We start from the raw sequence: 115,343 nt of genomic DNA, 5'->3' as shown, positions 1-115,343 counted from the left end.
GATGGCAGCCGTGCTTCGGGCCGGCGGCGCCTTCCTCACCCTCAACACCGAGCTGCCCGATCAGCGACTGGCGGCGATGGTCCGCACCGCCCAGGCCCGGTTCCTGGTCACCACAGCGGCCCGGGCCGGGCAGCACGACCTCGCCATCGACGGCCCGACCGTGTTCGTCGACGCGCCTGACGCGCCGGCACCCCTGCGACCGTTGTCGCCCCGATCGCTGGCCTACGTCAGTCACACCTCCGGTTCGTCCGGGCCGCCGAACGCGGTACTGCTGGAGCACCGTGGCGTCACCAACTACCTACGGTTCATCGTCGACGACTACCAACTCGGTCCGGACACCGTGGTGTTGCAACTCGCGCCGTTCGGGTACGACGCCTCGATCCGCGACACGTTCGCCCCGCTCGTCGCCGGCGGGCAGGTGGTCCTGGTGCCGCGCTCCACCCTGTTGCGCGCCGGTGAGTTCGTCGCGGCCCTCCGCAGGTGGGGGGTGAACACGATTCTGTCGGCCACCCCGACCTTCCTGACGTCGCTGCGGCGCAACGATCTGCCCGACCTGCGGTTGACCGTGTCCAGCGGTGAGTCGCTGCGACCGCTCCTCGTCGCCGGTGGCCGCGACCGGGTGCCCGGACGGATGATCAACCAGTACGGCCCGACCGAGACCACGATGACCTCGACCCGCTTCGCCGTGCCGCCGGTCCCGGACACGACGGTCGACCTGATCGGGACACCGATCGACGGTGTGAGCGTGCATCTGCTCGACGACGAGCTGCACGCCGTGCCGGACGGCGATGTCGGCGAGGTGTGGATCGGTGGATGTGGTGTCGCGCGCGGGTACAGCGGCCGGCCGGTGTTGACCGCTGACCGGTTCCTGCCGGACCCACACGGCCCGCCCGGCGCGCGCATGTACCGCACCGGTGACCTGGCGCGTCGGTTGCCCGACGGTGGCCTCGTGTATCTCGGCCGCATCGATCGGCAGATCAAGGTCCGGGGCTACCGGATCGACCCGGCCGAGATCGAGGGCGCGCTGCTGGCCCATCGCGCCGTCACCGGCGCGGTGGTCACCGCGGGTACCGATGCCGGCGGCCGGGTCTTCCTCATCGCGCACGTCGCCGCCGCGTCGACGCAGGTGACGGACGCAGCGCTGCGCGCCCACCTGGCGATGACGTTGCCCCACTACATGATCCCGCGACGGTTCGCCCGGATCGACCGCCTACCGACGACGGTCAGCGGCAAGACCGACCGCAGGGCGGTCACCGTGGACGGGCCATGAGGACGACAGGTGTCGGGCCCACCCTCGCGGACGTGCGCCTGGCCGCCGACCGGATCACCGGTCTGGTGGATCGCACTCCGGTGCTGCCGCTGGATTCGCGGGTGCTGATCAAGGCCGAGCACCGCCAGCGCGGCGGCTCGTTCAAGATCAGGGGCGCGGCGAACGCGATGCTCACCCGGTACGCCGACGAGGTGGTGGCGGGTTCCTCCGGTAACCACGGCATCGCCGTCGCCATGCTCGGCGCCGCGTTGGGCATCAGGGTGACGATCGTGATGGCTGCTGGGGCCAGCGACGGCAAGGCCCTGACGATCCGGGCACTCGGCGCCAGCGTGGTCCAGGTGACCGGCGGCGTGGTCGAACGCGACCGCCGGGCCGCGGACATCGCCGCGGCGACCGGGGCGGTCTTCGTGCCCTCCTCCGACGACGAACTGGTGGTGGCCGGGGCCGGCACTGTCGGGCTTGAGGTGCTCGAACAGGTGCCGGGCCTCACGACGATCTTCGTACCGACCGGCGGTGGTGGCCTGCTGGCCGGCGTCTGCCTGGCGGCGTCGGCGCTGTCCCGGCGGGTGCGGGTCGTCGGGGTGGAGCCGATGTCCGCACGCCGCTACGCCGTTTCCGTTGCCCGGGGTGCGCCGACCGAGCTGCCACCGTCCATGACGATCGCCGACGGCCTGCGCGGGCAACGACCCGGTGCGGTTCCCTGGCCGATCATTCGGCACCGGGTCGACGACCTGGTCGGCGTGACCGACGAGGCGATCACCCACGCGCTGGGTGTCCTTCGCCGAGCCGGTGTCAGCGCGGAACCAAGCGGTGCGGTAGCGCTGGCCGGCGCGCTACGGCACGGATCTGCCGGCCGTGCGGTGGTGATCGTTTCGGGTGGAAACGGCGCGGCCGGCCGCAGCAGTACGAAGAAAACAGAAGAACCTCCGGCAGAACTGCTGCCGGCGTCAACCGGTGAGTCTGCATGTTCTTCCCTGCGCTGTCTCGATGGTGCGGAGGAATCTCGTAGTAGGCGCATCGCGGCGGATGCAATTCGAGGAGCGGCTCTATGACCGAACAAACCCCCACCGGGTCAGGAGTGCTGGCGACCATCGGAGCGACACCGATCGTCGAGCTGGTGAAGCTCGACCCCGAGAGTACGTTCAGGACGTTCGCTAAGTTGGAGTCGCACAATCCGGGCGGCAGTATCAAGGACCGCTCGGCGCTGGAGATGCTGCGAGGACGCATACACGACGGGCGGCTCGTACCCGGAAGATCGGTGGTGATCGAGTCCAGTTCCGGCAATCTCGGAATCGGGCTCGCACAGGTCTGCGGGTACTACGGAATCCGCTTCATCTGTGTGGTGGACCCGCGCACCAACAAGGACAACATCGCCATCATGCGGGCGCTGGGCGCGCAGGTCGAGGTGGTCACCGATGTCGATCCGGCCACCGGAGAGTACCTGCCCGTCCGTATCCGTCGGGTGCGTGAACTCGTCGCTACGATCGATCACGCGTACTGCCCGGACCAGTATTCGAACCCGCTCAACCCGCAGGCACACCATACGACCGTACGAGAGATCGTGCGCGCCCTGCCGGACATCGACTACCTGTTCTGTGCCACGAGTTCCTGCGGCACCCTGCGGGGGTGCGCCGAATACATCCGGGCGCACCAACTGCCGGTGACCATCGTGGCGGTGGACGCGTTGGGCAGTGCGATATTCGGCCCAGCGGTCGGGTGGCGGATGATTCCCGGCCACGGCGCATCGGTGCGTCCGAAGCTGTACCGCAGCGATCTGGCCGACGTCGTGGTCCGAGTCGACGATCTCGACGCGATTGTGGCATGCCGCAGGCTGGCCGCCCGCGAGGCGATTCTCGTCGGTGGCTCGTCGGGCGCCGTCGTGGCGGGCCTGGAGCAGATGCGCGATCAGATCCGACCCGGGGCCACCTGCGCGATGGTCTTTCCCGACCGCGGTGAGCGGTACCTCGACACCATCTACGACGACGACTGGGTCTTGACGTACTTCGGTGACGTGTCGCACCTGTGGACCAAGCCCGACATGGAGGTGACGCCGTGTTGATTCTCGGAGCAGGTGAGGTCCGTTCCGTCCTCGACGGGGGCGAGCGCGATGTGGTGTCCGCGGTGGAGGCGGCGTACCGGTCGCACGCGTTGGGCCGTACCCGGGTACCGCAGTCGGTCTTCCTCCGCTTCCCCGACGGGGAGCGCGAGCGGATCATCGCGCTACCGGCCTATCTGGGAGGTGAGACGCGGACCTGCGGGGTGAAGTGGGTGTCATCCTTCCCCGGCAACCTCCACCGGGGGATGCACCGGGCCTCGGCCGTGATGATCCTGAACTCGGTACACACCGGCGTGCCGGAGGCGATCCTCGAAGCGTCGGCGATCTCGGCCGGACGTACGGCCGCGAGCGCCGCCCTGGCGGCGTCCACGCTCTCCTCGTCCAGCCCCGAATCCGCGGTGACGCTCGTCGGCTGCGGTCCGATCAACTTCGAGGTGCTGAGGTATCTGCGCACCGTGCTGCCGACGCTGGACACGGTGACCCTGTACGACCTCAGCGTCGAACGGGCGCAGTCCTTCGCCGCCGAGGCGCGGTCGGTCTGGCCGACGTTGAAGATCGACGTGGCCGAGAACGCGGCCGACGCCATGTCCCGCCACAAGCTGGTGTGCCTGGCTACGACGGCGAGCGCCCCGCACCTGGGTACCGAGCACTGCCGCCCGGGAACGCTGGTGCTGCATCTGTCCCTGCGTGACCTCACCACCGACTCGATCCGTTCCAGCGTGAACATCGTCGACGACGCGGATCACGTGTGCCGGGCTGCGACCTCGCTGGATCTGGCCCAACAGGAAGCCGGCAACCGCGACTTCATCGCCGCCTCGCTCGGCGAGGTCCTGGTGGCCGGTGAGCGGTACGTCAGAAGCGACGAAGCCGTGACGGTGTTCTCGCCGTTCGGACTCGGCTGCCTGGATCTGGCGGTGGCCGACCTGGTCCGGCGTGCGGCGTCGGGCCGCGGCCTGGGCACCACATTGGACGACTTCCTACCGACGAAGCAGCAGGTGCGCGCATGACCGACATCCTCGAAACCGACAACCAGCTCCGACTGTCGTTCGAGCAGGAGCAGCTGTGGTTTCTCGACCAGGTCCGGTCCGGCACCCAGGAGTACCTGTTGCACTGGGGATTCCGGCTGCGCGGGCCGCTGGACCGGGTGGCGCTGACCGCCGCCCTCACTGACATCGCTGGCCGGCACGAGATTCTGCGCACCCGCTATTCGACTGTTGACGGACAGCCGGTGCAGATCATCGACGAGCCGGTGGCGGCTGACCTCACGGTGGTGGACCTCACCGGGCACCCGGCAGCTAAACAGGACCGACGGGTACGGGAGATCGGCGAGGCGGCGGTGACCACGCCGATCGACCTGCGTGGATCAGCTCCCTGGCGGCTGACCCTCGTGCAGCTTTCCCCCGCTGACGCGATCTTGATGCTGGTGGTGCATCACATCGCCTTCGACGGCCCGTCGCTGGGAATCCTCGCCCGGGAACTGGGCCTGCTCTACGCGGCCCATGCCGCCAGCGAGCAGTCGCCGCTGGCGCCGCTGGAACTCCAGTACGCCGACTTCGCCGACTGGCAGCGGAGCCGATGGGACGCGAACGACGCGGCGTTCGTCCGGCACCTGGACTACTGGCGTGAGCGACTGGCCGGACTGCCGTCACTGGAGCTGCCCACGGACCGGCAGCGCCCCGCCGCCTGGGAGCCGGCCGGCGACGTGGTGGCGTTCGCGGTGCCGGCCCCGTTGGCGGCCCGGATCAGCGCCGTGGGACGCGCCGCCCGAGCGACCCCGTTCATGGTGTTCCTGGCCGTCTACCAGCTTCTGATCAGCCGTTACGCGGACCAGCTCGACTTCGGCGTCGGGGTGTCGACAAGCGGGCGGAACCGGGTCGAGCTGGAACCGGTGATCGGCTCGCTCGCGCAGACTGTGGTGCTGCGGACCGACCTGTCCGGCGATCCCACCTTCGTCGAGTTGCTCGGCCGGGTCCGCGAGACGGCCCTGGACGCCTTCGAACACAAGGACGTACCGCTGCAACGCCTGGCCGCCGAACTGTCGCCGGACCGCGGCCTGTCCCGCAACCCGCTCTTCCAGGTCGGGTTCGCGGTCCTGAACGGCCAGGGGGAGCCGCTGAGTCTGCCCGGCATCGAGGTCGACTGGGTGCCGACCCCCGTACGCAGTGCCATCTTCGACATGTCGCTTCAGATGACCGAGGAGCCGGACGGATCCTGGGTCGCCCGGATCACCTATCCGACCGCGCTCTTCGACCGGGCCCGGATCCAGCGGATGGCCGACAGCTACGTGGCGCTGCTGGAGAACCTGGCGGCGGCGCCGGAGACGCCGCTGCGCGACGTGCCGACGGTGACCGGCGCGGAACAGCAGCAGTTGCTCGGCTGGCACCCAGCACCGCGCGGAGCGACCGACGCGCTGCTGCCGGATTTGTTCCGCGCGCAGGCCGAGGCCACGCCGGACGCGGTGGCCGTGGTCTGTGGTGACACCGAGCTGACCTACGCCGAGCTGAGGTCCAGGACTGACAACCTGGCCAGCTTCCTGCGCCTTCGCGGAGTCGGCGCGGAGACCGCCGTCGGCGTTGCCCTGCACCGCGGTACCGATCTCGTGGTCGCGCTGCTCGGCTCGCTCACCGCCGGCGCGGTCTACGTCCCGCTCACACCCGACCTGCCCGACGAGCGACTCGAGTTCATGATCGAAAATGCGGGCGTCGAACTGGTGCTCACCGACACGGCGCTGCGACAGCGGATCCCGCAGCAGACCCCGGTGGTGGTGCTCGACGAGCAGTGGGACGACATCGCACGCGCCACGCCACCGCCGCCGGTGGCGTGCGACGCCGCGAACGCCGCCTACGTCATGTACACGTCCGGCTCCACCGGTCGCCCCAAGGGCGTCGTGATCAGTCACGGCGGGATCCGGAACCGGGTGCTGTGGGCGGTGGACCGGTTCGGGCTCACCAGTACCGACCGTGTACTCCAGAAGACGACAATCGGGTTCGACGCGTCGATGTGGGAGTTCCTGGCGCCGCTGGTGTCCGGCGGTTCTGTGGTGATGGCGCCGCGGGACGCGCACCGCGACACGGCGGTGATGGTCGGTGCCCTCGCCGCGTACCGGATCACCGTGGTGCAACTCGTCCCGTCCGTGCTGCGCACCGTGGTCGAGGAGCCGGAGCTGGCCGCCTGCGACGCGCTGAGGCTGGTCTGCTCGGCCGGCGAGCCGCTGCCGACCGAACTGTGCGAGCGACTGCTCGGCGTGCGGGAGGTGGAGCTGTACAACACCTACGGCCCGACCGAGTCCTCGATCGACGTGACCGCGTGGCGCTACGCGCGTGGCGAGAGCGACGGTACGGTTCCGATCGGTGCCGCGCTGCCCGGCGTCGACCTGTACGTGGTGGACTCCGCCGGCCGGCTCGCGCCCATCGGCGTACCGGGTGAGTTGTGTATCGGCGGTGTCGGCCTCGCCCGCGGTTACGCCGGGCGCGGCGACCTCACCGCCGAACGCTTCACCCCGAACCCCTTCGCCACCCGGCCCGGCCAGCGGTGGTACCGCACCGGAGACCTCGCCAGGTGGCGTGACGACGGGGTCCTGGAGTTCGTCGGCCGCCTCGACGCGCAGGTCAAGGTGCGGGGGGTGCGTGTCGAACCCGGTGAGGTGGAAGCCGCGCTGCGGGCGCATCCGTCGGTCGCGGCGGCCGTGGTCACCTCGTACCGGTCCGTCACCGGTGACCTGGAACTCGCGGGCTACGTGGTGCCGACCGCCGGGGCTACGGTGGAGACCGACGAGTTGTCTGGATTCCTCGGCACGCGGCTGCCCGCCGCGATGGTTCCCGCCAGCATCGTCCCGCTGGCCGCGCTGCCGTCGCTGCCCAACGGAAAGGTCGACAGGTCGGCGCTGCCGCCCCCCGGCAGCCGCCCACCCGGCGACGACCCGGATCACGTCGAGCCCGATGACGTAGCCGCCGGTCACGTCGCCCCACGGACGGCGACCGAGCGGGCCGTCGCCACCCTCATGGGTGAGCTGACCGGGGTCGAGCGGGTCGGCGTCGCCGACGACTTCTTCGCGCTGGGTGGGCATTCGCTGCTGGCGATCCGGCTCGCGCACCGGTTGCGCCGCAGGTTCGGGCTGGAGCTGACGGTGGCCACCCTGTTCGAAGGACGGACCGTGGAGCGGGTCGCCGCGGCGATCGACGCGGGCACGACACCCGACAGTGAGCCGCAGATCGTGCCCGTACCCCGCGACGGCACCCTGCCGACCTCGTTCGGCCAGCAACGACTGTGGTTCCTGGACCAGCTCGAACCGGGCAGCGCGGAATACCTGATCCCGATGGTGTACCACCTCACCGGAACGCTTGACACCGCGACGCTGCGCCGCGCGGTGGAGCAGGTCAGCGCCCGGCACGAGGTGCTGCGCACCCGCTACGTCGGGGACAGCGGTGTTCCGCTGCAACTCGTGGATCCGCCCGGCCCGGTGCCCTTCGACGTGGTGGACCTGACCGGCACCGCGGACGCCGCGAAGCGCGCCAGGACGATCATCGAAGCGGTGAGCGCCAGGCCGTTCGACCTCACCCACGAGCGTCCGCTGCGGGTCACGGTCGTGCACACGGCGGCCGACGAACACCTGGTCGCGATCACCCTGCACCACATCGCCTTCGACAACTGGTCGCTGGGCATCTTCCTGCGCGAGCTGAACGATGCGTACGTGGCCGGGCTCACCGGTACCCCCTGGTCGACGCAGCCGCTTGCGGTGCAGTACGCCGACTTCGCCGCCTGGCAACGCGACCGGCAGGCCGACGGCACCATCGGCAACCAGATCGAGCACTGGCGAAACCGGCTCGCCGGGCTCGTTCCGGTCGAGCTGACCCCCGACCGGCCCCGCCAGCCCGGGCGTGACCTGCGCGGCGAACTGTTCATCGTCGACATACCGCAGGACACCGGAGCAGCAGTACGCGAGCTGGGCAACCAGACCGGCGCAACTCTGTTCATGGTGCTGCTGGCCGCGTTCGACGTGCTGCTGAGCCGCCACACCGGCCGCACCGACATCGCGATCGGCACCCCGGTCGCCGGTCGGACGCGGCCGGAGACCGAGGACCTGGTCGGCTTCTTCGTCAACAACCTCGTGGTCCGGGCCGACCTGGGCGGGAACCCGACCTTCCTCGACCTGGTCGACCGGGTCCGCCGGAGCGCCCTGGAGGCGTTCGCCAACCAGGAGGTGCCGTTCGAACACCTCGTCGACGCCCTGCAACCGGACCGCGACCTGTCCCGCAACCCGCTGTTCCAGATCATGTTCGAGGTGCAGCACACCGGTGCCGGTAACGCGACGTCCACCCTCGCCGGGTGCGCCGCGACCGGCCTGGACAGCGGCCTGTCGGTGGCCAAGTTCGACCTCACCCTGTCCGTGATGGAGCAGCCGGACGGCCGGCTGGAGTGCTGGTTCGAGTACGCCACGGCGCTGTTCGACAGCTCGACGATCGAACGCCTCGCAGGCCAGTACCTGCGCCTGCTGGGCGGCGTGACCGCCGCCCCGCAGACCCGGATCAGCGAGCTGGATCTGCTGTCGGCCGACGAACGCCACACGATCGTGCACCAGTGGGCGGACCCCGACGCGGACCGGCTGGACCTGCTCGACCCGCCCGGCGAACGGCACCTCTCGGTACCGCAACTGTTCGAACAGTGGGCGGCCCGGACTCCGGAGGCGACCGCCGTGGTGTTCGGTGCCGAGCGGCTCGGCTACGCCGAGCTGAACGCCCGGGTCAACGAGCTGGCGCACCAGTTCCGTGCGATGGGGGTCGGTCCGGAGGTCATCGTCGGCTCGTGCCTTCAGCGCGGGATCGCACCGGTCGTGGTGCTGCTGGCGGTGCTCAAGGCCGGCGGGGTGTACGTGCCGTTCGACCCGGAACACCCGCCGGAGCGGCTGCGCTACATGCTCGCCGACGCCGGAGCGCACCTGGTGGTGACCACCGGCGCGTTCGCCGACCGGTTCGCCGGGCACGACCGGCCGGTGCTGGTCGTCGACGACGGGGACCGGGCGAGCGGCCGGCCAACGGCCGACCCGGCATCGGTCACCGTTCCGGACAACCTCGCGTACATCATCTACACGTCCGGGTCGACCGGCCGCCCCAAGGGCGTGACGATCTCGCACCGGGCGTACGCGCACCACTGCCGGGTGGTCGCCGACCAGTACGGCATCCGCCCGGGCGAACGGGTCGTGCTGCTCTCGGCACTCACCTTCGACGTCGCGATGGATCAGGTCGGCGCCACCCTGGCCGCCGGTGCCACGATCGTGGTGAGCGACCCGGTCTTCTGGGCGCCGAGCGAGCTGCCGGCCAAGCTGGCGCAGTACGGCGTGACGATCATGGAGATCACCCCGGCGTACTACCGGGAGATGATGGAGTCCGGCGTGGACCGGCTCACCGGGCTGAAGCTCGTCAACGTCAGCTCGGACGTGGTGACCGTCGCCGACGCCCAACGCTGGGCGGCGACCGGCCTACCCGGCCGGTTTCTCTGCACCTACGGGCCGACCGAGGCGACCGTCACCTGCATGTTCAACCCCGTGTCGGGCGATCTCGCCGACGAGCGCAGCACGGCCACCCTGCACATCGGCCGTGCGGCCGCCGGTACCCGGGTGTACGTGCTCGACGCGGAGCTGCGTCCGCTCCCGGTGGGGGTACCCGGCGAGCTGTACCTCGGCGGCGTGCGCCTGGCCCGTGGCTACCACTACCGGCCGGAGCTGACCGCTGAGCGTTTCGTGCCCGATCCGTTCGCCACCGAACCGGGAACGCGCCTCTACCGCACCGGCGACCTGGTGCGGCTCCGGCCGGACGGCGCTGTCGACTTCCTCGGCCGCCTCGACACCCAGGTGAAGATTCGGGGTTTCCGGATCGAACTCGCCGAGATCGAAGCCGTGTTGGCCAGGCACCCCGCGGTGTCCGCGGCCGCCGTCGTCGCGAAGGACGTCGGGCCCGGCGACAAGCGGCTCGTCGCCTACCTGGAGTGGCCCCAGGACACCGGACCCGACCTCGACGAGCTGCGGGCGTACCTACGCGAGTCGCTGCCCTCGTACATGATCCCGTCGGCCTGGGTCACCGTCGCGGCCCTGCCGCTGTCACCGAGCAAGAAGGTCGACCGGGCGGCGCTGCCAGATCCAAAACCTTCCGAACTCGACCGCGGCCGCGGGTACGTGGCACCGCGGGACCCGGCGGAGGAGACCATCACCGGGATCTGGTCGGACATTCTCGGCGTCGACCGGGTCGGCGTCGATGACGACTTCTTCGGGCTCGGTGGCCACTCGTTGCTGGCCACCCGGGTCCTGGCCCGGCTGCGGGCGGCCTTCGCCGTGGAGGTCCCGCTGCGCTGCCTGTTCGAGGCGACCACCGTGGCCGAGCTGGCGGTGGTGGTGACCGACCTGATCACGGCGGAACTCGACGAGTTGACCGACGCCCAGATGAGCGAACTGCTTTCCCAGGATGGTGCCCCGTGACTGAGACAATCGATCGAGCCGGTCTGCGCGCGGAGTTGCTTCGGCGCAGGCTCGTAGGTGCCGCGAACGCCGCGCCGGACGAGGGGATCACCCGGGTCTCGCGTGAGACGCCGCCCGCGCTGTCGTTCGCGCAGCGCCGGCTGTGGATTCTCGACCAGGTCCGGCCGGGCGGTACGGAGTATCTGGCCAGCGCCGGCCTGCGCCTGTTCGGGTCGTTGGAACCCGGCGCACTGCGCGCGGCGCTGGACGCAATCGTGGCCAGGCACGAGGTGCTGCGCACCCGCTACGTGGTGGTCGACGGTGAACCGGGCCAGGTGATCGACCCTCCGCAGCCGGCCACGCTGCACGAGGTGGACCTGCGTGGCCTCGACCCCGCCGCCCAGGACGAACGGATCGCCGGCTGGATGACCCACGACCGGGCACCCGTCGACCTGGCGACCGGCCCGGTGCTGACCGGAACCCTCGCGCGGCTGGCCGACGAGGAGCACGCGCTGGTGGTGACCCTGCACCACATCGCCTTCGACGGCTGGTCCGAGCAGGTGCTGTGGCGTGAGCTCGACCGGTTGTACACCGCCGCGCTGGCCGGCGGGCCGTCCCCGCTGGCGCCCCTACCGGTGCAGTACGCGGACTTCGCCGCGTGGCAGCGCGATGCGATGTCCGGTGCCAAGCTGGACCGTCAGCTCGACTACTGGCGGCAGGCGCTGGCCGGCGCCACCGCGGTGGAACTGCCGCTCGACCGGCCCCGCCCACAGGTCCGGGACAGCGCCTGCGGCCTGGTCCCGATCGCGGTGTCCGCGCCGGACGCCCGAGCCCTGCACGAACTCGCCCGCCAGTCCGGCGCGACGCCGTTCATGGCGCTGATGGCCGTGTACGCGATCACGCTGGGCCGGTTCGGCCGGAGCAACTCCATCACGATCGGCACCCCGGTGGCCTGTCGCGACCGGGCCGAGGTGCAGGACCTGATCGGCTTGTTCCTCAACACGCTGGTGCTGCGCACCGACCTGTCCGGCGACCCGTCCTTCCGCGAGGTGCTCCGGCGGGTCAAGGAGATGGCGCTCGGCGCCTACGCCCATCAGGAACTCCCGTTCGAACGGCTGGTGGACGAGCTGGCCCCGGTGCGCGACGCGTCCCGGACCCCGCTGTTCTCGACCATGTTCCTGTGGGCCAACGGGGACTCCACGGCCCGCCGCGTCGGCGAACTACGCGCCGAGGAACTGCCGGTCGGCGAGAGCGACGCCAAGTTCGACCTGACGCTGGTGGTCGTCGACCAGCCCGACGGCACCCTCACCGGCTTCCTGAACTACGCCACAGCGCTGTTCGACCGGGACACCGTCGAGCGGTTCGCGAGCCACTTCACCACTCTCGTCGGCAGCATCGCGGCCACGCCGGACGCACCGATCAGCCAGCTGGTCGAGTCCCCACCGGCGGAGCGGGAGCTGGTGGTGCGGACGTGGAACGAGACCGAGGTGGCGTACCCGACCGGCACCCTGCCGGAGCTGTTCGCGCGACAGGTGGCCCGGACCCCGGCCGCCGTCGCCCTCCGCTTCGAGGGCGAGGACGTCTCCTACGCCGAGCTGGACCGGCGGACCGACCGACTGGCGCGGTACCTGGTCGACGCAGGCGTCGGGCCGGAGTCGATCGTCGGCGTGTGCCGCCGACGCGGTATCGAGCTGGTGGTGGCCCTGCTGGCGATCCAGAAGGCCGGCGGCGCCTACCTGCCGCTGGACCCGGACCACCCGGCCGAGCGCCGGGACTACATGTGTGCCGACGCCGGTGTCACCATCGTGCTCACCGACGGCGAACCGGCCATCACCGGCAGCGGATCGGCATCGGCGAGCACGACCCCGGCGGGGCCGGACCACCCGGCGTACGTGATCTACACGTCCGGCTCGACCGGCCGGCCCAAGGGCGTCGTGGTCACCCACCGCGCGATCGTCAACCGGCTGCGCTGGATGCAGGACGCCTACCGGCTGGACGACTCCGACCGGGTGCTACAGAAGACCCCGTACAGCTTCGACGTCTCGGTGTGGGAGTTCTTCTGGCCCCTGATCACCGGGGCCACGCTGGTGATCGCCCGGCCCGACGGCCACCGCGACCCGCACTACCTGGCCGACCTGATCGCCACCGAGCAGGTCACCACCCTGCATTTCGTACCGTCGATGCTGCGGGTGTTCCTGGCCGAGTCGTTCGGGCCGCTGCCGTCGGTGCGCCGAATGATCTGTAGCGGCGAGGCGCTCCCCGCCGACCTGGTTGCCGCCGTCCAAGAGCGGATCGGCTGCGAGCTGCACAACCTCTACGGGCCAACCGAGGCGGCCGTCGACGTCACGGCGGTGCGGTGCGTGCCCGGGACGCCGGTCACCATCGGACGGCCGATCGCCAACACGCGCGCCTACATCGTCGACGAGAACCTGCGACCGGTCCCGATCGGAGTGCCGGGTGAGCTGCTGCTGGGCGGCGTGCAGTTGGCCCGCGGATACCTCAGCCGCCCGGGGCTCACGGCACAGCGGTTCGTTCCCGACCCGTTCGAGGAGTCCGGCGGTGGAGGGCGGTTGTACCGCACCGGTGACCTCGCGAGGTACCTGCCGGACGGCCGGATCGACTACCTCGGCCGGCTCGACGACCAGGTGAAGATCCGTGGGCACCGCGTCGAACTCGGCGAGATCGAGGCGGTGGCGGCGGAGCACCCGGGAGTGTCCGCGGTCGCCGTCGCGGTGCACGACGGCCAGCTCGTCGGCTACCTCGTCGCCCGGGACACGGACGCCGGCGTCGAGGTGAGCGACGTGGCGTCGTTCCTGCGCTGTCGACTGCCCGAGGCGATGATCCCGAGCCACTGGCAGCTGCTGCCCGCGCTGCCCCTGACCACCAGCGGAAAGACCGACCGGCGCGCGCTGCCGGCCCCGACACCTGGCCGTGCCTGGGCGACCGGAGCGTACGTCGCCCCCCGCACCGGGGCCGAAGGCGTCGTCGCCGAGGCGCTCGCGGCGGCGCTGGGCATCGAACGGATCGGTGTGCACGACCGGTTCTTCGACGTCGGGGGTGACTCGATCCGTGCCATCCGCGCGATCGGAACCCTGCGCCGGGGCGGGCTGAACCTGTCGGTGCAGGACATCTTCACGCACCAGACCGCGGCGCAGCTGGCGACGCTCGCCGACCGTCCGGCGACCGGTGCGGACGAGCCGCCGGTCGGCCCGTTCGAGCAACTCGACCCGGCCGACCGTGACCGGCTCCCCGACGGCCTGGTGGACGCCTACCCGATGGGTCAGGTGCAGGCCGGCATGGTGTACGAGATGCTGGTCAACAGCTCGCACCCGGCATACCAGAACGTCACCAGCTTCGACATCGTCGACGACGGCCCGTTCTCGCTGGCCGCGTTGCAGCAGGCCGCGCAATGGCTGGTCGACCGGCACGAGATCCTGCGCACCACGTTCGACGTGTCCGGCTACACCGAGCCGATGCAACTCGTCCACGCCGAGGCGCGGGTCGAGGTGGGCTTCGACGATCTGCGCGAACTCCCGGAAGCTGAGCAGCAGGACATCCTGGAGCGGTACCGGGAGACGATGAAGCTGGCGATGCTGCCCATCGATCACGCGCCGCAACTGCGCTGGCACGTGCACCGCACCGGGGAGCGGACGTGGGTACTGACCCACACCGAGTGCCACGCCATCCTGGACGGCTGGAGCCACCACTCCCTCATCGCCGAGCTGCGGGACACCTACCGGGCGATCCGGGACGCGGACCCCGATGCGCTGAAGCCCCCGCCCCCGGGGCGGTACGCCGACTTCGTCAGGTTGGAACGGCGATCGCTGTCGGCCGGACCGGACGAACGGTTCTGGCGGAGCCGGGTCGGCGAGTACGACCAGATCGCGTTGCCAGCGGACACCGCCCCGGCCGGCCACGGCGCGGTGCCGGAGCTGCGGATGTCCTGGCGGCATCTCGAACCGGGGCTGCGTGAGCTGGCCGCGCGGACGCAGACCTCGCTCAAGGCCGTGCTGCACACCGCGCACCTCGCGATGATCGGCGTCATCACCGGCCAACGGCGGTTCTTCAGTGGTCTGGTCGTCAACGGCCGGCCCGAACTGCTGCGCGGCGACGAGGTGATGGGGATGTACCTCAACACGGTGCCGTTCGCGGTGGACCTGCGTACGCCCCGGTGGCGCGACCTCGTGCGCGCCGTGTTCGCCGAGGAGCTTGCCGTCTGGCCGCACCGGCGCTACCCGATCCCCGCGATGCAGCGCGCCTGGGGCACCGGTACGCCGCTGATCAGCAGCATCTTCTCCTACCTCGACTTCCACGTGCTCGACGCGCAGGAGGACGTTTTCGGCACGGTCGTCGACGACAGCCCCAACGAGTTCACACTGGTCACGTTGACCTTCCCGGGCGAGCTGCGACTGGAGTGCCGGGCCGGCTGGGCGACCCAGGAGCGGCTGACCGCCCTGGGCGAGACCTTCCTCGAACTGCTCACCGCGATGATCGCCGACGACGGCGCGAACCCGGTCGACCTCAGCTCGACCCCGGCGCACCGGTTCACCGAGCCGCAGCAGGACTGGCCCGCCCTGCCCGAGGCGTGCGTCACCGACCTGTTCACGACCCGGGCGCAGGCCCGGCCGGCCGCCGTCGCAGTCGAGTGCGGCGATTCGCGCCTGACCTACGGCGAGCTCGACGCCCGGGCCAACCAGTTGGCGTGGGCGCTTCGTGAGCACGGCGTCGGCCTGGAAACGCCCGTCGCGGTCTGCATGGACCGCGGGATCGACGCGGTGGTCGCGCTGCTCGGCATCCTCAAGGCCGGCGGCTGCTACCTGCCGCTCGACCCCAAGTATCCGGACGGCCACATCGAGTACCTCCTCGACGATTCCGGCGCCCAGGTCCTGGTGAGCGGGCCGACCCACGCCCACCGTCTCGCGGCGCGTGCCGGGCTGACCACGCTGAACCTGGGCTCCGGCTGGTGGTCGGACGGCAGCCGGCCGACCACCGCGCCACAGGTGACGCTGTCACCGGAGAACCTCGCCTACATCACGTACACGTCGGGGTCCACCGGACGTCCGAAGGGCGTGCTGGTCCCGCACCGCGGCGTCGTCCGGCTGGTGCACGGGCAGGACTACGCGCAGCTGGACGCCGACCAGGTCATGCTGCAAGCCGGCACGCTCGCCTTCGACGCGTCGACGTTCGAGGTCTGGGGCGCGCTGTGCAACGGGGCGCGGCTGGTCGTCTCCCCGGAAACGCCGACCGCCGACGAGCTCGACGAGCTCCTGCGCCGGCACGGGGTGACAGTGCTGTGCCTGCCCACCGGCCTCTTCACCACCATGATGGACGTTAGGCCGCAGGCGTTGGCCGGGATACGGGAAGTGGTGGTCGGTGGCGAGGTGCTGCCGCCGTTGCAGGTGCGCAAGGCGATGGAACACGGCGTGCTGGTCAGCAACGGGTACGGCCCGACCGAAAGCACCACGTTCGCCACCGTCAATCCACGGATCCCACTGCCGGCGCTCACCGACGTCATTCCGATCGGGAAGCCGATCCATCACACCTACGTGCACGTCGTCGACGAGAACCTCGACCCTGTCCCGTTCGGCGTGCCGGGGGAGCTGCTGCTGGGGGGCCCGGGCGTCGCGCGCGGATACCAGAGCCGTCCGGACCTGACCGCCGAACGCTTCGTACCTGACCCGTCCGGACACGCGCCGGGAAACCGGCTCTACCGCACCGGGGACATGGTCCGCCAGGATCCGGACGGCACGATCCACTTCGTCGGGCGGCGCGACCACCAGGTGAAGATTCGTGGACACCGCGTCGAGTTGGGCGAGGTGGAGGCCGCGATCGCCGAGCTGCCCACGGTGCGGGCTGCCGCGGCGGCGGCGTACCTGGGCGTGGACGGCACCAAGCAGCTCGTCGGGTACGTCGTGCTCGACGAGGGCGGCCCGGCCGACCCCGCCCGGCTCGGTGACGTGATGCGCAGCAGGGTGCCCGGCTTCCTGGTCCCGACGGCCTGGGTCCGCCTGGACCGGCTCCCGTTGAACAACAACGGCAAGCTCGACCGGGCCGCGCTGCCCCGGCCGGCGGCGGGAACGTCGGTACGGGAATACAGCGCGCCGCGTACGCCCACGGAAGTGGCCATCGCCGAGGTCTGGACCGAGGTCTTCCACCTGCCCCGGGTCGGCCGTGACGACGACTTCTTCGACCTGGGCGGGCACTCGCTGCTGACGTTGCGGGCGATCGCGATGCTGCGGGACCGGCACGGCATCGAGACGACAGTGCGAACCTTCGTCGAGCACCGCACGCTCGCGGCGCTCGCCGCGTCGATCGACGGCGAGCGGCAGCCGGTCACGGCGTTGCTCTGGCTGCGCCGGACCGGCGACCAGCCGCCACTGGTGTGTGTGCACCCCGGCGGCGGCAGCGCGCACTGGTACCGGCGGCTGGCCGAGCACCTCGATCCAAATCTGCCGGTGGTCGCCTTCGAATGGCCGGGCCGCGACCCGTCGACCGGCTCGGTGCCGTCCACCGAGGACATGGCGACCCGCTACCTCGCGGAGTTGCGGGAGGCGGTCCCGCAGGGGCCGTACCGGATCTTCAGCTGGTGTGGTGGCAGCGGGGTGAGCACCGAGATGGCCAGCCGACTGCTGGCCGAAGGCGAGGAGGTCACCTTCATCCTGCTCGACCCGGGGCAGGACGCCTGGCAGAAGGAGCACCTCTGGTCGGAGTACGGGCTGATCAAGCAGTGTGTGACGAACCTGGAGCGGCTCGACGCGGCGCCGCCGGACGAGGACACCTCGGTGCTCCGGCAGGAGACGCTGGCGCTGCTCGAACACATCGTGGACGACATCGTCGGCAACGACGGGATCACGCTCCCCGAGCGGGGCGCGGGAACGATGTGGCTGCCCGGCGCGCGGATGTGGGAGGAGGTGATGGAAATGGTGCTGTCCTACCGGGACCGCCCGTACGCGGGTCACCTGGATCTGATCGTCAGCGACGAGCTGGCGCTGGGCGAGCACGAGGTCGTCAGCTCCGGCCAGAGCTACCACGACTACCTCCAACGGTGGCGCGAGCGGACCGCCGGGCTGGGGGTACACCGGGCGAAGGGTGAGCACTTCTCGGTCATGAAGGAATACGTGGCGGACCTCGCCGGCATTCTGACGGGGCTGATCGACAAGCCGGCCGGCCGACGGTGAACGGCATGTCGACCGCGCCGTCTCCCGCACCGGGCACCACCAGACGGGTCCTTGCGGCGGTGTATGCCGCCGGCGCCGGGTCCGCCGTCGGGACCCAGATGACGACGCTCGCGCTGCCGTGGCTGGTGCTGGAGAGCACCGGCTCGGCACCGCGGGCGGGTCTGGTCTTCGCCGTGTCGGTGCTCCCCATGGCGGTGCTCGGATTCGCGGGCGGCGAGGTCATCCAACGGTACGGCGCACGCCGAACCATGGTGGTCATCGACTTCGCGCAGTTCGTGGCCATTGGTTCGATACCTGCGCTGGCCGCGGTGGGCCTGCTCAGCTTTCCCCTGCTCCTGACGATCGTCGCGGTGATCGGCGTACTCGGAGTGCCCTACTTCGCCGCGCAACGTGACCTGGCCACCGAACTCGCCGGTCCGGACCCGAAGGCGCTGATGCGGGCGAACAGCGTGCTGGAAGGGTGCTTCAACATCGCCGCGTTGGCCGGCCCGGCCATAGCGGGCGTGCTGATCGCGACACTCGGCGCGGAGAAGGTGCTGTTGTTCGACGCCGTGACCTCGGCGGTGTCGGGTCTGCTGTTGTGGTGGTTTGTCCCGCGTTCGCGGCGGACGGAGCCGGCGACGTCGGCACCGCAGGAGCGGCAGACCCCGGACCACTCGGGAATCCTGGCCGGGGTACGCGCATTGCTCCGGGACGACTTCCTGCGACGGGTGATGGTCACGACCGTCAGCTTCGGCTTCCTCATGCGGGTCCTGATGCTCGCGCTGCCGCTGCTGGCGTTCGCCCGCTTCGCCGGCGATGCCAGGGTTGGTGGGGTGCTGCTCTCCGGCTTCGGTGCCGGCGCGGTCGCCGGGGCGGCCGTCAGCTATCTGATCGGCAGCCGGTTGTCCCCGACGATGGTCTTCGGGCTGGCCGCCTTCCAGCTCGTCCTGCCCTGGTGGGTGCTGCTGTTCGACGTGCCGGTGCCGGTCCTGGTCGTCGCGCTCGCGGTGTCCGGTGCGGCGCTTCCGTTGTCCAACGCTCCGTTCTTCAGCATCCTGGCCACCCGGTTCGCGGCGGACATCCGGGCCAAGGTGATCCAGGCGGTCATGACCATCAGCAACATCGCCGGCCCGCTGGGCTTTCTGGCCGGCGGGATGGCGATCGGCCGCTTCGGCGTGACGACGACCCTGCTCGTCCTCGCGGCCCTGTCCACCCTCGCTGCGGTCAACCTGGTGGTGGCACTGCGGCACTTCAATCCGGTGGCGCTGACCAGCCCACGGCCCGAGCCTGCGGCGGCAGCTGCTCGGTAGCCCGCTCGGGCCCAGTGCCCGCGAACCAATGTTGTTTCCTTGCGGAACGGTTCACCCGACATACGTGAAGGATGTGATGTCCGGGCCGATGTCGGCCCGGACATCACCGGGTGATGACGCGGAGGAAGCGCCCTGGTGCCTGGTCCTCCGACGACGATCGCGCGGGCGTAGCTCAAGGGCAGAGCTTCAGTCCGGCCGGTGCGGTGTGACGCCCACCCGGTGCGGGCGGTTGCGAGGACGCGGTGCGCAAGTGCGGCCCACCCGGTGACCGAAGGTCAGCTATGCGCTGATGGGCGCGGTTGCAGGTTCGCAACCGCGCCCATCAGGTGGCCGGTGGGGTGCCGGCCGGGCTCGCAGTCTGTCGGGTCGAGGCACTCCTCAGGCCAGCGTCGACGGGGTTTCCGTCTCGATCGCCGCGACGGCCAGCAGCCGACCGCTGGCGGAGTCCCGCAGTTCCAGGTCGGCGATCTCGGAGAGCGGGTCGGTGACGTTCTGCCACCTCCGGGCGGTGACGGTGAAGAGCGAGCCCAGGTCGGCGTTGCCGAAGAAGCCCACCTTCTGATCGATCACCCGCCGCTGGAGGAACTGCCGCTCGGTGCGGCCGAGCCCACGCCACAGACGCAACAGCGCCGTGTCGAAGATCGAGAAGTACGAGGCGAAGTAGACCAGACCGGCGCCGTTGATGTCCCGCACGGCGTCCAGTGCGTACTCGAAGGACAGCTCGCCCCCGGCGACCGCGAATCCCGGCGGCGCCGGGGTGAGGAAGCTGCCCGCACCGCGGGCGCGGCCGACGAGCGTACGCGGTGAGAACTGATTGGGCAGTCGCGGCAGGTCGGCGTTGTCGAAACCAGCGGGGATGGTTTCGGAGAGAACCCGGTTGCTGCCCGGATTGCCGCGCGCGATCCACCGGTTGAGCGTCTCCGCGTACATGCACTCCGGGTCCGGCGTCTCGTAGACCTCCGCCGGATCGAGGAACGCGGTGCCGAGGCCGGAGCCGGCAGGCGCGAGCCGGTGCAACGTCAGAACCGAGCCGCCGCCGAACTGGAAGACCCTCGACGTCACCTCAAGCTCGTCACCGAAGGCCAGGCCGTGCGGATGAACGACCTTCCCGCCCCGGACCCGGTAGTAGTAGAACGAGAGATAGGTCGGTTGGCCTTCGGCGGTACGGGCGGCGTGCACGTTGGTGCGGCAGGTCTCGGCCACCGATTCCCACGTCCAGTCGCCGATCCGCCCGAAGATCAGAGAGCCGCCGCTGCACATTCCCGGCGCGACGATCACCTTCCGGTGAAGGGCTGTGTTCTCGGGCATCATCTCAGCGCTCCAGTCGTGAGTAGTTCCGGTGCGTTGCGGACGCGCCACTGGTGTACCGCCGCGAGGAACGCGTCGTTGTCCGAGGGCGAACCGAGCGACACCCGGACGCCCTCCCCGTCGAAGACCCGCAGCTCGATCCCGACCCGGGCACACCACCTGCCGAACGGGCCCGCGTTCTCGCCGAGCCGGAGCCACAGGAAGTTGGCCTGGCTGGCCGGGACCGAGAAGCCGTCGGCCAGCAGGGCAGCCCGCACCCGGGTCCGCTCGGCGATCGTCTGCCGGACCCGCGTCAGGAGCACGTCCTCAAGGGCGAGGGCGGCGACCGCCGCATGCTGGGCCGGCGCGCTCACCGCAAAGGGCAGCGTCATCTCGCGCAGCGACGCCACGATGCGCGCGGCGCCGATGAGATAGCCGACCCGGAGCCCGGCCAGGCCGTACGCCTTCGAGAACGTGCGCAGGACCACCAGGTTGGGATACCTGTCGCACAACGCGAGACCGCCGGTTCCCATCGGCTCGTCGACGTACTCGAAGTACGCCTCGTCGAGGGCGACAAGGCAGGTCGGCGGGACGCGATCGAGGAACGCGCGCAGCCGGTCCAGGCCGAGCAGCGTACCCGTGGGGTTGTTGGGGTTGCAGATGACGACCAGCCGGGTCGTGGCGGTGATGCGATCGGCCATGGCGGCGAGGTCGTGCACGTCGTCGGCGAGTGGCACCCGCTCCGAGTGGACCCCCAGCTGGCCGGCGAGGATCGGGTAGTACTCGAAGGAACGCCAGGCGTAGACGGCCGTCGTACCCGGCCCGGCGAGCTGGAACACCGCCTGGAGCAACGCACAGGATCCGGCGCCGACGGCCACCCGATCCGGTTCGACACCGTGCCGCCGGGCGAGCGCCACTGTCAGGTCGGTACACGCCGGGTCGGGATAGCGGTTGACGTCCCGGCTGCTCGCCGCGACCGCGGCGACGATGTCCGGCAACGGGCCGTGCGGTGACTCGTTGCGCGACAGGGCCCGGGTGACGGCATGGGACGTTTCGGCGGTCGGCCCCGCGGCCTCACGCACGACAGCGCTCCGCGACCAGCTCGGCGATATCGCCAACCGTCGCGAGTGCCAGCAGTTCGTAGTCGGAGACGTGGATGTCCAGCCGCTTGCTGAGCAGGTCCGACAGCTCGACCACGGCGAGGGAGTCGAGGCCAACCTCGACGCGATCGGCCGTGGCCACGACGTCCTCGGTGCGCATTTGCAGATCCTCGACCAGGATGGCCTTGAGTTGGTCAAACATGGCTCGCCGTCCGTTCACGCTGACCCGTGGACCCGGCACGCAACGCGAGCGCCACGTCCTCGATGAGGTCCTCCTGCCCGGCCACTGCCTGGAGGCGGCCCAGTTCGAAGAAGACGTCGCGCGGGTCGACGCCCTCGCGGGCGGCGACGTCCAGCACCCGGTTCTTGAAGCCGGAGAACACTCCGGCGAGACCACTCACCACGCCGATCGAGTCGATGGTGGGCGGTGCGGGCATCAGCTCCCGCTCGGCGATGTCCGCCGCGTCCAACAGCCGATAGAGATCGATGCCGGTGTCATAGCCCAGCCGTTCGAGCACTGGCACGAGAACTTCCAGCTGCGTGTTGCCGGCCCCCGCGCCGAACCCCCGGGCGCAGGCATCCAGGATGGTGGCGCCCGCCTCGGCGGCGGCGATGGAGTTCGCCACCGCCATACCGAGATTGTTGTGCCCGTGGAACATCACCGGCACGCTGACGGCGGACCGGATGGCCGCGATCCGCGTGCTCACGTCCTGCGGCAGATAGTGGCCGGAGGAATCGAGGATGCCGACGCCTGTCGCACCGAACTCGACGAGCCGCGCGCACTCCTCGGCCAGGCGCTCCGGACTGGCCATATGGCTCATCAGCAGCACGCCGTGTGCGTCGACGCCCGCGTCGCGCAGCAGCCCGAGGTGCCGTTCGGCCAGGTCGCTCTCGGTGCAGTGGGTGCCGATACGGACGAGGTCGACGTCGTACGAGACGGCCAGCCGGATGCTCTCGGTCGTGCCCCAGCCCGGCAGCATGAAGACGCCGAGCTTGGTGGTGGTCAACGCATCCCGGACCACCGACAGCATCGCCTCGTCGCTGAGCAGGGCTCGGCCGGCTTGCAGGGACGAGGCGCCCAGGCCGTTGCCGTGTCCCACCTCGACGACGGGTACCCGGGCGGCGTCGGCGGCGGCGGCGTACGCCCGAAGTTGCTCCCGCCCGAGCTGGTGGCGGACGGCGTGGTGCCCGTCGCGCAGCGTCGGGTCGTGGATCAGGATGGGTTGTCTCGGCGAACTTTCGGCAGCTTGCTGGCTCATGACACGACCTCCATGGCCTCGATCGGTCGGCGTTGCGCCGCCCAACGCTCGGCGACCCGGATCGCAGCCGAGTTGATGATGTCGAGGTTGCCCGCGTAGGCGGGTATCTGGTCGCCTACGGAGGTCACCTCCACGGCGATGAACGCCTTGTTGTCGTTCACGATGCAACTCGTCACCCGGTAGCCGGTGGCGAACGCACGGACGTCGGCGGCGGCGGACACCACGAGTGGGTGCACCGACTCGTGGGTCAGGCCCTCGCCGACCAGCGACATGGCCACCCTGAAGGTCGCCGGAGGACGAGCCGGGCTGACGTTGAGGATGGCCTTCACGTCCCCGACGCCGGTGAACTCGCGCAGCGCGTCCTGAGTGGTCTCCACGTACTCGTCGAGGTTCAGCCTGGTCCCGCGGCCGACGCTGAGCGTCGCGGCGGTCGCGACCACCTCCACGTAGTCGATGCGGTGCGCTCGGGTGATCGCTCGTACGATCGGCACCGATGCCTGCCCACCGCAACTCACCATGTTCAGGTCGCGGTGAGCGGCGGCCTCCGCCCCGTTGACTGTGGGGACGACCATGCGCCCGATCCGGCTGGGTGTGAGGTCGATCAGCAGCGTGCCGAGCGGCGCCAGCGCCTCGGCGTGCTCGGCGTGCGAGCCGGCGTTGGTGGCGTCGAAGACCACGTCGAGCGGTTCGTCGAGGTCGGCAAGTGACGACAGACCCCGGCTGGCGGCCGGCAGCCCCAGCCGAGCGGCCCGCTTGAGGCCCGGGCTGTCGGCCGTCCGGCCAGCGACGAGGCGAAGGTCCAGTGCGGCGGACCGCTCGACCTTCACCGCCAGGTCGACGCCGATGAGCCCGGCGCCGAGCACTCCGGCTGACAGCCGTCGTTCTGAATTCATCGAGGAGATCGCCTTCCTATCCGCGTCGGGACTATTGGTTGGTGACGTGCAGAGTGACCGAGCCCAGATGATCGAATTCGGCGGTGTAGGTGTCACCGGGGCTCATCGGGACCGCGGCGTGCAGGGCGCCGGTCATGATCAACTGGCCGGCCTCCAATGTGACGCCACTCTCGCCCAGCAGGTTCGCCAGCAGCGCCACCACCGCCACCGGGTTGCCCAGGGCGTCGGCGCCCTGACCGGACGCGACCAACTCCCCGTTGCGACGGAAGGCCATTCGCACGAGCCGGTAGTCCAGCTCCGCGCTGGCCGGGATCGAGCGTCCCAGCACGGCCGCGCCGTTCGAGGCGAGGTCGGCGATCGTGTCGCCCAGCCGGATGCGCCAATCCGTGATCCGGGAGTCGACGATCTCGAGACCGGCGATGACCTCTCCGATCGCCGCGTGGGCCTGCTCCACTGTGACGCCAGGACCGGTCAAGCTCCTCGCAAGCCGAAAGACGATCTCGGCTTCCACCTTCGGCGAGATGAACTCGCCGCGAGCGAAGCACGCACCGTCCGCGCGGACGGTCGAGGCGAACACCGGGCCGTAGTCCGGGGCGTGGACCCCGAACATCTCCTGCATCGAGGCGGAGGTGAGCCCGGCCTTGTAGCCGATCACCCGTTCGCCGTCGGCGATCAGCAGTTCGGTCAGCCGGCGCTGGACGGCGTATCCGCCGGCCGCGTCGAGCGTGGGGCAGGCGTCGGTGAACGGAGCGATCGGCACGCGGTTGCTCCGCGCCTCGTACAGGGCCATGGCCATACGCTCGGCGTCGTGCTCCGCCATCGTCGCTGCTCCGCCGTTCCGGCTCATCGCGTGGCCACGAAGAGGCGGCTGCCGGGCATTCCCAGGGCGGTGCTGGCCACCTCGGAGAAACCGGCCTGCCGGAAGAGTTCGCACCACCGGTCCTCGGTCGGCAGCCGTACGCCCATCGAACTCTCGTGCAGGTAACTGAAGAGGGCGCTGAAGGCGCGTTCGCCCGGCGTGTCCACGTACGGCACCGCGTCGGTGACCACCAGGCGGCCGCCGTCGGCGAGGTGCTCGCGGCAGGCCCGCAGGACGCCTGCGAAGACCTCGGGATGCTGAGCGACATCGTGCATGACGAAGCCGGCATGGATGATGTCCGCGCCGTCGAGTGGAGCGGGGTCGTCGACGAGCGTCTCGACGGACCGGTTGACCACCGTGAGCCGATCGTCCACCTGGGCGTGGCGGCCGGCGCGTTCGGCCTCCTCGCACGCTCCCGGGCTGAGGTCCAGGGCCACGCCGGTGCTGGTGGGCAGCTCGGTCAGCAGCCGGATCAGCAGCGCGCCCGCGCCGGAGCCGAGATCGACGATGTGTCGGGGCTTGCGGCTGATGATCTCGGACAGCACTCCGGGATAGAAACCGCGCGAGCCGATCCAGCGGGACGACACCGCCACCCGTCTGCCGTCGCGCTGGTGCTGGCGGCCAGCCGCGTCCGGCTCACGCAGAAACCGCTCCGCGTGATCGATGTACGGCCGGTTCGCGCTGAGCGACCAGGAGAGGTAGCCCGCCTCGTGCCGCCGGTCCGCGAGCTTCGCGCAGGGCGTGAACGGCCCGGTCTCGGCGTCGCGCTCCAGCAGCCCGGCGGCGGACATGGCGCGCAGGAAGAGGAGGGCGCGAGCTTCGGGAACGCCTGTCGCGGTCGTTGCCTCGGCCAGCGTGAACGGCGTCCCGCGATCGAGTAGCGGCGAAAGTCCCAGATTCTCGGCGATCTCCAGAAGAGTGGCGTTCGCCGCAAGGTCTGCGGCGATGTCACTGACGTCAGAACTAATCACTGGTTCACCCACGTCCTGCTGATTCGGCGATTTTTCGGTACCGACCCTTGCTTTTCCGATTCGTGTCCGTCCAGGTAGGAGGGCCGGTTATGAGGTGACGGCCTCCATCCACCGCTCCTTCCGTAACGGCGGCAATCGACGTTCTCGGCACGGATCCACAACGGTTGTCAATGTGCCACGGAAACACGGATCGCCTGCAGAGAAGAGTCGGCAGACATACGGGAAGGGTGCCGCCACCGGTCGGCTGCCGGAGCAGCCGGCCGTCGCCCGACGGGCAGGACGACCGGCGCTGACGCGACGATGACAAGTCGATGCTCCGCTATCAGGCTGCGCCGACGGCCGACAGCGAGTCGACAGCGAGTCGACAGCGACCTGTTAGTTCGTCACGCAACCATCCGGCCAGGACATTCCGACGCCACGCCACGCCTCGGCGTGACGACGAAGGAGGCGTGATGGGCGAACCGATGTGGGTCAACGTCATGGCGACCGACCCCGTGCTGGAGGCGGGCGTGACGAGCGCGATGCTCGGGTGCCCGGACATCGTGGTGGTGACAACGCGGGAGAAGGCGGCGGTCACGGTCCTGGTGGTCGACCATCTGGGCCAGGACGCGCTGGATTCGGTGCGGGCCGTCCGCACCGGCGCGCACCGGCCCGAGGTGGTGCTCGTCGTGCCCGAGGTGGAGCCGGCCGACGCGCTGCGAGCCATCGCGGCGGGTGCGCGCGGCCTGCTTCGGCGCCGGGAGGCGACCGCCGAGCGGCTCACCCGCACCGTGCTGGCCGCCGGTGAGGGGGACTGCACGGTCTCGCCGGACATGCTCGACCGGTTGCTCGCCGCGCCGGCGGTTCCGGCCGGCACCCTGGCGTCGAACATCAGCGACCGCGAGCGCGCGGTGCTGCGGCTGATCGCCGAGGGCCGGGAGACCGGTGAGATCGCCAAGGAGCTGTGCTACTCGACGCGAACGGTGACCAGTGTCGTGCATGACATCACGCGACGATTCCGGCTGCGCAACCGGGCCCACGCGGTGGCCTTCGCCCTGCGGGCCGGGATGTTGTGAACGGCGAACAGGAGAAGATCATGATGGCATTGACCGCACACGTGGTGGCCCCGAACGCGACCATCCGGGCCGAGGTGCTGGCTGCGCTGCGGCGTGCCGGCGTCACACCCGTCCCCGACCCGTACGAATCACCGGACACCGTCATCCTCACGGCGGTCGACACCGTGCATGAGGCGCTGACGGCCCGCCCGGCGCGGCCGCGGTCCACGGCGCAGCGCACGCTGCTGGTCGCCGACCGCTTCTCACCGACGGACGTGGTACGCGTACTGCGTTCGGGGACTCTGGTGATGCTCCGCTTCGCCGACGTCACACCGAGCCGACTGGCCGCTGCGGTGCAGGCCGCCCGGGACGGGGAGGTCCGGCTGCCGCACGAGGTGCTGGTCGGGGTGCTCGGTGGCACCGGTACGCCGAACCAGGCCGAAACGCCCTGGACGGCCGGCCGGTCGCCGCTGACGCCCCGTCAGACGAGGGTGCTCGCGTTGATGGCCGAGGGCCAGGACAACGCGATGATCGCCCGGTCGTTGCTGTGTTCCAACCACACGGTGAAGAACGTCATCTACGACATGATGGCGCGGTTGCAGGTTCGCAACCGCGCCCACGCCGTGGCCTGTGGGGTAGCGGCCGGGTTGATCTGAGCCCGTCGTGCGTGGCTGCACACCGGCGTGCAGCCACGCACGACGTGTCACTCGGGTGCGGTTGGTCGTTTCGACGGTCGGCAGCGGATCAGCGGAGGCTGCGCGGGCGAGGCGACCGTGCCGTCGTCACCACTCGGCTGGCCGACGGCGGTCAGCGGCCGGCATCCGGTCACCGATGACCCGCAACAGATCGGCCGGCTCGGTCGCATAGCTCAATCCGGATCCGGGCAGCTGCACCAGATCGGTGTCGCCGTACGCCGACCAGCCGGCCACCACCTCCGCCTCGATGCCCTGGTCCAGCCACCGAATCGCGGTCAGCGGACAGCGCAGCGGCGCCGGGTGGGGCATTTGATAGGCCCGCAACGCGGCCAGTTCGGCCCGGAGCGCCCGTGCGCCGGCCGCGACGATCGACGGCAGCGGGATGGTGCCCATGGCCACTGCGGTCGCCAGCACCCGCTCGGTCAGTTCGTCGTCGGTCGGTTCGGTGTGCGCCTCGCCGGCATAGCGGCTGAGGAACTGGGGTGCGGGACAGCCCGAGATGAACAGGCGCAGCGGTGCCGGCGCGCCCTGCCGGTCCAACTCGACCGCGACCTGGTAGCCGAGCAGCGCGGCACCCTCGTGGCCGAACAACGCGAACTTCTCGATCCCTCGGCGCTTGAGGTCCGCCACGAGCTCCGCGGCCCGCTCCGGCAACCCTGAAGGGGGCTGGGCCGCAGACCGCGTTCCCGGTGCTCCGCCGCCCAGGTCGCCCACGACCGGCGGGCGGACAACGCACCATGGGCCGACGGTGTCGGGCCATCGGTCGAACTGGAAGTCACCGTTACCGGCGCTGGGTATGCAGATCAGCGTTGCGGTGCCGACATGCGGAGCGGTCCGCTGGTCCAACCATGAGGCCATGAGGGTCGCCTTCGTTGACGGAGAGTAGGCAATTCTTGCTCAACCGTCGTCCCGGGCACCTCCACACCGCTATCACCGATCGGGTAGGCAGCCGCCGGCGAGGAAAGCGTCGTGATGGGGAGCCGAAAACGGCCGGCCATAGCTTCGTTTCTGTCGGCGGCAGCCGGCACAAGAACCGAAGCAGACAAGGGGTACTGAGTTGCTGGTTTCAATGGTTTCCGGTCCGCGCCTGATCGTCTCGTCGGCCACGTCGGTGGTCGCTGTTGCCGGCGACACGCCGTGGGGCTGATCAGTCTCTCCCGGGCGGGCCGACGGAGGGCCGCCGCAGCGGTGTCCCTCCGTCGGTCAGGTGCCACCTTCCTCACGAAGTCGAAAATGGTTCGGCCATCGCCACGGCTATCTTGCGTGGCCCGGTGAACGGCTCACGGGCGTGAGCCGCAAGCATGTTGTCGACGATCAGTACGTCGTCGCGCTCCCAGTCGAAGCGGCGCTGGGCGGCTCGGTAACAGTCGCGCAGGTGCGCCACGACCTCGTCGGGGATTCGCCCGCCGTCGCCGTAGTACGTGTTGGTGGGCAGGTCCGCCTCGTCGAACATCTCCCGCAGCCCCTCGCAGTCCTCCTCGGGCAGCGTGGTCACGTGGAAGAACGTGAGGTGGTTGAACCAGACGGTCTCGCCGGTCACCGGGTGCTGGTGCACCGCCCGGCGGCGGGCCGTCGTACGCAGGCCGTTGCGCCCGACCCACTGGACCTCCGCACCGCTACTCGCGCAGTAGCGCTCGACCTCCGCCCGGTCGGTGGTGTTGAACGCCTGCTGCCACGGCACCCCGAAGCCCTCGGTGAAGTTGCGTACCACCGTCCAGCCGCGCCGGGTGAATTCCTCCAGCACGCTCGGATCGATCGACTGTAGGACCCGGCGGGTGTCGGCCAGCGGCGTGGCACCCCGCGTGTCGGGCGGGGTGATGCAGTAGAAGAACAGCGTCAGCGGCCAGGTCGCCTGGTACGAGTTCTCGTTGTGCAGGAAGATCTCCTCGGTCGGTGGGTAGTCCGTCGAGGTGTAGACCTGGCCCTCGATGGTGCTACGCGGTGACGACCGCTCGGCGTAGGACAGCGGCGCACCGGACACCGCCCGGACGACCCGTTCGAACCCGCTGACGCTGCCGATGTCGAAGCCGCGCAGCAGGACCGCGCCGCGGGTGTGCAGCTGCCGACGGACCGATTCCCGGATCCCGTCGATCTGACTCTCGGCCGGTACGCCACCGCGGGGCGCGGTCAGCACAGCGGGCAGTATCGACTCATCGCTTGATACCTCGGGTATGAGGCGTACGGGCGTGACGTTGCTCGTGGTCACCGTCGGCTCCCTTCATCGCATCTGGTGGTCGGGTCGGATCAACAGGGCTCCGGGTCGCCGGCTCCGACGTGTCGGCCGGATCCCTGGCAGCACACGTCGAGCCACGCGGCCGGGTCGTCGGGGTTGTCCGGGACGCGTTCGCAGATGACGTAGCGCCGTGGTGTCATCGCCGTCGGATACGCCTTCACCGCTGCCAGGCAAGCGGCGTGGGCCTGTTCGGGGGTGCGGATGGCCTCGGTCCGCGCCAGCTGAGCGACCAACGGCAGGCCGTCCACCTCCGCGAAGATCCTGGCACCGGTCGACGGCAGGCTGTCGTCGAGCAACCGTTGCACCTCGGCCACCTCGATCCAGCAGCCGTCGACGAGCAGCCAGCCGGGGCCCCGCTGTACCGGGCTGAGCGGGATCGAGTCGCGGATCCCTCGGGCGTCGAGGTCAGCGGACCCGGCCGCGATCAACAGGTTCTCGACCGCCAGGAGCAGCGATTCGACCTCGTCGTCGGGGATACGGCCGGTGTCGCTGCTCCAACAGCCGAGACGCAACTGTCCGTCGGTGCCGTAGAGATCGAAGCGGATCAGCGTGGTCCCGGCGGGCATCGGCTGCCGCCGCAGCTGCGTCGCGCGTCGCGCGGCGACCAGTTCATCCGGCGTGGGTACCGGTGCCGTGAACCGTCCTGCCGCCCGACCGGACTCGATGACAAGGTTGTTGAACAGCGGTTCGCAATCGAATACGATGCCGCGCTCGTGCTCGATGCGGCGTGCGATGGCACTCTGCCGGTCCACGTCGTAACGGCCGTGCCGGCTCGCGTCGACCACAGCAGCCCACGCCTGCCGGACCAGCCGGTCGAAGGTGGTGTCACTGATCGTGAGCGTGATCGACGCGAGCTGCGCGAGGCTGCCGACGTGCTGCCGAAGGTGCGGCTCGAAACGATTGGCCGACAGGGTGGGGAGCACGAGTTCCCGTACGCCGGTCCGGTGCGAGAGCACCGCGCCGATCGCCGCCAGCACGACGCTGGCGCGACTCGTCCTGGTGCGCGCCGTCACCGCTCGCAACGCCATCCCGGCTGCGGTGGAGGTCATCTCGACGGAGACCGACCCGGTGCCGGCGGCGACCCGCGGGACCGGGTACAGGCACTGCGGGATGCGGGCGAACCGGTCTTCCCAGTAGCTCAGCACCGATTCCTCGTGCCGCAGGGCCTTGGGCGAACGTTCCAGGGCGACCAGGTCCAACGGCTGGATCGGTGGTCCGCCGGCCGGTCGTGCATCGCGGTCACGGATCAGGTCCGCGAACTCCCGCTTGATGATCTCCATGGCCTGATAGTCGACCGCGAGATGCGAGCAGCCGATCACCGCGACCTGCACCACCCCGGCGGAGCTGGTGGACGCGTCACCTGACGACACCGCGAGGGCGACCCGGACCGGCAGTTCGCCGATGCGGTACGCCCCCGCGGCGCGCAACCGCCGGGTAAGGTCTCTGGCCAGGCTGGCCCGGTCGACGAGTTGTGGGTCAGCGGCCTCGATCGCGTAAACCTCGACGACAAGCTCGCCGGTGGCGTGCACGAACTGCTGCGGATCGGAGCCGTCCACGTAGGTCGTACGTAGTCCTTCGTGCCGCTCGATCAGGACCGCGAGTACTCGGGCGACGTCATCGACAACTGTCGCGGCCGGAATGTCGAGTTCCCCCGCGACGGCCGCGAAGAACTGCTCCGACTCACGACGCAGCCACTGCAGAATGTTGTTCTGGCCGATGTTGAGGGGCCCCTCGGCCGATCGCGTTCCGTGGAACCGCACTGTCACCGGTGGCCGTGGGACCAGGCTCACCGATCGCCCCCGACGCCGGGGCGCGCGGGTTCCGGCTGCCTGGTGGGTCCGCGTCGTCCGGGTGCTCGGCGCGGCACTGTCGATGTGCCCTGGTGAGACCATGTGCGCCAGGCTATTGAGCGCTCCACGCCGCGTAGTAGAGAAGGACCGGCAGCGACTCGGGGCGGGGTCCTGTGCGTTGTTCTGCCGGTTGTTCTCTGCGTGTGCCGGCCCTGACGGACCATCATCGACCTGCGTCCATCATGTGTGCGCCGGCCAGGTCTGCCGGGTGGGTCTGCGTTTCGTCCACTCGGCCGGCCCATCCGGCAGGTCGCCGACCGCTGGGTGGATGACGACGCACTCGATTGTGGGAGGCTCGAATGAGCGTATCGATCCGTCAGCGGATCACCGCTATCGCGGAGATGTCAGCCGATCGGCCTGCGGTCGTCGGCTTCGACGAGAACTTCGTCGAGCAGGTGCTGACGTGGCGGGAGTTGGCCGAGCGGAGCGGCCGGCGGGCGGACGCACTGGTGGACGCCGCCGCCCGGGAGACCGGTCCGGGCGTGGTCGCGATCGAGGCGAACAACACGATCCAGTCGGTGGTCGACATCGTGGCCGTCCTCTCCGCGGAACTGCCACTGCTGCCGCTGAACCCGGCCTCACCCGCCCCCGAGCGGGAAAAGCTCCTCAACTTCATCGGTCAGACGTACGGACGGGCCCAACTCATCGACGCCGAGGCCGACGCCGAGGCCGACGCGGGACGACCGGCACGGTCGCCGGCGGCGATGGCCAGCCGGATCGCCTACCTGCTGCCCACCGGCGGCAGTTCCGGCCGGCCGAAGATCGCGATTCGGCCCGGACCACTCGGCTACGATCCGCACCAGGTGCCGTTGCCCCTGCGCCGTCGCGCCGGCTGGCGGGCCGGTCAGCGGCAACTGATTCTCGGCCCGCTGCACCACGCGGCCCCGTTCACCACGCTGCTGGACGGGCTCCTCGACGGCAACACCACAATTCTGCCGCCGCACTTCCTGCCGGGGTGGACGGTGGAGCTGGTCGAGCGTTACGCCGTGGAATGGATCCAGCTGACCCCGGCACACATGCGCACGATCCTGATGCTCCTCCAGCCCGACCCGGCGTCCTTCGCCAGCGTGCGTACGGTGATGCACACGGCCGCGTCGTGCGACTCGTTCACCAAGAAGCGGTGGATCGAGATGGTCGGGCCGCAACACCTGTACGAGGTGTACAGCTCGACCGAGAACATCGGCGGCACCCTGGTGCGGGGCGACGAATGGCAACAGCGGCCGGGCACTGTGGGCCGGGGATTCTTCACGAAGATCAGCATCAGGGACGACGCCGGGAACCGGCTCGGCCCGGGACAGACCGGCAAGGTGTTCATGCGCGCCGGTCGGGTCTCCAGAGGAGACGCCTACCTCGGCAGCCAGGTGCTCGAAACGACGGCCGACGGTTTCGCCAGCGTCGGCGACTTCGGATGGCTCGACGCGGATGGCTATCTGTTCCTCGCCCCCCGTCGGCACGACGTGATCAACGTGGGCGGTGAGAAGGTCTACCCCAACGAGGTCGAGGCGCAGTTGCTGGAACACCCCGCGGTGCTGGACGCCGTGGTGGTGGCGGCCGAGGACCAGGTGCTGGGCTCTACGGTCGGCGCCTATGTCGTGTGCAGGCCGGGAGCCTCGGTCAGCACCGGTGAGCTGATGGCGCACTGCCGGGCTGGTCTGGTCAACTACAAGGTGCCGACGCGGATCACGTTCGTCGATCAGGTGCCGCGCTCGGCCGCCGGGAAGCTCGAACGGTGGCGGCTGGCCGGCCAGCGGGGCTGATCGCGGTCAGGTCCTCACCTCGCCGGCCGGCTCGTTCTTGTTGCTCTGTGTCGTCAGCCGGCCGGCGGCCCGGCGCAGCGCGCCCAACTCGTCGATGGAACGTGAGTGCCAAGGGTTGTTCTCCTGCATCGCGAACGCGTTCGCGGCCTGCACGAAGAAGTGTTCCGCGGTATCGAACTCACCCCGGCCCAGGTACACCCGGCCGAGGCCGAACAGGGCGTGTGCATGAACATTCCGCTCCTGCGTCATCCGGCAGATCTCGACCGCCTCGCTGAAGTGAATCTCGGCATCGGTGAACCCGTTCTGCTCCAACACGGCCCCGCCGAGGCCGATCAGGGCGTAGGACTGGCCGATACGGTCGTCCTGCGCCCGAGCCAGATCCAGCGCCGACTGGAAGACAGCCTTCGCAGCCAGCGACTGCTTTGAGTCGGCGAACACCTCACCGAGCCGGTACAACGCCTGGGCCTGAAGGCGCCGGTTACCCAGCTGCTCACCCAGTGCGAGCGACTCTTTTGCCAGGATCTCGGCCCGCTCGGGGGCTCCGAGATCAAGGTGGCTACGCGCGAGTCCACTCAGTACGTGGGCCTGTGCGCCCAGGTCGTCGACTGCCCGGAACTTCTCCAGCGCCTGCCCGTAACGCAGCACCGCCATGTCGGGTCGACCCTGGATCCGGTCCAGGTGCGCAAGGTTGCGCAGCGTCAACGCCACCCCGGCCTGATCACCGACCGCATCGAACAAGCTCATCGCGTGCAGCAGGTTCTCGCCATCGTCCTCGGCGTGTTGGGCTACGCCCAGCGAGCCGAGTGACGCCAACACGGCGGCCTCGCCCCGGAGATTGCCGGCCCTGCTGGTGGCCTCCAGCGCGATGTTGTGAGCCGTACGCCATTCGGCGAACAGGCCGCGCCTTTCATACATGGCAACCGATACGGTGGCCAACTCCCAGCACAGTTCGTCCAGCCCCAGCTCTGCCGCCTGGCGGATCGCCACCTCCAGCGTGATGCGCTCCTCGTCGAACCAGGCGGTGGGATCGCCGAGGAAACGGTCGAATTCGGCACGTGCGCCGGCCCATCGGGGCGCCGTGCCGTGCAGAACCGCGAACCGCCCCCCGTAGATTCGATGATGAGCCTCCTCGGCGAAGGCGAGCAGGGCACCGAGCGATCGGGTGACCGCCACTATGCAGGTCTCCCGGTCGTCCTGCGTCAGCCGGTGCTCGCTCGCAAACACCCGCACCAGCTCGTGGAATCGGTATCGGGGTTGCTTGGTGAGCGCGGAAAGGTGGGCCTCCAGCAGCCGGACGTCCACGAGCTCGTCGAGGAGCGCCGTGGCCCGCCTCGAATCGCAGTCCAGCAGAGCCGCCGCGGTCCAGGCGCTGAACTCGTGTAGCTCCAATGCACTGAGCAGCCAGAACAACGTCTGCGCCGGCACGGTGAGGGACTCGTACACGTCAGCGAGCAGCGAGCGGACCGCGACGTCACCGTGGGACAGTTCGTCCAGCCGAGACCGTTCGTCGCGCAGTCGGTCCAGCAGGGTGCCAACGGCCCAGTGCGGGTGCGCAGCCAGTCGGACCCCGGCGATCCGCACGGCCAGGGGCAGGCCACCGCACATCTCGGTCAGCGCCGCTGCGGCCTCGGGCGCCGCGGCGACCCGCTGCTCTCCGCAGATCTGGCCGAGCAGGGTAAGGCTCTCGTCGGCCGACATCATGTCGACGTCGACGGCTCGGGCGCCCGGGATACCGGCGAGCCGGCGGCGACTGGTAATCAGCACCGCCGGGCCTGGCACGCCGGGGAGCAGGTCGGCGATCTGGTCCTCGTTGCCCACATCGTCCAGCACGATCAACAGCCGCCGCGTCGCGAGCTGGCTCCGTAGCAGGTTGATCCGCTGGCCGGGTGCGACCGGGATCGCCGCCGGGGCGACGCCGAGTCCGTGCAGGAGGTCGCTGAGTACGGCTTCGGTCGAGCGTGGCTGCGTGGTGCTCCCGTAGAGGCAGGTGTACAGGCTGCCGTTGACGAACTTGGCGCGCAACAGGTGCGCGACGTGCAGGGCCAGCGAGGTCTTTCCACAGCCCGGCGCGCCGGTGATGACCGCGATCGGCACATGTTTGGTGTCCTCGCTGGTCAGCGTGGCGGTCAGGGTCTCGATCAGCGCCGGATGGCCGACGAAGTCCGGCAGATCTGCGGGCAACTCCTGCGGACGGTGCACGCTCGTGGCGGTCTCGGTTCGCCTGTCGTCCACTTCGCCGCTGATGCTGCTGTCCTGGCTGAGGATCGCGCGTTCCAGCTTGCGCAGGTACTGGCTCGGCTCGATGCCGAGCTCGCCCACCAGGTTGGTGCGGGCCGTACGGTACGTCGCCAGCGCTTCTGCCTGCCGTCCTGACCGATACAGCGCGAGCATCCGGAACCCCCACAGGCGTTCCCGCAGGGGGTGGTCCGTGGTCAACGCGACCAGTTCCTCGACCAGTTCCCGATGACCGCCCAGGCCCAGACGGATCTCGGCGCGGTCCTCCAGCGCCATGATCCGCCGCTCCTCCAGACGGTGGGAGACGACTTCGGCGGCCCGGCCGGGCACTCCGCCCAACGCCGGTCCGGACCAGATGTCGATCGCGCGGTCCAGGTGCGTCAGCGCCTCGTCCAGCCGACCTTTGGCTGCGGCGGAGCGGCCCTGGGCGAGAGCGTCGTCGAACATGAGGTAGTCGAGCTGCTGACGGTCGACCCGGATGGAGTACCCGAGTGGGCTGGTGTCGATGATCTCCGGACTGCCGAGAGCCCGGCGCAACGCGGAGATGCAGATCTGGATCTGACCACGCGCGCTGGTCGGCGGGGAATCGTCCCAAACTGCGCCGATCAGCTTTTCCACGGTCACGACATGGTTGGCGGCCATCAGCAAATTGGCCAGCACTATACGTTGCCGCGGGGAGGTTATCGGCACGGGGGAACCATCGACCACGGCTTCCAATGTTCCCAGAACCCGGAACTCGACTCGCACCATGTCGGCCAGCATACGGTATCACGTAACGACGATCATCAATCACGTTTGTTCCGGAAGTTCGGGCGGCAACCAGGCGCACCCCGAGCGGGGCCGCAGAGCAGGGATGCCGCGAGTAACCTCAATTCGTCGGGGGACGGTTTGACCGGTTACAGGTCGTCATACTGATGACCCGTAACGGACGAAACCCCGGTAAATTCTGAACGGTAGTTCGGTCGCTCGATGTCGTGAGGATCCGGCATGTCGTGTGGTTCCGGCTTGATCGGTTTGTCCGACCCGCGGGATGAGGCAGCGCTGCTTCGGTCCCGGAGCCCACCGGACCTGTCGCTCACCGACGCCTGATGGGCGCAGTCTGTTCGGTGACGGGGTAGCCGGGCAGGGCCGAGGCCAGAGTCGCGACGGTCGGCCAGTCGAACAAGGCCCGCTCCGGCAGCTGTCGGTCCAGGGCGACGCACAACCTGGCCACGGCCTGCGTCGCGAGCACCGAGTGGCCGCCGAGGTCGAAGAAGTTGTCGTGTCGCCCGACCTCGTCGAGATTCAGTACCTCGGCCCACACCTCGGCGATGACCCGCTCCGTAGTAGTGCTTGGCCTGTTCTCTTCGACGAGCGACGACTGTGCATAGTTGATCTCGTTCATCGTCCATTACCCCCTGGCCGGTGACAATATGGCGTCGAATAGCGAACAGTCGCAGGTTCGCCACCCTCGGGAGAATTGTGGTTCGCTCGGCCGGCGCGGGCAAGGATGGGCGGTAAGAAGCAACGGCAGTCAACCACTTCCGGAACTTCTGCCGATTCTTCTCTGGGGCCACTCAAGCTTCCGTGGCACATTGGCGACTGTTGTCAATCCGCGCCGACGGCTCGGATTGCCGCCGTTACCAAAGGAGCGGTTGATGGTTGGCTTGGCAGAGCTCGCATCCACCCTGCTGGGGCATTCGGCCGTGCGTGATGCCCGGGCGACGACGATCCGCCACGACGATCGGGACGTCACGATCGGCGTGGTCGAGTTTTCCCAGTACGTAAGCGGGCCGGAGCTTCGTGGCTACGTGTGGGACCGGCTCGGTGCGGGCTGTGGATTGGACGGTGTGCTGCTCGTCGACGCCATGCCGCTCGCCGGCAACACACTCGACACCGAATACGTCCGGTCCGCCGTCATCGCCGGCACGTGCACCCTGTTCGAAGGTCCGGTCGACGGCGTCGAAGAGCGGCTCCTGTCGATCTGGGCCAGCACCATGAACCTCAAGTGGATCGGCGTGCACGACGACTTTCTGGACCTCGGCGGCGACTCGATTGTTGCGGTCGAGGTCCTTGCGAAGATCGAGGACGAGTTCGGCACGGCGCTGGACGTCTACGACTTCATGAGCACCTACCACATCCGCGGCGTCGCCGGCCTTCTGAGCGAACCTCGGGTACTTCAGCAGCAGTAGTTGAGTAGGCGAGCCGCAGCAAGTCCCCGCCTGTGCGGGTATGGGTTGGCCTGCGGGTTGGCGGGAGGCGCTATTCGGTGAAAGCGGTATGTCACTGAGATATATTCATGTCTCAGTGACATGCCGAGTGGTGATGATCCGCGCCGGTCGATGAGGTGATCTCAGCAAGGTTCGGCGGCTGAGTGGGGATGATACGGGCGTAACATCCATACCGGACGGTGTTGCATTTGGGCGTGGAGCCATCGATGGACAGGCTTTTGCGACAGAATCCAGTCTTCGAGAGGGCTCCGCGTGATCGCCTACTCTGCCAGGCACGACGTCCCGAGGGCACTCGTGCGGCATGTGGCGCGGCTACTGGGTGCCGAGCGTCGGGTGGTGGGCACCCGGCCGGGAACACGGGCACCGGCCAGGCCGAGCCTTTGACAGCCGCTGGCTGGTTGGATCTGTGCCGCGGCACCGGTAGGGCACTGATCCAAGCTGAAGAGGAACTGCGGCTGGCAGGCGACCCGCTGGGCGGCGCCTCACCGCCCGACTCCGCGCCGCCGCGTTCTTCTACGACTCCCGTCGCCGCCGGATCAGCTGCACCGGCCGCCGTGACACCCGCCTCCCGTACAACTGCCTCGGCGCCGACGATCGCGCTGGTGCCAACTACATCGGACAACCCTCCGCGCATTCCTACTACGCCGAAGACCACTGACCGCACCGACAGCGTCCGCACAATCCGCAGAGCGCTTGGCGGCGCACACCCGAAGGCCGGCCGCGCTGCCTGACAAGGCAGGCAGCATGGCCGGGCAGCTGCAAGGTCGATGCCGGGCGCCAGGGGCGGCGGTGCCGCACGCATCACGCTTGGCTCGGCCTTGGCTACGCTCGAAAAGGCCATACCGGACGTATTTCGTGTGATCCGCGGCGAGTGCAACGCTGGGTCGATGGGTTGGTGGGAACGATCTCGAAGTGGATCACCTCACCCGCTGCGTCGGCCAGGCCCGGGCGTACGACCGGCCATCTGGCCGTCCGACCTGCGGGAGCTGATCGGGGACCTTTCGTCGGCCCAGCCGGAGACTCGGGCCGAGTTGATGGCTCTGCTGCGGCGATTGGAGTCGGCGAGGTACACGCGCATACCCGAGCGGGTGTACGAGATCGGCGAGATGATCCGCCGGCACGCGTCGGCGCCGGACGACGACGCGACCGCGGCCTGGGCGGTCTGGCACGCCGTGCCGGAGCGGACCTGATGGCGAGCGCCCGGGATCGCTGCCAGCACGCCAAGAGCCTGCTCGGCACGCTGCGCGCCAGTACGTGTGGAGCTTTACGCGAGATCAACTTCCCTCGTGTGGAGCATCGAGTCCGCTTATCTCATGTGTGCACAGCGAGCCTTCGGGAGTCGCTGCCACCTGCACTGACACTGCCGCATCGCGCTGGTGGGGGCGTAGGTGAGCCCCGGCGGGCCGCGCCCTCGCCGGCCCGACGAGCAGCTCATTGAAGCGCTCGTTCCCACCCCACCGCCGGTCGCACCGCCGGAGCCGGCACCGCTGCCGACATTGCCCGCGCCCGCCGCCCGCACGAGTGATGGCGTGCTGTTCGACGTGGGCCGCCCCGACGCCGCCGGCCGCGTGACCGCTCGCGCATTGCTGCGAGCCTTGGGCTGGACGCCAGGCCTCACCCTGCACGTCGACGCCGTGACCGGCGCAATCCTGATCACCCCGGCCGCCGATGGCGCGCACGCCGTGGGCACCCGCGAGGAGCTGCCCCTACCGGCCGCCGCCCGACACCTGTGCGGCATCGCCCCCGGCGAACCCGCGCTCCTGGCTAGGCCGGTCCGGTTCTGTACGGGCGTGTCAGCCGCTCGTTCTTCTCCGTCCAACGACGGACCAAGGATCACAGACTCAGTGGCTGGATGGACGACCGCTGGGTCTATGGCTTGTGGCCATACTTGGGCTTGGTTGGCCGGATTTCGAGTGGCGGGCGTTCGGCGCGGAGCCCGACAGTGCGAACTGCGTTTACCTATGGTGGTCAGGTGAGTGCTGGCTGTAACGTACGGGCGTGTTAACCGACAGCGAGCCGGACCCTGATCCACGAACGGCCGCCGGGGTTGAGGATTTCGTCACCGCGTTGAAGGCACTCCGGCACGGCTCCGGCCACTCCATCCGGGACCTGGCGCAGATGGTGACCGCACACGACATCGCACACACGGTCTCCGCCTCCACCCTCGGCGGCTGGTTCACCGGTGCCCACCTGCCCACCCGGAAGCTGACCAGCGCGTTCGTGAGCCTGCTGGTCGTGCTCGGGGTCAGGGACGAGAACCGGATCGCCGTCTGGCTGGCGGCGCTCGACCGAGTACGGGCGCAGCCGGGGCCGCGGTCAGCCGAGGCGCCGTCACCGTTCCGTGGTCTGACCACCTACGAGGTAGAGCACGCCCGGTTCTTCCAGGGACGCGACGACCTGGTCGCCGAACTGCTGGCCACGGTACGTCGCCGGCAGCAGCACGGTGGGCCGGTGATGGTCGTCGGCCCGTCCGGGTCGGGTAAGTCGTCGCTGCTCCGCGCCGGCCTGATCCCGGCCTGGTCGACGGCACACCTGCTGTTCACCCCGGGCGAGCGGCCGCTACGGGCGCTGGCCGGGCACCTTGCCGCGCGAGCCGGCCAGAACCCCGGCGACCTGTACGACCGCCTGCGGATGAACCCCGCGACGGCCCGGACTGTCCTCGGTGAGTCAGACGGCGCCAGCCTGATCATCGTGGTCGACCAGGCCGAGGAGATGTTCACCCTGTGCGCCGACCGGGTGGAACGGATCGCCTTCGTCGATGCGCTGCACACGGTCACCGCGGCGGTGGTATATGGACTGCGCGCGGACTTCTTCACCCAGGCCATGCGGCTGCCCACGCTGACCGAGGTGCTGCGGCACGGACAGGTCGTTGTCGGCCCGATGACCGAGGCCGAACTGCGGCACGCGATCGTCCAGCCGGCTCGGCTGGCCCAGCTCACGGTGCAGCCGGAACTGGTCGAGGTGCTGCTGCGCGACCTGGCGCCGAGGCAGACGCTCGACGGCCGTGCTGGTCACGATCCCGGCGCGCTGCCGCTGCTGTCCCATGCCCTGCTGATGACCTGGCGGCAGGCCTCCGGGCGGACTCTCACGGTCGAGCACTACCGGGCCACCGGCGGCATCCGTGGCGCGATCACGCAGACCGCGGAGGACGCTTACGCGGCGCTACCCGGCGAGGTCGAGCGGGATGCCGCACGGCGGTTGTTCCTCCGGCTGGTCCACACCGACGACGAGACCGTCGACACCCGGCGCCGGGTGGCTCGCGCCGACCTGCTGTCCACCAGCGACCGCGACGAGGTCGAGCAGGTCGTCCAGCGGTTCGCCGCGGCCCGCCTGCTCACCGTGGACGGCGACACCGTGGAGATTGCCCACGAGGCGCTGTTGTGGTCGTGGCCACGCATGCGGGAGTGGCTCGACGCCAACCGGACCTGGCTCCGCTTCCACCGGCCGTTGGCCGCCGCCGCACAACACTGGGAGGAGACTGGTCGGAGCCTCGACGGGCTCTACCGTGGCGGGATCTTGCAACTGGCCCAGGAGCAGGTCGAGGGCCATCGCGACCAACTCAGCGGGGCCGAACGCGCGTTCCTGGAGACGAGCCTGCGTCACTCCGAGTCGCAGCGAGCCGCCGAACGGCGCCGCGCTCGCCGCCGCCTCCAGCTCGTCGCCGCGGTCGTCGTCTTCGGGCTGCTCGCCGCCAGTGTGCTCGGCTATGCCGTCGAGGTCCGTCTTGCCCGGTCGGCGGAGCAGGCCCGGTCCGCGTTCGCCGCCGCGCAGTCCACCTCCCGGCAGATCGCCGTGAAGGCCGACCGCATGCGCGAGCAGGACATGCCGCTCGCGCAGCTGCTGGCGCTCGCGGCGTACCGGGCGTCGCCAACCCCCGAAGCCCGATCAAGCCTGCTCAACGCGACGTCGGTACCGGCCGTGACCCGGCTGCGCAGCCCGGTCGGACCGGCCAAGAGCGTCGTGTCCAGCTCCGACGGGTACACCATGGCCGCCGGTACGGAATCCGGTCCGGTGCAGGTGTGGCGGGCCGACGGCGCCACCGGATTCACCGCCGCGCGCCTGCTGACCGGGCCGTCGGACAGCATCGTCTCGCTTGCCTTGGCCCGGTCCGGCCTGCTGGCCGGCGGCGGCAAGGACCCTACGGTCTACCTGTGGTCGCCCACCGGCGACACGGCACCGGTCGGACGGGCCACCGGGCTCACCGGTGAGGTGCTGAGCGTCGCGTTGTCGCCGGACGCCGGAACCCTGGCCGCAGCCGGCACCAATGGCCACGTCTACCTCTGGGACGTCACCGACCCGGCCCACCCGGCGGCTCTCGCCGACCTCGTTGCCGCCGAGCCCGGATTCGCCGCGAGGGGTCTCGCGTTCACCCCGGACGGACGCGTTCTGGCGTCCGGCAGTTACGACTCCTCGGTACGGCTGTGGGATGTCAGCGACCCGGCCCGCCCGGTGCCGGCCGCCACCCTCGACGACCCCACTAGCCGCATCTTCGCGATCGCGATCAGCCCGGACGGCCGGCAGTTGGCGGCCGGCACCGCGGCCGAGCACAACGTGTACCGGTGGGACATCACCGACCCGCGCCGTCCGGTCCCGGCCGGTGCGCCGCTGACCGGACCGGCGAGCTGGATCAACACGCTCGACTACAGCCCGGACGGCCGCCGGCTGGCCGCCGGCAGCTCGGACAACACTGTCTGGCTGTTCACCGACGGCTCGGACCGCAACCCGGCCCGGCTGCCGCACCCCGACCCGGTCACCACCGCGAGTTATCGGCCGGATGGCACCCTGGTGACCGTGGCGACCGACGGCACTCTGAGGTCCTGGCACCTGCCCGGGCCCGTCATCGACGCCGCAGACTCGGTCTTCGGCATCGCTTTCGGTGCCGGTGGACGCCGGCTCGCGGTCGGTGCGGGTGCCGCGGACAACAGCCTGGCCGTCTGGGACGTCAGCCAGCCGCAGCGGCCCCGGCCGGACCGCCCACCCCGGCACAACGAACCCGGCGCCAGCAAGTACGTGGGCACTGCGGCGCTAACCCCGGACGGCCGGATCTACGCCGTCGGACGCCAGGACGGCTCTCTCGAACTGTGGGACGTGAGCCGTCCCGGCACATGGCGACGGCTCGGGTCCCCGGTCATGGCCGCCGGAGATCTCGCCGAGCACGTCGGCATCAGCCACGACGGCCGGCTGCTGGCGCTCAGCGCCGACGACAACAGCGTCCACCTGTTCGACATCGGGGATCCGGCCCGGCCCGCGCCGCTGGCCGTGCTGGCGGGCACCAAGCCGGGGATCATCTATCAGACCGCGTTCAGCCCCAACGCCAAGCTCCTCGCCATGGCCAGCAACAATCACGACACGTACCTCTGGGACATCGCCGACCCGCGCCGGCCGCGGCTCACCGCGACCGTGCGAGGCTCGGCCGAGCCGATCTTCACCACCGCGTTCAGCCGTGCCGGAGATGTCCTGGCCACGGCCGGGGTGGACAAGACCACCCGGCTCTGGGACGTCACCGATCCGGCCCGGCCGAAACCCCTGGCCACCCTCACCGGGCCGGTCGGCGAGGTGTACTCCGTCGCGTTCAGCCCGGGCCGGGACGTACTCGCTGCTGGCAGCACCGACGACACGGTCTGGCTCTGGGATGTGCGGGACCCACGCCACCCGGGTCACCTGGCCACGCTGACCGGGCCTGCCGACGCGGTGCTCGGCATCGCGTTCGCGGCGGACGGCACCACGCTCGCCGCGGGCGGCCACGACCGCACGGTACGGCTGTGGACCACCGACCCCGATCTCGCAGCGGCGCAGATCTGCGCCACCGCCGGATACCCGCTCACCGCCGCGGAGTGGCAGCAGTACGTGCCGGCCGGCGCGTACCGGCCGCTCTGCCCATAAGCAAGCGGCCAGCCCGCGCCGGCCTGACGACCACCTATCGCCCGGTCGACCGGCTCACGGAGCCCTCCAGCAGCCGGCGAAAAACCAGCCGAGGTAGGTCTGGTGGCCAAGCCCGTCGACCGAGGACGCGTGGAAGCCGGCGCAGACCTCAGTGCCGGGGTTCGCGTTCACGGTGTAGGTCCAGTTGGTGCCGGGTACGCCGTACTGGCTCGCCCCATTCGGGTTCCAGGCCGACTGAGTGACGATGAGTCCAGCTGTCCCGGCGATCCGGCTGAGCCGGCCCCAGCCGACCCGGCCACAGCCGGTGGCGTAGCGGATCTCCTCGCGCATGGTCACGCCACCGATGGTGAAGTCGGTGTATTTCGGGGTGCTGCCGGTGCCGCACCCGCTGGGATCGACGCCGGGTGTGCCGGCCCAGGCCGGAGCACTGCCGCCGACCAGGGCCACGGTAACCGCGGCCGCCAGCAGGCCGGCCTTGATGGTGGTACGCATCGGATACTGTCCCTTCGCTGATCAGCCGCACCGGTGGCGGCTGTGCCACCAAGGTCGCCGCCGCGGAACCGGTCCGTCCAGGTCCGACGAACAGTCCGGACGACCTCGGTGTACGGGGTTGTCCGGACATCCACGGAGCCGGTGACCGGAACCCGGCCCGCGTTTCACCATCGGGTGCATGTCAGATCCGAAAGTGCTCCAAGCACAGCAATGGGTGAACGCTACCTACGAGTCCGTCACCGGCTACGAGGAGTGCCCGGAGGACGGCCGCACGGGTTGGTCGACCATGAACGCCCTCATCGAGGGCCTACAGCACGAGCTGGGCATCAGCCCGGTGGTCGCGAGTTTCGGCCCTACCACGGCGGCGCGCCTCAAGGCGTTGGGCGAGATCGGCCCGAGCCTGACCGGCGGCGTGAAGCCGAACATCATCGCGATCCTTCAGCACGCCCTGTTCTGCAAGGGCTACTGGGGGGCCGACGTTTACGGCACGTACAACGGTACGACTCTCAGCGCAGTGCAGAGCCTGCGGTCGAACATGGGCATCCCGCCCGGCAACGGCACCGTCGACGTACGAGTCGCCCGCTGCATCCTCAACATGGACGCGTACGTGGTCGTCGCTGGCGGCACCGACAAGATCCGCGATGTGCAGCGCTGGCTCAACGGCCGGTACTGGCAGCGGGACGCCTACACGATCGGGCCGTGCGACGGCATCTACTCCCGTGACGTGCAGAAATCCCTGATGATCGCCATTCAGTACGAGTTGGGGCTCAGCCCCAACGGCAACTTCGGGCCCGGTACGCAGGCCGGTCTGCGGACGCACCCGCTCTCGGCCGGCTCCAGCGGCATCTTCGTCGAGCTGTTCTCGGCCGCCTGCGTCCTCAACGAACCGATCGGCGTCTACCGCACCAACCGGCGCAGTACGTATGACGCCACCCTCACCGACTTCGTGCGTGCCTTCCAGCAGTTCTCCCTGCTTAACCCGTCCGGCGCCGCCGACTACCAGACCTGGGCGCAGCTGCTGGTCTCGATGGGTGACCCGGACCGCCCTGCGTCCGGCTGCGACACCCGCTTTGAGATCACCGCAGCCAGGGCGAGCTGGTTGTACACCAACGGCTACCGGATGGTGGGCCGGTATCTGTACGACCCACCCGGCTCCACCCTGGACAAGGAAATCAAGCCCGGCGAATTGCAGGTGATCTTCAACGCCGGCCTGCGGGTGCTGCCGATCTACCAGGACAACGCCCGCGAACCGGCCGACTTCACTTACCTGGCCGGCTATCAGCACGCCGTCAACGCTCACAACCTCGCCGCTGGGCACGGATTCGACCGGGGCACGGTGATCTACTTCGCGGTCGACTACGACGCAACCCAGGACGAGATCGACGAGGCGGTCATCCCCTACTTCCAGGGTGTCTCGGCTGGGCTGACCAGCTGCGGCAAGCGGTATGTGCACGGCGTGTACGGCTCCCGCAACGTGTGCGCCGACGTCACCGACCGCACCTTCGCGCGCTGCTCCTTCGTCTCGGGCATGTCCTGGGGCTTCTCCGGCAACCTCGGCTTCCCGCTGCCGGCGAACTGGTCGTTCAACCAGATCAAGGAGTTCCAGGTCACCAACGGCGCCGACACGTTCGACCTGGACCGCGACATCTGGCGCGCCAGCGCCGACCCCGGCTCGTCTTCGGTCAACAACCCGGCCGGCCCGGCCGACGCCTTCGTCGCCTATGTGCAGCGGCTCTACGACCTCGCCGTCGCTTACGGCGGCAGCAGATCGTCGTCCCAGCTGGTCATGGAGTTCATCAGGCACCGCGAGTACGGCAGCAAGGACCCGATCAACCAGCTCGGTTGGTCCTTCCTGATCGGCGACTTCGACCAGGGATTCATCGACTTCGCCGAGGCACGTGGCGCCACCATCCAGAGCGGTTTCAAGGACCCGTACACCGGGTTCGACCTGGGCGCCGAACACCTGATGGCGACGGCCAACGGCCACTACGTCACAGCGCGGCCGGCCGACCCGGCCGAAGCGAACGGCGGCGACGTGGCCGGTTGGGCCGGGGACCTGATGACCTTCTACGCCGACTGGCTCACCTCCGAGGAGGAGTACGCCTCCGGCGAGGCGTTCTGCGCCGCCAAACTGGCCAAGCCGAACGTGGTGTCATCGTTCAGCTTCACCGACTTCTGCGAGGACGCCGACGGCTATCTCATTGCCGCCGCGGTCCGTTCGGGCCGGACCATCGTCCAGGCCGTCCGCGACCACTACGTCAACGGCGGGGGCGTACACCGATTCACCGATTACTTCACCAGTCGATGGGGCACCGCCGTGCGTAGCTATGACGCCGCGTACGCCGCCCTGACCAAGCCGGACCTGACCCTGGGGCTGGCCCGCAAGCAGTTGATCACCCTCCACGGCGTGGCCCTGCTGCCGTCGATGATGGCCGACCTGCCCGGTGGCGCTGCAAAGCTCGCCGGCTTCGTACAGGGCTTCACCACCGCCCTGCAGGACCGCGTCACATGGAAAGGACCTTCCTGATGGCCGCAGAGATCTCCCGTCGATCCCTCCTCACCGCCGCCGCCCTCGCCGGGTCGGTCGCCGCGGTCGCGCCGGCAGCGTCAGCCGCCGCCGCACCCCGGCGATGGACCAAGGCCCGCTCGGCGAACGGCTGGCCGATCACCGAGCGGACGGCCTGGTACTCGATCGAGGGCAGCGGCCTGCGGGTGCGGCTCGCCGCCGGTGCCCCGGCGGCGATTCTTGTCTACGTCGCCCGTCGTCTGCACTACGAGCTCGACCAGCTCAGCCCCGGCGACGTCGTCGGCGTGCCCGCTTCCAAAACCGTGACCGAGGACTACGAGTCGAACGGCCTGTCCGGCACCGCCGTCACCTTCCGCGCCCGCGCCTACCCGCTTGGCGTGACCGGCGGCTTCTACGAAGCCGAACTGGTCGTGATCCGGGACATCCTCGCCGAACTCGACGGCGTCGTCGCCTGGGGCGGCGACTTCCGCCGGCCGAAGGAGGCGCACTTCCAGATCGCGCACGGCCCCGGTCATCCGGCACTGCTGCTGACGGCGAGCCGGGTGCTCGACAATAGCGGAGCACGCCCGGCCGGACCACGAACCGACGGCACGCTGTCCGCCGGCTCCATCGATGCGTTCGACCCCGCCCGGCGAAGCCGCTGAGACAGGCCGGCGTGCATGGATACATGCCGACGTCGAGGGGTCGAAGCGGCAAGGTGCGCGCTCTCGGAGCGCCGGTAGGAAGACAGACGTGCTTCTCGCCGGAGCCCGCAGTGTCTGCGGCGCTCCGGCGGCCGTACTCGCCCAGCGTTGTTGCGCGGGGTGCGGAGGACTATTCGTACGGGTCCTTGGGGGCGGTCACCTGTCGCCAGGATTCGATGTCGATGTAGGGGATCTCCTCGTCGTTGATGGGGTCGTGGGTGATGCGGTCGGTGTAGCGGCCGGTGACCTGGATCCAGGTGTCGTTGGCCAGACCGGTGGGCGCGCTGCCGGCCATGCCGAGTTTGACCGGTCGGCCGTCGGCGGCGCAGCAGGACAGGATCATGCGGGCGAGGATCGGTTGTCCGTCGGGTCCCGGGGTGATGAAGCCGGTGAGCTGGACCCGGCGGTTGCCGATCGACTCGCCCTTGTCGAACAGGGCGCGGGAGGCGTAGTCGAACACTGTGGTCGTCGCCGGATCGCCGGGCGGCAGGGGCGGGTAGTCATCGTCCTGGTCAGCGCTGAGCGCGGTGCCCGCTTGGCCGGCGGCGAACGAGCCGAGGGCGGGTGGACTCACGAGCAGCAGGCCGAGGGCTGGGAGAAGCAGCAGCCAGGCGACTCGTGGTTCGTGGTGGGCGTGTTCGTTGGGGAGATCTTGCCTCGCTGATCCGCTCGTGCTCTGTTCAGCGGGCTGCGGCGGATTCCCGCCGGCGGGATCGTTCCGGTCCTCGGGCCGGTCGATGTAGGGGCGTAGTTCGTACCAGAGGGTCATCACCGCGACGGCGATCAGCAGCAGGCTGGCGGCGATGAGGAACGGTCGCAGCCCTTCCTTGACGTAGCGCAGGTAGAGGTCCGTGACGCTGGCCCGCAGGACCGCGGCTCCGAGGAAGGTCAGGACGCAGGCCTGTGCCATCCGGTTCACAGCAGCACCATCCCGGTGATGACGGCGACCGCGACGGCGACCGTGAAGGTGGCCGGCGCGAATCGGGCGGCGAAGCGACGGCCGAAGATGCCGGCCTGCATGGAGATGAGTTTCAGGTCGACCATCGGGCCGACCACCAGGAAGGCCAGCCGGGCGGTGAGGGAGAACTGCGACAGGGAGGCGGCGACGAACGCGTCCGCCTCGGAGCAGATCGACAGCAGCACCGCGAGCCCGGCCAGGGCGAGCACGGACAGCACCGGCTGGTCGGCGAGGGTCTGCAACCACCGCTCGGGAACGACGACGTTGATGGTGGCAGCGGCCATCGCGCCGATGACGAGGAAACCGCCGGCGTGGGCCACGTCGTGGCGTACGGCGGACCAGAAAGCTTCCCCGCGTCGGAGCCCGTCCAGGTCGGGTCGACGCGGGAGTCGGATCCAGTCGGCGCGGCCCAGTCGCAGCCAGAGCCAGCCCATGGCCATGGCGACGATGAGGCTGGCGACCGCGCGGGCGAGGACCATCTCCGGGTTGTTGGGAAAGGCCACGGCGGTGGCGACGAGGACGATCGGGTTGATCGCCGGCGCGGCGAGCAGGAATGCCAGTGCCGCCGCTGGTGTGACGCCGCGGCGGATCAGGGAGCCGGCGATCGGCACGGCTCCGCACTCGCAGCCGGGCAGGATCACCCCGGCGGCGCTGGCGACCGGGACGGCGAGGGCGGGATGCTTGGGCAGGGCCCGGGCCCAGAACGAGCGGGGTACGAAGACCGCGATCACGGCGGAGAGCAGCACCCCGAAGACGAGGAATGGCACGGCCTGCACCATCACCGAGACGAACACCGTCGTCCAGGTCGCCAGCGACGGCGCGGACAGCAGTCCCGCCAGGGGGTCGCGCAGGAAGATGAGCAGCACCAGCACGGCGGCGAGGATCTGGACCGAACCGATCCGGCCGGCGAAGGGAAACCGGGGTCGGTGACCGTGGTCGTGCTGAGCAGTGTCGAGGCCGGGCGGCGTGCCACGTGCGTCGACGGGCGCGTCGGGGACGGTGTTGGTGGTGGGCTTGGCTGCGGCCACGCCGCCCCCCTCTCCGCTCTGGGGATGTGGATACGTCTCAGCGCCGGGTCGCGGTGCGTGGGAGCCCAGCCCAGGAAATCGGGGATGGGCTCCCACGCGATGCGGATGGATCAGCTGACGGTGCCGATGGAGACGGCGCCGCGTCCGACGACTGCGCCGTCGTTGGTGACGACGGCCAGTTCGCCGTACAGCTCACGCCCGGCGCTTGGGGCGGACTGGGCGGTCACCGTCCCGGTGAGGGTGGCGGTGGCGCCGTTGGGCAGGGCGAGCGGGGTCGGCGGGGTGTCCAGCGTGCCCAGCGACGACGCCGAGAACGAGTCTCGGTAGTCGTAGGCGGTGTTGGTGTTCGGTCCGTCGACGGCGTACCCGTCGACGACGACCCGGTAGGTGCCCGCCGGCGGGTTGGCGATGGTCACCGCTTCCTCGGAGTCACCGTCAGCGGACAGACCGACCTGCGTGTCGCCGCGGAACACCGTCAGGTCCAGGTCGGCGCCCAGGTTGGCGGTGTTGCCGATCCGGGCCGTGAACCTGTTGGCACCGGCCGGAACGTCGACCAGGTACTCCTGCTGGGCGCCCTCGGCGATGGTCGGACGCTCGGCGTGCACGCTGGACAGCGGACCGCCCTGACCGGTCACCGCGACCGGCCCGAAGGTGTTGGTCAGCGTCCACGTCGCCGGGGCCGGCTGGCCGGCGGTGAGCGCCGGCAGTTCGATCACGGCTGGTTCGACCTGCACGCCCTGCACCCGGGCCTGCAACTGGAACGGGTTCTGCAACGCCGGTGAGGTCCGCCGTGCCTCCACCTCGATCTCCCAGACCCCGGCGATCGGGTTCTGGTAGTCGCGCTCCTGCGGCTTGCAGGCGGCGGCGTCGGAGTAGTTGGTGTAGCAGGCGGTGCTGGTCGTGCTGTCCACCGGCACGCCGTAGGGGTTGATGGCGATGAACCGGGTCTGCGACCCGGTGGCGATGCCGGACAGGTTCACCTGTAGCGCCCCGGCACCGGCCGGCACGGTGATGAAGTACGAGGTGAAGCTGTTGCGCGCCACCGAGCCCTCGGCGGAGAACGAGTAGCCGGGCTTGGTGACGGTGGTGGCGGCCACCACGACGGCGGAAACCTCGAAGTCGAGTACCGAGGTCTTCGGGTCGTCCACGGTCAGGATCGTGCCGTGCGCGCCGGTGGTCGACGGCTTGGCGGTGACCGGGATCGTGACGGTCTTGTTCAGCGGGAGCGCGACCGTCTTGGGTGCGGTGAAGGTGCCGTCGTTGCCGCGCAGGGCCAGCTTGTGGCTGATGGTTCCGGCCGGGCCGCTGGTACGGGTGACCTTGACCGGGTAGGTGCGGCTCTGGCCGACCTTGTGCCCGCCCTCGGCCGGGGTGCAGCGGTTGTAGACGCCGGCGCCGCGGTGGGGGTTGGGGACGAACCGGCTCAGGTCGCGGTCGTAGCGGGTGAGGTTCTCCGACAGCTCCGTGCAGACCGGGGCGTCGGAGACGTACGAGCGGGTCTCGACGGTCTTGGCGAGCAGCTTCCACGCACCGGGGACGTTGAACATGCCGTAGCCCTGCGCGTACGTCGCCACGTCCGTGATGGGCTTGGCGGAGGTGTAGATGGCCCGGCGCAGCGCGGCCGGGGTGACACCCTTGTCGGTGGCCTTGGCGGCGGAGAGCAGCAGAGCGGCGGCACCGGCGGCCTGCGGGGAGGCCATCGACGTGCCGTTGAGCATCTGGTAGCCCGGCGGCAGCGTGTAGCCGGCCTCGGCAACGGGGATGCCCGGCTGCCACGTCGGCGCGGTGGAGATCGCCGATCCGGGGGCGGTGATGTTCGGCTTGAAGCCACCATCCTCGCGCGGACCGCGAGAGGAGAAGTTGAACAGCGCGTTCTTCTTCGTGACCACCGAGCCGTAGTTGGCCAGCCAGGTGTCCTTGCTGATGTTCGCGGCGACGCTGACGACGTTCTCGGCGACCGAGGGGTCGCCGACGGTGTTCAGGCCCGGTCCGGAGTTGCCGGCGGAGATGAACATCTGCACGCCGTAGGTGGTGATCAGGTCGTTGTAGAGCTGCGCGCGGGCGTTCGCGCCGTCGTTGAGCGTCGGCAGGCCACCGATGGACATGTTGACCACGTCGACGTGCCGGTTGATCACCAGGTCGGCCATGCCGGTGGTCAGCGCCGCGGTGGTGCAGCCGCCACCCCAGGAGCAGGCCCGGGCGGAGACGAGCTTGGCGCCGGGGGCGGCGCCGTCGAAGGAGGTGTTGCCGAGCATGTCGTTGGCGGCGGTGATGCCGGCGACGTGGGTGCCGTGGGTGGCCTCGATGATGCCGATGTTGACGTAGTCGGCGTACGGGCCGGGCTGTCCGTCTCCCGGGTTGATGTCGACGTCCTCGCGGTACTCGACAACGAAGGGCATCTGGTCCCGCACGGCGGTGGCGGGGTTGTCGGTGCCGAAGTGCCCGACGTCGAAGCGTTCCCGGTACGGGCGCATCAGCGTCTCGTCGGTGAAGCTGTTGTCCTGGTCGACGTCGACCCAGATGTCGTGGGTCTGCGGGTTGTAGAGCACGCCCCACGCGTCGGTGGTGTCCCCGTCGCGGTTCACGTCACCCGCCGGGTCGCTGGCGGCGGTGATCGACTCGCGGAACAGGTTGAACGTGTGGGTGCCCGCCGGCGCGGTCCACGTCGCGCCGCCCGCGCTGAACGAGGGTCCGGTCACCTCGGTGACCATGCGCCGCCAGGTGCCGTCGTTCTCGGTCACGGGATCGGTGGCGGTGACCCAGTCGACGATCTTCCGCTCACCGGTCGTGGTCTTCTGCAGCGCCGGCTGATCCAGGTCGATGCCGGAGTCCATGATGCCGATTGTCACCCCGCGGCCGTCCCACTGCGGGTGAGCGGCTTTGAAGGACTCCGCGCCGGTCTCGTTGGTCGGCATGTACGGGTTCACCGCGCCGGTGCCCGCGCCGGGACCGCTGAGCGTCGCGCCCTGCGCGGCGGCCTTCGCACCGGAGGCCGCGGCACCGGCGGTCGGGTCCGGTAGGTGGATGACCTCGTCCAGGTCGATGGCGGCGACGCCCGGCAGCCTGGCGGCCTTGAGGACCTTGCTGGTGGGCACTGTGGCCAGGACGTAGCCGATCTGGTCAAAGCGCCTGTTGACCGCGCCGCCGAGGGCCTCGACGCCATCGACGACAGCGTTGCTCCGGCCCTTTTCGGCTGCGACGATCAGGGTGACCGTCGGCGCGTGCTTCGCCTCGGCCTGCGCGAGCAGCTTGGCGTCGTGCGAACCCAACGTCTCGGCGGGGGTGGCCGCAGGAGTGTCGGGGGTGGAGGGAGCGGCACTCGCGGTGGCACCACCCGTCACGGTCATGGCACCGGCCGCCAGGACCGATGCGAAGAGCGCGGCGGAGGTACGTCTGCGCAGATTGCGGGGTCTACTCACGTTCTCTTTCCTCCAGAGAACAGGGCCCTGAGATGACAGGGCACGCGTGAGCGAATCCTTCTTGGTGTTGGTAGTCGATGTCGATAGGTGGTTCGACGTTGTGATCTCTCCGTGACATCGTCAGCGTGCCCCTTCACGACGAGGATGAGATCGACCGCCATGACCTCGAAGGATGTTCTCTGACCAAAGTCGGCCGTCGCCGCGCCGGTCGACGGCAGAGGCCACGGCCCGTCGGTGATGTCGCGCTGTCACGCCCGCCGCCCCACCGATACTCGTTTCGGTTTCCGTTACCGTGCGCCCGGCGCTCGACCTGCGGCGGGCCGATCCGCGCTGCCCGCACTGGCACAGAAAGCGGGGTCGGAAGATGGCGCGGCGGCGCACATGCGCAACAACGCATAATGGTCCGACGGGCAGCGGGGCGACGTGTCGGAAGCGACAGGCCGGCGGCGCCCGACATCACGGGAGGATGGCGGCCACGGTGAACCAGGCGATGCCGAATGTGACCCGGAACACCCGACAGCGGGCAGAGGTGCTGGCGCTGCTGCGCGAGGTGGAGGGCTTCCACTCGGCGCAGCAACTGCACCAGATGCTGCTGGCGCGTAAGGCGGGAGTCGGCCTGACCACCGTCTATCGAACGTTGCAGTTGCTGGTGGATGCCGGCGAGATCGACTCGACTCGGCTGCCGGGCGGCGAACAACTCTTCCGCCGGTGCAGCCAGAGCAAACACCACCACCACCTGGTCTGCCGAGACTGTGGGCGCACCGTCGAGGTGGCCGGTCCGGCCGTGGAGCGGTGGGCCGACCAGGTTGCCACCCAGCACGGGTTCGTGGACGTCGGCCACACTTTGGAGATCTTCGGCACCTGCGCCGAGTGCGTCCAATGAGCGATAGACGGATCGTCTAGTTCGAAACCAGGGCGTGGGTCGGTCGGGTAGTAGCTGGCTCAGGTGGAGATGGGGTGGTGGCGGCGGTTGGAGTCGACGGCGTACATGCGGGCTTGGGCGATGTCGAAGTACATGCCGGTCAGGGTGAGACGGCCGGCGGCGACGGCGGCGTTGACGGTGGGGTGGGTGCGCAGGTTCGCTAGTTGCTGGGTGATGTTGGCAGTGCAGCAGGCTTGTTCGTCGGTCGGGTCGTCGAAGTGCGCACCGGACTGGGCGAGCCAGCGGCCCAGTGCCGAGTCGGTGTCAGTCGTGCCGCTCATCAGGGCTCGTACCGCGCTGCAGCCGGAGTGTCCGCAGACGGTGATGGTGGTGACGCCGAGGACGGTGACGGCGAAGTCGATCGCGGCGGCGACCGAGGTATCGGGGGCGTCGTTAGCGGGCACGATGTTGCCGACGTTACGCACGCAGAACAGGTCGCCCGGGCCGCTGGCGGTGATGAGGTTGGGGACCAAGCGTGAGTCGGCGCAGGTGATGAACAACTGGTCGGGTGCGTGGCCGTTGTGGGTGAGTTCGGCGAGTTCGGGTCGGACAAGCGGCGCGACGCTGCGTTCGAATTCGCGGATGCCGGCGGCCATGGCGTCTTGGCGGTCGCGGTCGGCACCCTGCCACCGCGACCAGGAGCCGAGGAAGCGCGGGGTGCTCTTGCCGGCGCCGAGTCGGTCGGAGGCGGCACGGTGGAACCAGGAGTCGTGCATCTCGCTGATGTGGACGTCGCCGCCGGTTCGAATGTAGGACTGCTGCCAGTTGTGGAGGGTTTCGTAGGCGCCGTGGTCGAGATAGTCCAGATGCAGTTCGACTTCCACGTGCTGGGCGGCGGGTAGCGCGGCGAGTCGGCGGGTGAGCCGCCCGGAGGCGATGAACGCCAGGCTTCCGGAGATCGACACGAGCCACGTGTCGGGTGCCGGTTGCGTGGTCCGGATCTCGCAGCGGGCGAGGCGCCACAGCATGAACAGCACCGCTGCTGCCATGCCGAGGCCGACGCCGGTGAGCAGGTCGGTGGCGGTGACACCGGCCGCGGTGATCAGGTACACGGGCAGTTCCCGGTGCCGGGCATACGTGCGGATCTGCGCGAGGCTCACCAGCCGCAGGCCGACGACCACGAGGACCGCGGCGAGCGCGGCCATCGGGATCATCTCCAGCACCACAGCGCAGAGCAGCACGAACACAGCGATCCAGACGCCGTGCAGGATGGCCGAGGCTCGGGTGCGGGCGCCGGCCGCGACATTGGTCGAACTGCGTACGATGACGCCGGTGACCGGCAGGCCGCCCAGCGTGCCCGAGACGGCGTTCGCGGCGCCCTGGGCGATAAGTTCCCGGTTGAGGTCGGCGCGTGGCCCGTCGTGCATCCGGTCGACGGCTACCGCAGAGAGCAGCGACTCCACGCTTGCGACCAGGGCGATGGTGATAACGGCCACGGTGATCTCGCGCAGCGGTGCCTCCGGCCAGCGGGCGGTGGTCAGTTCACTGAGTGGCTCGGCGGGCAGATTTACCCGCTGCACGTCGAGGCCCAGGGCCGTCGCGAGAACGGTCGCGGCAACCACCGCGATCAGTGCCGCCGGGAGTAGGGTCGTCTTGACCAGACGTGGCCAGATCAGCAACAGCGCGATGGTCAACGCGCCCAGCAGGACGGACACCCCGTGGTGACCGGCGATCTGACCGGGTAGATCACGCAGGTTCGCCCACGCGGAGCTCTGGGGCGCGCCGCCGAGCACCACGTGAATTTGGCTCAGTGCGATGACCAGCCCGATGCCGGCGAGCATGCCGTGCACAACTGCCGGTGACAGTGCGAGCGCTGCCCGGCCGAGGCGGGTGACGCCCAGCAGAATCTGCACCCCTCCGGCGACGGCCACGATCGCGGCGGTGCCGGCGAAGCCGAACTCGACGATGGTGCCCGCGACGATCACGGTGAGGCCAGCCGCCGGCCCGCTCACCTGCAGCGGAGCTCCGCTGAGTGCGCCCGCGACGATACCGCCCACGACGGCGGCGATCAGCCCGGCCAGCAATGGCGCCCCTGACGCCGCAGCGATACCCAGGGACAACGGGATCGCGATCAGGAAGACCACGATCGATGCGGAAAGATCATGTCGGAATGCCTTGAGGGCGGACATTCCGGGAATCTACCTGCGCAGAGTTAACGAGGCATTACACCAGTGACGTCCTGTGAGCGCGACGCCGGCAGCAATCGCCTGGACGAGTAGACGGCGGACCCACCAACTGCCGCGCCGGTCGGTCCAGCCGACCGGCGCTCCGACGGTCACCTGCCCTGGGGCCTGCGGCGGGCATACTTTTGGCGGAACTTCTCGACGCGGCCCGCGGTGTCGAGGAGGCGTTGCTTGCCGGTCCAGAAGGGATGGCTGGCGGAGGAGATCTGGACGTCGATGACCGGGTAGGTGTTGCCGTCGGCCCATTCGATGGTCTGGTCGCTGGTGGCGGTGGAGCGGGTGAGGAAGGCGAAGTCGGCGCTCCTGTCGCGGTAGACGACGGGTCGGTACTCGGGGTGGATTCCGGGCTTCACGCGGGTGGCGCTCCTGCGGTGTCGGTGTCGGCCAGCTCCTCGGTGTGGCGGGGGAAGCAGCCGGCGAACGGGTCGCGGTAGGTGCGCCAGGTTTCCTCGCCGTCGGCGAGTTCGGCGTCGGTGAGCAGGCAGCGGGCGAGGGTGCGGTGCAGTTCGACGGGGTCGACGTCGAGGCCGATGAAGACCAGGTGCTGGTGGCGGTCGCCGTAGTAGGGGTCCCATTCCAGTGCGGCGGCGAGGCGGCGTTGGTCGTCGACGTGTTCCCAGCGGTCCTCGGGCAGGCTCACCAGCCAGTGTCCGAGCGAGCCCATCGACAGGCCGCCGCCGGCGAACTCCCACGCCACCACGGCGTCGGGTTGGCTGGCCAGCCAGAGATGGCCTCGGGAGCGGATCATCTCGGCGTTGACCTGCTCCAGGACGTCGTGCAGGCGTTGCGGGTGGAACGGGCGGCGGGCGCGGAAGACGGCGGAGACCACGCCGCAGTCGGATTCCGGCTCGTGTGTGCCCAGGGTGTAGCCCTGCAGCCCGCGGGCGAGCAGCCCGGGGGTCTCTGGTCGGTGCCGATGGGTGTGGCGCAGTTGGCGGGTCAGTGTGCTGGCGTCGACGAGGTCACCGCCGATGCGGATGTGCACCGCCCACGGCGCCATGCGTTGCAGCAGGACCGACAACCGACTGGAGTCGAATTCGCCCTCCCGGGACTGCCCCCAGAGCACCAGCGTGTCGGCGTACTCGATCTGGCGGACCACGACGTCGGCGAGCGCCCGGTCGTCGTTCTCCGCGGCCTGGATGCCGAGTGCGGTGAGGGCGTCGGTGCTGGCGAGGCCGTCGAGCAGGTGTTCGGCGTGGAGGACGGTGACGTAGGAGTCGACGCGGATCAGCTCGGTGATCGGTGCGCCGTCGACGAGGCAGTGGGCGCAGGCGGCGGCGACCGCCTCCGGCTCCGCCACTTCGGGCAGCATCAGCACCAGGTCGCGGCCGGGATGGCTGTGGGCGAGCCGGACGAGGGTGGGCAGCACGTCGTCGCGCAGGGTGCAGGAGACACAGCCGTGCCTCAGGGTGACCTGCTCGTCCTCGATGATGCCTGCGCTGGAGCGCACCACCCGGCGTACGACGCCGTCGCGGATTCCGGCGAGGTCGTGCCGTACCAGCAGCAGTGACTCGTCGGCGGCGAGCAGCGCGCGAGCGACGGCGTAGGTCGCCGCCGGCCAGAATCCGGACAGCACCGTCAACGACGGCCGGGTGTCCGCGTCTGTTGTCACGACGTGGGTCGGGGCCTGTGGTGACGATGACATCGCTCTCCTCTCGAAGCTTAATGGAAACGATTGTCATTCTAGGCATACCGAAGCCGGCGTGGCCAACGGTGACCCGGGGTGGGTCTGACCGAACGGGTGATGTAGAACTGAAAACCGTTGTCGTTATCGTTTGTCTTGAGCAAGGGAGCGTTCACTGTGTCCCGTCGTTGTGACGTCACCGGCGCGAAGCCGAGCTTCGGCAACGCCGTGTCCCACTCCCACCGGCGCACCCGCCGCCGGTGGAACCCGAACCTGCAGAACCACAGCTACTGGCTGCCGTCGCAACGGCGATGGGTCAGCCTCACCCTGACGACGAAGGCGCTGAGGACCGTGGACCGCAAGGGCATCGAGAGGGTCGTCGCCGAGCTGCGCGCCCGAGGGGTGAAGCTCTGATGGCCCGCCAGACCGATGTGCGACCGATCGTGCGGCTGCGCAGCACCGCCGGCACCGGCTACACGTACGTCACCCGCAAGAACCGCCGCAACGACCCGGACCGGCTGGTGCTGCGCAAGTACGACCCGGTCGTCCGCCGGCACGTCGAGTTCCGCGAGGCCCGCTGATGGCCAAGAGAAGCCTGGTCAATCGGCAGGCACGCCGCGAGGAACTGGTAGCCCGGCACGCCGAGGGGCGGGCGGAGCTGAAGCGGCTGGTCGCCCATCCGGACACCGACCCGGAGGTACGCGCCGACGCGGTGCGCCGGCTCAGCCATCTGCCGCGGGATTCCAGCCCGGTGCGGCTGCGCTCACGCGACCAGATCGACGGCCGTTCGCGCGGGGTGCTCACCCGGTTCGGGTTGTCCCGGGTGCGGTTCCGCGAGCTGGCTCTGCGTGGCGAGCTGCCCGGGGTGCGCAAGGCGTCCTGGTGATGGCAGCGCATGTACCACCGCGCGCAGGTACGCGCGGTGCTGAAAGGGGAGGTATGAATGCGACTCTGAGGGCTCGCGGTTTCGCGGCCCTGGTTGCCGGGGCGGTGGTGGTCGCCGGCACGGTGCTGGCGCCGACCACCGCGTCGGCGGCCGAGAAGGTGCTGCTGTCCAAGGGGCACACCGATGCGGTCGACGTGCACTACGAGGATGGTGCGCTGTCGTTGAAGGTGCACGACGACACGGTCAGCCCTTCGGTGACGCGGGACCCGGCGGACGTGACGTTCCAGGTCCTGCCGGAGGCGGCGATGGCCGTTCCGGACGATCCGCGGTTCGCCTTCCTCGGGCCGGCGGGCAGCCAGGTCTGGTTGCTCCCGCTGACCCAGGACCCGGATCTGCTCTGGCCGGGTTGGAACACCACGACGCTCGGTTCGGGGGTGTTCGAGGGGAACAAGGTACGGCTGAGCCTTGTCGATGTTCAGGGGCCGGGCGCGGTCACGCTGTTCACGCAGGACTCGTTCGGCGGTCCGATCATCAAGTTCCGCTCCGACGACGGTCTGCCGGACGCGATCGACGTGCCGGTGCACACGCACGCGCACTCGAACTGGGCGTTCGGCGCGCTGGGTAGCTACACCCTGACGTTCCAGGCCGACGCGACGTTGACCAGCGGCACGACGGTCAGCACCGGGCCGGTCGACTACTCGTTCGTCGTCGGCGAGCTGTCCGGCGGTGGGCCGGAGGTCGGCCTGTCGGTCAGCGGTATGGCCGACGAGTACCAGCCCAACGACACGGTGACGCTCAACGCGGTGCAGACGCCGCAGACCGAGCTGGACCACTACCACTGGTTCAGCAGATGCCCCGGCACGGACGACTGGGCCATCATCGCGGGTGAGGCGGGAGCGAGCTACTCGTTCACGGCCACCCGGGAGCTGAACGCCTGCGAGTACGTGGTGAAGCTGTATGGGGACGCCCACGAGGTGGTAGCGACCAGCGAACCCGTGGCCCTCTGGGTGGCGTTCCCGCCGGAGGAGCCGGGCACCTCGCAGACGATCACCGCGTCGATCGACGAGACGCAGGGTTCGCTGGTAATCAGCGTCAACCCGGACGACCGGGCCGTGGTGCTGCCACCGGCGCAGCTCACCGCCGGTGGTGACCGGTGGGAGAGCAACGGTGAGCTCCGTCCGGTCACGGTGACCGACACCCGCGCCGGCCGACCGGGGTGGAGCGCGTCCGGGCAGATCCCGGCCGACTTCGCCGGGCCGGACGGTGCGACGTTCAGCTCCGGCTACCTCGGCTGGAACCCTCGGGTTGTCGCTCAGGGTTCCGGGCAGGGTGTCGTCGCCGGTCCGGCGGTTACTCCGTACGTCGTCGGGTCTGGCGGCGGTCTCGGAAACAGCGCGGTGCTGGGCACGGCGCCGGGCGGTGCCGGGCGGGGCACCGCGCAACTGGGCGCGGGTCTGCGGCTGAGCCTGCCCACCGAGACGGTCGCGGGGACGTACTCCGCGACCCTCACCCTCACCGCGATCTGATCGCCCGAACCCGTCCGGTGGCCCGGCGCTGAACCCGGGTCACCGGACGGTCGCGGGGTGGGCGGGCTGTTGCCGCGACCCGCCCACCCCGCTTCACCTGTCGTATCCAGGAACGGAACGAATCCCCGCCATGCGTCTGCTCGCCGCCATCGCCACCGGCATCGCCCTGCTCGGCGCGGCCCCGGTCCCGGCTCCGCCCACGCCCCCCGCACCGTCGGCGTCTGCCGTGACGTGGGGAGTGACGCCGTCGAGTGCGAAGGGCCCGAACGGTCGGCCGGCGTTCACCTACAAGCTCGATCCCGGTGCCACCCTGACCGACTACGTCGCGGTCACCAACCACTCGGCGCGCCCGCTCACCCTGAACCTCTACGCCAGCGACGCGTTCACCACCGCGCAGGGAGGGTTCGACCTGCTGGCCGGTGCTCAGAAGCCCACCGACGTCGGCGCCTGGGTTCGCTTCGCCGGCGGCACAGTGACCATCCCGTCCGCGTCCCGCCTGGACATCCCGTTCACGCTCACCGTGCCGGGCAACGCCACGCCCGGGGACCACGCTGGCGGGATCGTCACCTCGCTCGCCGCCACCGCGGCAGACGTGCAGGGCAACCAGGTCGCCGTCGACCACCGGGTCGGCGCGCGGATCTACCTGCGGGTGAGCGGCAAACTGCAACCGGCGTTGACCGTCGAGGACCTTCGGGTACGGCACACCGGCTCGCTCAACCCCCTCGCCGGTGGCACTCTCACCGCGACCTTCACCGTCCGCAACACCGGCAACGTCCGGCTCACCGGGCAGCCCACGCTCGCCGCGACCGGCCCGTTCGGCCTCGGCCGGCGCCTGACCGACGCGGCGGCGCTGCCGGAGATCCTGCCGGGCGGCGAACTGACCACCACCGTAGGCATGACGGGCGTGCCGCCACTGTTCCGGCTGACCGCGAGCGCCGCCGTCACACCCGCCGCCGTGGGTGACCAGGTTCTCGATCCGGAGCCACGAAGCGACACGGCGCGGGCCACCGTCTGGGCAATGCCCTGGCCGCAGCTGGGTCTGCTGGTCCTGCTCGCCCTCGTCGGCTGGGCGCTGATCGCCGCCCGCCGACGGCGGGCCCGACAGATCGCCCGGGTGGTAGCCGCTGCCCGGGAGGAGGGCCGTGCAGAGGCCAGCCGTGCCGCGCCGGCCCTCTCGACCGCGTCGGGTGACGGCAGCGCCGCCAGTCACGTCGTCACGGTGCGGCACCACGTCGATGAACCACTACGAAGCCGTCTGGGGAGCAAGCAATGAGGATGAGAACCATGCGCGCCGGTGCCGCCGGTCTTGCGCTGGCCGTACTGGCGTTGGCTCTTGGGGGTGTGCCGGCGGCCGCGGAACCGGCGGCGGTCACCGCGGCCGGCGCGGACCTGGTGTCCGTCGCGCTCGACGGCGACTCGATGTCGCTGCGGCTGCGTGACGCCGCGCAGGTGTCCCGCGACGCGGCTGGACACGACCCGGCCGACGTGGTGCTCGGGCCGGCTGGCGGGCTGGCCGGCCGAGTGCCGGCAGGCAAGGCCTTCGCCTTCCTCGGTTCGCCGGGGCACGCTGTGTGGTCACTGTCCGCCGGCGACAGCGGGTTCCCCACGCTGGACACCACCGGGGTACGCCCCGGCGTCGTCACCGACGACACGGTGGCTCTCACCGTGCGTTCGGTCGAGGGCCCGGGAACGTTCACGGCGTACACCCTGTCCGGTCTTGGCACGGCGACCCCGCTCTTCGGCAGCGGCGCGGGTGTGGCGCGGACGGCGCGGCTGCCGGTGGCGACGCGTACCGGCGGCGTGGTCTGGGCCTTCGACGCGGCCGGTGACTACCGGCTGGCCCTGACCGGTTCGATCACCCTGCGCTCCGGCCGGAAGGTCAGCGCAGAGGCGACGTACCGGGTGCGCGTGCCGGCGATCAGCCCGGTCGAGCAGGCGCCGCTTGCGCCTCCGGCCAAGCGGGTGCCGGGGGCCGACGAGCAGTCGGCAGCACGCGCGTTCGCCGCACCCGCGGCTGCGCCGAAGGCCGCCACTGCGCCGGAGCCCGCGGCTGCCCCGAAACCCGCCGCAGCCCCACCGGCGGCGGCCGCGAAGGCGGCGGCCACCGCCGCCACCGGCGCCCGCCAGGTGATTGCCGACGGGCACGTCGACATGGGCCCCCAACTGTCCGCGGACAAGTGGACGATCCGGATCAAGGACGACCGGACCAGCCCACCGGCCTGGCGGGAGACCTCCGACGTGGTCCTGCACGTCAAGGACAACGCGAAGATCACGGTGCCGGCGGGCGCCGACTTCCTCGGCAAGCAGGGCGACGCCGTGTGGCTGCTGCCGCAGTCCCAGCAGGCGGGCATCGTCTGGCCCGGCTGGAACACCCAGCACGAGTCCGTCGTGTCGGGGGTCAGGGGCAACGTCACCTGGACGCTGAAGGGCGTCAACGGGCCCGGACGATTCGCCCTCTTCCTGACCGGCTCGTTCGGCAAGGCCGACGTGCTGTTCGACTCGGCCAATCCGTTTCCCCAGCAACTGAGCGTTCCGTTGAACACCCACGCGCACGGCAACTGGGCGTTCAGCAAGCCCGGCCTGTACCGCCTCGCCGTGCAGATGAACGGCACCACCAACGCCGGCAAGGCGGTTACCGACACGAAGACGCTCACCCTCGCCGTCGGCGACAGCACCGACCCGAACAGCGGCCTCGGTTCCGGCAGTGGCAGTGGTGCTGACGGTGACAGGAACGGCGGTGCGGCTCAGGGTGGTGGCGGGCCCCTGCCGCGTACCGGTGTCGGCTGGGTGCTGACGGCCGGAGCGGTCGGCATCGTCTTCGTGGCGGTCGGGGTTCTGCTGGTGGTGTTGGGCCGTCGCCGCCGTGCCGGCCTTTCGACGGCAGACGCATGAACCCGCAGGTCGTGCCACGGCTGCGGCAGGCGATCCTGTCGCTGCTGATCCTGGGGCTGGTCGCCGGCTGCCGGTCGGAGGTGGCGTTGAGCGCCGACGACGACCGGGTCCAGGTCATCACGACCACCGGCATCCTGCGGGATCTGGTGAGCAACGTCGGTGGTGAGCGGGTGGCCGTCACCTCCCTGGTGCCCGACAACGCCGACCCGCACAGCTACGAGCCGTCGCTGCGCGACGTCCGGGATGTCGTCTACGCCGACGTCGCGTTCAGCAATTACCTGCTCCTGGAGGAGCAGGCCGTCATCAAGGCGCTGGACGCGAACCTGCGCGACGGCGTACCGAACATCTCGCTGGCCGAGGGCGCGGTGAAGTACGCCGCGGAGATCATCCCCCTGGTTGAGGACGTGTCGCTGGACACCATCTGGTTGGGCATGCGCGTACGCGGCACCGGTGCGGCGCAGGGCGCGAACCGCGCCTCCGACGTGTTGCTCAGCGCGACCGCCGCGGACGGGCCGGGTCGGGTGCTCGGGTACCTGACCGAGTCGTTCGGCAACCCGTCGTTCTCCGTCGACTCCGGCGACGGTTTCGACGCCGCCAACGGGTACCGGGGCGACACCGCCACGTTGCCACCCGACGCCCACACCCACATGAGCTGGGCGTTCACGAAGCCAGGTGTCTACCGGCTGACCATGCGGGCGCACTTGGCGGTGACCCCCGAGACCGCCCCCGTGCCCCTGGGGGAGCAGGTGTTCACCTTCGCCGTCGGAGTGGACCCGCACTCGGTACCAGGCATGGCGGGCGCGCAGGTGCTGAACTCCGGCCACGCCGACGTCACTGTCGACCTCGACGAGCGGCGGCTCTACCTGTTCGCCGATCCGGAGGGCAGCGGCGAGGCCAACCAGCGGGTGTACGACCCGGCCGGCACCGTGATCGAGGTGCCGAACAAGGCGCTGCTGGAGGTGCCCGGTGACCGCAGGTTCCGGTTCCTCGGCCGGCCTGGCACCCAGGTCTACCAACTTCCGCAGGCGGTGCTCGGCAAGCACGTGCACGGCGAGATCGACCCGCACCTGTGGCAGAACGTCCGCAACGCCATCTCCTACGTGGAGCTGATCCGGGACACCCTGGTCGGTGCCGACCCGCAGGGCGCGACGGACTACCGCAGGAACGCCTCGGCCTACATCCGGGAACTGGAGATGCTCGACACCCAGGTCCGGGACACCATCGCCCGCATCCCGCCGTCGCGCCGGCACCTGGTCAGCACCCACGACGCGTTCGGCTACCTGGGCCAGGCGTACGGGGTCCAGATTTCCGGCTTCGTCACCCCGAACCCCGCCACCGAGCCGAGTCTCGCCGACCGCCGCCGGCTCACCGAGACGATCCGCAACCTGGGGATTCCCGCCGTCTTCCTGGAGCCCAACCTGGCAGCCCGGTCCACCACCCTCACCGAGGTCGCCCGCGAAGAGGGGCTGCGGGTCTGCCCGATCTACGGCGACACCTTCGACCGGGACGTCACCACCTACGCGGACATGATGCGGTTCAACGCCGAATCGCTGCACGACTGCCTGACCACGGACAAGTGATGGAGGAACCAGTGACGGCAGGACGGGCGCGACGCCGCCCCCGCACGACAAGCGCCATCCTGCGATGCGCGGTGGCCATGGTGATCGTGCTGGCCACGACGCAGACACCGGCCCGGGCCGAGGAGCCGACACCGGTCCTCAGGCAGTCGATCGCCGCCGACCAGCCCCTGGCCACCGGCCGGGCGGAACTCGCCACCGGGCACGTCGACCTCGGCCCCCGTTACGTCGACGACCGGTGGACACTGCTGATCCACGATGGCACGCAGGCGCGACAGGTGTGGCGCAACCCCGACGAGGCCCTGCTCCGGGTCTCCGACGCCGCGCTGCAGACTGTTCCCGACGACCCCGCGTACGCCTTCCTCGGCGTCGATGCCGGCAAGCGGGTGTACGTGGTGCCGCAGACCCAGAACCAGAACGTCGTCTGGCTCGGCTGGAACACCCAGGACCCGCGGGTGATGCAGACCATCGACCGGGGCGTCACCCTGACCCTGCTCCGCGTACGGGGACCGGGAAACCTCACGACCTACCTACAGTCGGGCAACTTCGCCGCACCTCAGCCGCTCTGGCGCTCCGCCGATTCCACCGCGCAGCCGTTCTGGGCCGAGGTCAACACCCACACCCACGCCAACTGGGTGTTCACCGCACCCGGCGTCTACCTGGTCGCGGTGCAGGCGTCGGCCGATCTGATCAACGGCGAGACGGTGTCGGCGACCCGCACGCTGCGCTTCGCCGTGGGCGACACCACAAGCGCCGACGAGGCATTCGCCGCCGCTGCGGACGTCCCCACCGCAGCAGGGCAGGCACCGACCGGCGAGGCGCGGGCCTCGGACGACGAGCCAGCCGGCCCGTCCACGACTCTGCTGCTCATCGCGCTGGGAGGCGCGGCCGCCCTGCTCGCCGTCGGACTGGTCCTCCTGCTGCTGAGGGGACGCGGCGCGAAGCGCCGGGCCGAACAGGAACGCGCCGCCGCACCGTCGGAGGGCCAGCGGTGAGAGCGCTCGACATCGAAGGATTGGACGTGGACCTCGGCGGCCGGCCCGTCCTGCGGGACATCCGGCTGCACCTGGACCGGGGCGAACTGGTCGGGCTGCTCGGGCCCAACGGCGCCGGGAAGACCACCCTGCTGCGCGCCATCCTGGCACTGACCCGCACCCGCGGCGGCACCGTGACGGTGGAGGGCAAGCCGCCGCGTCCCGGCCGTTCCGAGATCGGTTACGTGCCCCAGCGCCACGAGTTCACCTGGGACTTCCCCGTGTCGGTCGAACAGGCAGTGCTGAGCGGCCGGACCGGCCGCATCGGCTTGCTGCGCCGACCTGACGTCGCCGACTGGCGGACGGTCGGCGACGCGCTGGAGCGCGTACAGCTGACCGGGTTGCGGCGCCGGCCGGTCGGTGAGCTGTCCGGCGGGCAACGTCAACGCGTCCTGGTCGCGCGAGCCCTTGCCCTCGCGCCGCGCATCCTGTTGCTGGACGAGCCCTTCACCGGACTCGACATGCCCACGCAGGAACTGCTGGGCGACCTGTTCACCAGCCTGGCGGCAGAGGACCGCGCGGTGCTGATGACCACCCACGATCTCGTCGCGGCGGTGGACTCCTGCACCCGTCTGGTCCTGCTCAACGGCCGGATCATCGCCGACGGGCAGCCGGCGGACCTGCGGGACGCCGAGCCGTGGACGAAGACCTTCGGGGTGAGTGAGACCTCCCCCCTGCTGAAGCTCGTGAGGGCAACCTGATGTCGATCACCGATTTCCTCACCGACCTGCTCAACGCCGATCTCGCGTTCCTGCCCAAGGCGTTGGCGATAGCGGTCATGTCCAGCATCGTCTGCGGTGTCGTCGGCTGCTACGTCGTCCTGCGTGGCATGGCGTTCATCGGCGACGCCGTGGCGCACGCGGTCTTCCCGGGCATCGCGGTCGCCTTCGTCCTACAGGGCAGCCTGGTGCTGGGTGGCGCCGTCGCCGGTGTCACCACCGCCCTGCTGATCGCGATCTTCTCGCAGAACCGGCGCGTCAAGGAGGACTCGATCATCGGCGTCTTCCTGGTCGGCGCGTTCGCCCTCGGCATCGTGATCATCTCGCAGGCTCCCGGATACGCCGGATCGCTGCAACAGTTCCTCTTCGGCTCGATCACCGGTATCCCGGACCGGGACCTGTACGTCGTCGGGGGCACCGGCCTGGTCATCCTCGGCCTGGTGCTCGCCCTGCACAAGGAATTCGTCGCGGTCTGCCTGGACCGGGAGATGTCGCGCGCCATGGGGCTGTCGGTCTTCTGGCTCGACATAGTGCTCTACGTCCTTGTCACACTGGCCGTGGTGATCTCCCTGCAGACCATCGGCAACATCCTCGTCCTGGCCCTGCTGATCACCCCCGCGGCGGCAGCCCGCCTCCTCACCGACCGGCTCGGCGTCATGATGCTGCTCGCCCCGCTGATCGGTGGCGTCTCGGCGATCGTCGGGCTGTACCTCTCCTGGAGCTACGACACGCCGGTCGGCGGCACCATCGTCCTGGTCGCCACAGCGGTCTTCCTGGCCGCCTGGCTGTTCGCCCCGCGACACGGCCTCCTGACTCGACGGTGGCGACGCCCTGGCGGGCAGGAACTCGGCGATGACGCGTATCCGAGTCCTCGTCCAGCCCTATCGCAGGCTAACTAAAACGACTATCGTTTTCATTAAGCGTCGGTCCGCTCGGGACCTTCGCAGGAGAGGAGTCTTCGTGCGTAGCACCATGCGTCATCTGCTGGCGTCAGGTGTCCTGGGCGTGGCGTTGGTCGCCACGGCCCTGCCCGCCCAGGCCGCCCCCACGGCCGCCGTGGTGTTCAACACCGGCCATCTCGACCTCGTGGACGTGGCCTACGAGGACGGCGCGCTGGAGGTCGGCGTCCATGACGAGGACAACGACGTCGAGTACGGCGCCGGCGAGGTCAAGCTGATCGTCAAGCGCCAAGCCAAGGTCACGGTCCCTGCCGACCCCGCGTTCGCCTTCCTGGGCACCCCGGGCGTGTCCACGGTGTGGGTCCTGCCGCAGATCCAGAACTCCAACCTGATCTGGCCGGGCATCGCGGCCGAGGAGATCGGAGTCGGCGTCTTCGCGGGCGACGCACTGACGCTGTCAGTGAGGTCGGTTGACGGCCCCGGTCAGCTCGCGATCTACACCGAGAACGCCGTCGGCCAGCCAACCGTTCTGGCGGACAGCGGCGACGGCCTCCCGGACGCCATCACGGTGACAGCCGGTGACCACTCGCACGCCAACTGGGCGTTCGACAAGGCCGGCGCCTACCGCGTGACCGTGCGCGCCACCGGCACCCTGGCCGCCACCGGCCAGCGGGTGACCTCCGAGCCCGCCACGCTCCGCTTCACGGTCAAATCATGAACACCATGCGCACCCGCAACCGGGTCTTCGCCGGTCTGATCCTGGCCGCCGCACTGCTCGCCGGGACCGCCACGCCCGTCGCCGCGGCGCCGATAGTGCTCTCCAGCGGCCACGTCGACGTGATCGACGTCGACTACGCCGCCGGCGCGCTCACCGTCAACGTCCTGGACGGCACTGGCGGCACCGCCGTCGAACGCAACCCCGCCGACGTGCTCTTCCGAGTGGCGAACACCGCCAAGATCACCGTGCCCAGCGGCTCGGCCTGGTCCTTCCTCGGCACGGTTGGCCAGGCGTGGGTCCTGCCGCAGTCCAGCACCGCCGGCCTGCTCTGGGCTGGGTGGAACACGACCGAGGTGCCCGGCGGTGTCTTCCAGAACAATCGGGTCACCTTCAAGCTCACCAGCGTCTCCGGCCCCGGGGGCTTCAGCATCTACACCGTCTCCGGCGGCACCCCCACCGTGCTCTTCGACAGCGGGAACGGCCTACCGGACAGCCTCAACGTCAACTACAACACCCATGCCCACGCCAACTGGGGCTTCGACGCCGCCGGCACCTACGCCGTCACCTTCGAAGTCACCGGCAAACTCGCCTCCAGTGGCGCCACGGTCAGCTCTGGCGCCAAGACCTTCACCTTCGAGGTCCTACCCTGACCCGTTCCACGCCGGCGGGGCGGCGAACTCAGCTCTAACTTGAACTGGTTATCATTTCGTCGGTCCGTCGAGGAGTGTGGTACCTCCGGTGGGCGGACCAGGGGAGGCGTGGCGGTCTCGGTGACGAGGCTGCCACGCCGCCACAGGACGTGGCACGGGCCCGAGGGGCGTGGCCATGAGTGGCATATCGCCCGGTGCCAGCCGCGCCACCCGGTAGCGCGCCGAGGCGCGGGCGCTGCTGGAGGAGTCCGACCAGTTCCGCAGTGCGCAGCGGCTGTATGCGGACCTGCGGGCCCGCGACGTGGCGGTCGGTCTGACCACCGTCTACCACGCCATGGAGATATTCGGAATCTGCGCGGCCGGTGCGGAAGGCTGAACTGCGGACGCGGGTATCTCCCGCATCGAGCGTGCTCAGGGCCCGGCAGAGGACAGTGGTTCCGCACCGTTGTCTTCGGGGTTGCTGGATATTCCACGGATGCATTGACGGCGGCTGCCATATATGCGCACTCGTGTATATCAGGTAAAGCGTCCAGCCGCTCGGTTGCCACCTCTTGGCGGGCGTCGGAACATCGGTTACGTTGAAGCAGGCCGTCGTCACGATGGGTTTTCCGGCGAGAGGGGTGGCGGCGTCCGTGGCGCCACGACTCACCTGAGGAGTCGCATTGCCCCTTTACCTGTCTCCGCGAATCGATCCGACACTGCAGTCGGCACTCGACGAAACCGCGTTAATGGCCCAGTTAACCGACGCGTTGGGATCCCCGCTTGGCGTGATTCTCCCACAGCAGTTGGCAAAGAATGTCGCAGCATTCCGTTCGGTCTTTTCCGATCATCGCCTCTCCGGTCAGGTCTATTACGCGCACAAGGCCAACCGGTCCAGCGCCCTGGTGCGCGAACTCGCCGCCACCGAGGCGGGCATTGACGTGGCGTCGCTCGCCGAGCTGCAGCACGCGCTCGGCGCCGGCTTCGTGCCGCAGCGGATCATGGCGACCGGGCCCAAGAACGAGGAGTTCCTCTGGCTGTGCGCCCGCACCGGGGTCACCGTCAGCGCTGATTCGGTCGGTGAGTTGACGGCGCTCGCCACTCTGGTCACGGATTGGTCGTTGCCACGCGTACGGGTGATGGTCCGCCTGTCGGGCTTCGCCTCGACCGGCGTGCAGCTCGGCAGTCGCCGCAGCCGCTTCGGGGTACCGGCCGCCGCGGTGAGCGAGGTCCTCGACGTGATCGAGAAACACACCGACGCCCTGGACCTGGTCGGAGTGGCGTTTCACCTCGACACGATCGGGCTGCCGGAAAAGGCGGTGGCGTTGGAGGGCTGTCTCGGCGCGCTCGACGAGTGTCGCCGACGCGGTCTGCGGCCCTGGTCGGTGGACATCGGCGGTGGGTTCGGCGTCGACTACCTCGCCGACGGCGCGCAGTGGGAGCGGTACACCTCCGCGTTGACCGAGGCGGTGCTCGGCCGGCGGGCGCCACTGACCTGGAACGGGCACGGTTACGGGTTGCGTGCCGAGGGTGGCCACGTCCGGGGTTCGCTGAACCTGTACCCCGCCCACCGGCCTGTCTCCGGCCCCGCGTACCTCGATCGGCTGCTGCGAACGACCGCGCCCGAGCAGCGCCGCCCTCTGGGCACACTGTTGTTGGACCACATGTACGACCTGCACGTCGAGCCGGGTCGGGCCCTGCTCGACCAGTGCGGCCTGGCCCTGGCCAGCGTTCTGGAGGTCCGTGACGAGTCCAACGGCGACACGATCGTGCGACTGGACTGCAACGCACGCGATGTCAGCCTTGAGGAACACGGAGTCCTGATGGACCCGGTCGTCGTGCACCGGACGACCCCGGCCGCTCCGGGACCGGTAGGGGCGTACCTGTTCGGCAACCTCTGTCTCGAAGCGGATCTCATCACCCGACGCAAGGTCTTCCTGCCGTCCCGGCCCCGCACCGGCGACCTGCTGGCCTTCGTCAACACCGCTGGCTATCTCATGGACTTCAGCGCCACGCAGGCGCTGCGTCAGCCGGTCGGCCGCAAGGTCGCGCTGTACCGCGACGACGGCGCGTGGCGCTGGTGTCTCGACGAGCAGTACTGGCCGGTTCACCATCGTGCGGAGGCGCCATGAGGTTCGAGAGCATGACCGAGGCCATCGGCAACACCCCGCTGGTGCGCATCGACCCCGCCGTGCACGGTCTGCGCCACATCGACCTGTACGCCAAGATGGAACTGCTCAACCCGTTTGGCTCGCTGAAGGACCGCGCCGCGTGGAACATGGCCCGACCCCTGCTCGCCCAGGCCGTTGAGCGCGGCGACACCGTCGTCGAGTTGTCCAGCGGCAACACGGCCAAGGCCCTCGCGGTCATCGCCGGGATGCACGGGCTGACTTTCAAGAGCGTCACCAATCGCATGAAGGTCGCCGAGATCAAGGATCTGCTGCTGTTGCTCGGCGCGGAGATCGACGAGCTGCCCGGCCAGGCCGAATGCCTCGACCCCACCGACACCGACGACCCGCTGACCAGGATGTACCACCGGCTCGCCGGATCGGGCGGCGGCTACCTGCACACCGACCAGTACTTCAACGAGCTCAACGTCGACGCGCACCTCAACGGCACCGGCCCGGAGATCGTGAAGGATCTCGACGGTCGAGCCCCGGACTACTTCGTCGCCTGCGTCGGGACGGCCGGCTCCTCCACCGGCGTGGCGGCCGCGTTGCGCCAGCACAACCCCGACGTGCGCGTCGTCGGGCTCGTGGCGCACAAGTCCGACTTCATCCCGGGGATCCGCACCATCGACGAGGTGCACGAGGTCGGCCTGTTCGACCCCGACGTCTACGACACCCTGGAGACGATCACCGCTGACGAGGCCATCGATGGGCTGCTAACTCTCGTACGCCGATGTGGCACGCTCGCCGGGCCGACCGGTGGCGGCGCCTACCAGGGCGCCGTACGCCACCTTCGCGCCGTCGACGCGCAGCTCACCGAACGCCGTACGGCGGTCTTCATCGTCTGTGACCGTGTCGAGAGCTACATGAGCTATCTGCGGGAACGGCGCCCCGAGCTGTTCGGTCGACCACCGCGGCGAAACTCCGTCCGGACGGTGACCGACGCGGACCTGCGGCAGGCGGCGACCGTCGACGTCGCGGCAGCCGAGCGGTGGGTCGCCGAGCGCCGAGGGCTGGTGGTGGACCTGCGGAGTCCGTTCGCGTACCAGGCGTTGCACATCGACGGCTCGCTCAACATCGTCGACGAACTCTTCGCCGAGTTGCTGCACGGCGGGCTGCCGTTCGGGCGTCGTCAGCCGGTGCTGCTGGTCTGCCCGGTGGGGGAGAAGTCCGCCCGCTACGCCGCCCTGCTGACCCGGATGGGCCATCCCGACGTCCGCTCACTCGACGGCGGGATCATCGCCTGGCGTGACGCCGGCGCCGAACTCGTGCGCGACTGACATGGAGGCCCTCGACCAGCTGCGCCCGTGGCAGGAGAAGCTGCGCGATCAGTTCCCGCTCATCACCGCCAACCCCGACGTGGCGTACCTGGACAGCGCCGCCACCTCGCAGAAACCGCGGGCGGTCCTCGACGCCGTCCTGACCTACCTGACGACGGGCAACGCCAACGCCGCCCGGGGCACCTACCCGTGGGCGAACCGGACCACCACCCGCATCGAGCAGGCCCGCGACCGGCTGCGCCGCTTCCTCGACGATCCGGCGCCGCAGCGCTCGGGTGTGCACTTCGTCAGCGGCGCCACCGAGGGCCTGCGCGCCATCGCCCGCGACTGGCTCGCCCCGCAGCTGCGCGACGGCGACGAGATCATCGTGCCGTTCGCCGACCATGCCGCCAACAACGAACCCTGGGTGGAAACCGCCGAGCTGCTGCGTCGCCAGGGCCTGGCCATCGGCGTACGGGCGATGCCCTACGACGCCGCCCACGACTACGACACCGACCGGCTCACGGGGATGATCAATGACCGGACGCGCCTGGTCGCCGCGACCCACGTGCACCACGTCTACGGCAACGACATGAACGTGCACCGGCTGCGCGCGGCGGCCGGACCCGACATCCCCATCTGCCTCGACGCCGCGCAGGGCGTGGGGCACCTGCCGCTGTCCACCACGACGACCGACGTCGACTTCGTGGTGTTCTCCGGGCACAAGACGATGGCGCTGCCGGGCACCGGCGCGATCTGGGCGCGCAACCAGCGCGGTCCGGCCTACGCGCCGGGCGGCTGGACCGGCTCACCCAACACCAGCGGCATCATCAGCCTGGTCGCCGCACTGGACTGGCTCGACGCCGCCGGCCTGGATCGCGTCGCCCGGTGGAACACCGCGCTCGGCACCCGGCTCACCGACGGGTTGCGCACGATGTCCAACGTCGAGGTGCTGGGCTGCCAGAGCAGCCTGGCCGCCGGCACCCCGGTGCAGCGGCGCCAGGGCATCGTGGCTTTTCGTCACCGCCTGATCGGCTCGAACGACCTCGGGTTCATCCTGGCCGCGCACGGACTCCTGGTCCGCGCGGACGGTCACTGTCAGGGCGACCAGGGCGAGAAGACGGCATCCGTACGGGTGAGCCTGCACGTATACAACACCGCCGAGGAGGTGGACCGGCTCCTGTCGGTCCTGGCGGAGCTTGACCGCTATTGACCGACACGCACCGGGATATGCCGGTTCTGTCGTCGCGGATCGCCTATTCTGTCGGAAATGGCTTCCGTTATCGTGTGGCCTTCCCGTCCGCACGTCCTCCCGGAGTGCACCATGGCAGCGACCGCCCGCGCCCCTGGCGCCGTGCTCGACCGCACGCAAGCCGTCCGGTTGCGCACGGCATGGTCTGAGGTCATGGCAGGTTTCGTGCCGCACCTCGCCAGCCTTGAGGAGACGCTGTGTCGCGTCGCCGGGGCTGTTCGCGGTCGTGCGCCCGGCCGGGTGCTCGACCTGGGTGGCGGACCGGGGCTGCTCGCCGAGCGGATGGCTCGGCAGTGGACCGGTGCCGCGATAACCCTCATGGACATCGATCCCGTCCTGCTCGCGCTGGCACGCGGTGCCCTGGCCGATCAGGTGCGGTCGCTGGAGGGTGACCTGTCGACGCGGGGCTGGGTGGCCCGTACAGGTGGCGGCTATGACCTGGTCACCGTGGTGATGACCCTGCACTATCTGCCACCGGCTCAGGTGCGTGCGTTCTACGACGACGCCCGTCGTTGCCTGGCGCCCGGCGGGCTGCTCGTCGTCGCGGACCTCATGCCCGACGAGGGACTTCCGTCTCTGATGAGTGCCTTGGACCCGGCGCCGGGCGAAGCCGCCGCGGAGTTGGCCTGGGCACAGTGGTGGAACGACATCGGGGAGGTGGAGGAGCTGCGTCCGTTGCTGGCGCAGCGGGCGGCGATCTTCGAGAACCGCCCACCGGCCGAGTTCACCGCCCCGGGCTCCTGGCACGCGAACGTGGCCCGTGCGGCCGGCTTCGGCGAGGCCGGGATCCTCTGGCGGTGTGGCCGGCATGCGGCGCTGACGGCCGTGGCCTGAGAGTCGGCCGCTCGCTCCCCGACCGCTGCGGGGCGACACATGCACGTGTGGTCATCTCGCTATTAGACGATACTTAGCGAAAACGATTACCGTTCCGCATCTCAGGAATGGAGTGTTTTCGTGAAGCATGGACAACGCACGATCATCGCCGCGGCGACCGCCGCCGCGCTTGTTCTTCTGGGCGGCTGTGGCTCGGGTGACGACGCCGCCGAGGGCGGTAGCAACGCCTCGGCCGGCACCGGGCTCGCGGTGGTCGCCACGACCCCCGAGGTGGCCGACTTCGTCCGCGCCATCGGTGGCGGCGATGTCACCGTCACACAGATCATCAAGCCGAACGTGGACCCGCACGACTACGAGCCCACGCCGGCCGACATCCAGGCCATCGGCAAGGCTGCCGTCGTCGTCAAGAACGGTGTCGGTCTCGAGGAGTGGCTCGACCAGACCATCGAATCGGCCGGCTTCAAGGGCACAGTTGTCGACTCCAGCCAGGGCGTCACCCTGCGCGAGGGTGGCCACGAGGAGGACGAGGAAGGTCACGAGGAGGGCGAGGGCGCGCACGAGGGCGAGGAGCACGACCCACACATCTGGCACAACCCTTTGAACGCCAAGACGATGGTCGCCAACATCGAGAAGGGCCTCGCCGCAGCCGACCCCGCACACGCCGCGGCCTTCGCGGGCAATCTGAAGACCTACACGGCCGAACTCGACAAGCTCGACACCGACAACGAGGCCGCCTTCGCCCGGATCCCTGCCGACCAGCGCAAGCTCGTGACCAACCACGACGCCTTCGGCTACTACGTCGACCGGTACAAACTGGAGTTCGTCGGCTCGGTCATCCCCAGCCTCGACACCTCCGCCGAGCTGAGCGCGAAGCAGCTCAACGAACTCGTCGCGAAGATCAAGGCGACCGGTACGAAGGCCATCTTCGCGGAGACGTCACTGCCACCCAAGAGCGCCGAGGCGATCGCGAACCAGGCCGGCGTCAAGGTCGTCGGCGGCGCGGACGCCCTCTACGGCGACAGCATCGGCGCCGAGGGCACGCCCCAGGGCACCTACCTCGGTGCGGAGCGGCACAACACCCAGGTCATCGTCACGGCTCTGGGCGGCTGACATGGGCGATGTCGCGGTGGCCGACGCCGCCCTTCGCTACGCCGAGGTGAGCGTCGGCTACCACGGCACGCCCGTGCTCACCGACGTCAACCTCGACCTGGTCCCCGGGCAGCGCCTGGCCCTGATCGGACCGAACGGCGCCGGCAAGTCCACGCTGATCAAGTCGATCCTCGGCCTGGTGCCGCTCCTCGCCGGCACGACCACCGTGCTCGGGCGCCCACCGGCCCAAGCCCGGACCCGCACCGGATACGTTCCCCAGACCGACTCCCTCGACGCCGACTTCCCGGTGACTGCGGCCCAGGTCGTCATGATGGGCCGCTACCGACGCATCGGCTGGTGGCGCCCCACCCGCACCGCCGACCGTCGAGCGGTGCACGAGGCGCTCGACCGCCTCGGCCTCGCCGATCACGCCAGGACCCACTTCGGAGTGCTCTCCGGAGGCCAACGCCAGCGGGTCCTGCTCGCCCGCGCCATCGCCGCCGAACCACAGCTACTGCTCCTCGACGAGCCGTTCAACGGCGTCGACGCGGTGAGTCAGGCAGCCATCCTGTCCGTTCTGCGCGAACTCAGCGCGGTCGGGACCACCCTGGTGCTGAGCACCCACGACCTGACTGTCGCACATGAACTCGCCGACATGGTCTGCGTGCTCAACGGCCGACAGTGGGCGGTCGGCCCGCCCGACGAGACGTTGACCGCCGACACGCTGCGCCGCGCGTACGGCGGACACGCCATCGAGGTGGCCGACGGCCGGACAGTGCTGGTGGAGCCGTGATCGAGCCGTTCACCGTACCGTTCATGGGGCGAGCCCTGGCCGAACTCGCGCTGCTCGCCCTCGTCTGCGGACCGGTCAGTGTCTTCGTCTTCGCCCGCCGCCTGTCGTTCGTCTCCGACGCGCTGACGCACACCGTGTTTCCCGGCGTCGTCATCGGGTTTCTGGCCGGTGGTATCGAGGGAATCGTCGTCGGGGCGCTGGTCGCCGGCGTCGTGACCGCGGTGGCGCTGACCCTGCTCAGCCGGGGCGGGGCGCTTTCCGACGATGCCTCCACCGCCGTGGTACTCACCGCCATGTTCTCGATCGGTGTGGTGCTCGTGTCGCGGCGCTCCTCATACACCTCGGATCTGACGTCGTTTCTTTTCGGGCGCGTCCTGACGGTGACGCCGCGCCAGATCGCGGAGACCGCCGTGCTGGCGGTCGTCATCCTCGGGCTGCTGGTGATCAGCGCCCGGGCCCTGATCTTCCGGACCTTCGACCCGGTCGGAGCGGCAGCCGTCGGTTTCCGGATCGCCTGGCTCGATCTGCTGCTCAACATCATCGTCGCGCTCGTCGTCGTCGCCGCGGTACGCGCCGTCGGCACCATCCTCGTGGTCGCGTTGCTCATCGTGCCGGCCGCGACGGCCCGCCTGCTCACCACCCGCCTGTCACTGATGGCGGTGATCGGCACCGCCCTCATCCTCATCGCGGCATACGGCGGTCTGCTGGCCAGCTGGACCGCGTCGGTCGACTACGGCATCTCCCTGACCTCGGCCTCCGCCGTCGTCCTGCTGCTCGTGCTCGCCTACCTGCTGCTGCTTCCACTGGGCGTGCTGCGCTCCAGGCGCAACCACGGGCGGATCGCCTCCGACGCAAGGAGATCGCCGCATGAACTGGTGGGATGACGCGCTGCACCGGGCCACGGCCGAGGTGCTGCTCGCCGGCGCGCTCGCCGGACTCGTCGGCGTTCACGTCGTGCTCCGCCGACTGTCCTTCTTCACCATGGCACTGACCCACGCCACGTTCCCCGGGGTGGTGGCAGCCTCCATCATCGGTGTCAACATCCTCGTCGGCGGCGTGGTCGCGGGTGCGATCGTCGCCTTGGGCGTCGCCGCGCTCAGCCGCCGACGAAGCCAGAACACGGCCGCCGCGACCGGCGTCCTGCTCTCCGGTGGCTTCGCCCTCGGCGCCGGGCTCGTCGCCACCCAGAACGGCTTCAGCCGGGACCTGACCTCGTTCCTCGTCGGATCGATCCTCACCGTCAGCCCGCAGGACCTCGTGACCGCCGCGGTCGTGCTCGTCGTCGTCGCGGTCGTCCTGCTGGCCTGCGCCCGACCACTGCGCTACACCGGCTTCGACCGGGACGGCGCGCAGGCGGCCGGCTTCGCCACCGGCGTCTGGGACGTCGTGCTGCTGCTCGCCATCCAGGTGGCGGTAGTGACGATCGTCCCGGCCATCGGCACGATCCTCGCCCTCGCCCTCATCGTCGCGCCGGCGGCGGCGGCGCGCCAGTGGTCGCACCGGCTGAGCGTCATCACCGCCCTGGCCGTCGCGTTCGGCGCTGTCAGCGGGCTCGGCGGCCTGTACGCGTCGAGCCGCTGGGACGTCGCCGCCGGCGCGAGCATCACCCTGACCGCCACCGCGATCCTGGCACTGTCGACAGTCCTATCCCGGCTGGCCAGATCCCGGTCCACGGCGGCCGCCCGACTGCGGGCGTTCCCGGCATGAGCGCCGTACCCCTCGACGAGACAAGGCGCGCACTGGACCGCGCGGTGGTCGTGCTGCGCGCCATGGCGTACGAACACCGGATACACATTCTCGTGCTGCTGCAGGACGGCGAACAGACGCCAGCTTCCCTGGCGGCGGCGATGTCGGCGGACTCGACGATCATCGCCCGGCACCTGCGGTACCTCAAGGATGCCCGGTTGATCCGGCGCAAGCGTCGCGGGCGGGAGGTCACCTACACGCTCCAGGGGGAGGCCACCCGGCGACTCATCGCGGAAGTGCTGCACCACGCGGAGCACTCGGCGTGAAGGCACTGCGGCGGCTGTGGCTGGCACCGTCTGGCCGTTGTCGCGGGCCACCCCGACCGCCTGCCGGAACTGCGGTTCCATGAGCGGGTCCAGGCCACTGGTTGGCTCGTCCAGCACCAGCAGAGGCGCCCGGGTGGCGAAAGCCGCGATCAGGGCGACCTTCTGCCGGTTGCCCGTCGATTAGGTGCCTGCCGGTTTGGACACGTCCAGCGCGAATCGTTGGATGAGCTCGTCGCGGTAGGCGGTGTCCGTGCCGGGGCCGATGCGGGCGATCAGGTCCAACACCTCGGCGCCGGTCATCCGTGGCCACAGCGCCACATCCGCCGGCACGTAGGCGAGCCTGCGGTGAGCGGCGGCGACATCGACGGCGTCGGTATCGAAGATCCACGCCCGTCCGGAGGTGGGTCGGGCAAGCCCGAGCAGCAGCCGGATCGTCGTTGACTTTCCGGCGCCGTTGGGGCCGAGAAACCCGAACACCTCGCCCGCCGCGACGTCGAGGGTGAGGTCATCGAGGGCGAGTAGCCGCCCGTACCGCCTGGACAGATTTTCGGTGCGCAGGGCAGCAACGCCCATCGGAGCCTCCAGGAGCCGCAGCGCGACATGACCTGCCGACCAGACTTCCCGGCGCACCCGACGCGAGGATACTCCCGGCTGCCACGGCACGCTGGCCGCCTGTGCGGCTGGTGATGCACATGCCCAGCCCGCGCAGGTCATTCGGGCCGTCGGCGTTGCCCCCGGGTCGGAGTTGCCGGTGGACGTCGGTCAACAGTGACGACGCGGGCTTGCTGAAGGCCGGCCCTCTGGTGCCGGGGCCGCGTCGTTTCCGGTTCATGGGGAGGCCGATGGGTCGAGCCGGGAGGTGGCGACGACGCTGCTGGCCCACGGCGCTGCGGCACGTGGCGGCATCGCCAACCGATCGGCGATGCGTGTTAGCGCTAACAGCTATGGTGCTGCGACCGAATCGTCGGACTCGATGCACACCGACCGTGGCGGCTCGCGTTGCCACCGACCCCCTGGGCAGCTATGCGGTCAAGCCGGGTGGTACCGCGCTAGTCAATGATGCGACCTTTGCATTTGGTTGGCATCGATCTTTGCGAATACTTGACATCCATTGATGTTAGCGTAAACAATTTGGGTGTAACACGGATGTAATGCCGCTGTCGTTGTTCGGCCATGTCTGCGCCGCAGCCAGGCCGTCACTCTGCGGGCCTGGTCATGGCGGGCGGGCGCACGGTCACGACATCGTGCGACGTCGATCACCGACATCACGGGCCCGGTGTCCGAGGCGGCCCAGAACATCGAAGGAGTTCTCCAATGGTGAGTGTGGATCAGGTGCCCTTTGTGGGCGTCCGCCGTGGGCGGCGGGCGGGGTTGGCCGCGGGTGCGGCGGTGTTGGTGGCGGGTGCGGGGGTGATGATCGGGGTTCCGTCGGCGTCGGCGGCGACGGTGGACACGTCTGCCTCGTACGTGTTCGTGAACCGGAACAGCGGCAAGGCGATGGATGTGTATGACTGGTCGACGGCGGAGAACGCGCCGGTCAACCAGTGGACGCGTAACGATCTCGCGGTGCAGCAGTGGCAGTTTGTTGATGCTGGTGGTGGCTTCTACAAGGTGCGGTCGCGGCACAGCGGAAAGGTGCTGGAGTTGCCGAGCGCCGCTGATGGGACCCAGTTGGTGCAGACCAGTGACCGGGGGTCGGCCACACAGCAGTTCCGGTTGCAGGACTCGGCGGGCGGGTTCGTGCGGTTCGTGAACCGGCAGTCGAGCAAGGTCATTGACGTGTGGGAGTGGTCGACCGTCGATGGTGGTCGGCTGGCTTCCTACTCGGATGCGGATGGAGCCAACCAGCAGTGGCAGTTGGTGCGTCTGGGCGGCGGCACACCCACCTCCTCGCCTCCGTCGACGGGCAATCCGCCGGCGTCCTACCCGCAACCGATGAGAGTTTCCGGAGACATCGGTGTCCACGATCCGACAGTGGTCAAACGACCCGACGGCACCTATCTCCTCGCGCACACCGGCAACGACATCGCGCTGAAGACCTCGACCGACCGGGTCACCTACCGCAACGCAGGCGCTGTCTTCCCCGGCGGCGCGCCGTGGACCACCACGTACACCGGCGGCGCGCGCAACCTGTGGGCGCCTGACCTGTCGTACCGCAACGGCCGCTACTACCTGTACTACTCGGCATCCAGCTTCGGCTCCAACCGCTCGGCGATCTTCCTGGCCACCAGCACCTCCGGCGGGTCCGGAAGCTGGACCAACGAGGGCCTCGTCATCGAGTCGCGGACGTCGGACAACTTCAACGCGATCGACCCGAACCTCACTGTCGACGACCAGGGCCGTTGGTGGCTGAGCTTCGGCTCGTTCTGGTCCGGGATCAAGGCGATCCAAATCGACCCGGCTACCGGACGTCGACTCGGCACCTCGATGCAGAGCCTCGCCGCCTATGGGCCCGGCATCGAGGCGCCAGTCGTGGTCAAGCGCGGCGCCTGGTACTACCTGTACGTCTCGTTCGACCGCTGCTGCCAGGGCGCCAGCAGCACGTACCGCGTCATGGTGGGTCGGTCGGCGAGCCCGACCGGGCCGTTCGTCGACCGCAACGGTCGGGATCTGCTCTCCGGCGGAGGCACCCAGGTCCTCGCCTCGCACGGCAGCATCCACGGCCCGGGCCACCAGGCGTTCCTCGCGGACGCCGACGGCGACTACCTGTTCTACCACTACTACGCCGACAACGGCGCATCGCTGCTCGGCGTCAACCGCATCGGCTACGACGCCGCTGCCTGGCCCTACGTGTACTGACTCGGCCGTTTCCGGTGGGCGGGCGAGCGTCCGCCCACCGGGGCGCCCCGCAACCTCCCCACCCGATTCTCGTCCACCTCAGTCGTTGAACGCCCGCTACCGGCGGGCGGTCAAGGCCCGCGGCCACAACATGGTTGATGCGTGCACGGCTAGGAGCTTTGTCGCTCCGATCCGGCAGGGAGGTCGCCGCGGGGACCCCGATCACCCACGGCGATGATCATGGCAACCACGATCATCGCCGTGGGCGCGTGCGCCGCACCGGTCAGGCCGGGGGGAGCGGCCACCGTGAACGAGGCTTCGCTGTGGTCAGCCTCGGCGCCACAGCTGGGCTCCGGTGCCGTTGCACGGATAGAGCGATAGCCGAGCGCCGTTGGCCGAGTTCCACTCGTAGTTGTCCAGGCACATGTTGCCGGCGATGTTGCGCAGCGAGAACCAGCCGTTGCCGCGGTCCTGGAAGGTCCACCGCTGGGCGGTCGAGCCGTTGCAGGTGTAGAGGCCGACGTCGGCGTTGGCGGCGGTGGCGGCGTTGAGATCGTCTAGGCAGGTCCCGGTGTTGCGGTTGCGGATCTCGTAGTAGCTGCCCGCCGAGCGGTAGTTGAACTCCCACTGCTGGGCGGTGCCGCCATTGCAGTCGTAGAGCCGAACGAGGGCACCGAGGGTGGTGTCGCGGTTGTAGTTGTCGACGCATCGGTTGCTGAACTGACCTCGGATGCCGGGGTTCGTCACGCTGCTCGGGATCGGCTGACCGAAGAACGGGTCGCCGTTCTCCTGCCAGTGCAGCTGCTGCATGCGGGTGTGTCGGTTCGGGTCGGTCAACGCGTCCGGGGTGGGGTTGGCGTAGTCGCGGGCGTGGTAGACGAGCATGTCGGTGACGTTGTCCTCGGCCACCGTGAAGCTGCCGTGGCCGGGGCCGTAGACACCGTTGGCGGTCTGGAAGACCGGGTTCGGCCGCTTGGACCAGGACGCCGGGTTGAGCAGGTCAGAGGTGTCCGGTGCGGACAGCAGGCCGAGCTTGTAGCGGGAGTCGGTGGCGGATGCCGAGTAGGCGATGTAGACCCGCCCGTTCCGCACCAGCGGCGATGGACCCTCCACGACGCCGGCGACGCCTTCCCTCTCCCAGTTGTAGGTGGGCCGCGCGATCTCGACCGCCGCGCCCGTGATGCCGGTCGCGCCATTCATCCGGGCGATGTACATGTGGCTGTTGTAGTTCGTGGACGGGCTGTCCTGTGCCCACACGAAGTAGCGGACCCCACGGTTGACGAAGGACGCGGCGTCCAGCTGGAACGACTCCCAGCCGGTGTTGAAGCGCTGGGGTGCGCTCCAGGCGCACGTCATCGGGTTGGCGCAGGTGTTGCGGATCCAGTACAGCCGCTGGTCAAATCGGGCGGTGTTCGGTGAAGCGGAGAAGTACATGTACCAGGCACCGTCGTAGTACTGGATGTCAGGTGCCCAGATCCATCCGCTGAGCGCTCCGCTGGACGGTGCCACGAACGCGTTTGTCGTGGCGGCCGTCCCGAGGCCCTGCAGGGTGGTGGAACGGCGCAGCTCCACCCGCTTGTAGTCCGGCACGGACGCCGTCATGTAGTAGTAGCCGTCGCTGTGTTTGTAGACGGCAGTGTCAGCGCGCTGGGAGACGACCGGGTTCCTGACGCTGATGATGTCGGCGGATGCCGACGGCGCGGCGGCGGTCAGCAGTGCGACCACCAGAGTCAGCGCGAGCGCCGATCTGCGGCAGACTCGAGCGGCAATTCTCATGAAGCACTCCCTGGACGGATTGGAGGGACGGATCGATGCGTCTCCGTCGCTTTGTTAGCGCTCACCCTGAACGTCACACGCTTGCTGGCAGCCATCGAGCATGGGAGGGGAGTGAGCTATCACATTGTAGTTCTTCGATCTACGCGAAAACACGGTGCCTCAGGGCCGGAGGGCGGCGGACTGCGTTCCACCGCACCCCGCGCGGGCCGGGCGGTCAGACGCGCCGACGGGTGAAGCGCTGGTTGGCGTCGCCGGTGTAGGTCCACTGCGAGATGCGGGCCCCGTCGGGGTGGACCGCTCCCACACGTCCATGGCCAGGCCCGACTGGCGGTTGACGAGGCTGATCACGTCGCCACCGTGCTCGACGACGCGCCACTGCTGGTTGGCCGACCCCGTGTCGGGCTGTTGGGTGAGCAACCCGATGGGCGCCGCCCCTGCGGCTGGCCTATGCGCTGCGGCGGAGCGGCTGCCAAACAGAAGGACGTCGATTGACAGCCAGGTGCCCGGTCGGGACACTGGGGGGCGAGTCTCGATCCAGTGGGAGCGCTCACGGAGCGGCACGAGAAGAAGACCCAGGTAAATGCCAGCCTAACCGCGATCCGGAAGGCTGCACGAGGGACGATCCCGTGATCGCTCACACCCGGCGTCTGCCTGATCTGCCGGCCGGCTGTCGACGTGCTGCGGCATCCCCGCGCCGGCCGATGTCCTCGTGTCGGAGTTGTCACCAGGGCCTGCGTGACAGAGATCCCGCTGGCCCCTACCCGCAGTAGGACAGAGCCGCCGACGGCCTTGTCCGTTGCGACCCACGGCCACCGTCGGCTGTCCCGGCGACCGGATGGGTCTGGCGCGCCCGGGTTGCGACAAACTAATGAGAGGAGCGATACGGATGACCCATCGACGGGATACCCGGCGGCGCAGGTGCTTCACGGCAATGGTGTTGACCGGAGTCGTCGTGATCGCCTCGGCAGGCTTCTCAGTCGCCTCGCCCGTGGCCAACGCGGCGACCATCGACCCTACGGCGTACTACCAGCTCGTCGCGCGACACAGTGGCAAGGCGTTGACCGTTGCCGGCGGGTCGACGGCCGACGGGGCCAGCCTCGTGCAGCAGATCACCACGTCGTCGACCAGCCAGCACTTCCAGTTCGTGGATGCCGGCGGCGGGTTCTACCGCCTCCGGGCCCGGGTCAGCGGCAAGGTCGTCGACGTCGAAGGCAGGTCGACGGCGGACGGGGCCAACGTGGTCCAGTGGCCCGACACCGGCGGGACGAACCAACAGTGGTCGGTGACCGACAACGGTAGCGGCTACATCAAGCTGATCAACCGCAACAGTGGCAAAGCGCTCGACGTGTGGGAGCGCGCCACCGCCGACGGGGCGCGAGTCTCCCAGTACACCGACAACGGCGGCACCAATCAGCAATGGCAGATCGTCGCCGTCCGCGACGACAATCCCGGGCCGGCGTACGCCGGCTACCTGTTCAGCTACATGCTGGGCGAGGGTACGAGCAACGGTGAACAGGTCTACTTCGCCCTCAGCCAGGGCAACGACCCCACCCGCTGGCGACAGCTCAACGGCGGCCGGCCGGTGCTGTCCTCCACCGTCGGCACCCGTGGGGCGCGTGACCCGTTCATCATCCGCTCGCCGCAGGGCGACCGTTTCTACCAGATCGCCACCGACCTGCGGATCTACGGCAATGGCAACTGGGACGCCGCCCAGCGCACCGGCAGCAAGTCGATCGTGGTGTGGGAGTCCACCGATCTGACCACCTGGAGCGCTCCACGACTGGTGCGGGTCTCGCCCGACACCGCCGGCAACACCTGGGCGCCGGAGGCGTACTACGACGAGACCATCGGGCAGTACGTCGTCTACTGGGCCGCCAAGCTCTACCCGGCCGGCGATCCCAACCACACAACCAGCACCTACAACCGCATGATGTACGCGACCACCAGCGACTTTCGTACCTTCAGCGCCCCGCAGACATGGGTGGACAAGGGTTACTCGACCATCGACTCCACGATGATCAAGGACGATGGCACGTTCTACCGGTTCACCAAGGACGAGCGCAGCGCCTCGCAGTCGGCGTGCGGAAAGTTCATCCTCGCGGAGACGTCGGCCACCATCCTCAACCGCAACTACTCCTTCCTGCGCGACTGCATCGGCCAGGGCTCGCTCGCGCAGGGCGAGGGGCCGCTGGTGTTCAAGTCGAACACGGAACGCCGGTGGTACATGTACATCGACGAGTACGGGGGCCGCGGCTACCTCCCGTTCACCACCACCGACCTGCGCAGCGGACAGTGGAGCGCGGTGGCGAGCTACAGCCTGCCCGGTCGTCCGCGGCACGGCACGGTACTCCCGGTCACCCAGGCCGAGTACGACCGCATCCTGCAACGGTGGCCCTGAACCGACGTCGCGACTGCTTCGAGAAGCGTGACGTCCCCAGCAGATCAGGCGGGCCCGGCGACATCCGTCGGGCCCGCCGGATCGGCGCGGCCTGCCGGCGGGCGCCCCCGCACGGGAACCTGGGCGTCGCAGGCGCGGCGCTCGTCACCCCGCAGCGGTAGGCGTGCGGGACGTGCGGGATCGTGGGCCCGCACGTCAGGCGAGGGCCGGGTGGTACGGGCGACGACCCTCTGCTGATCCTGCTTCTCGTCGTGCTCTTCCCGACCGTGCGGCGCCCTGGCGGGCGACCTGCTGTCCGGGGCGGTCATCGCCCCGCTCGCCGCCCCACAATCGATGACGTGGCAGGCGGTCGGGCGGGCCATGCGCAAGGCTCTGTGAATCAGCTTCGGCGCCGGATATCGTGCGAACGTCCAGACCTGTGACCGGTTACAGATCTCACGCCGAGGACGGTCTCGTGCCCGCACATCCGCCGTCGTGGCCAGAGCCGCTCCCCATCCGCCACCGGCCCTGGGCCATGCCACTGCGCCGACCCCGAATGAGCAACGACGAGGACATCCGGCCCGGGTTGTCGCTCACCAACCGGTACCTGTCCCGCCACGGCGTGCCGGTCATCCCGGTCTCCGGCGAGCTGCACTTCAGCCGCCTACCCCGGGAACGCTGGGCGGAGCGGCTCCGGCAGATGCGGGCCGGCGGGATCACCGTGGCGGCCACCTACCTCTTCTGGATCCACCACGTCGAGCGCCGCGGACAGGCCCGCTTCGACGGCAACCTCGACGTCGCCGCCTTCGTCGACCACTGCGTCGAGAGCGGCCTGGACGTGGTGTTGCGAATCGGCCCCTGGTGCCACGGCGAGGTGCGCAACGGCGGCTTTCCCGACTGGGTCCAGCAGGCTCCGGTGCGGCACCGCACCGACGACCCCGCGTACCTGGAGCTGGTCCGCGGATGGTTCGGGCAGATCGCCGGAGCGCTCGACGGGCGCTGCTCGCCGGACGGCACCGTGCTCGGCATCCAGCTCGAGAACGAGCTGTACGACCAGCCGGAGCACCTCGTCACGCTCAAGCGCCTGGCCCGGCAGGCCGGCCTGGCCGCACCGCTCTGGACGGCCACCGCGTGGGGCGGCGCACACCTCCCCGAGGGGGAGGTGCTGCCGCTCTACGGGGGATACGGCGACGGCTTCTGGGTGGACGCCGACGCCCCGTGGGATCCCACATTCCGCGACCACTACTTCTTCTCCCATGTCTGGGACGACCCGGGCATCGGCGCCGACCTGCGCCGCGCCCAGTCCGACCCGGCCGATGGCCCGCGTACCCCGTCCGAGCTGTTTCCGCCGGCGACCTGCGAGCTGGGCGGCGGCATGGCGACGGCGTACCACCGGCGGCCGCGTCCCACGGCGCTGGACGTCGCCACCGTGGCCCACTGCAAGATCGGCAACGGCTCGGCCTGGCAGGGCTACTACATGTACGCCGGCGGCACCAACCCGTCCGCTGAGCAGGGCATGCAGGAGTCCCACGCCACCGGCTACCCCAACGACATGCCGCGCCTGAGCTACGACTTCCATGCTCCGATCGGAGAGGCCGGTACGCTCGCCCCCAGCCACGCGGAGCTGCGCCGCCAGCACGCCTTCCTCGCCGCCTTCGGGGGCCGGCTCGCCGAGATGCCCTCCAGCCTGCCCGACGTGCGTCCGGCCGGCGTGGGGGACGACCGGACGCTGCGCTGGGCGCTGCGCAGCGACGGCCGCAGCGGCTTCCTCTTCCTCGCCTGGCACCAGCCGCACTTCCCGCTGCCGACGTACGGCCGCGCCCGCTTCCGGATCACCCTGGACGACGTCGAGCTGGTGCTTCCCTCCAGGCCGGTCGACGTTCCGGCCGGTACCCTCGCCCGCTGGCCGGTCACCCTGACCCTTGGCGGTGTCACGCTCGCCTGGGCCACCGCCTCGGTGCTCACCCTGCTTCCCGGCGCGGTACCCACCCTGGTGTTGATCGCCGAGGCGGGCATCGCGCCGGAACTCGCGGTCGACGCCGCCGACGTCACGGTCCGGGCCGTCACCCCTGCCCTGAAGCCGGTCCGGCTCGCCACTGCCGGCGGGGCCCTCGACGTGCTCGTCCTGCCGGACGACGCGGCCGGATCGGTCTGGGTCTGCGAGGACGGCGGTCGCCGGCTGCTGCTCAGTGAGGACGAGCTGCGGTGGGACGCTTCCGGCCGGGTCACTGTCAAGGCCGTCGGCACCCCCCGCGTGCGCGGCTACGACCCGGCGGCCCGCTGCTTCGCCGACCTGCCGCTGGTCGTCGTCGCCGGCCCGGCCGCCGGGGATGTGATCGTCGAGGAGCGGCGTCCTGCCTCCGCCACGGTGCCGCTCGGTTACGGCAAGCACGACGGCCGTGCCTCGGCGCCCGGCCCGGAGGTATTCGACCAGCACGCCGCCGTCTACCGGCTCGGCCTACCGGACTGGGCGGCAGACCCGGCGCACGACGCGCTGCTCGAGATCGACTGGGCCGGCGACGTCGGCGAGCTGCGGGTCGACGGGCGCCCGGTCACCGACCGGTTCTGGGACGGTTCCCGATGGCTGGTCAACCTGGTCGACGCCGGCTATCGGGCCGACAGCGAGGTCACCCTGCATCTGCTGCCGCTGCCCGCGACCGCGCCGATATCGTTGCCCCGCGATGCCCATGACCGGCTGATCACCGCGGACGGCCAGCTCGTCGCGATCGACGGGGTCCGGGTGCTCGGTCGTGGCACGGCCGTCGAGATCCAGGCCATGTGACCAACTGCCGCACTGCTGCCGCGCCGCAGCGCCGGCTGCGGCGCGACCCCAGACCAACGAAAGTGATGGGATTCCATGGTTGACGGCAGGTACCGGGCCGCCATCGTCGGCACCGGGGCGGTCGCCGCCGCGCATGCCGGCGCACTGCGCGACAACGGCGATCGCATCCGGCTCGCAGCGGTTGTCGACGTCGACGCCTCGAAGGCCAGCGCCTTCGCCGAGACGTGGGACGCCGGCACTGTCGCACCGACGGTGGCGGCGCTCCTGGCACGGCGCGACATCGACCTGGTCCACCTGTGCACGCCGCCCGTCTCGCACGCACCGCTCGCGCTGGAGTGCCTGCGGGCCGGTGTGCACGTCCTGGTGGAGAAGCCACCTACGTTGTCGCTCGCCGAACTGGACACGCTGATCGAGGCGGCGGCCGGGTCCGGCGCGCAGCTGGCCACCGTGTTCCAGCACCGGTTCGGCGCCGGTGTGGTGCGGCTGCGGGCCATGGCCGCGGCGGGCGAGCTCGGCCAGCCCATGCTCGCGACCTGCGACACGCTGTGGTATCGCGACGACGACTACTACCGGATGCCGTGGCGTGGCCGTTGGGAGACAGAGGGCGGCGGACCGACGATGGGCCACGGGATCCACCAGTTCGACATGCTGCTCTCCGTGTTAGGTCCGTGGGAGAAGGTCACCGCCGTCGCGGCGCGGCGAGCGAGACCGGTCGAGACCGAGGACGTGTCGATGGCCCTGGTCACCTTCGCCAACGGGGCCGTCGCGACGGTGGTGAACTCGGTGCTGTCACCCCGGGAGGTGTCCGCGCTGCGGTTCGACTACGAGCACGCGACGGTGGAGCTGGCACACCTGTACGGCTACACCGACGACGACTGGACTGTCCATCCCGCGCCGGGGCACGAGACATCGAGACCCGGTGGTCGTCGGCGCCCTCGGCTGAGCAGAGCGGTCACGCCGGACAGCTCGCCGCCGTGCTGGACGCGCTCGACGCAGGCCGGCCCCTACCCGTCACACCGGCCGACACCCGGCAGACCATGGAGTTCGTCGCGGCCGTCTACGCGTCGGCGTTCACCGGCACCACCATCCACAGCGGGCAGATCGGCCCGGACAGCCCGTTCGCCACCAGCATGCGCGGGGCAGGCGCTCCGTGGACGGCGGCGCCGACGGCATGAGCCTGCACGTCGACCACGCCCTCGGCCGCACCTTCCGGCGAGTATGAGGGTGATGGCACCGCACATCTGGTCGGGTGGTGGGCTTCGACGGGGCACTCGACGGTGCGCACCACCTCCCGCCGCTGACCACGGTGCGCCAGGATTTCGCCGAGCTGGGTCGGCTCAGCCTGGGGCTTCTGCGCGATGTCTCGATGTAGCGGCCGGCCGGCCGGCCGTGCGTCGCGGTGTGCATTCCCGGCCGTTACAGTCGCAGCGATGTCACCCCGACCATCGCTGGAGCATGCCGTGGTACGCCCGTTCGACGTTGAGGAGATCTTTCCGGACGGGACGGTCGAATCGGTGCGGCTGCCGCGTCGGCAGGCCGGCAGCTCACCCCAGGGTTTGGCGGTGACCCTGATCGCCGACTACACCCTGCGTACCCGGGCATGGATGCCGACCACCGCGGTCGTCGCCCTGCTCAACGATTTCGGCGTGACCACCGGCGCCGCCCGTACGGTCATCAGCCGGCTGGCCCGGCGCGGTGTGCTGGACGGCCGGCGGCGGGGTCGGCACAGCTCCTACCGGCTGTCCCGGCCCGCCGCCGTCGACCTGGCGATCGGTGGCATCTCGATCGCGATGTTCGCCGCCGATCCCGAGGCTTGGGACGGGTCGTGGACACTCGTCGTCTTCACCATGCCGAAAGAGGAGCGGAGCCAGCGCAGCGCCCTCCGGGCTCATCTGCGCTGGCACGGCTACGCGCCGCTGTACGACGGGGTCTGGGTGTCGCCGAATCCGCTGACGACCAAGGCGCAGGCCGAGCTGGCAGCCGTGACGCCTGGCTCGATGACCGCCTTTCGCGCACAGCACCTGGAACTGGAGGCCAGAGCGATCCGTAACCCGATCGAGGCGTGGGACGTCGGGGCCATCGCCGACCAGTACGAATCCTTCATCCGGCGCTGGACCGAGCTGCTGCCCCGGATTCGCGCCGGCCAGGTCGCCGGCGCCGTGGCGGTGCGGGCCCGTACCGAGGTGATGGACACCTATCGACGCTTTCCCGCGCTCGACCCCCAACTCCCGACCACACTCATGCCGCCCGACTGGCCGCGCGCCCGCGCGCGGGAGCTGTTCCTCGCGGTGTACGACGGGTTGGCCCTTCCCGCGCAGGCCCATGTGCGCGCCGTGGTGGCGCAGGCCGTCGACGGGCAGCACCTCGACGTCCAGGCCCACACGGTCGCCGAGATGCGCACCGGCGTCGGTGTCCTCGACCACGGCGTCCATCCCGAGGGATGACCGGCCCGGGGCCCAGTCGCGGCCCGGCGGGCGGGTCGCAGCGTGGACGCCCCGCAGTCGTCGAAGGTCTCAAGTCCCGGCGGTCGCCGCCGCCGTCGCCACGCCCGCGAGGCTGCTGCCCTCACGCGGGCACCAACTGCCACCGCTGGTTCGTGCCGCCGTTGTCGGTCCACTGCGCCAGTGCGACGCCCTCGGCGGTGGATCCGCCCGGTACGTCGAGCACCTTGCCGCTGTATCGGTTGACCAGCTTGACGTAGCCGTCGACGGTCACGAACTGCCAGTGTTGGTTGGTGCCACCGTTGTCCCGGTACTGGATGACGGCCGCCCCGTCGCTGATGGACCGGCCGGACACGTCGAGCACCTTGCCGCTGGCGACGTTCACGAGCTTGTTGAACCCACCACCTGCGTCCACGACCTGCCAACGCTGGCCGGCCGCACCGGTGTCGGTGACCTGGACCGCCGGCGCGTTGTCGGCGGTGGAGTTTCCGCTGATCGCCAGGACCTTGCCGGTGGCGCGGTTCACCACCCGGTACCCGGTGGTCGTGCCCAGGCGGGCGGCGACGATCGGAGTGAGCCGGTCGGCGATCATCTGGTGGCCCAGGTCGTTGGGGTGCACGGCGTCGGTCAGGCCGTCGGGGGTCAACCAGCCCGTGGTGTCGACGAAGTAGACGTTGGCGTCACCGGAGTTGTTGACGGTCTGCACAGCGGCCCGGGTCTCGGTCACGTACCTGTCGCGGAAGGTCTTCAGCGCGATGATTGCCGCGTTGGGGTACTTCGCGCGGATGTTGCGAATGAACGCCGTGTACGAGGTCTGGAAGGTGGCACCGGAGACGCTGTGCCCGACGTCGTTCGTACCGAGGTTGATGACGACCGCGTCGGCGCGGTATCGGGAGAAGTCCCAGGGGATCGAGCTGCCGGCGTCGAGGTTGAAGTACCGGCGCTCCATTCCCCAGCAGCCGTCCGGCGCGGCGACCAGGCACGCTCCGCCGATGGCGATCTGGGTGTGCTCGGTGCCGAGCCGTTCTCCGACCAGCCAGCCGTAGTCGGTGAGCGCCAGCTTGGAGCTGCCGGTGCCGGCCGTGATCGAGTCTCCGATGAACTCCACCAGCTTCGGCGCCACCGGCAGCGCGAAGGTGTGGGCGTTGGCGTCGAGGACCAGCCCGATGAACACGGCGTCGCCGTTGTACGAGCCGGCCCGTTGCCGGTAGGAGACCACGAGCGTGTGGTTGCCGGCCCGCAGCGGAGTCGGGGTGAGGTTCACTGTCCCGCTCACGTTGCGGTAGTTGACGAACGGCCCACCGTCGATGCTGGCCCAGAACTCCACCGAGTTGCGTTGCTTGAGCCGCACGGTCGTGCCTGTGAAGCCGGTACGCAGGTAGGCGCCGGCCCAGTTCGACCCGAACACCCCCGTCGAGCTGCGATCCCAGCGGCCGACGAAGGAGATGTTGGCATCCGACGTCGACCCGTCGCCGATCGCGGCATGCGCGGCCGGGGTCATCGTGACGATGGCCGTCACGGCTGCCACCGCGGTCACGGCCAGGGTGGTGATGGTGTGCAGCAGGCGTTTCGGTAGCCGCATGGGATCGTCCTCCAGGGGACTCGGGATGGACGCGGGGAAGCGCCTCAGGAAGCGTATAAATAGACAATCATAAATGTCTATCGGTCGGCGGGCTGGCGGCCGTCACGGTCGCTGGGTGGGGCGTGGTCACGCGGGGGTGTCCCGCAGGGCGGTACCGGCGCGTCGGGCGTACCGGCTCTCGACCGCCACGGCTGCCATCAGCACACAGCCGAGCATCGGCACCGCGAGCGGCAGCAGTTGCCAGGTGACCAGGACCAGCATGCCGAGCGCCAGGACCAGGAGCAGCGAGCCCGACGGATCGCTCGTGACGGCCCGGCGGGCGGCCCGGCGTACCAGATGTGCCCAGGGCGTGCCCGGCGCCCAGGCGGCTGCCGCGCGGAGGACGACCACCGACAACGCCACGGCCACGACGCCGCAGATGGCGCCGACGGGGGCGCTGCCGGGCACGCCGGTGCGCAGGATCCAGACGTCGCCGGCAAGGAGGAGGTAACCGGCGGCGACGCCGAGCGACGGCCGCACACTGCCGGGGTACGCCGCGCGCGCCCGCGCGAAGAACGCACGTACCGCGGTGCTGTCGCCGTCGACGTGCGCCCGGATGTGCGCGCAGCCGGCCGCCAGGGCGGGCAGCAGCGTGATGACCGGGAGGATCGCCAGCCCGGCCAGCAGGCCCGCCGTCAGACACTCCCCGAAGAGCGCGAACCGCCTCATCCCTTGAGGCCCGACGTGGAGACGCCCTCCACGAGGAAGCGCTGGAAGAACAGGAAGAACAGGATCACCGGCACCAGCGCGAGCATCGACATCGCCATGAGCGCGCCGAAGTCCGAACCGACGGTCTCGTCGATGAAGAGTTGCAGCGCCAACGGCAGCGGGTACTTCTCCGGTGTGCTGAGGTAGATGAGCGGGCCGAAGAAGTCGTTCCACGTCCAGATGAAGGTGAAGATGGCCGTGGTGATGATCGCGGGGCGTGCCAGCGGCAGCACGATGTTCCAGAAGATGCCCCAGTGGCCGGCGCCGTCGATCTTCGCGGACTCGTCCAGCTCGCGCGGGATCCCCCGCATGAACTGCACCATCAGGAACACGAAGAACGCCTCGCTGGCGAGGAACTTGCCCAGCAGCAGCGGAGCGTACGTGTCGACGAGGCCGAGCTTCTGGAAGACGATGTACTGCGGGATGATGAGCACGTGGAACGGCAGCAGCAGCGTGGAGATCATGATGACGAACATGAGTCCACGCCCACGAAACCGCAGCCGGGCGAACGCGTACGCCGTCAGGGCTGAGGACGCCACGGTGCCCACCACGGACAGCACCGCCAGGACTGTGGAGTTCCAGAAGAAGCGGAGCACGCTGATGCCGGCGATGCCCGCGATCGCATGGTCGTAGTTGACGGTCGTCACGCGGGTGGGCAACAGCCCGATGCTGCCGATGATGTCCTCGCTGGGCTTGAGGGTGGCCGCCGCCACCCATGCGATCGGATACAGCACCACCGCCAGCAGCGCGATGGCCCCGGCGTGCCAGGCCAGAGTGGAGATCTTCGGTCTCGTCATTTGTCCCCCGAGTAGTACACCCAGCCCCGGGCGGTACGGAAGAGGAAGAGCGTCACCAGCCCGACGCCGGCCAACAGCACCCACGCCATGGCCGAGGCGTACCCCATGCGGTAGTCGCCGAAGCCGCGGTCGAACAGGTAGATGGTGTAGAAGAGGGTGGTGCCGGCCGGCTGGCCGTTCGGCCCGCCGACGATGTACGCGGAGGTGAAGACCTGAAACGCGTTGATGGTCTCCAGCAGCAGATTGAAGAAGAGTACTGGCGAGATCATCGGTAGCGTGATGGACCGGAACCGCCGCCACCCACCGGCACCGTCCACCTGGGCCGCCTCGTACAGCTCCCGCGGTACCTGCTTGAGCCCCGCGAGGAAGATCACCATCGGCGCGCCGAGTTGCCAGACGGCCAGCAACACGAGCATGAGCAGGGAGAAGTCGGGGTTACCGGCCCAACCACCGGCATGCACGCCGACCGTGCCCAGCATCCGGTCGACGACGGCGTCGTCGCTGAACATCGCCTTCCAGACGATCGCCAGGCTGACGCTCGCGCCGATAAGTGAGGGACCGTAGAACGCGGCCCGGTAGAAGGCTCGCCCCCGCCGTTCGTTGTTGAGCAGCATGGCGACGGCCAGCGCGCAGGCCAGCTTGATCGGCACGGCGAGCGCCACGTACAGCGCGGTGACGCGTACCGACTTGAGCCACCGCGCGTCCTCGAACATCCGCTGGTAGTTGTCCAGACCGATCCAGCGTGGCGTGTCGAAGAGGTCGTAGTCGGTGAACGACAGGTAGAGCGAGGCGAGCATCGGACCGAGGGTCAGCAGCAGGACGCCGACGATCCACGGCGAGAGGAAGAGGTAGCCCGCCACCCGTTCATCGGACCGGCGGGCCCCCGGACGGGAGCCCGCCGACTGTGGGTCGACCTCGGCGCGCCGGGTCGACGTGGTCGCCGTCATCGTCAGGACTCGAGAGTCTCTTCGGCCTCGGTGAAGAACTGGTCGACCGCCTCGTTGACGGAGATCCGGCCGTACTGGAGTTCCTCGGTGATCCGGGTGAACGCCTGCTCCAGGGCGCCGGCGCCCTTCGGTGGCGCGGGGGGAGCCTTGGTGAGCTGGTCCTTGAGCCCCTCTTCGTACCCGGCGACGGCGGCGAGCGGGCCCTCGAGTTGGACCACGGCGCGCTGCGCGTTGGTGGCCGGCAGACCGCGGTTGGCGCCGAGGATCCGACCGGCCTCCGGGTCGTTGATCATGAACGAGACCAGCTTGGCGGCGGCCTCCGCGTGCTTGCTCTTCTTCGAGACGCTGAGCAGCATGGCGGGTTTGAGGTACTGGCCCGAGCGGCCCGAGGCGTCCGACGGCACCGGCCCCAGCTTGAGCTGCGCCTTGGTGCTCGCCGCGTAGCGCGCCATGAAGTTGTCCCAGCCCAGGTCGCCGGCGATCAGGTCGCGCTCCAGCGCGTGCTGCGGCTTGATCTGGACGCCCTTCTCGACCGGCAACACCGCCTTGGCGTCCACGAGCGCCTTGCCCTCGGTGAAGAACCTCGCCAACCGGGGCTTGTCGAAGCCGAGCTTGCCGTCCTCGGTGTACAGCAGCCCGCCTTCCTGGCGCAGCTGCAACTCGAGGTTGTAGTAGGTCCCGATGTAGTTGGCGCCGCCATACACCTTGCCCTTGGTGGCCTGCGTGATCCTGGCGAGCGCGGTGCGGTAGTCGTTCCAGGTCCAGCCGGGCTTCGGCTCCGCCATCCCGGCCTGGGTGAACACCGCGGGGTTGTAGATGTATCCCCAGGTGTTGCCGCCCACCGGCACGCCGTACAGGCCGTCGTCGACCTCGCCGACGCCCTTGAGCCCGGCGAGCAGGTCGTCCAGCTTCAGCGCCTTCCCCTCCTGCTCCCTCAGGTCGTACAGGGCGTGGCGGTCGGCGTATTCGCGTAGATAGGAGAAGTCCATCTGGAACACGTCGGGCGCGTTCTTTCCGGCCGTCTCGGTCGCCATCTTCTGCCAGTACGCCTCGTACTCCTGGAAGCTGGGCGTGATCTTGATGTCCGGGTTCTTGCTCTGGAACAGGTCGATCGCCTGCTGCATCAACGCCGCGCGGTCGGCGTTTCCCCACCAGGAGTACCGCAACGTCAACGGACCCGACGGCGTCGCCTCGCCCCCGTCGGCACCGCAGCCGGACGCGGTGAGGGCGAGTGACAGGGTCGCCGCGACGGCTATGAATCGTTTCAAAAACTGCACGTGGTCCTCCGTCTACTCCAAGCGGTGACCGGCGTCCGAGTACTCCGTGGCGGGTGAGCTACTGGCCGTCGAGCTTGTGTGGGGCGGGGTTGCAGCCGACGGCGCCTACCGCGCCATCGCCGTTGCCGGCGCGTGAAGAGAAAATTACGTGCTGGCAATCAGAAAGTGCCATGCCCGCCGGGCTGCGTCAAGACCTCCATGACGCCCGCGAGGTCGGTCCCACCCCGCCGTGTCGCACGCCCCCTGTCGACACACAGGTGGACAACCATCGATTGACAGTTGGGCATGCTCGGATCAGGATGCGTGCTACACGTCAACGTGAGCGGACAACGAAGGTTGTTGGAGCGACGTGTCAGTCAGCTTGCCGGCCGCAGGGCACCCCCGGTGCCGTCCGATCCCTTCGGACGGCAGATCGGGCGCGGTGGCAACGGGTCCACGGGCGGGTGGTGGCGGTCAGCCGGGCGGATCAGCCGGGCCGCTCGTCCGGTTCGACATCGATTCCATCCAGGCTCTGGAGTTCACCATGCATTCACGTAGACAGCGCATCGCGCTGCTCGCCGCCGGAGCGGCAGTGACAGTAGCCGGCGCAGGCATCGCCACGGCGACGACGGCCGCCGCCGCGGCCACCCGCTACGAGGCCGAGAGCGCACCGGCGACGTGCGAGGGGGCCATCGAGTCCAACCACGCCGGCTACTCCGGCAGCGGATTCTGCAACGGCGACAACGCGGTCGGAGCGGCCGCGCAGTTCACGGTGAGCGCCGCCACGGCGGGCACGGCCACCCTCAGCATCAGGTACGCCAACGGTGCGACCACCAACCGTCCGGCGGACGTGGTGGTCAACGGCGCGGTCGCCCAGTCGGGCAGCGCGTTCGATCCCACCGGAGCCTGGACGACGTGGGCGACCAGGACGTTCACCGTACCGATGAACGCGGGCAACAACACCGTCCGGCTCGCGCCGACCACCGCGGACGGCCTGGCCAACATCGACTACGTGGACCTCGATGTCGGCGGCACGACGCCCACGACGCCACCGCCGAGCGAATCGGGCCGGCAGCTGGAGGACCTGAACCGCGGTCTCGTCAGCGTCCGCTCCGGCTCCGGCAACCTGGTGTCGTGGCGGCTGTTCGGCACCGAGTCCACCTCGACCGGTTTCAACGTGTACCGGGGTGCGACGAAGGTGAACTCCGCACCCGTCACCAACTCGACCAATTTCCTGGATCCTGGTGCGCCGTCGGACGCCTCGTACACCGTCCGCGCCGTGGTGAACGGTGCGGAGCAGGCTCCGTCCGAGACATCGCTGCGATTCACCGGCGGGAACTACCTGGACGTGCCGATCTCCCGGCCGGGCAGCAACTACACGGCCGGCGACGCGAGCGTCGGTGACGTCGACGGCGACGGCCAGTACGAGATCTTCCTCAAGTGGGATCCGAGCGACCAGAAGGACAACTCGCAGTCCGGCGTCACCAGCGACGTCTACATCGACGCGTACCGGCTCAACGGGCAGCGGTTGTGGCGGATCAACCTGGGCCGCAACATCCGCGCCGGCGCGCACTACACCCAGTTCCAGGTGTACGACTACGACGGCGACGGGCGGGCCGAGATGGCGGTCAAGACCGCCGACGGCACCGTCTCCGGCACCGGGCAGGTGATCGGCAACGGCAACGCCAACTACCGGAACGCCGACGGGTACATCCTCACCGGGCCGGAGTACCTCACCATGTTCAACGGGCTCACCGGCGCCGTCCTGTCCACAGTGAACTTCCAGCCGGCCCGCGGCAACATCAACGACTGGGGCGACAACTACGGCAACCGGGGCGACCGGTTCCTGGCCGGCACCGCCTACCTGGACGGCCAGCGTCCGAGTCTGATCATGGGTCGCGGCTACTACGCCAAGAGCACGATCGCGGCCTACGACTTCCGCAACGGCCAGTTCACCCTCCGCTGGAAGTTCGACTCAAGCAGCGCGGGCAGCCAGTGGACCGGCCGGGGTACGCACTCGCTGTCCATCGCCGACGTCGACGGCAACGGGACCGACGAGATCATCTACGGCGGCATGACGATCAACTCCAACGGCACCGGCCGTTACACCACCAACTTCTACGCGCACGGTGACGCCTTGCACGTCAGCGACTTCGTGCCCGGCCGGCCGGGCAGGGAGATCTGGCAGATCCACGAGCAGAGCTCCGGCGCCGCCGCCACGCTGCGCGACGCCAACACCGGCGCCGTCATCATGCAGAAGAACAACACCTGCGGCTGCGAGGGCCCGGCGCGCGGCGTGGCCGCGGACATCTACGCGGGCAACCCCGGCGCCGAGTTCTGGGGCGCGGGCACCGGCCTGACCAACCTGTTCAACGCCTCCGGAGCGAGTGTCGGTCGCAACCCCGGTAGCTACAACTTCCTCGCCTGGTGGGACGGCGACCTGGTGCGGGAGCTGCTCGACGGCAACCACGTCGACAAGTACGGCACCGGCGGCGACGCCCGCCTGCTCACCGGCTCCGGCGCGCACTCGATCAACGGCACCAAGTCCACGCCGTCGCTCTCCGGCGACCTGTTCGGCGACTGGCGGGAAGAGGTGATCCTGCCCCGGGACGACAACGCGGCCCTGCGCATCTACACCACGCCGACCGAGACCAACCGGCGCATCTACACCCTCATGCACGACCCGCAGTACCGGCTGGCGATCGCCTGGCAGAACACCGCCTACAACCAGCCGCCGCACCCCGGCTTCTTCCTCGGCGACGGCATGAGCACTCCGCCGCAGCCGAACATCTACCTGCGCTGACCGCACCGAGGGTCGGGCGCCCCGGGCCACCCGGCGCGCGCCCGACCCTCGGACACACCCGCTCGCACCTGACGGAAGGGCACCCGACATGCGGACATCCCGCCGAACCCTCGCCGCCATCGCGGCCACTCTGCTCGCGGTCGTGTGCGCCGCCGTGCCCGCGACCACGTCGCCAGCCTCGGCCGGTCCCGGCCGCGCCGGTCCTGCCCGGGTCCAACTGGAGCGCCTCGACCGCGGTCTGGTGGCCGCGACCGTCACCGACGGAGTGTTCCTCAGCTGGCGCCTGCGGGGGGACGAGGTCACCGGATCCGCCGCCACCGGTTTGACCGGCGTCAACTTCCACGTGTACCGCGACGGCAGGCGGATAGCGACGGTGACCGACAGCACCAGCTACCTGGACCGCGACGGCGTGTCCACGGCCCGCTACCGGGTGGCCGCCGTGCGCCGCGGGCACGAGGTCGACCACGGTTCGACGGTGTCCGCGTGGTCCGGCGCCTCCCGGGACCTGCCGTTGCGCAAGCCGGCGGACGGCAGCACCCCGGCGGGGGAGAGCTACACCTATTCGGCGGGCGACGTCAGCGTCGGCGACGTGGACGGCGACGGCCAGTACGAGTACATCGTCAAGTGGGATCCGTCGAACGCCAAGGACGTCTCGCAGGTCGGCTACACCGGCAACGTCCTCATCGACGCCTACGAGCTGGACGGCAGGCTGCTGTACCGCATCGACCTCGGGGTGAACATCCGGGCCGGCGCCCACTACACCCAGTTCCTCGTCTACGACTTCGACGGCGACGGCCGGGCGGAGATGATGTTCAAGACCGCACCGGGGACGAGGATCACCAGATACGGCAGGCAGGGCGAGGTCGTCTCCGAGCGGTACATCCGGCTGCCGAAGGAGGACGTCGAGGCGGGCGTTTCGCACACCGACGACCACCGCCTCAGCCGCGCCGACTACTACGCGCACGTCGTGCGGATGTTCCAACAGTGGCACCGCCATCCCGAGGTGCTGGCCGGGCACTGGCCCGCCACCCTGGAGCAGGCCTTCGGCATCGAGCCGCGGTACGAGTACCCGCTGTCGCAGGAGCACGCGCAGGCCCTCGCCGACTATTTCCTGGACACCTACGCCCCCGGCCGCAGCAGCCGCAACAACCTGCGGGCGTTCGAGGGCTTCATCCTGGACGGACCGGAGTACCTCACCGTCTTCGACGGCGCCACCGGGCGGGACCTGCAGACCGTCCACTACCGGCCGGGCCGTGCGGACGACGGCCTCAGGTGGGGGGACTACGCGATGGCGCGCATCGAGCCCGGCAACCGGGTCGACCGGTTCCTCGCCGGTGTGGCGTACCTGGACGGCCGGCGTCCCTCGGCGGTCTTCGCCCGTGGCTACTACACGCGCTCGACGCTCGTCGCCTACCGCTGGGACGGCGTCCGCCTGACCCAGGACTGGTACGTCGACAGCGGTTGGGTGCCCATGTCCAACCCGTTCAACGACAGTCCGCACGGCCGCGACGGCACGGACCCGCGCTACGCCACCATCACCACCCAGGGCCAGCACTCGCTGAGCGCCGCCGACGTGGACGGCGACGGCCGGCAGGAGATCGTCTACGGCGGGGCCACCATCGACGATGACGGTGGCCTGCTCTACAGCTCGTTCGGGACGATGCCACCGGAGAGCGCCGACCCGGGTGGACGGGCCCGGATCGGTCACGGCGACGCCATGCACGTCACTGACATCGACCCGCACCGTCCGGGCCTGGAGATCTACCAGGTGCACGAAGGTGCGGCGTGGGCGCCCTACGGCTACACCCTGCGCGACGCCGCCACCGGTGAGCTGATCTACGGGGGCTACACCGGCCTCGACACGGGTCGCGGCATGGTCGGCGACGTCGTCAGTGAGCATCCGGGCCTGGAAACGTGGTGCGCGCTTCCGGCCGGAGCGATCAGCGGCTTCGGGCTGCGCGGCGCGGACGGTGCGCCGCTCGGTGACCGCGTGCCGGGGACGAACCAGAGCATCCGGTGGGCCGCAGACCTGACGACCCAACTCGTCAGCGGGGCCATCGACGTGACGCCGACCATCGAGGACTGGCGGCGTGGCACCCTGCTCACCGCCGAGGGAACCCGTACCAACAACTACACGAAGGGCAACCCCGCCCTGGTCGCCGACGTGTTCGGCGACTGGCGGGAGGAGATGCTCGTGCGGACTCTGGACAGCTCGGCGATCAGGATCTACCTGAGCACCGAGGTGACCCACCACAAGCTGTACACCCTCATGCACGACCCGCAGTATCGCGTCGAGGTCGCCCGTCAGCAGACCGCGTACAACCAGCCGTCGTACCCGGGCTTCTATCTCGGCTCGGACGTCAACTGGTCTCGGCTTCCGGTGCCCAGGATGCGGGTGCCGGGCGGCGTCGCGTCCGGCCACTAGCGCGATCCGTGGGCAGCGGTCCGGCCCCGGTGGCGCCACCACCGGGGCCGGGGACGCCGTCGTTCGGCGGCGAGTTACCGCCAGGGTCGTTCGCTGGAGCGACGAACGACCAGCTCCGGCTGGAAGACCACCTGCCGGTGCTGGTGCGTCGCGCCACCGTCGGCCTCCTCCAGCAGTAACTGGGCCGCCGTACGCCCGAGCTGCTCGCGCGGCTGACGGACCGACGAGAGCGGAACCGCGGCCGCCCCGGCGAACTCGATGTCGTCGTACCCGACGATCGCGATGTCGTCCGGCACTCGCAGCCCACGCTCGGTGAGTTCCTGGAGCACGCCGAGAGCGAGCAGGTCGTTGGCGCAGAAGACGGCGGTGGGGCGAGCCGCGGCGGGCAGGGCGACCAGGTCCGCGGCGGCGTGCCGACCGGCAGCCACGGTCAGGCCCTTCGTCTGGGTCACCCGCAGCTCGCCGCGGTCGGCCAGCGCCGCCGCGGCACCCGCGTGCCGATCGGCCACCTGGGGGATGGCGAAGGGCCCGCCGATGTACGCGAGCCGTCGGTGACCGCGTTCCAGTAGGTGCTCCACCGCCAGCCGGCCGCCCAGCACGTCGTCGACGGCCACCGAGCAGCGGTTGGCCTGGCCGCAGCCCCGGTCGACCAGGACGACGGGGATCCCCCGGGCGTGAAGACGCTCCAGGTCCGGTTGGACGCCGTGGCCGACCGGGGTGATGAGCACGCCCCGCACCCGCTGCTCCTCCAGCAGTTCGAGGTGCCGGTGTTCCCGGGCGCGGTCCTCGCCACTGCTACAGACGACGAGCATGGCGGCGGCCTCCTCGACGACCTGTTCGGCTCCCCGGACGACGTCGGTGAAGAACGGGTTGGCCACGTCGAGGACGACGATGGCCACCGTGCGACTCCGCCCGGCGCGCAGCTGCCGCGCGGAGTCGTTGCGGACGTAGCCCAGCTCGGCGATGGCGTCGAGGACCCGCTGCCGGGTGGTGGGGGTGACGGTGCTCGGCCGGTTGAGCACGTTGCTCACGGTGCCGAGGGACACCCCGGCGTGCCGCGCCACCTCCTTGATGCCTGCCGTTGCCATCGCTCCCTCGCCGGTCTGCGCCCAGGGTCGCGGGGGCCTTCCGCGCCGTCGACCCGACCGGAGAGTCTACAACATCTATGAAACGTTTCAGGTCATGCTCTCGACGGAGGTGCGGCGGGGCGGCCACGCCAACCGGGAGAATTGTTCGGGAAGCTCTTGACGCTCCCGAACGCCGCCCCTACCGTCCTCATCGGGCATTGTGAAACGATTCATTGGGCGGCTCGATCCGCCGCCGCCCTCCGATGCCCCCGACCTTCTGCGACAACGGCCAGCTCGACCAGTTCGCTGTAGCGCCGGCCGAGCCCACGGGAGAACCATGCCGCGAATCTGCTTCACCCTGCAGGTCGATCCGGCCCGCCTGGCCGAATACCGGGCCCGGCACGAGCGGGTCTGGCCGGAGATGCTGACCGCCCTCGCCGAGTGCGGATGGCACGACTACTCCCTCTTTCTGCGCTCCGACGGCCTGCTCGTGGGGTTCCTGGTGACCGAGGACTTCGCGGCGGCGCAGGCCGCCATGCGGGCCCGCGACGTCAACGCCCGCTGGCAGGCCGAGATGGCCCCCTTCTTCCTGCACCTCGACGAGGGCACGGCAGACCTGGCGATGCGACCCCTGCCGGAGGTCTTCAACCTTGAGGCGCAGCTCAACGCCCGGACGGGAGAACAAACATGAGTCACTCCGACCCGTCGGCGCCCGACCGGATCAAGCGGGCCCTGCGCGCGCACCGCATCGAGACCCCGTCCTGGGCGTACGCGAACTCCGGCACCCGGTTCAAGGTCTTCCGGCAGGAGGGCGTGCCACGCGACCCGTACGAGAAGATCGCCGACGCGGCGGTGGTGCACCGGCTGACCGGAGTGGCGCCGACGGTGGCCCTGCACATCCCGTGGGACCGGGTCGACGACTACGCCGACCTGGCCCGGTACGCCCGGGACGAGGGCATCGCGGTGGGTGCGATCAACGCCAACGTGTTTCAGGACGACGACTACAAGCTGGGCAGCGTCACCAACCCCGACCCCGGGGTCCGCCGCAAGGCGATCGACCATCTGCTCGAATGCGTGGACATCATGGACCGCACCGGATCCCACGACCTCAAGCTGTGGTTCTCCGACGGCACCAACTATCCCGGTCAGGACGACATCCGCACCCGCCAGGACCGCCTGGCGACGGCGCTGCGGGAGGTCCACGACCGGCTCGGCGAGCACCAGCGGCTGTTGCTGGAGTACAAGCTGTTCGAGCCGGCCTTCTACACCACCGACGTGCCCGACTGGGGCACCGCCTACGCCCACTGCCTGGAACTCGGGCCGAGGGCCCAGGTCGTCATCGACACCGGTCACCACGCCCCGGGCACCAACATCGAGTTCATCGTGGCGTTCCTGCTCCGGGCCGGGAAGCTGGGTGGCTTCGACTTCAACTCCCGCTTCTACGCCGACGACGACCTCATGGTGGGCGCCGCGGACCCGTTCCAGTTGTTCCGCATCATGTACGAGATCGTCCGAGGGGACGCCCTGCGCCCGGAGGCCGGGATCGCGTTCATGCTCGACCAGTGCCACAACATCGAGCCGAAGCTGCCGGCGATCATCCGGTCGGTGCTCAACGTGCAGGAGGCCACCGCCAAGGCGCTGCTCGTCGACACCGAGGCCCTCACGGCCGCGCAGCGGGCCGGTGACGTGCTCGGCGCCAACGCGGTGCTGATGGACGCGTACAGCAGCGACGTGCGCCCCCTGCTCGCCGAGCTGCGCGCCGAGTCCGGCCTGGATCCGGACCCCATGGCCGCCTACGCCCGGTCCGGCTACGCGGAGAAGATCCGCGCCGATCGCGTCGGTGGGCAGCAGGCCGGCTGGGACGCCTGAAACGCCGACGACGAATCCGGACAGGGGACAGGACGAGGATGCACTCCACGGTTCAGGCGTTGGTCGCCCGCAGTAACCGGCTCGGCGCCGACCCGACCACCACCAACTACGCCGGTGGCAACACGTCCGCCAGGGGCGAGGCCGTCGACCCGGTGACCGGCCACCCCGTGCCGCTGCTGTGGGTCAAGGGCTCCGGCGGTGACCTGGGGACCCTGACCGAGGACGGCCTGGCGGTGCTCCGGCTCGACCGGTTGCGTGCCCTGGTCGACGTCTATCCGGGGGTCGAGCGGGAGGACGAGATGGTCGCCGCGTTGGACTTCTGCCTGCACGGCCGGGGTGGCGCGGCACCCTCGATCGACACGGCCATGCACGGCCTGCTCGATGCCCCGCACGTCGACCACCTGCACCCCGACGCCGGTATCGCCCTCGCGACCGCCGCCGACGGGCCCGCGCTGACCGAGGAGATCTTCGGGGACCGGGTCATCTGGGTGCCCTGGCGGCGACCGGGTTTCCAGCTCGGCCTCGACGTCGCCGCGGTGGCTCGCGCCAACCCGGGGGCCATTGGCGTCATTCTCGGCGGGCACGGCATCACCGCGTGGGGAGCCACCAGCGAGGAGTGTGAACGCCACTCGCTGGAGATCGTCCGCACCGCGCAGGCCTACCTCGACGAGCGGGGCCGGCCCGAACCGTTCGGTCCGGTGCTCCCCGGCTACCAGCCGCTGCCGCGCGACGAGCGGCGGGCCCGGGCGGCGGCGTTGGCGCCGGTCGTGCGGGGCCTGGCATCGACCGACCGACCTCAGGTCGGGCACTTCACCGACAGCGATGTGGTGCTCGACTTCACCGTTCGCCAGAAGCACCCCGTCCTCGCCGCGCTCGGCACCTCCTGCCCGGACCATTTCCTGCGGACCAAGGTCCGCCCGATGGTGCTCGACCTGCCGCCGACGGCGCCGCTGGGGGAGACCGTCGCGCGGCTGAGGGACCTGCACGCCGCCTACCGTGACGAATACCGCGCCTACTACGAGCGGCACGCCGGCCCGGGCAGCCCACCGATGCGCGGCGCCGATCCGGCCGTCGTCCTCATTCCGGGCGTCGGCATGTTCAGCTTCGGACCCGACCGGCAGACCGCCCGGGTCGCCGGAGAGTTCTACGTCAACGCCATCAACGTCATGCGTGGCGCCGAATCCGTCTCCCGGTACGCGCCGATCGACGAGGCGGAGAAGTTCCGCATCGAATACTGGTCCCTCGAAGAGGCCAAGCTCGCGCGCAGGCCCAAGCCGAAGCCCCTCGTCTCCCGGATCGCCCTGGTCACCGGCGCCGGCTCCGGCATCGGCCGGGCCGTCGCCCACCGCCTCGCCGCCGAGGGTGCCTGTGTCGTCGTCAGCGACCGGGACGGCGGCGCCGCCACCCGTGTCGCCGCGGAACTGGGCGGCGGGGACGTCGCGGTGGCCGTAGCCCTGGACGTGACCGACGCCCGCGCGGTGGCCGCAGCGGTCCGCGCGGCCGTGCTCGCCTTCGGCGGCCTGGATCTGGTGGTCAACAACGCCGGCCTGTCGTTGTCCAAGCCGCTGCTGGACACCACTGAGGCGGACTGGGACGTGCAGCACGACGTGCTGGCCAAGGGCTCCTTTCTGGTTTCGCGCGAGGCCGCCCGGGTCCTCGTCGAACAGGGGATGGGCGGGGACGTCGTCTACATCTCCAGCAAGAACTCCGTGTTCGCCGGCCCGAACAACGTCGCCTACGCTGCCGCGAAGGCCGACCAGGCACACCAGGTCCGCCTGCTGGCCGCGGAACTCGGCGCGCACGGGGTCCGCGTCAACGGCGTCAACCCCGACGCGGTGGTACGCGGCTCGGGCATCTTCGCCGGTGGCTGGGGTGCGCAGCGCGCCGCCGTCTACGGCGTGCCCGAGGAGAAGCTGGGCGAGTACTACGCCCAGCGCACCCTGCTCAAGCGGGAGGTGCTGCCGGAGCACATCGCCGACGCGGTCTTCGTGCTCACCGCGGGCTACCTGTCCCGCACCACCGGGATGCACGTGCCGGTGGACGGTGGCGTCACCGCGGCGTTCCTCCGCTGAACGCGCGCCGGTGGGCAGGGGAGCGACGTGATGGCGGGTGACCGGGAGGCGCGGTTCGCCGCCGTGGACCTGGGCGCGTCCAACGGGCGGGTCATGCTCGGGCGGGTCGGGCCGGGCAGCCTGCACCTGACCCAGGCGCACCGGTTCGGCAACGAGCCGGTGCGCGTCGGCGGCACCCTCCACTGGGACATCCTGCACCTCTACCGGAACATCCTGGATGGACTGCGGGCGGCCGGGGACGTGACCAGCATCGGCGTCGACTCCTGGGCGGTGGACTACGGGCTCCTCGACGCCACCGGTGCGCTGCTCGGCAATCCGGTGCACTACCGGGACCGGCGCACCGACGGCGTGGCCGACCGGATAGCCGGACGGCTCGGGGAGGAGCGGCTCTACGCCACCACCGGATTGCAGCATCTGCCCTTCAACACGCTCTACCAGCTCGTCGCGTCGGCCGGCACGCCACAGTACGACGCCGCCGATCGGCTGCTGCTGATCCCCGACCTCGTGGCGTACTGGCTCACCGGCCAGCCGGGCGCCGAGATCACCAATGCCTCCACCACCCAGCTGTACGACCTGCGCCGCCGAGCCTGGGCCGTGGACCTGATGGCGGCGGCGGGCATCCGCGGCGACCTGTTCCCACCGCTGCGCGAGCCGGGCACCCGGATCGGCCCGGTCCGGCCGGACGTGGGCCTGCCCGGGCGGCCCGAGGTGGTGGCGGTCGCCTCCCACGACACCGCCTCCGCCGTGGTGGGCGTGCCGTCGCAGGGGACACGCTTCGCCTATGTCTCCTGCGGCACCTGGTCCCTCGTCGGTGTCGAACTCGACGCCCCGGTGCTCACCGAGGCCAGCCGGCTTGCGAACTTCAGCAACGAGTCCGGTGTCGACGGCACCATCCGCTACCTGCGGAACGTGATGGGTCTGTGGCTACTCCAGGAGTCGGTGCGATGGTGGGGCCCGGTCGACCTGCCCGACCTGCTGCGCCAGGCGGCGGCGGAGCCGGCGTTGCGGTCCGTGGTCGACCCGGACGACCCGGTGTTCCTGCCGCCCGGCGACATGCCCGCGCGGCTCGCCGACGCCTGCCGGCGCACCGGCGCGGCGGTGCCGGAGAGCCCCGCCGCCACGGTGCGTTGCATCGTCGACAGCCTGGCGCTGGCGCACCGGCGGGCGGTTCACCAGGCTCAGCGGCTCTCCGGCCGGGACGTCGACGTCGTGCACATGGTCGGTGGTGGGGCCCGCAACGACCTGCTCTGCCAGTTGACGGCCGACGCCTGTGGGCTGCCGGTGATCGCCGGGCCGGTCGAGGCGACCGCCCTAGGGAACGTCCTGGTGCAGGCGCGGGCCGCGGGCACGATCGGCGGCGACCTGTCGGCACTGCGGGCCCTGCTGCGCGAGACCCAGCACCTCGTTCGGTACGAGCCCCGCGGCCACCAGGCGGCCTGGCGAGCTGCCGAAGCCCGGCTGGGTGGCTGAGGCTGCGTCACCGGGGCCGTCGGAGCGGCGCCGCTCCCGACAATTCATCGACCTTGCTCAATTGACAGTTACTCTTATCCAGGTCAAACTATATGACATATCCGGGAGCCAGCCGATCGAGCGGATGCCACAGAGCCCGAGGTCGGCAACGGGAAGGGGCGCGACGACCAGGGCAGCCCTCGTGGGCCGATGGCGGGACGGTGGCGTGTGCCACCAGGCGTCAGTGCGGCTGAGGTCGGTCGTCTCCGCCATGGCGTCGCACGTCGCGCCGTGGCGGCAACGGCGTGGACGCCGACGACGACACGGCCGTCGCCGGCTGGCGCTGCCACGGCCCATGCCACCCGTTCGGGGCCGGGGAGCCGCGACGGGTTCCAGGCGGGCGTCGCGCGGTGCGGCCGCCACCGGGCACGAGGCGCCCGACCGGGCTGACCCGCACCATCTCCGCATCGCTGACGTTCCCCTGACCGAGGAGTTCGATCGTGCTCACTCCCAGACACCGCGGCGGACTGATGGCCGCCGCCGCGGCGGTCACCATGGCCGTTCCCGTCGTGGTCATGACCGCGGACGCAGCCGCGGCCGCAAACCGCTACGAGGCGGAGACCGCGCCGGCCACCTGCGCCGGGCTCATCGAGGCCAACCATGCCGGCTACACCGGCAGCGGGTTCTGCAACGGCGACAACGCGGTCGGGGCGGCGGTGCAGTTCACCGTCACCGCGCCGGCGGCCGGCACCGCCACCATCGGCATCCGGTACGCCAACGGCGCCACCACCGACCGCCCGGCGGACGTGCTGGTCAACGGTGTCACCGTCCAACCGGGCACCGCGTTCGGTCCGACCGGCACGTGGGAGACCTGGGCCACGAGGACGTTGACCGTGACGGTGAACAGCGGCAGCAACACGATCAGGTTGAACCCGACGACCGCCAACGGCCTGCCCAACATCGATTTCCTGGACCTGGACAGCGGCGGCGCGTCCCCGAGCGCGACCGCCTCCCCGCCGCCCGGCCGGCCGCCGGAGTGCACCGGCGGCGCACCAGTCACCTGCCACTTCGGGCTCGCCCCCGGCAACTACACAGTCACCGCCTGGATCGGTGACCGCGCGTCGGCGGGCAACACGTCGATGTCGGTGGAAGCGCGTCGACGGATCCTGCCGCCGGTCAGCACCGCGGCCGGCACCGTAACTCCGTACGTCTTCACGGTCAACGTGCGGCAGCCGGAGGGTCAGCCGACCGGACAGGGCGGCACCGGCAACCCGGGTCTGGACCTGATCTTCGCCGGGTCGGCGCCGAGGCTGTCCGGGTTGACGGTCCAGCCCGCGAGCAACCCGCTGGTGGTCTACCTGGCCGGTGACTCGACGGTGTGCGACCAGTCCACCGCCCCGTACACCGGGTGGGGGCAGATCCTTCCCGCGTGGGTGGCCGCCGGCGCCGTCGTCGCCAACTACGCGGACTCGGGGGAGAGTTCCGGCAGCTTCCTGAGCAACTCGGCGCTGTTCCCCACGATGAAGCCGCTGATCAGGACCAACAACCTGGTATTGATCCAGTTCGGGCACAACGACAAGTCGACGACCGCGTCGGGTTTCCGCGGCAACCTCACCTCCATGATCGACCAGGTGCGGGATCGGGGCGGTGTTCCGGTCCTTGTCACCCCGCCGGTACGGCGACTGTTCAGTGGCAGCCAACTCACCGGCACGGCGCTGCACATCAACGGGGTCGGCGTCAACCTGCCCGCCGAGATGCGCAACCTCGGCTCCTCGCTCAACGTGCCGGTGATCGACCTGACCGCCAAGAGTGAAGCGCTCGTGGAGTCGCTCGGCCCTACCGACTCCGCCCAGCTCTATTTGCGGCAGTCGGTGGACGGGGTGACCGACAACACGCACTTCTCCGAGTACGGCGCCGAGAAGATGGCGGACCTGGTCGTGCAGGGCATTCGCGAGCGCAACCTCCCCCTGGCCGCCTACCTGCGGTGAGCCGTCGACCCTCGCCGTTCACACCCCGTCCGAGGAACGAGGAGAGAACAGATGAAAGCCAAACTTTGGTGCCTCGCCGCCGGCCTTCTGCTCGTCGTCGCGCTCCTGGTGCCGCCGGGCAGCGCCACGGCGGCGTCGACCCGGTACGAAGCCGAAGCGGCACCGGCGGTCTGCACCGGCACCATCGACGCCAACCACACCGGATACACCGGAACCGGATTCTGTAACGGTGACAATGCCGTCGGCGCCGCCGTTCAGTTCACCGTGGACGCCGCGGTGGCCGGAACGGCCACGCTGGACATCCGTTACGCGAACGGCACGACAACGGCGCGGCCGGCCGACGTTTTCGTCAACGGTGTCCGAGCCCAGTCGGTTCCCCTGGACGGCACCGGTGCCTGGACGACCTGGCTCACCAGTACGGTGACGGTGCCGGTCACCACCGGCGCCAACCTCGTGCGACTCAGCCCGACCACCGCGAACGGTCTGCCCAACGTGGACCGTCTCGACGTGACGGCGCCGGGCCCGAGTCCGAGTCCGTGCGCGCCTCCGTCGGCCAGCCCGACGTCCGCGCCGCCCCGGGTCACCGTCTGGCTGGCCGGAGACTCGACGGTGGCCGAGCCGTCGAGCGGTACGACCTGCCCGGTGGGCTGGGGTAACCAGTTCGCGCAGTACTTCAACGGGAACGTCACGGTGCGCAACAGCGCGGTGGGCGGGCGAAGCATCCAGACGTGGCTCTACGACCCCAATGTCACAGGCACCAAGAATTCGGCAGGCGAGTGTGTCGTCAGCCCGCAGACCTACTCGGCGCGTTGGCAGGCCATGCTCGACCCGACCAACGGCATGAAGGCCGGTGACTACCTCTTCATCCAGTTCGGGATCAACGACTCAACCAGCGCCTGTCCTCGCCACGTCGGATCCGCCCGCTACCAGCAACTGCTGGGCGTGATGGCCAGCGCGGCCAAGGCGCGCGGCGCCCGTCCCGTCTTCCTCACGCCGGCGGCCGCGATCACCTGTTCCGGCGGCACAGCGGTCGGCAACCGCGGCTTCATCGCCGAGACGAACGCCGCCGCCAGCGCGAACGGTGTACCCGTCATCGACCTGCACCGGCTGAGCTACACGCTCTACAACAGCCTCGGCTTCTGTCCCTTCAACGGCGACTACGGGGCCGGGCCGGTGGGTGCCTTCTTCTGCAACGACCACACCCACTTCGAAACGGCCGGCGCGCGGCAGATCGCCGGCGTGGTGGCCAGGGCGTTGCGTGACCAACAGATCCCCCTCGCGTCGTACCTGAGATAGGAACCGCTGGGTCGCCGCCGACGACCCGGACCTCGTGGTCACCCCCCGGAGCGCGGGGCGGGCGGGCTCGGTCGTGTGCCGAACCTGCCCGCCCCGCCGTTGTCATCGTCAGCGTTGCAGGGTCAGCAGACCCGGCCGGCACGGCAGCAGGCCGTAGTCACCGCCGGAACTGGGAGAACGCCCCCTGGCAGAGCAGTTGCAGATTGCAGGCGTCAACGGTCATGGTCTGGCCGGCGTTGCTGCGGATCAGTTCGCCGTGACTGATGTCGTTGGTCCAGGTGGCGCCGCTGTTGGCCTTCCCGGCGAACGGGTTGCTCTCGGACGTGGCCTGCGGCGTCCACGTGCCACCGAGGCTGGTGGCCGTGAACGAGCGGAAGTAGCGCCCGTTCGCGCCGATCGTCTCGACGAGCATGAGGTGCCGGTTCTGGCCCTGAAGCTTGTAGACCTGAACAGCTTCGAACAGGCTGTTGGTCGAGTCGGTCGTGATCGTCGTGTAGTTCGACCCGAAGCTGCCCGGGAAGTTCCCGATGTACGGCACGTGGGTGAGGTCCTTCAGCGACACCCAGCCCGACCTCGGCTGCGCCAGCGCGCCCGTCGACGACCACCGGTACGACGACGGTAGTTCACACGAGCCGCCGGTCGGCGTGGGTGTCGGCGTCGTCAGCGATGGCGTCGGCGTCTGGGTGCCGCCGCCGAGGGACGTGAGGCGGAACTGCTGGTTGGCCCGTCCGTGGCAGTCGTAGAGCTGAACCCGCGTGCCGTTGGTGGTCGGCCATCCTGGTGCTGCCGGGTGGCGCTCATCCGCGACACGAGAACCTTCACCCGACCTACCGCCCGCCAGTGCGTCCCCACCTGACCCGGAACCCCCACCGCCGATGCGTCGACCTCGCCGATCGCTGCATCCGGCCTCGCCATGACCAACGGGATTCGTATCGACACCCGCGTAAGGAAACGCGGGCCTTGACTGCCGCGGCAGGCGACAGCCAGAGGTTTCGAGGAGCAGGCCGTCTGCGTACGTCCCGGCCAGGGTCCGATCGCGGCCTGGCGGGGACTATCGGTCAGTCGGTTCGACCAACGCGTTGCCGGCGGCGGGGTGAACAGCACGAGGCCGCCGCCGAGGCCGTGATGTTGCCGGCCGGGCAGGGCGGGGTAGGGAAGGATCTCAACGAGGGTTCGCTGGTGATTGGCGGCCGATGACCAGCAGGGCGATGTCGTCGTTGGGCTGGTCCTCGGCGGTGCTGGCCATGATGTGGTCGCACAATGCCTCGGCCGGCTCGGATCGCACGGCGGCGGCGAGGCGCTCGATGCCGGTGTCTATCAGTTCGTTGCGGCGTTCGATGAGTCCGTCGGTGAAAAAGACGAGCGTTGCGCCCGGCGGCAGGTCGACAACGGTGGTGCGGCGATTGGTCATCGGGCGGCCCACACCGAGCGGCCGGTCCACCGCCAGGTTGACGAGCTGGGTGGGTTGGCCGGGGACGGCCAGCAGCGGTGGCAGATGACCTGCGCAGGAGAGGTGGACTGTCGCGCGGTCGGGTGCGATGAGGGCGTAGACGGCGGTGGTGAGGGTGCCGGCCTCGAAGTGGTAGATCTTGCGGTCGAGGGAGGTTAGCGCCTGGGCGGGATCGTCGGCATCGAGTGCGTAGGCGCGCAGCGCGCTGCGGATGCGTCCCATGACGACGGCGGATGGCAGTCCGTGGCCGGAGACGTCGCCGATGACGGCACCCAGCCAGCCGGATGGCAACATGAACACGTCGTACCAGTCGCCGCCGATGCCGAGGTCGTGGCCGGGTACGTACCGGGCGGCCAGGTCTAGGCCGGGAATGTCGGGTAGTCGGGCGGGTAGCAGGCTGCGTTGCAGGGCGAGCGCTGCCTGCCGGTCGAGGGATTGCGCTCGGGCCTGGCCGGCGGAGCTGGCGCGATCGGCGACGAGTTGAAGCAGCCGCACATCGTCGGGACCGAACTGTCGCAGGGTCAAGGAGCCGACGTGCAATACGCCGACGAGGTTGCCGTTGGCAAGCATGGGCACGCCGAGCAGGGCACGTACACCCGTGGTGAGCAGGACAGGATTGACCACGTCGTCAGGCGTGACGTCATAGATCGTGACTGGCGCCCGTGTGGCCGCCACCCGGCCGGCGAAGCCGCGTCCGACCCGGACGCGGAAACCCTGGCGCACCTCCTCCTCCAGCCCTTTGGCCGCTGTCGCGACGAGTTCGCCGGTGTGACCTTCGAGGAGCAGGATGGTGGCGGTATCGACCTTGAGCAGGTCTCGGATCCGTTCGAGTAACTCGTCGAGCAACTCGGCGGTGGCCAGGCCCGACAGGGCGGCATCGGTGATCGCCTCGATACGGCGCAGCCGCTCCTCATTCGTCACCACTTCGGCACCGGCCACTCAGGCAGCGTAGACGTCGGCACGCCGTCGATGGCGCGCCGGGATCGAGATCAACAGTGTCGCGTCTTCGACGTGGGGTACCTTCTCCTGTCGGATTGATGCCTTGTCGTCCGTGAACCCGTTTCGGAGAGCACTCTGTCGCGCCATCGGCAAGGCCGATCGCCTCCACGTCCGGACGGAGAGGGGATGAAGTGGCGGTCCCACCTCGCGACCAGCATGCGCCGACCGCCGCGACGCCCGTTTTCTCGACATCGTTCGCCCTCACGGACCTCGCCCGCGTTCGCAACGAGGTGGAGGTAGTCGGTCGCCGGTGCGGCCTCGGCCAGGACGAGACCGAGGACTGGGTGACCGCAGTCAACGAATTGTTGATCAACGCGATTCGACACGGGGGAGGTGGAGGTTCGGTACGCCTGCTCCTAGACGATCAGCTCATGTGCGAGGTGACCGACCAGGGGCGGGGCTTCAACAGCGCTCACTACGTTCCGGGCGCCGAGCGACCGCCCCTGTCCGGCATGGGAGGGATGGGCCTATGGATGGTCGGGCAACTGGCCGACTACCTTTTCGTCGCCAGCGGACCCGCAGGCACCACGATCCGAATCGCGGCTCGCACCCGCAACGTCGGCTAGCCGCTACCTCTTGTCTGCCGCCACCAACCTGCCAGGCGGACTGCCGCAAGCTCTCTGTTGACTCTCGACCTGACCTCGCTGTTTGCCAACGAGAGCATTGGGCGAACGGCTCGCGGCGGCGGGACCGGGCCGCGTAGCTGAACACGCGGGCGCCCGAAGCGGGGCGTCTCGCGTGGGCGACCACGCATCAGCGGGCGTTGGGAACCTGGCCTGTCGTGGTGGCGTCCAAGCCGGTATGCCGATGCGCCGCATGGTCGTTGTGGGTGTTGTCGTGGCGGTCTTCGTGTTGGCGGTGACCGTTGCGGTCGTCGCGCCCGGGAGGCCGGAGCCGGCCTGCGGGTGCACAGTGGAGCCCAATCTCCGGGGTCCTGCACGCGATGCGGCAGTACGGTTCGAGGCCGCGGTCCGGCGTGCCGATGTGTCCGGCGCCTGGGCGTTGCTGAGTGACGGGGCGCGGTACCGGTATGTGGATGTGGATGGCTTTCAACCCGTCTTCGACCGTCTCGGCAAGGCGCTCCACGAGGCCGACGCTGGCGCTGGCGGGGATGGCGCGGCGGCGGGCTGGCTGGCGGTGGACGACCGGGTGCGCTCCGACATGCTGAGCGAGGTCGTGGTCGTGCGCTACTCGACCGGCCCGCTGCGACCGGCCTGGCCGTTGCTGGTCCTTGTGCCGCTCGGTCAGGTCGGCGACGAGCGGATCGATCCCGAGCTGCCGTCGCTGCCGATGACCGCCGTCAGCGATGGCGAGGGGGTACGGGTCGAGATTCCGGACGGCGACCTGAGACTGACCTCGTTCGCGATGATCGACGGCACCGGACAGCACAGGCTGCCGAGCCGGGAGCACGTGACCGAGGATGTGGTCAGGTTGACATGGACCATCCCGTTGCGGGGTCCGGTCGTGGCCGTCGCGATGGAGAGGAGCGGGACCCGTTTGCGGGTGGGTGCCGCTGCCGCCGGTGTTGGTTGACGACCACGGCGCACGCAAGGTCGTGGCGACGCGCCGCGTGGCAACACTTGTTAGCGTGTCGGCCGCGTGGGCGCTCTCGTTCGAGGGAACCGTCGGAGGCGACGGTGAGTGGTTGTCCGGTCTCGGGTACTGGATCGGGCCCGGCACCGGTGCGGAGCCGCATGGTGTCAGCGCCGATGAGATCACGCCTGCGATGTCTACCAGTACGACATCGAACAGCAGGCAGACCGGACGGTCACGTGCTGACGCCTGACCCAGGTCGGGAAGACTCCTTCGCACGCCGAACCAGGATCTCGCTGGGGGCTGGCTAGAGATAGCGGGCTGGTCGAGTCCTCAGCCACGGCCCGGGACATGCCCCGCCACATCGCGTACTTCACCCAGTCGGCCTTGCGGGCATCCTGCCCAGGTCGCTTGCACACGCTTCGCCGACTCGGCGAGCTGGGGGCCTGGGCGGTGGTGTTGTCCGGCATCGGGCTCTCGACGATGACGGTAGAGGCGCCAGGGTGGGGCTCGCCGATGACCTCGGGCTTCTTCGCCGCGAGTTGGTCGCGGTGGTGCGTCGATGTCGGTCGGCTTGAGCCGCGCGCTGATCCGGCGAGTAGGCGCCCACTCGGCGTGGCGGGCGTTCCCGGCGGGCGGGGGGCTACCGTCGGCGGCGGCAGCTGAGGGGTCCGTTGCGACAAGGGTGCGCAGCGCTCGCCGACGGCGGTGTCCAGGAGGGTTGGCTACTTAGTGAACGAGCTGCCCCAGTCGGAGCCGGCCTGGCTGGACAACATCGGCATAGGTCCCGAAGCAGGCCGCACGCCCTAGGTTCTGTCTCGTAGATCTTGGTGGTCGGGGACGGCGCGTAGCCAGTCAAGGGTTTCGACCAGGTCGAGGGTGGCCTGGAAGTGGGTAGCGAGTTTGTCGTAGCGGGTGGCGAGGCCGCGCCAGTGTTTGCGTCGGTTGAAGCCGCGTTCGACTTGGTTGCGGCGCTTGTAGGCGGTGGGGTCGAAGGTTGGTGGTCGGCCGCCGCGTCGGCCTCGCCGCTTCCGGTTGGCGATCTGATCGTTGGGCTCGGGGATGACGGTGGTGATGCGTTTGTTCCGCAGTGCCTTGCGGTTGGCTCGCGAGGAGTACGCCTTGTCGCCGGTGACTGAGTCGGGTCGTTTGCGTGGTCTGCCGACCTGGCCGGGTCTGGGGACCCGGACCTGGTCGAGCAGGGGGATCAGTTGTTGGGTGTCGGCTGCCTGACCTGGGGTGATGCGGGTAGCCAGTGAGCGGCCACGTCCGTCGGC

The 115,343-nt window shown here is 69.8% G+C and carries 82 protein-coding genes and 3 pseudogenes (1 of these 85 running past the window's edge); 54 read left to right on the top strand and 31 right to left on the bottom strand.

From position 1 onward, the window contains the following. From AB0A95_RS18115 to AB0A95_RS18085, 7 genes and pseudogenes are all read left to right on the top strand, one after another. Positions 1-1,270: the 3' portion of an amino acid adenylation domain-containing protein gene (locus tag AB0A95_RS18115; RefSeq protein ID WP_357556875.1), read on the top strand. The gene continues 203 nt to the left of window position 1, outside the view; the window shows 1,270 of its 1,473 coding nt (coding positions 204-1,473); its start codon lies beyond the left edge, outside the window; it ends in the stop codon at positions 1,268-1,270. After that, positions 1,267-2,154: pseudogene (locus tag AB0A95_RS18110) on the top strand (pyridoxal-phosphate dependent enzyme); the annotation flags it as partial. The gene AB0A95_RS18115 and the pseudogene AB0A95_RS18110, both read left to right, overlap by 4 nt. Positions 2,155-2,318: 164 nt before the next feature. Next, a complete protein-coding gene (gene sbnA / locus AB0A95_RS18105) occupies positions 2,319-3,329 on the top strand; it encodes a 2,3-diaminopropionate biosynthesis protein SbnA (RefSeq protein ID WP_357556874.1) in 1,011 nt (336 codons plus the stop codon). Then, complete coding sequence (gene sbnB / locus AB0A95_RS18100) at positions 3,323-4,333, top strand: 2,3-diaminopropionate biosynthesis protein SbnB (RefSeq protein WP_357556873.1); 1,011 nt, start codon at positions 3,323-3,325, stop codon at positions 4,331-4,333. Before sbnA ends, sbnB begins: the two co-directional genes overlap by 7 nt. Continuing rightward, a complete protein-coding gene (locus tag AB0A95_RS18095; RefSeq protein WP_357556872.1) occupies positions 4,330-10,794 on the top strand; it encodes an amino acid adenylation domain-containing protein in 6,465 nt (2,154 codons plus the stop codon). The genes sbnB and AB0A95_RS18095 overlap by 4 nt, the downstream gene beginning before the upstream one ends. Next, entirely contained in the window at positions 10,791-17,951 is a 7,161-nt protein-coding gene (locus AB0A95_RS18090; protein ID WP_357556871.1) for an amino acid adenylation domain-containing protein, read from the top strand. Before AB0A95_RS18095 ends, AB0A95_RS18090 begins: the two co-directional genes overlap by 4 nt. Positions 17,952-17,956: 5 nt before the next feature. Further along, the gene (locus tag AB0A95_RS18085) at positions 17,957-19,243 is read left to right on the top strand and encodes an MFS transporter (protein ID WP_357556870.1); all 1,287 of its coding nucleotides are present in this window, start codon (positions 17,957-17,959) and stop codon (positions 19,241-19,243) included. A 378-nt stretch (positions 19,244-19,621) separates the two neighbouring features. Here AB0A95_RS18085 and AB0A95_RS18080 read toward each other — a convergent pair whose 3' ends face one another. From AB0A95_RS18080 to AB0A95_RS18050, 7 genes are read right to left on the bottom strand one after another with little or no spacing between them, the layout of a single operon-like run. Next, entirely contained in the window at positions 19,622-20,554 is a 933-nt protein-coding gene (locus AB0A95_RS18080; protein WP_357556869.1) for an LnmK family bifunctional acyltransferase/decarboxylase, read from the bottom strand. Next, a complete protein-coding gene (locus AB0A95_RS18075) occupies positions 20,551-21,612 on the bottom strand; it encodes a histidinol-phosphate transaminase (RefSeq protein ID WP_357556868.1) in 1,062 nt (353 codons plus the stop codon). The genes AB0A95_RS18080 and AB0A95_RS18075 overlap by 4 nt, the downstream gene beginning before the upstream one ends. Continuing rightward, complete coding sequence (locus tag AB0A95_RS18070; protein ID WP_357556867.1) at positions 21,605-21,832, bottom strand: acyl carrier protein; 228 nt, start codon at positions 21,830-21,832, stop codon at positions 21,605-21,607. The genes AB0A95_RS18075 and AB0A95_RS18070 overlap by 8 nt, the downstream gene beginning before the upstream one ends. Next, on the bottom strand, positions 21,825-22,889 hold the full coding sequence (gene dmpG, locus AB0A95_RS18065) for a 4-hydroxy-2-oxovalerate aldolase (protein ID WP_357556866.1): 1,065 nt from the start codon (positions 22,887-22,889) through the stop codon (positions 21,825-21,827). Before dmpG ends, AB0A95_RS18070 begins: the two co-directional genes overlap by 8 nt. Next, positions 22,886-23,782, bottom strand: a complete 897-nt coding sequence (locus AB0A95_RS18060; RefSeq protein ID WP_357556865.1) for an acetaldehyde dehydrogenase (acetylating) — start codon at positions 23,780-23,782, stop codon at positions 22,886-22,888. Before AB0A95_RS18060 ends, dmpG begins: the two co-directional genes overlap by 4 nt. Before the next feature lie 31 nt (positions 23,783-23,813). Next, positions 23,814-24,602, bottom strand: coding sequence for a fumarylacetoacetate hydrolase family protein (locus tag AB0A95_RS18055; protein WP_357556864.1), 789 nt, complete (start codon positions 24,600-24,602; stop codon positions 23,814-23,816). A 23-nt stretch (positions 24,603-24,625) separates the two neighbouring features. Continuing rightward, entirely contained in the window at positions 24,626-25,624 is a 999-nt protein-coding gene (locus tag AB0A95_RS18050; RefSeq protein WP_357556863.1) for a class I SAM-dependent methyltransferase, read from the bottom strand. 440 nt (positions 25,625-26,064) lie between these two features. Here AB0A95_RS18050 and AB0A95_RS18045 point away from each other — a divergent pair, with 440 nt between their 5' ends. Both AB0A95_RS18045 and AB0A95_RS18040 read left to right on the top strand, forming a co-directional pair. Beyond that, positions 26,065-26,667 (top strand): LuxR C-terminal-related transcriptional regulator, encoded by a 603-nt coding sequence (locus tag AB0A95_RS18045; protein ID WP_357556862.1) that lies wholly within the window; start codon positions 26,065-26,067, stop codon positions 26,665-26,667. A 20-nt stretch (positions 26,668-26,687) separates the two neighbouring features. Continuing rightward, on the top strand, positions 26,688-27,302 hold the full coding sequence (locus AB0A95_RS18040; protein WP_357556861.1) for a LuxR C-terminal-related transcriptional regulator: 615 nt from the start codon (positions 26,688-26,690) through the stop codon (positions 27,300-27,302). 126 nt (positions 27,303-27,428) lie between these two features. Here the strand turns inward: AB0A95_RS18040 and AB0A95_RS18035 are convergent, their stop codons facing one another. The 3 genes from AB0A95_RS18035 to AB0A95_RS18025 form a co-directional block, all read right to left on the bottom strand. Next, positions 27,429-28,199: a thioesterase domain-containing protein gene (locus AB0A95_RS18035; protein ID WP_357556860.1), complete on the bottom strand. Its 771-nt coding sequence runs from the start codon at positions 28,197-28,199 to the stop codon at positions 27,429-27,431. Positions 28,200-28,560: 361 nt separating this feature from the next. Continuing rightward, positions 28,561-29,514, bottom strand: a complete 954-nt coding sequence (locus AB0A95_RS18030; protein ID WP_357556890.1) for a TauD/TfdA family dioxygenase — start codon at positions 29,512-29,514, stop codon at positions 28,561-28,563. Between the two features lie 71 nt (positions 29,515-29,585). Further along, on the bottom strand, positions 29,586-31,364 hold the full coding sequence (locus AB0A95_RS18025; RefSeq protein WP_357556859.1) for a condensation domain-containing protein: 1,779 nt from the start codon (positions 31,362-31,364) through the stop codon (positions 29,586-29,588). A gap of 359 nt (positions 31,365-31,723) precedes the next feature. On the opposite strand from AB0A95_RS18025, the gene AB0A95_RS18020 reads away from it, so the two are divergent. Beyond that, positions 31,724-33,181: an AMP-binding protein gene (locus tag AB0A95_RS18020; protein WP_357556858.1), complete on the top strand. Its 1,458-nt coding sequence runs from the start codon at positions 31,724-31,726 to the stop codon at positions 33,179-33,181. 6 nt (positions 33,182-33,187) lie between these two features. On the opposite strand, the gene AB0A95_RS18015 is transcribed toward AB0A95_RS18020, so the two are convergent. Continuing rightward, positions 33,188-36,178, bottom strand: coding sequence for a BTAD domain-containing putative transcriptional regulator (locus tag AB0A95_RS18015; protein WP_357556857.1), 2,991 nt, complete (start codon positions 36,176-36,178; stop codon positions 33,188-33,190). A gap of 313 nt (positions 36,179-36,491) precedes the next feature. Then, the gene (locus tag AB0A95_RS18010; protein WP_357556856.1) at positions 36,492-36,800 is read right to left on the bottom strand and encodes a phosphopantetheine-binding protein; all 309 of its coding nucleotides are present in this window, start codon (positions 36,798-36,800) and stop codon (positions 36,492-36,494) included. Between the two features lie 253 nt (positions 36,801-37,053). On the opposite strand from AB0A95_RS18010, the gene AB0A95_RS18005 reads away from it, so the two are divergent. From AB0A95_RS18005 to AB0A95_RS17995, 3 genes are all read left to right on the top strand, one after another. Next, positions 37,054-37,587, top strand: coding sequence for a phosphopantetheine-binding protein (locus AB0A95_RS18005; RefSeq protein WP_357556855.1), 534 nt, complete (start codon positions 37,054-37,056; stop codon positions 37,585-37,587). A gap of 1,073 nt (positions 37,588-38,660) precedes the next feature. After that, entirely contained in the window at positions 38,661-38,816 is a 156-nt protein-coding gene (locus AB0A95_RS18000; protein WP_357556854.1) for a hypothetical protein, read from the top strand. 808 nt (positions 38,817-39,624) lie between these two features. Beyond that, positions 39,625-43,509: an AAA family ATPase gene (locus AB0A95_RS17995; RefSeq protein ID WP_357556853.1), complete on the top strand. Its 3,885-nt coding sequence runs from the start codon at positions 39,625-39,627 to the stop codon at positions 43,507-43,509. A gap of 54 nt (positions 43,510-43,563) precedes the next feature. Here AB0A95_RS17995 and AB0A95_RS17990 read toward each other — a convergent pair whose 3' ends face one another. Beyond that, a complete protein-coding gene (locus AB0A95_RS17990; RefSeq protein WP_357556852.1) occupies positions 43,564-44,001 on the bottom strand; it encodes a hypothetical protein in 438 nt (145 codons plus the stop codon). 178 nt (positions 44,002-44,179) lie between these two features. On the opposite strand from AB0A95_RS17990, the gene AB0A95_RS17985 reads away from it, so the two are divergent. Both AB0A95_RS17985 and AB0A95_RS17980 read left to right on the top strand, forming a co-directional pair. Then, positions 44,180-46,528, top strand: coding sequence for a glycoside hydrolase domain-containing protein (locus tag AB0A95_RS17985; protein WP_357556851.1), 2,349 nt, complete (start codon positions 44,180-44,182; stop codon positions 46,526-46,528). Beyond that, positions 46,528-47,172: a hypothetical protein gene (locus AB0A95_RS17980; RefSeq protein WP_357556850.1), complete on the top strand. Its 645-nt coding sequence runs from the start codon at positions 46,528-46,530 to the stop codon at positions 47,170-47,172. The genes AB0A95_RS17985 and AB0A95_RS17980 overlap by 1 nt, the downstream gene beginning before the upstream one ends. 169 nt (positions 47,173-47,341) lie before the next feature. On the opposite strand, the gene AB0A95_RS17975 is transcribed toward AB0A95_RS17980, so the two are convergent. The 3 genes from AB0A95_RS17975 to AB0A95_RS17965 all read right to left on the bottom strand — a co-directional run bounded on the left by AB0A95_RS17975 (position 47,342) and on the right by AB0A95_RS17965 (position 52,616). Then, a complete protein-coding gene (locus tag AB0A95_RS17975) occupies positions 47,342-48,130 on the bottom strand; it encodes a TIGR03943 family protein (RefSeq protein WP_357556849.1) in 789 nt (262 codons plus the stop codon). Further along, on the bottom strand, positions 48,127-49,068 hold the full coding sequence (locus AB0A95_RS17970; RefSeq protein ID WP_357556889.1) for a permease: 942 nt from the start codon (positions 49,066-49,068) through the stop codon (positions 48,127-48,129). Before AB0A95_RS17970 ends, AB0A95_RS17975 begins: the two co-directional genes overlap by 4 nt. A gap of 239 nt (positions 49,069-49,307) precedes the next feature. Beyond that, a complete protein-coding gene (locus AB0A95_RS17965) occupies positions 49,308-52,616 on the bottom strand; it encodes a S8 family serine peptidase (protein WP_357556848.1) in 3,309 nt (1,102 codons plus the stop codon). A 466-nt stretch (positions 52,617-53,082) separates the two neighbouring features. Between AB0A95_RS17965 and AB0A95_RS17960 the strand changes: the two genes are divergently transcribed. Then, positions 53,083-53,499: a transcriptional repressor gene (locus tag AB0A95_RS17960; RefSeq protein WP_357556847.1), complete on the top strand. Its 417-nt coding sequence runs from the start codon at positions 53,083-53,085 to the stop codon at positions 53,497-53,499. Positions 53,500-53,558: 59 nt separating this feature from the next. Here AB0A95_RS17960 and AB0A95_RS17955 read toward each other — a convergent pair whose 3' ends face one another. From AB0A95_RS17955 to AB0A95_RS17945, 3 genes are all read right to left on the bottom strand, one after another. Continuing rightward, on the bottom strand, positions 53,559-55,667 hold the full coding sequence (locus AB0A95_RS17955) for a bifunctional SulP family inorganic anion transporter/carbonic anhydrase (protein WP_357556846.1): 2,109 nt from the start codon (positions 55,665-55,667) through the stop codon (positions 53,559-53,561). Between the two features lie 146 nt (positions 55,668-55,813). Further along, positions 55,814-56,074 (bottom strand): type B 50S ribosomal protein L31, encoded by a 261-nt coding sequence (locus tag AB0A95_RS17950; protein WP_357556845.1) that lies wholly within the window; start codon positions 56,072-56,074, stop codon positions 55,814-55,816. After that, entirely contained in the window at positions 56,071-57,366 is a 1,296-nt protein-coding gene (locus tag AB0A95_RS17945) for a GTP-binding protein (protein ID WP_357556844.1), read from the bottom strand. Before AB0A95_RS17945 ends, AB0A95_RS17950 begins: the two co-directional genes overlap by 4 nt. A 156-nt stretch (positions 57,367-57,522) precedes the next feature. Between AB0A95_RS17945 and rpmB the strand changes: the two genes are divergently transcribed. From rpmB to AB0A95_RS17835, 22 genes are all read left to right on the top strand, one after another. Further along, positions 57,523-57,759: a 50S ribosomal protein L28 gene (gene rpmB / locus AB0A95_RS17940; protein WP_357556888.1), complete on the top strand. Its 237-nt coding sequence runs from the start codon at positions 57,523-57,525 to the stop codon at positions 57,757-57,759. Further along, entirely contained in the window at positions 57,759-57,926 is a 168-nt protein-coding gene (gene rpmG / locus AB0A95_RS17935; RefSeq protein WP_013287204.1) for a 50S ribosomal protein L33, read from the top strand. Before rpmB ends, rpmG begins: the two co-directional genes overlap by 1 nt. Continuing rightward, positions 57,926-58,231, top strand: a complete 306-nt coding sequence (rpsN, locus tag AB0A95_RS17930; RefSeq protein ID WP_357556843.1) for a 30S ribosomal protein S14 — start codon at positions 57,926-57,928, stop codon at positions 58,229-58,231. The genes rpmG and rpsN overlap by 1 nt, the downstream gene beginning before the upstream one ends. A gap of 53 nt (positions 58,232-58,284) precedes the next feature. Next, positions 58,285-59,757, top strand: coding sequence for a choice-of-anchor M domain-containing protein (locus AB0A95_RS17925; RefSeq protein WP_357556842.1), 1,473 nt, complete (start codon positions 58,285-58,287; stop codon positions 59,755-59,757). Between the two features lie 130 nt (positions 59,758-59,887). Next, positions 59,888-61,030: a DUF916 domain-containing protein gene (locus tag AB0A95_RS17920; protein WP_357556841.1), complete on the top strand. Its 1,143-nt coding sequence runs from the start codon at positions 59,888-59,890 to the stop codon at positions 61,028-61,030. Between the two features lie 11 nt (positions 61,031-61,041). Continuing rightward, positions 61,042-62,649: a TIGR03773 family transporter-associated surface protein gene (locus tag AB0A95_RS17915; RefSeq protein ID WP_357556887.1), complete on the top strand. Its 1,608-nt coding sequence runs from the start codon at positions 61,042-61,044 to the stop codon at positions 62,647-62,649. Next, positions 62,646-64,229 carry an anchored repeat ABC transporter, substrate-binding protein gene (locus AB0A95_RS17910; protein ID WP_357556840.1) on the top strand — a complete coding sequence of 528 codons (1,584 nt, stop codon included), beginning with the start codon at positions 62,646-62,648 and terminating at the stop codon, positions 64,227-64,229. The genes AB0A95_RS17915 and AB0A95_RS17910 overlap by 4 nt, the downstream gene beginning before the upstream one ends. Continuing rightward, on the top strand, positions 64,229-65,221 hold the full coding sequence (locus AB0A95_RS17905) for a choice-of-anchor M domain-containing protein (protein WP_357556839.1): 993 nt from the start codon (positions 64,229-64,231) through the stop codon (positions 65,219-65,221). Before AB0A95_RS17910 ends, AB0A95_RS17905 begins: the two co-directional genes overlap by 1 nt. Then, positions 65,218-65,961 (top strand): anchored repeat-type ABC transporter ATP-binding subunit, encoded by a 744-nt coding sequence (locus tag AB0A95_RS17900; RefSeq protein WP_357556838.1) that lies wholly within the window; start codon positions 65,218-65,220, stop codon positions 65,959-65,961. Before AB0A95_RS17905 ends, AB0A95_RS17900 begins: the two co-directional genes overlap by 4 nt. Continuing rightward, on the top strand, positions 65,961-66,878 hold the full coding sequence (locus AB0A95_RS17895; RefSeq protein WP_357556837.1) for an anchored repeat-type ABC transporter permease subunit: 918 nt from the start codon (positions 65,961-65,963) through the stop codon (positions 66,876-66,878). Before AB0A95_RS17900 ends, AB0A95_RS17895 begins: the two co-directional genes overlap by 1 nt. Positions 66,879-66,939: 61 nt before the next feature. Next, positions 66,940-67,596 (top strand): choice-of-anchor M domain-containing protein, encoded by a 657-nt coding sequence (locus AB0A95_RS17890; protein ID WP_357556836.1) that lies wholly within the window; start codon positions 66,940-66,942, stop codon positions 67,594-67,596. Continuing rightward, a complete protein-coding gene (locus AB0A95_RS17885; protein WP_357556835.1) occupies positions 67,593-68,246 on the top strand; it encodes a choice-of-anchor M domain-containing protein in 654 nt (217 codons plus the stop codon). The genes AB0A95_RS17890 and AB0A95_RS17885 overlap by 4 nt, the downstream gene beginning before the upstream one ends. Positions 68,247-68,481: 235 nt before the next feature. Then, positions 68,482-68,622: a transcriptional repressor gene (locus AB0A95_RS17880; protein ID WP_357556886.1), complete on the top strand. Its 141-nt coding sequence runs from the start codon at positions 68,482-68,484 to the stop codon at positions 68,620-68,622. 391 nt (positions 68,623-69,013) lie between these two features. Next, complete coding sequence (locus AB0A95_RS17875) at positions 69,014-70,357, top strand: Y4yA family PLP-dependent enzyme (RefSeq protein WP_357556834.1); 1,344 nt, start codon at positions 69,014-69,016, stop codon at positions 70,355-70,357. Beyond that, the gene (locus AB0A95_RS17870; RefSeq protein WP_357556833.1) at positions 70,354-71,673 is read left to right on the top strand and encodes a pyridoxal-phosphate dependent enzyme; all 1,320 of its coding nucleotides are present in this window, start codon (positions 70,354-70,356) and stop codon (positions 71,671-71,673) included. The genes AB0A95_RS17875 and AB0A95_RS17870 overlap by 4 nt, the downstream gene beginning before the upstream one ends. Continuing rightward, positions 71,642-72,865 carry an aminotransferase class V-fold PLP-dependent enzyme gene (locus tag AB0A95_RS17865; protein ID WP_357556832.1) on the top strand — a complete coding sequence of 408 codons (1,224 nt, stop codon included), beginning with the start codon at positions 71,642-71,644 and terminating at the stop codon, positions 72,863-72,865. The genes AB0A95_RS17870 and AB0A95_RS17865 overlap by 32 nt, the downstream gene beginning before the upstream one ends. Positions 72,866-73,057: 192 nt before the next feature. Further along, on the top strand, positions 73,058-73,738 hold the full coding sequence (locus AB0A95_RS17860; RefSeq protein WP_357556831.1) for a class I SAM-dependent methyltransferase: 681 nt from the start codon (positions 73,058-73,060) through the stop codon (positions 73,736-73,738). A gap of 120 nt (positions 73,739-73,858) precedes the next feature. Continuing rightward, a complete protein-coding gene (locus AB0A95_RS17855; RefSeq protein WP_357556830.1) occupies positions 73,859-74,848 on the top strand; it encodes a metal ABC transporter substrate-binding protein in 990 nt (329 codons plus the stop codon). Between the two features lies 1 nt (position 74,849). After that, complete coding sequence (locus AB0A95_RS17850; protein WP_357556829.1) at positions 74,850-75,620, top strand: metal ABC transporter ATP-binding protein; 771 nt, start codon at positions 74,850-74,852, stop codon at positions 75,618-75,620. Beyond that, complete coding sequence (locus tag AB0A95_RS17845; RefSeq protein WP_357556828.1) at positions 75,617-76,504, top strand: metal ABC transporter permease; 888 nt, start codon at positions 75,617-75,619, stop codon at positions 76,502-76,504. Before AB0A95_RS17850 ends, AB0A95_RS17845 begins: the two co-directional genes overlap by 4 nt. Next, entirely contained in the window at positions 76,488-77,327 is an 840-nt protein-coding gene (locus tag AB0A95_RS17840; protein WP_357556827.1) for a metal ABC transporter permease, read from the top strand. The genes AB0A95_RS17845 and AB0A95_RS17840 overlap by 17 nt, the downstream gene beginning before the upstream one ends. Further along, a complete protein-coding gene (locus AB0A95_RS17835; protein ID WP_357556826.1) occupies positions 77,324-77,632 on the top strand; it encodes a metalloregulator ArsR/SmtB family transcription factor in 309 nt (102 codons plus the stop codon). Before AB0A95_RS17840 ends, AB0A95_RS17835 begins: the two co-directional genes overlap by 4 nt. Positions 77,633-77,812: 180 nt before the next feature. Here AB0A95_RS17835 and AB0A95_RS17830 read toward each other — a convergent pair whose 3' ends face one another. Continuing rightward, the gene (locus AB0A95_RS17830; RefSeq protein WP_357556825.1) at positions 77,813-78,205 is read right to left on the bottom strand and encodes an ATP-binding cassette domain-containing protein; all 393 of its coding nucleotides are present in this window, start codon (positions 78,203-78,205) and stop codon (positions 77,813-77,815) included. Positions 78,206-78,946: 741 nt separating this feature from the next. Between AB0A95_RS17830 and AB0A95_RS17825 the strand changes: the two genes are divergently transcribed. Beyond that, entirely contained in the window at positions 78,947-80,431 is a 1,485-nt protein-coding gene (locus AB0A95_RS17825; protein WP_357556824.1) for a family 43 glycosylhydrolase, read from the top strand. Between the two features lie 306 nt (positions 80,432-80,737). Here the strand turns inward: AB0A95_RS17825 and AB0A95_RS17820 are convergent, their stop codons facing one another. Beyond that, positions 80,738-82,186, bottom strand: coding sequence for a family 43 glycosylhydrolase (locus AB0A95_RS17820; protein WP_357556823.1), 1,449 nt, complete (start codon positions 82,184-82,186; stop codon positions 80,738-80,740). Between the two features lie 159 nt (positions 82,187-82,345). Next, positions 82,346-82,702, bottom strand: coding sequence for an RICIN domain-containing protein (locus tag AB0A95_RS17815; RefSeq protein ID WP_357556822.1), 357 nt, complete (start codon positions 82,700-82,702; stop codon positions 82,346-82,348). Between the two features lie 415 nt (positions 82,703-83,117). Between AB0A95_RS17815 and AB0A95_RS17810 the strand changes: the two genes are divergently transcribed. From AB0A95_RS17810 to AB0A95_RS17790, 5 genes and pseudogenes are all read left to right on the top strand, one after another. Beyond that, positions 83,118-84,584, top strand: a complete 1,467-nt coding sequence (locus tag AB0A95_RS17810) for an RICIN domain-containing protein (RefSeq protein ID WP_357556821.1) — start codon at positions 83,118-83,120, stop codon at positions 84,582-84,584. Between the two features lie 535 nt (positions 84,585-85,119). After that, the gene (locus tag AB0A95_RS17805; protein ID WP_357556820.1) at positions 85,120-87,345 is read left to right on the top strand and encodes a beta-galactosidase; all 2,226 of its coding nucleotides are present in this window, start codon (positions 85,120-85,122) and stop codon (positions 87,343-87,345) included. Positions 87,346-87,420: 75 nt separating this feature from the next. Then, positions 87,421-88,110: pseudogene (locus tag AB0A95_RS17800) on the top strand (Gfo/Idh/MocA family oxidoreductase); the annotation flags it as partial. 209 nt (positions 88,111-88,319) lie between these two features. Then, on the top strand, positions 88,320-88,520 hold the full coding sequence (locus tag AB0A95_RS17795) for a hypothetical protein (RefSeq protein ID WP_357556894.1): 201 nt from the start codon (positions 88,320-88,322) through the stop codon (positions 88,518-88,520). Positions 88,521-88,775: 255 nt separating this feature from the next. Beyond that, complete coding sequence (locus tag AB0A95_RS17790) at positions 88,776-89,789, top strand: PaaX family transcriptional regulator C-terminal domain-containing protein (protein WP_357556819.1); 1,014 nt, start codon at positions 88,776-88,778, stop codon at positions 89,787-89,789. Positions 89,790-89,910: 121 nt separating this feature from the next. Here AB0A95_RS17790 and AB0A95_RS17785 read toward each other — a convergent pair whose 3' ends face one another. The 5 genes from AB0A95_RS17785 to AB0A95_RS17765 all read right to left on the bottom strand — a co-directional run bounded on the left by AB0A95_RS17785 (position 89,911) and on the right by AB0A95_RS17765 (position 95,127). Next, complete coding sequence (locus AB0A95_RS17785; RefSeq protein WP_357556818.1) at positions 89,911-91,368, bottom strand: RICIN domain-containing protein; 1,458 nt, start codon at positions 91,366-91,368, stop codon at positions 89,911-89,913. 126 nt (positions 91,369-91,494) lie between these two features. Next, positions 91,495-92,076, bottom strand: a complete 582-nt coding sequence (locus AB0A95_RS17780) for a hypothetical protein (RefSeq protein ID WP_357556817.1) — start codon at positions 92,074-92,076, stop codon at positions 91,495-91,497. Continuing rightward, positions 92,073-92,912 carry a carbohydrate ABC transporter permease gene (locus tag AB0A95_RS17775; RefSeq protein WP_357556816.1) on the bottom strand — a complete coding sequence of 280 codons (840 nt, stop codon included), beginning with the start codon at positions 92,910-92,912 and terminating at the stop codon, positions 92,073-92,075. Before AB0A95_RS17775 ends, AB0A95_RS17780 begins: the two co-directional genes overlap by 4 nt. Continuing rightward, positions 92,909-93,859, bottom strand: a complete 951-nt coding sequence (locus AB0A95_RS17770; protein ID WP_357556815.1) for a sugar ABC transporter permease — start codon at positions 93,857-93,859, stop codon at positions 92,909-92,911. Before AB0A95_RS17770 ends, AB0A95_RS17775 begins: the two co-directional genes overlap by 4 nt. A gap of 2 nt (positions 93,860-93,861) precedes the next feature. Then, positions 93,862-95,127: an extracellular solute-binding protein gene (locus tag AB0A95_RS17765; protein ID WP_357556814.1), complete on the bottom strand. Its 1,266-nt coding sequence runs from the start codon at positions 95,125-95,127 to the stop codon at positions 93,862-93,864. Between the two features lie 532 nt (positions 95,128-95,659). Between AB0A95_RS17765 and AB0A95_RS17760 the strand changes: the two genes are divergently transcribed. Together AB0A95_RS17760 and AB0A95_RS17755 are read left to right on the top strand one after the other, a co-directional pair. After that, entirely contained in the window at positions 95,660-97,918 is a 2,259-nt protein-coding gene (locus AB0A95_RS17760; RefSeq protein ID WP_357556813.1) for a carbohydrate-binding protein, read from the top strand. An 88-nt stretch (positions 97,919-98,006) separates the two neighbouring features. After that, on the top strand, positions 98,007-100,343 hold the full coding sequence (locus AB0A95_RS17755; RefSeq protein ID WP_357556812.1) for a rhamnogalacturonan lyase: 2,337 nt from the start codon (positions 98,007-98,009) through the stop codon (positions 100,341-100,343). 74 nt (positions 100,344-100,417) lie between these two features. Here the strand turns inward: AB0A95_RS17755 and AB0A95_RS17750 are convergent, their stop codons facing one another. Next, the gene (locus tag AB0A95_RS17750) at positions 100,418-101,431 is read right to left on the bottom strand and encodes a LacI family DNA-binding transcriptional regulator (RefSeq protein ID WP_357556811.1); all 1,014 of its coding nucleotides are present in this window, start codon (positions 101,429-101,431) and stop codon (positions 100,418-100,420) included. A gap of 316 nt (positions 101,432-101,747) precedes the next feature. Between AB0A95_RS17750 and AB0A95_RS17745 the strand changes: the two genes are divergently transcribed. The 6 genes from AB0A95_RS17745 (at position 101,748) to AB0A95_RS17720 (ending at position 110,084) form a co-directional block, all read left to right on the top strand. After that, positions 101,748-102,101, top strand: coding sequence for an L-rhamnose mutarotase (locus AB0A95_RS17745; protein ID WP_357556810.1), 354 nt, complete (start codon positions 101,748-101,750; stop codon positions 102,099-102,101). Beyond that, entirely contained in the window at positions 102,098-103,279 is a 1,182-nt protein-coding gene (gene rhaI / locus AB0A95_RS17740; protein ID WP_357556809.1) for an L-rhamnose isomerase, read from the top strand. Before AB0A95_RS17745 ends, rhaI begins: the two co-directional genes overlap by 4 nt. 38 nt (positions 103,280-103,317) lie before the next feature. Beyond that, entirely contained in the window at positions 103,318-105,351 is a 2,034-nt protein-coding gene (locus tag AB0A95_RS17735; RefSeq protein ID WP_357556808.1) for a bifunctional aldolase/short-chain dehydrogenase, read from the top strand. A 30-nt stretch (positions 105,352-105,381) separates the two neighbouring features. Further along, the gene (locus tag AB0A95_RS17730) at positions 105,382-106,821 is read left to right on the top strand and encodes a rhamnulokinase family protein (protein ID WP_357556807.1); all 1,440 of its coding nucleotides are present in this window, start codon (positions 105,382-105,384) and stop codon (positions 106,819-106,821) included. A gap of 479 nt (positions 106,822-107,300) precedes the next feature. Beyond that, a complete protein-coding gene (locus AB0A95_RS17725; RefSeq protein WP_357556806.1) occupies positions 107,301-108,788 on the top strand; it encodes a GDSL-type esterase/lipase family protein in 1,488 nt (495 codons plus the stop codon). 51 nt (positions 108,789-108,839) lie between these two features. Then, the gene (locus AB0A95_RS17720) at positions 108,840-110,084 is read left to right on the top strand and encodes an SGNH/GDSL hydrolase family protein (RefSeq protein WP_357556805.1); all 1,245 of its coding nucleotides are present in this window, start codon (positions 108,840-108,842) and stop codon (positions 110,082-110,084) included. A gap of 108 nt (positions 110,085-110,192) precedes the next feature. Here AB0A95_RS17720 and AB0A95_RS17715 read toward each other — a convergent pair. Both AB0A95_RS17715 and AB0A95_RS17710 read right to left on the bottom strand, forming a co-directional pair. Then, positions 110,193-110,808 (bottom strand): annotated as a pseudogene (locus tag AB0A95_RS17715) (non-reducing end alpha-L-arabinofuranosidase family hydrolase); the annotation flags it as partial. A gap of 438 nt (positions 110,809-111,246) precedes the next feature. After that, positions 111,247-112,473, bottom strand: a complete 1,227-nt coding sequence (locus AB0A95_RS17710) for a GAF domain-containing SpoIIE family protein phosphatase (RefSeq protein WP_357556804.1) — start codon at positions 112,471-112,473, stop codon at positions 111,247-111,249. Between the two features lie 191 nt (positions 112,474-112,664). On the opposite strand from AB0A95_RS17710, the gene AB0A95_RS17705 reads away from it, so the two are divergent. Both AB0A95_RS17705 and AB0A95_RS17700 read left to right on the top strand, forming a co-directional pair. Then, on the top strand, positions 112,665-113,099 hold the full coding sequence (locus AB0A95_RS17705; RefSeq protein ID WP_357556803.1) for an ATP-binding protein: 435 nt from the start codon (positions 112,665-112,667) through the stop codon (positions 113,097-113,099). Positions 113,100-113,196: 97 nt separating this feature from the next. Continuing rightward, positions 113,197-114,066 carry a hypothetical protein gene (locus AB0A95_RS17700; RefSeq protein WP_357556802.1) on the top strand — a complete coding sequence of 290 codons (870 nt, stop codon included), beginning with the start codon at positions 113,197-113,199 and terminating at the stop codon, positions 114,064-114,066. Positions 114,067-114,872: 806 nt separating this feature from the next. On the opposite strand, the gene AB0A95_RS17695 is transcribed toward AB0A95_RS17700, so the two are convergent. Beyond that, positions 114,873-115,343, bottom strand: a 471-nt coding sequence (locus AB0A95_RS17695) for a transposase (RefSeq protein WP_357556801.1), incomplete at its 5' end; no start/stop codon positions are given.

The sequence above is a fragment of the Micromonospora sp. NPDC049230 genome (assembly GCF_040647875.1).
GTDB lineage: Bacteria > Actinomycetota > Actinomycetes > Mycobacteriales > Micromonosporaceae > Micromonospora.
Note: the sequence above shows the minus strand (reverse complement) of the source record. Positions and strands in the feature narration are given on the sequence as shown.

Coding starts and splice junctions, on each gene's coding strand:
- sbnA (WP_357556874.1), top strand. CDS start 2,319: ATGACCGAACAAACCCCCACCGGGTCAGGAGTGCTGGCGACCATCGGA.
- AB0A95_RS18095 (WP_357556872.1), top strand. CDS start 4,330: ATGACCGACATCCTCGAAACCGACAACCAGCTCCGACTGTCGTTCGAG.
- AB0A95_RS18085 (WP_357556870.1), top strand. CDS start 17,957: ATGTCGACCGCGCCGTCTCCCGCACCGGGCACCACCAGACGGGTCCTT.
- AB0A95_RS18080 (WP_357556869.1), bottom strand. CDS start 20,554: ATGATGCCCGAGAACACAGCCCTTCACCGGAAGGTGATCGTCGCGCCG.
- AB0A95_RS18070 (WP_357556867.1), bottom strand. CDS start 21,832: ATGTTTGACCAACTCAAGGCCATCCTGGTCGAGGATCTGCAAATGCGC.
- dmpG (WP_357556866.1), bottom strand. CDS start 22,889: ATGAGCCAGCAAGCTGCCGAAAGTTCGCCGAGACAACCCATCCTGATC.
- AB0A95_RS18060 (WP_357556865.1), bottom strand. CDS start 23,782: ATGAATTCAGAACGACGGCTGTCAGCCGGAGTGCTCGGCGCCGGGCTC.
- AB0A95_RS18055 (WP_357556864.1), bottom strand. CDS start 24,602: ATGGCGGAGCACGACGCCGAGCGTATGGCCATGGCCCTGTACGAGGCG.
- AB0A95_RS18045 (WP_357556862.1), top strand. CDS start 26,065: ATGGGCGAACCGATGTGGGTCAACGTCATGGCGACCGACCCCGTGCTG.
- AB0A95_RS18040 (WP_357556861.1), top strand. CDS start 26,688: ATGATGGCATTGACCGCACACGTGGTGGCCCCGAACGCGACCATCCGG.
- AB0A95_RS18035 (WP_357556860.1), bottom strand. CDS start 28,199: ATGGCCTCATGGTTGGACCAGCGGACCGCTCCGCATGTCGGCACCGCA.
- AB0A95_RS18020 (WP_357556858.1), top strand. CDS start 31,724: ATGAGCGTATCGATCCGTCAGCGGATCACCGCTATCGCGGAGATGTCA.
- AB0A95_RS18015 (WP_357556857.1), bottom strand. CDS start 36,178: ATGCTGGCCGACATGGTGCGAGTCGAGTTCCGGGTTCTGGGAACATTG.
- AB0A95_RS18010 (WP_357556856.1), bottom strand. CDS start 36,800: ATGAACGAGATCAACTATGCACAGTCGTCGCTCGTCGAAGAGAACAGG.
- AB0A95_RS18005 (WP_357556855.1), top strand. CDS start 37,054: ATGGTTGGCTTGGCAGAGCTCGCATCCACCCTGCTGGGGCATTCGGCC.
- AB0A95_RS18000 (WP_357556854.1), top strand. CDS start 38,661: ATGGCTCTGCTGCGGCGATTGGAGTCGGCGAGGTACACGCGCATACCC.
- AB0A95_RS17990 (WP_357556852.1), bottom strand. CDS start 44,001: ATGCGTACCACCATCAAGGCCGGCCTGCTGGCGGCCGCGGTTACCGTG.
- AB0A95_RS17985 (WP_357556851.1), top strand. CDS start 44,180: ATGTCAGATCCGAAAGTGCTCCAAGCACAGCAATGGGTGAACGCTACC.
- AB0A95_RS17980 (WP_357556850.1), top strand. CDS start 46,528: ATGGCCGCAGAGATCTCCCGTCGATCCCTCCTCACCGCCGCCGCCCTC.
- AB0A95_RS17960 (WP_357556847.1), top strand. CDS start 53,083: ATGGCGGCCACGGTGAACCAGGCGATGCCGAATGTGACCCGGAACACC.
- AB0A95_RS17955 (WP_357556846.1), bottom strand. CDS start 55,667: ATGTCCGCCCTCAAGGCATTCCGACATGATCTTTCCGCATCGATCGTG.
- AB0A95_RS17945 (WP_357556844.1), bottom strand. CDS start 57,366: ATGTCATCGTCACCACAGGCCCCGACCCACGTCGTGACAACAGACGCG.
- rpmG (WP_013287204.1), top strand. CDS start 57,759: ATGGCCCGCCAGACCGATGTGCGACCGATCGTGCGGCTGCGCAGCACC.
- rpsN (WP_357556843.1), top strand. CDS start 57,926: ATGGCCAAGAGAAGCCTGGTCAATCGGCAGGCACGCCGCGAGGAACTG.
- AB0A95_RS17925 (WP_357556842.1), top strand. CDS start 58,285: ATGAATGCGACTCTGAGGGCTCGCGGTTTCGCGGCCCTGGTTGCCGGG.
- AB0A95_RS17920 (WP_357556841.1), top strand. CDS start 59,888: ATGCGTCTGCTCGCCGCCATCGCCACCGGCATCGCCCTGCTCGGCGCG.
- AB0A95_RS17915 (WP_357556887.1), top strand. CDS start 61,042: ATGCGCGCCGGTGCCGCCGGTCTTGCGCTGGCCGTACTGGCGTTGGCT.
- AB0A95_RS17910 (WP_357556840.1), top strand. CDS start 62,646: ATGAACCCGCAGGTCGTGCCACGGCTGCGGCAGGCGATCCTGTCGCTG.
- AB0A95_RS17905 (WP_357556839.1), top strand. CDS start 64,229: ATGGAGGAACCAGTGACGGCAGGACGGGCGCGACGCCGCCCCCGCACG.
- AB0A95_RS17895 (WP_357556837.1), top strand. CDS start 65,961: ATGTCGATCACCGATTTCCTCACCGACCTGCTCAACGCCGATCTCGCG.
- AB0A95_RS17885 (WP_357556835.1), top strand. CDS start 67,593: ATGAACACCATGCGCACCCGCAACCGGGTCTTCGCCGGTCTGATCCTG.
- AB0A95_RS17870 (WP_357556833.1), top strand. CDS start 70,354: ATGAGGTTCGAGAGCATGACCGAGGCCATCGGCAACACCCCGCTGGTG.
- AB0A95_RS17860 (WP_357556831.1), top strand. CDS start 73,058: ATGGCAGGTTTCGTGCCGCACCTCGCCAGCCTTGAGGAGACGCTGTGT.
- AB0A95_RS17850 (WP_357556829.1), top strand. CDS start 74,850: ATGGGCGATGTCGCGGTGGCCGACGCCGCCCTTCGCTACGCCGAGGTG.
- AB0A95_RS17840 (WP_357556827.1), top strand. CDS start 76,488: ATGAACTGGTGGGATGACGCGCTGCACCGGGCCACGGCCGAGGTGCTG.
- AB0A95_RS17835 (WP_357556826.1), top strand. CDS start 77,324: ATGAGCGCCGTACCCCTCGACGAGACAAGGCGCGCACTGGACCGCGCG.
- AB0A95_RS17830 (WP_357556825.1), bottom strand. CDS start 78,205: ATGGGCGTTGCTGCCCTGCGCACCGAAAATCTGTCCAGGCGGTACGGG.
- AB0A95_RS17825 (WP_357556824.1), top strand. CDS start 78,947: ATGGTGAGTGTGGATCAGGTGCCCTTTGTGGGCGTCCGCCGTGGGCGG.
- AB0A95_RS17820 (WP_357556823.1), bottom strand. CDS start 82,186: ATGAGAATTGCCGCTCGAGTCTGCCGCAGATCGGCGCTCGCGCTGACT.
- AB0A95_RS17810 (WP_357556821.1), top strand. CDS start 83,118: ATGGTGTTGACCGGAGTCGTCGTGATCGCCTCGGCAGGCTTCTCAGTC.
- AB0A95_RS17805 (WP_357556820.1), top strand. CDS start 85,120: ATGAGCAACGACGAGGACATCCGGCCCGGGTTGTCGCTCACCAACCGG.
- AB0A95_RS17790 (WP_357556819.1), top strand. CDS start 88,776: ATGTCACCCCGACCATCGCTGGAGCATGCCGTGGTACGCCCGTTCGAC.
- AB0A95_RS17785 (WP_357556818.1), bottom strand. CDS start 91,368: ATGCGGCTACCGAAACGCCTGCTGCACACCATCACCACCCTGGCCGTG.
- AB0A95_RS17780 (WP_357556817.1), bottom strand. CDS start 92,076: ATGAGGCGGTTCGCGCTCTTCGGGGAGTGTCTGACGGCGGGCCTGCTG.
- AB0A95_RS17775 (WP_357556816.1), bottom strand. CDS start 92,912: ATGACGAGACCGAAGATCTCCACTCTGGCCTGGCACGCCGGGGCCATC.
- AB0A95_RS17770 (WP_357556815.1), bottom strand. CDS start 93,859: ATGACGGCGACCACGTCGACCCGGCGCGCCGAGGTCGACCCACAGTCG.
- AB0A95_RS17760 (WP_357556813.1), top strand. CDS start 95,660: ATGCATTCACGTAGACAGCGCATCGCGCTGCTCGCCGCCGGAGCGGCA.
- AB0A95_RS17755 (WP_357556812.1), top strand. CDS start 98,007: ATGCGGACATCCCGCCGAACCCTCGCCGCCATCGCGGCCACTCTGCTC.
- AB0A95_RS17750 (WP_357556811.1), bottom strand. CDS start 101,431: ATGGCAACGGCAGGCATCAAGGAGGTGGCGCGGCACGCCGGGGTGTCC.
- AB0A95_RS17745 (WP_357556810.1), top strand. CDS start 101,748: ATGCCGCGAATCTGCTTCACCCTGCAGGTCGATCCGGCCCGCCTGGCC.
- rhaI (WP_357556809.1), top strand. CDS start 102,098: ATGAGTCACTCCGACCCGTCGGCGCCCGACCGGATCAAGCGGGCCCTG.
- AB0A95_RS17735 (WP_357556808.1), top strand. CDS start 103,318: ATGCACTCCACGGTTCAGGCGTTGGTCGCCCGCAGTAACCGGCTCGGC.
- AB0A95_RS17730 (WP_357556807.1), top strand. CDS start 105,382: ATGGCGGGTGACCGGGAGGCGCGGTTCGCCGCCGTGGACCTGGGCGCG.
- AB0A95_RS17720 (WP_357556805.1), top strand. CDS start 108,840: ATGAAAGCCAAACTTTGGTGCCTCGCCGCCGGCCTTCTGCTCGTCGTC.